This window comes from Roseovarius faecimaris, from assembly GCF_009762325.1.
Classification (GTDB): Bacteria; Pseudomonadota; Alphaproteobacteria; order Rhodobacterales; family Rhodobacteraceae; genus Roseovarius; species Roseovarius faecimaris.
In genome coordinates, this window is the sequence record NZ_CP034348.1 from 3,630,912 (window position 1) to 3,744,338 (window position 113,427).

General features: G+C 61.2%; 105 protein-coding genes and 1 tRNA gene (2 of these 106 running past the window's edge). 38 read left to right on the plus strand and 68 right to left on the minus strand.

The features are described from left to right. The 8 genes from EI983_RS18105 to EI983_RS18140 all read right to left on the minus strand — a co-directional run. Positions 1–2,245, minus strand: the 5' portion of a protein-coding gene (locus tag EI983_RS18105) for a GcvT family protein (RefSeq protein WP_157708740.1). The gene continues 221 nt to the left of window position 1, outside the view; 2,245 of the gene's 2,466 nt are visible here — the first part of the coding sequence; its start codon is at positions 2,243–2,245; its stop codon lies off the left edge, out of view. 17 nt (positions 2,246–2,262) lie between these two features. Next, complete coding sequence (locus EI983_RS18110) at positions 2,263–2,976, minus strand: hypothetical protein (RefSeq protein ID WP_198389339.1); 714 nt, start codon at positions 2,974–2,976, stop codon at positions 2,263–2,265. Then, positions 2,973–3,797: an isocitrate lyase/PEP mutase family protein gene (locus EI983_RS18115; RefSeq protein WP_157708742.1), complete on the minus strand. Its 825-nt coding sequence runs from the start codon at positions 3,795–3,797 to the stop codon at positions 2,973–2,975. The genes EI983_RS18110 and EI983_RS18115 overlap by 4 nt, the downstream gene beginning before the upstream one ends. Position 3,798: 1 nt before the next feature. Beyond that, positions 3,799–5,775 (minus strand): oxidoreductase, encoded by a 1,977-nt coding sequence (locus EI983_RS18120; protein ID WP_157708743.1) that lies wholly within the window; start codon positions 5,773–5,775, stop codon positions 3,799–3,801. Next, entirely contained in the window at positions 5,772–6,803 is a 1,032-nt protein-coding gene (gene tdh / locus EI983_RS18125; RefSeq protein WP_198389448.1) for an L-threonine 3-dehydrogenase, read from the minus strand. Before tdh ends, EI983_RS18120 begins: the two co-directional genes overlap by 4 nt. 16 nt (positions 6,804–6,819) lie before the next feature. After that, complete coding sequence (locus tag EI983_RS18130; RefSeq protein WP_157708745.1) at positions 6,820–7,737, minus strand: PLP-dependent cysteine synthase family protein; 918 nt, start codon at positions 7,735–7,737, stop codon at positions 6,820–6,822. Next, on the minus strand, positions 7,734–8,930 hold the full coding sequence (locus EI983_RS18135; protein ID WP_157708746.1) for a glycine C-acetyltransferase: 1,197 nt from the start codon (positions 8,928–8,930) through the stop codon (positions 7,734–7,736). The genes EI983_RS18130 and EI983_RS18135 overlap by 4 nt, the downstream gene beginning before the upstream one ends. Before the next feature lie 71 nt (positions 8,931–9,001). After that, positions 9,002–10,519, minus strand: coding sequence for a trimethylamine methyltransferase family protein (locus EI983_RS18140; RefSeq protein ID WP_157708747.1), 1,518 nt, complete (start codon positions 10,517–10,519; stop codon positions 9,002–9,004). 92 nt (positions 10,520–10,611) lie between these two features. On the opposite strand from EI983_RS18140, the gene EI983_RS18145 reads away from it, so the two are divergent. Then, positions 10,612–11,508, plus strand: coding sequence for a LysR substrate-binding domain-containing protein (locus EI983_RS18145; protein WP_157708748.1), 897 nt, complete (start codon positions 10,612–10,614; stop codon positions 11,506–11,508). Positions 11,509–11,538: 30 nt separating this feature from the next. On the opposite strand, the gene EI983_RS18150 is transcribed toward EI983_RS18145, so the two are convergent. From EI983_RS18150 to EI983_RS18180, 7 genes are all read right to left on the minus strand, one after another. Beyond that, complete coding sequence (locus EI983_RS18150) at positions 11,539–12,138, minus strand: pyridoxamine 5'-phosphate oxidase family protein (protein WP_198389340.1); 600 nt, start codon at positions 12,136–12,138, stop codon at positions 11,539–11,541. Between the two features lie 61 nt (positions 12,139–12,199). Next, positions 12,200–14,200 (minus strand): hydantoinase/oxoprolinase N-terminal domain-containing protein, encoded by a 2,001-nt coding sequence (locus tag EI983_RS18155; protein WP_157708749.1) that lies wholly within the window; start codon positions 14,198–14,200, stop codon positions 12,200–12,202. A gap of 49 nt (positions 14,201–14,249) precedes the next feature. Beyond that, positions 14,250–15,302, minus strand: a complete 1,053-nt coding sequence (gene queG / locus EI983_RS18160; protein ID WP_157708750.1) for a tRNA epoxyqueuosine(34) reductase QueG — start codon at positions 15,300–15,302, stop codon at positions 14,250–14,252. A 57-nt stretch (positions 15,303–15,359) separates the two neighbouring features. Continuing rightward, positions 15,360–16,025 (minus strand): FtsZ-binding protein FzlA, encoded by a 666-nt coding sequence (gene fzlA / locus EI983_RS18165; RefSeq protein WP_157709153.1) that lies wholly within the window; start codon positions 16,023–16,025, stop codon positions 15,360–15,362. Between the two features lie 59 nt (positions 16,026–16,084). Continuing rightward, positions 16,085–16,816, minus strand: a complete 732-nt coding sequence (mtgA, locus tag EI983_RS18170; RefSeq protein ID WP_157708751.1) for a monofunctional biosynthetic peptidoglycan transglycosylase — start codon at positions 16,814–16,816, stop codon at positions 16,085–16,087. Positions 16,817–17,040: 224 nt separating this feature from the next. Continuing rightward, positions 17,041–21,573 carry a glutamate synthase large subunit gene (gltB, locus tag EI983_RS18175; protein WP_157708752.1) on the minus strand — a complete coding sequence of 1,511 codons (4,533 nt, stop codon included), beginning with the start codon at positions 21,571–21,573 and terminating at the stop codon, positions 17,041–17,043. Positions 21,574–21,739: 166 nt separating this feature from the next. After that, the gene (locus EI983_RS18180) at positions 21,740–23,173 is read right to left on the minus strand and encodes an NAD(P)-dependent oxidoreductase (protein WP_198389341.1); all 1,434 of its coding nucleotides are present in this window, start codon (positions 23,171–23,173) and stop codon (positions 21,740–21,742) included. A 222-nt stretch (positions 23,174–23,395) separates the two neighbouring features. On the opposite strand from EI983_RS18180, the gene EI983_RS18185 reads away from it, so the two are divergent. Next, positions 23,396–24,199: an undecaprenyl-diphosphate phosphatase gene (locus EI983_RS18185; protein WP_157708753.1), complete on the plus strand. Its 804-nt coding sequence runs from the start codon at positions 23,396–23,398 to the stop codon at positions 24,197–24,199. Positions 24,200–24,208: 9 nt separating this feature from the next. On the opposite strand, the gene EI983_RS18190 is transcribed toward EI983_RS18185, so the two are convergent. Continuing rightward, complete coding sequence (locus EI983_RS18190) at positions 24,209–25,192, minus strand: complex I NDUFA9 subunit family protein (RefSeq protein ID WP_157708754.1); 984 nt, start codon at positions 25,190–25,192, stop codon at positions 24,209–24,211. A gap of 146 nt (positions 25,193–25,338) precedes the next feature. Between EI983_RS18190 and EI983_RS18195 the strand changes: the two genes are divergently transcribed. After that, positions 25,339–25,424: transfer RNA gene (locus EI983_RS18195), tRNA-Leu, on the plus strand. Between the two features lie 279 nt (positions 25,425–25,703). Here the strand turns inward: EI983_RS18195 and EI983_RS18200 are convergent. Both EI983_RS18200 and EI983_RS18205 read right to left on the minus strand, forming a co-directional pair. Then, the gene (locus tag EI983_RS18200) at positions 25,704–27,335 is read right to left on the minus strand and encodes a Hint domain-containing protein (protein WP_157709155.1); all 1,632 of its coding nucleotides are present in this window, start codon (positions 27,333–27,335) and stop codon (positions 25,704–25,706) included. A 552-nt stretch (positions 27,336–27,887) separates the two neighbouring features. Then, positions 27,888–28,370: a hypothetical protein gene (locus tag EI983_RS18205; protein WP_157708755.1), complete on the minus strand. Its 483-nt coding sequence runs from the start codon at positions 28,368–28,370 to the stop codon at positions 27,888–27,890. A gap of 517 nt (positions 28,371–28,887) precedes the next feature. Here EI983_RS18205 and EI983_RS18210 point away from each other — a divergent pair. Further along, a complete protein-coding gene (locus EI983_RS18210; protein ID WP_157708756.1) occupies positions 28,888–29,472 on the plus strand; it encodes a recombinase family protein in 585 nt (194 codons plus the stop codon). Positions 29,473–29,656: 184 nt separating this feature from the next. On the opposite strand, the gene EI983_RS18215 is transcribed toward EI983_RS18210, so the two are convergent. After that, positions 29,657–30,783 (minus strand): IS3 family transposase gene (locus tag EI983_RS18215; RefSeq protein ID WP_157705192.1). Its coding sequence is split into 2 segments (ribosomal slippage): positions 29,657–30,519 and positions 30,519–30,783, totalling 1,128 coding nucleotides; the frame shifts between segments, so codons are not numbered across the junction. Positions 30,784–31,080: 297 nt separating this feature from the next. On the opposite strand from EI983_RS18215, the gene EI983_RS18220 reads away from it, so the two are divergent. The 7 genes from EI983_RS18220 to EI983_RS18250 all read left to right on the plus strand — a co-directional run bounded on the left by EI983_RS18220 (position 31,081) and on the right by EI983_RS18250 (position 36,133). Beyond that, positions 31,081–31,653, plus strand: a complete 573-nt coding sequence (locus tag EI983_RS18220; protein ID WP_246162228.1) for a Crp/Fnr family transcriptional regulator — start codon at positions 31,081–31,083, stop codon at positions 31,651–31,653. A gap of 676 nt (positions 31,654–32,329) precedes the next feature. Continuing rightward, complete coding sequence (locus EI983_RS18225) at positions 32,330–32,941, plus strand: ribonuclease D (RefSeq protein ID WP_157708758.1); 612 nt, start codon at positions 32,330–32,332, stop codon at positions 32,939–32,941. Next, positions 32,941–33,555, plus strand: coding sequence for an LPS export ABC transporter periplasmic protein LptC (lptC, locus tag EI983_RS18230; protein WP_157708759.1), 615 nt, complete (start codon positions 32,941–32,943; stop codon positions 33,553–33,555). The genes EI983_RS18225 and lptC overlap by 1 nt, the downstream gene beginning before the upstream one ends. A 43-nt stretch (positions 33,556–33,598) precedes the next feature. Next, positions 33,599–34,054 carry a lipopolysaccharide transport periplasmic protein LptA gene (lptA, locus tag EI983_RS18235; RefSeq protein ID WP_157709156.1) on the plus strand — a complete coding sequence of 152 codons (456 nt, stop codon included), beginning with the start codon at positions 33,599–33,601 and terminating at the stop codon, positions 34,052–34,054. After that, positions 34,054–34,812, plus strand: a complete 759-nt coding sequence (gene lptB / locus EI983_RS18240; protein WP_157708760.1) for an LPS export ABC transporter ATP-binding protein — start codon at positions 34,054–34,056, stop codon at positions 34,810–34,812. Before lptA ends, lptB begins: the two co-directional genes overlap by 1 nt. A 247-nt stretch (positions 34,813–35,059) precedes the next feature. Next, positions 35,060–35,623 carry a ribosome hibernation-promoting factor, HPF/YfiA family gene (gene hpf, locus EI983_RS18245; RefSeq protein WP_157708761.1) on the plus strand — a complete coding sequence of 188 codons (564 nt, stop codon included), beginning with the start codon at positions 35,060–35,062 and terminating at the stop codon, positions 35,621–35,623. A 45-nt stretch (positions 35,624–35,668) separates the two neighbouring features. Then, positions 35,669–36,133, plus strand: a complete 465-nt coding sequence (locus tag EI983_RS18250; protein WP_157708762.1) for a PTS sugar transporter subunit IIA — start codon at positions 35,669–35,671, stop codon at positions 36,131–36,133. Between the two features lie 4 nt (positions 36,134–36,137). Here the strand turns inward: EI983_RS18250 and EI983_RS18255 are convergent, their stop codons facing one another. The 8 genes from EI983_RS18255 to cysQ all read right to left on the minus strand — a co-directional run bounded on the left by EI983_RS18255 (position 36,138) and on the right by cysQ (position 45,133). Further along, entirely contained in the window at positions 36,138–37,562 is a 1,425-nt protein-coding gene (locus EI983_RS18255) for a sulfotransferase family 2 domain-containing protein (protein WP_157708763.1), read from the minus strand. Between the two features lie 6 nt (positions 37,563–37,568). Further along, entirely contained in the window at positions 37,569–39,266 is a 1,698-nt protein-coding gene (locus EI983_RS18260; protein WP_157708764.1) for a DUF5927 domain-containing protein, read from the minus strand. A 17-nt stretch (positions 39,267–39,283) separates the two neighbouring features. Further along, positions 39,284–40,270 carry a glycosyltransferase family 2 protein gene (locus EI983_RS18265; RefSeq protein WP_157709157.1) on the minus strand — a complete coding sequence of 329 codons (987 nt, stop codon included), beginning with the start codon at positions 40,268–40,270 and terminating at the stop codon, positions 39,284–39,286. 154 nt (positions 40,271–40,424) lie between these two features. Next, positions 40,425–41,447, minus strand: a complete 1,023-nt coding sequence (locus EI983_RS18270) for a glycosyltransferase family 2 protein (RefSeq protein ID WP_157708765.1) — start codon at positions 41,445–41,447, stop codon at positions 40,425–40,427. A 36-nt stretch (positions 41,448–41,483) separates the two neighbouring features. Then, the gene (gene galE, locus EI983_RS18275; protein WP_157708766.1) at positions 41,484–42,467 is read right to left on the minus strand and encodes a UDP-glucose 4-epimerase GalE; all 984 of its coding nucleotides are present in this window, start codon (positions 42,465–42,467) and stop codon (positions 41,484–41,486) included. An 18-nt stretch (positions 42,468–42,485) separates the two neighbouring features. Further along, positions 42,486–43,379 carry a UTP--glucose-1-phosphate uridylyltransferase gene (locus EI983_RS18280; protein WP_157708767.1) on the minus strand — a complete coding sequence of 298 codons (894 nt, stop codon included), beginning with the start codon at positions 43,377–43,379 and terminating at the stop codon, positions 42,486–42,488. 156 nt (positions 43,380–43,535) lie between these two features. Next, the gene (locus EI983_RS18285; RefSeq protein WP_157708768.1) at positions 43,536–44,336 is read right to left on the minus strand and encodes a 3-deoxy-manno-octulosonate cytidylyltransferase; all 801 of its coding nucleotides are present in this window, start codon (positions 44,334–44,336) and stop codon (positions 43,536–43,538) included. Next, entirely contained in the window at positions 44,336–45,133 is a 798-nt protein-coding gene (cysQ, locus tag EI983_RS18290; protein WP_157708769.1) for a 3'(2'),5'-bisphosphate nucleotidase CysQ, read from the minus strand. Before cysQ ends, EI983_RS18285 begins: the two co-directional genes overlap by 1 nt. 136 nt (positions 45,134–45,269) lie before the next feature. Here cysQ and EI983_RS18295 point away from each other — a divergent pair, with 136 nt between their 5' ends. The 3 genes from EI983_RS18295 (at position 45,270) to EI983_RS19285 (ending at position 47,796) form a co-directional block, all read left to right on the plus strand. Next, the gene (locus EI983_RS18295; protein ID WP_157708770.1) at positions 45,270–46,091 is read left to right on the plus strand and encodes an ABC transporter permease; all 822 of its coding nucleotides are present in this window, start codon (positions 45,270–45,272) and stop codon (positions 46,089–46,091) included. Next, a complete protein-coding gene (locus tag EI983_RS18300) occupies positions 46,088–46,708 on the plus strand; it encodes an SH3 domain-containing protein (protein ID WP_157708771.1) in 621 nt (206 codons plus the stop codon). Before EI983_RS18295 ends, EI983_RS18300 begins: the two co-directional genes overlap by 4 nt. Before the next feature lie 185 nt (positions 46,709–46,893). Then, the gene (locus EI983_RS19285) at positions 46,894–47,796 is read left to right on the plus strand and encodes a CAP domain-containing protein (protein ID WP_198389342.1); all 903 of its coding nucleotides are present in this window, start codon (positions 46,894–46,896) and stop codon (positions 47,794–47,796) included. 14 nt (positions 47,797–47,810) lie between these two features. Here EI983_RS19285 and EI983_RS18310 read toward each other — a convergent pair whose 3' ends face one another. Further along, positions 47,811–48,419, minus strand: coding sequence for an alpha-ketoglutarate-dependent dioxygenase AlkB family protein (locus EI983_RS18310; RefSeq protein ID WP_157708772.1), 609 nt, complete (start codon positions 48,417–48,419; stop codon positions 47,811–47,813). Positions 48,420–48,631: 212 nt separating this feature from the next. On the opposite strand from EI983_RS18310, the gene dnaK reads away from it, so the two are divergent. From dnaK to radC, 3 genes are all read left to right on the plus strand, one after another. Further along, positions 48,632–50,551: a molecular chaperone DnaK gene (gene dnaK / locus EI983_RS18315; protein WP_157708773.1), complete on the plus strand. Its 1,920-nt coding sequence runs from the start codon at positions 48,632–48,634 to the stop codon at positions 50,549–50,551. Between the two features lie 73 nt (positions 50,552–50,624). Beyond that, on the plus strand, positions 50,625–51,779 hold the full coding sequence (gene dnaJ / locus EI983_RS18320; RefSeq protein WP_157708774.1) for a molecular chaperone DnaJ: 1,155 nt from the start codon (positions 50,625–50,627) through the stop codon (positions 51,777–51,779). A gap of 89 nt (positions 51,780–51,868) precedes the next feature. Continuing rightward, a complete protein-coding gene (gene radC / locus EI983_RS18325; protein ID WP_157708775.1) occupies positions 51,869–52,633 on the plus strand; it encodes a RadC family protein in 765 nt (254 codons plus the stop codon). A gap of 4 nt (positions 52,634–52,637) precedes the next feature. On the opposite strand, the gene EI983_RS18330 is transcribed toward radC, so the two are convergent. The 3 genes from EI983_RS18330 to secA all read right to left on the minus strand — a co-directional run bounded on the left by EI983_RS18330 (position 52,638) and on the right by secA (position 58,030). Further along, positions 52,638–54,197: a substrate-binding domain-containing protein gene (locus EI983_RS18330; protein WP_157708776.1), complete on the minus strand. Its 1,560-nt coding sequence runs from the start codon at positions 54,195–54,197 to the stop codon at positions 52,638–52,640. A 24-nt stretch (positions 54,198–54,221) separates the two neighbouring features. Then, positions 54,222–55,076, minus strand: a complete 855-nt coding sequence (locus EI983_RS18335) for a hypothetical protein (protein ID WP_246162229.1) — start codon at positions 55,074–55,076, stop codon at positions 54,222–54,224. Between the two features lie 257 nt (positions 55,077–55,333). Next, on the minus strand, positions 55,334–58,030 hold the full coding sequence (gene secA, locus EI983_RS18340) for a preprotein translocase subunit SecA (protein WP_157708778.1): 2,697 nt from the start codon (positions 58,028–58,030) through the stop codon (positions 55,334–55,336). A 190-nt stretch (positions 58,031–58,220) separates the two neighbouring features. Between secA and EI983_RS18345 the strand changes: the two genes are divergently transcribed. From EI983_RS18345 to EI983_RS19480, 4 genes are all read left to right on the plus strand, one after another. Then, on the plus strand, positions 58,221–59,078 hold the full coding sequence (locus EI983_RS18345) for a peptidylprolyl isomerase (protein ID WP_157708779.1): 858 nt from the start codon (positions 58,221–58,223) through the stop codon (positions 59,076–59,078). Between the two features lie 2 nt (positions 59,079–59,080). Further along, positions 59,081–60,310, plus strand: coding sequence for a bifunctional glutamate N-acetyltransferase/amino-acid acetyltransferase ArgJ (gene argJ, locus EI983_RS18350; RefSeq protein ID WP_157708780.1), 1,230 nt, complete (start codon positions 59,081–59,083; stop codon positions 60,308–60,310). Continuing rightward, on the plus strand, positions 60,307–60,705 hold the full coding sequence (gene mutT, locus EI983_RS18355) for an 8-oxo-dGTP diphosphatase MutT (protein ID WP_157708781.1): 399 nt from the start codon (positions 60,307–60,309) through the stop codon (positions 60,703–60,705). The genes argJ and mutT overlap by 4 nt, the downstream gene beginning before the upstream one ends. 122 nt (positions 60,706–60,827) lie before the next feature. Next, entirely contained in the window at positions 60,828–60,962 is a 135-nt protein-coding gene (locus tag EI983_RS19480) for a hypothetical protein (RefSeq protein ID WP_281356439.1), read from the plus strand. A gap of 74 nt (positions 60,963–61,036) precedes the next feature. Here EI983_RS19480 and infB read toward each other — a convergent pair whose 3' ends face one another. From infB to pip, 9 genes are all read right to left on the minus strand, one after another. Next, complete coding sequence (gene infB / locus EI983_RS18360) at positions 61,037–63,532, minus strand: translation initiation factor IF-2 (protein WP_157708782.1); 2,496 nt, start codon at positions 63,530–63,532, stop codon at positions 61,037–61,039. Next, positions 63,529–64,161: an RNA-binding protein gene (locus EI983_RS18365; RefSeq protein WP_157708783.1), complete on the minus strand. Its 633-nt coding sequence runs from the start codon at positions 64,159–64,161 to the stop codon at positions 63,529–63,531. The genes infB and EI983_RS18365 overlap by 4 nt, the downstream gene beginning before the upstream one ends. Before the next feature lie 24 nt (positions 64,162–64,185). Beyond that, complete coding sequence (gene nusA, locus EI983_RS18370; protein ID WP_157708784.1) at positions 64,186–65,805, minus strand: transcription termination factor NusA; 1,620 nt, start codon at positions 65,803–65,805, stop codon at positions 64,186–64,188. Between the two features lie 3 nt (positions 65,806–65,808). Continuing rightward, positions 65,809–66,384 (minus strand): ribosome maturation factor RimP, encoded by a 576-nt coding sequence (rimP, locus tag EI983_RS18375; protein WP_157708785.1) that lies wholly within the window; start codon positions 66,382–66,384, stop codon positions 65,809–65,811. Positions 66,385–66,499: 115 nt separating this feature from the next. Beyond that, complete coding sequence (locus EI983_RS18380; RefSeq protein ID WP_157708786.1) at positions 66,500–67,369, minus strand: metal ABC transporter permease; 870 nt, start codon at positions 67,367–67,369, stop codon at positions 66,500–66,502. Beyond that, complete coding sequence (locus EI983_RS18385; RefSeq protein WP_157708787.1) at positions 67,366–68,223, minus strand: metal ABC transporter permease; 858 nt, start codon at positions 68,221–68,223, stop codon at positions 67,366–67,368. The genes EI983_RS18380 and EI983_RS18385 overlap by 4 nt, the downstream gene beginning before the upstream one ends. After that, positions 68,220–69,086 carry a manganese/iron ABC transporter ATP-binding protein gene (locus tag EI983_RS18390; protein WP_157708788.1) on the minus strand — a complete coding sequence of 289 codons (867 nt, stop codon included), beginning with the start codon at positions 69,084–69,086 and terminating at the stop codon, positions 68,220–68,222. Before EI983_RS18390 ends, EI983_RS18385 begins: the two co-directional genes overlap by 4 nt. Beyond that, positions 69,083–69,976: a metal ABC transporter substrate-binding protein gene (locus tag EI983_RS18395; RefSeq protein ID WP_157708789.1), complete on the minus strand. Its 894-nt coding sequence runs from the start codon at positions 69,974–69,976 to the stop codon at positions 69,083–69,085. Before EI983_RS18395 ends, EI983_RS18390 begins: the two co-directional genes overlap by 4 nt. Positions 69,977–70,122: 146 nt before the next feature. Further along, entirely contained in the window at positions 70,123–71,100 is a 978-nt protein-coding gene (gene pip / locus EI983_RS18400; protein WP_157708790.1) for a prolyl aminopeptidase, read from the minus strand. Between the two features lie 48 nt (positions 71,101–71,148). Between pip and ubiG the strand changes: the two genes are divergently transcribed. After that, entirely contained in the window at positions 71,149–71,895 is a 747-nt protein-coding gene (gene ubiG / locus EI983_RS18405; RefSeq protein WP_157708791.1) for a bifunctional 2-polyprenyl-6-hydroxyphenol methylase/3-demethylubiquinol 3-O-methyltransferase UbiG, read from the plus strand. Positions 71,896–71,923: 28 nt separating this feature from the next. On the opposite strand, the gene EI983_RS18410 is transcribed toward ubiG, so the two are convergent. Genes EI983_RS18410 through EI983_RS18425 form a run of 4 tightly spaced genes read right to left on the minus strand, consistent with a single transcriptional unit; the run spans position 71,924 to position 74,205 of the window. Continuing rightward, entirely contained in the window at positions 71,924–72,367 is a 444-nt protein-coding gene (locus EI983_RS18410) for a MarR family winged helix-turn-helix transcriptional regulator (protein WP_157708792.1), read from the minus strand. 1 nt (position 72,368) lies between these two features. Continuing rightward, positions 72,369–73,199: a carbon-nitrogen hydrolase family protein gene (locus EI983_RS18415; RefSeq protein WP_157708793.1), complete on the minus strand. Its 831-nt coding sequence runs from the start codon at positions 73,197–73,199 to the stop codon at positions 72,369–72,371. 8 nt (positions 73,200–73,207) lie between these two features. Next, positions 73,208–73,465, minus strand: a complete 258-nt coding sequence (gene grxC / locus EI983_RS18420) for a glutaredoxin 3 (protein ID WP_157708794.1) — start codon at positions 73,463–73,465, stop codon at positions 73,208–73,210. 32 nt (positions 73,466–73,497) lie between these two features. After that, a complete protein-coding gene (locus EI983_RS18425; RefSeq protein WP_425500888.1) occupies positions 73,498–74,205 on the minus strand; it encodes a double zinc ribbon domain-containing protein in 708 nt (235 codons plus the stop codon). 42 nt (positions 74,206–74,247) lie between these two features. On the opposite strand from EI983_RS18425, the gene EI983_RS18430 reads away from it, so the two are divergent. Further along, positions 74,248–75,069 carry a methyltransferase domain-containing protein gene (locus EI983_RS18430; RefSeq protein ID WP_157708795.1) on the plus strand — a complete coding sequence of 274 codons (822 nt, stop codon included), beginning with the start codon at positions 74,248–74,250 and terminating at the stop codon, positions 75,067–75,069. A 56-nt stretch (positions 75,070–75,125) separates the two neighbouring features. Next, positions 75,126–76,187: a ferrochelatase gene (hemH, locus tag EI983_RS18435; protein ID WP_157708796.1), complete on the plus strand. Its 1,062-nt coding sequence runs from the start codon at positions 75,126–75,128 to the stop codon at positions 76,185–76,187. 64 nt (positions 76,188–76,251) lie between these two features. Here the strand turns inward: hemH and EI983_RS18440 are convergent, their stop codons facing one another. Together EI983_RS18440 and EI983_RS18445 are read right to left on the minus strand one after the other, a co-directional pair. Next, positions 76,252–76,440: a hypothetical protein gene (locus EI983_RS18440; protein WP_157708797.1), complete on the minus strand. Its 189-nt coding sequence runs from the start codon at positions 76,438–76,440 to the stop codon at positions 76,252–76,254. A 135-nt stretch (positions 76,441–76,575) separates the two neighbouring features. Beyond that, the gene (locus EI983_RS18445) at positions 76,576–77,175 is read right to left on the minus strand and encodes a L,D-transpeptidase (RefSeq protein ID WP_157708798.1); all 600 of its coding nucleotides are present in this window, start codon (positions 77,173–77,175) and stop codon (positions 76,576–76,578) included. A gap of 170 nt (positions 77,176–77,345) precedes the next feature. Between EI983_RS18445 and dalA the strand changes: the two genes are divergently transcribed. Continuing rightward, positions 77,346–77,855 (plus strand): divisome-associated lipoprotein DalA, encoded by a 510-nt coding sequence (gene dalA, locus EI983_RS18450; protein ID WP_157708799.1) that lies wholly within the window; start codon positions 77,346–77,348, stop codon positions 77,853–77,855. 25 nt (positions 77,856–77,880) lie between these two features. Here the strand turns inward: dalA and EI983_RS18455 are convergent, their stop codons facing one another. The 5 genes from EI983_RS18455 to hslO all read right to left on the minus strand — a co-directional run bounded on the left by EI983_RS18455 (position 77,881) and on the right by hslO (position 82,525). After that, positions 77,881–78,414, minus strand: coding sequence for a L,D-transpeptidase family protein (locus EI983_RS18455; RefSeq protein WP_157708800.1), 534 nt, complete (start codon positions 78,412–78,414; stop codon positions 77,881–77,883). 149 nt (positions 78,415–78,563) lie between these two features. Further along, positions 78,564–79,790 carry a class I SAM-dependent RNA methyltransferase gene (locus EI983_RS18460; protein WP_157708801.1) on the minus strand — a complete coding sequence of 409 codons (1,227 nt, stop codon included), beginning with the start codon at positions 79,788–79,790 and terminating at the stop codon, positions 78,564–78,566. Next, positions 79,787–80,938 carry a CCA tRNA nucleotidyltransferase gene (locus EI983_RS18465; RefSeq protein ID WP_157708802.1) on the minus strand — a complete coding sequence of 384 codons (1,152 nt, stop codon included), beginning with the start codon at positions 80,936–80,938 and terminating at the stop codon, positions 79,787–79,789. Before EI983_RS18465 ends, EI983_RS18460 begins: the two co-directional genes overlap by 4 nt. Continuing rightward, the gene (locus EI983_RS18470; protein ID WP_157708803.1) at positions 80,935–81,534 is read right to left on the minus strand and encodes a CoA pyrophosphatase; all 600 of its coding nucleotides are present in this window, start codon (positions 81,532–81,534) and stop codon (positions 80,935–80,937) included. The genes EI983_RS18465 and EI983_RS18470 overlap by 4 nt, the downstream gene beginning before the upstream one ends. After that, positions 81,527–82,525 (minus strand): Hsp33 family molecular chaperone HslO, encoded by a 999-nt coding sequence (gene hslO, locus EI983_RS18475; protein WP_157708804.1) that lies wholly within the window; start codon positions 82,523–82,525, stop codon positions 81,527–81,529. The genes EI983_RS18470 and hslO overlap by 8 nt, the downstream gene beginning before the upstream one ends. Positions 82,526–82,601: 76 nt before the next feature. On the opposite strand from hslO, the gene EI983_RS18480 reads away from it, so the two are divergent. Then, positions 82,602–83,045, plus strand: coding sequence for an NUDIX domain-containing protein (locus EI983_RS18480; protein WP_157708805.1), 444 nt, complete (start codon positions 82,602–82,604; stop codon positions 83,043–83,045). Here EI983_RS18480 and EI983_RS18485 read toward each other — a convergent pair. Next, complete coding sequence (locus tag EI983_RS18485) at positions 83,020–84,306, minus strand: PP2C family protein-serine/threonine phosphatase (protein ID WP_246162436.1); 1,287 nt, start codon at positions 84,304–84,306, stop codon at positions 83,020–83,022. The two genes, EI983_RS18480 and EI983_RS18485, sit on opposite strands and share 26 nt — an antisense overlap. Positions 84,307–84,449: 143 nt before the next feature. Here EI983_RS18485 and EI983_RS18490 point away from each other — a divergent pair, with 143 nt between their 5' ends. After that, the gene (locus EI983_RS18490; protein ID WP_157708806.1) at positions 84,450–84,782 is read left to right on the plus strand and encodes an Hpt domain-containing protein; all 333 of its coding nucleotides are present in this window, start codon (positions 84,450–84,452) and stop codon (positions 84,780–84,782) included. Positions 84,783–84,814: 32 nt separating this feature from the next. On the opposite strand, the gene ilvA is transcribed toward EI983_RS18490, so the two are convergent. Further along, a complete protein-coding gene (gene ilvA / locus EI983_RS18495) occupies positions 84,815–86,053 on the minus strand; it encodes a threonine ammonia-lyase IlvA (RefSeq protein ID WP_157708807.1) in 1,239 nt (412 codons plus the stop codon). A gap of 107 nt (positions 86,054–86,160) precedes the next feature. Here ilvA and EI983_RS18500 point away from each other — a divergent pair, with 107 nt between their 5' ends. Beyond that, on the plus strand, positions 86,161–87,387 hold the full coding sequence (locus tag EI983_RS18500; RefSeq protein WP_157708808.1) for an argininosuccinate synthase: 1,227 nt from the start codon (positions 86,161–86,163) through the stop codon (positions 87,385–87,387). Here the strand turns inward: EI983_RS18500 and EI983_RS18505 are convergent. From EI983_RS18505 to EI983_RS18515, 3 genes are read right to left on the minus strand one after another with little or no spacing between them, the layout of a single operon-like run. Continuing rightward, positions 87,323–87,886 (minus strand): hypothetical protein, encoded by a 564-nt coding sequence (locus tag EI983_RS18505; protein WP_157708809.1) that lies wholly within the window; start codon positions 87,884–87,886, stop codon positions 87,323–87,325. The genes EI983_RS18500 and EI983_RS18505 overlap by 65 nt on opposite strands. A gap of 45 nt (positions 87,887–87,931) precedes the next feature. After that, on the minus strand, positions 87,932–88,645 hold the full coding sequence (locus EI983_RS18510) for a sulfotransferase-like domain-containing protein (RefSeq protein ID WP_157708810.1): 714 nt from the start codon (positions 88,643–88,645) through the stop codon (positions 87,932–87,934). A 3-nt stretch (positions 88,646–88,648) separates the two neighbouring features. After that, entirely contained in the window at positions 88,649–89,557 is a 909-nt protein-coding gene (locus EI983_RS18515; RefSeq protein WP_157708811.1) for a D-amino acid aminotransferase, read from the minus strand. A 152-nt stretch (positions 89,558–89,709) separates the two neighbouring features. Between EI983_RS18515 and msrA the strand changes: the two genes are divergently transcribed. Next, the gene (msrA, locus tag EI983_RS18520; protein WP_198389343.1) at positions 89,710–90,378 is read left to right on the plus strand and encodes a peptide-methionine (S)-S-oxide reductase MsrA; all 669 of its coding nucleotides are present in this window, start codon (positions 89,710–89,712) and stop codon (positions 90,376–90,378) included. Here msrA and EI983_RS18525 read toward each other — a convergent pair. Together EI983_RS18525 and EI983_RS18530 are read right to left on the minus strand one after the other, a co-directional pair. After that, a complete protein-coding gene (locus EI983_RS18525) occupies positions 90,362–91,234 on the minus strand; it encodes a ribokinase (RefSeq protein ID WP_157708812.1) in 873 nt (290 codons plus the stop codon). The two genes, msrA and EI983_RS18525, sit on opposite strands and share 17 nt — an antisense overlap. Positions 91,235–91,250: 16 nt before the next feature. Then, entirely contained in the window at positions 91,251–93,506 is a 2,256-nt protein-coding gene (locus EI983_RS18530) for an NADP-dependent malic enzyme (RefSeq protein ID WP_157708813.1), read from the minus strand. A gap of 166 nt (positions 93,507–93,672) precedes the next feature. Here EI983_RS18530 and mutS point away from each other — a divergent pair, with 166 nt between their 5' ends. Continuing rightward, positions 93,673–96,282, plus strand: coding sequence for a DNA mismatch repair protein MutS (mutS, locus tag EI983_RS18535; protein ID WP_157709161.1), 2,610 nt, complete (start codon positions 93,673–93,675; stop codon positions 96,280–96,282). Further along, positions 96,279–98,231: a CocE/NonD family hydrolase gene (locus EI983_RS18540; protein ID WP_157708814.1), complete on the plus strand. Its 1,953-nt coding sequence runs from the start codon at positions 96,279–96,281 to the stop codon at positions 98,229–98,231. The genes mutS and EI983_RS18540 overlap by 4 nt, the downstream gene beginning before the upstream one ends. A 1-nt stretch (position 98,232) precedes the next feature. Here EI983_RS18540 and EI983_RS18545 read toward each other — a convergent pair whose 3' ends face one another. Genes EI983_RS18545 through hrcA form a run of 3 tightly spaced genes read right to left on the minus strand, consistent with a single transcriptional unit; the run spans position 98,233 to position 100,973 of the window. Then, entirely contained in the window at positions 98,233–99,288 is a 1,056-nt protein-coding gene (locus EI983_RS18545) for a TPM domain-containing protein (protein WP_157708815.1), read from the minus strand. Positions 99,289–99,332: 44 nt separating this feature from the next. After that, positions 99,333–99,899, minus strand: coding sequence for a nucleotide exchange factor GrpE (locus EI983_RS18550; protein ID WP_157708816.1), 567 nt, complete (start codon positions 99,897–99,899; stop codon positions 99,333–99,335). A gap of 9 nt (positions 99,900–99,908) precedes the next feature. After that, entirely contained in the window at positions 99,909–100,973 is a 1,065-nt protein-coding gene (gene hrcA / locus EI983_RS18555) for a heat-inducible transcriptional repressor HrcA (protein WP_157708817.1), read from the minus strand. Between the two features lie 119 nt (positions 100,974–101,092). On the opposite strand from hrcA, the gene rph reads away from it, so the two are divergent. Genes rph through EI983_RS18575 form a run of 4 tightly spaced genes read left to right on the plus strand, consistent with a single transcriptional unit; the run spans position 101,093 to position 103,916 of the window. Beyond that, the gene (gene rph, locus EI983_RS18560) at positions 101,093–101,809 is read left to right on the plus strand and encodes a ribonuclease PH (protein ID WP_157708818.1); all 717 of its coding nucleotides are present in this window, start codon (positions 101,093–101,095) and stop codon (positions 101,807–101,809) included. Continuing rightward, complete coding sequence (rdgB, locus tag EI983_RS18565) at positions 101,802–102,410, plus strand: RdgB/HAM1 family non-canonical purine NTP pyrophosphatase (protein WP_157708819.1); 609 nt, start codon at positions 101,802–101,804, stop codon at positions 102,408–102,410. The genes rph and rdgB overlap by 8 nt, the downstream gene beginning before the upstream one ends. Next, positions 102,403–103,563 carry a radical SAM family heme chaperone HemW gene (gene hemW, locus EI983_RS18570; protein ID WP_157708820.1) on the plus strand — a complete coding sequence of 387 codons (1,161 nt, stop codon included), beginning with the start codon at positions 102,403–102,405 and terminating at the stop codon, positions 103,561–103,563. The genes rdgB and hemW overlap by 8 nt, the downstream gene beginning before the upstream one ends. Then, positions 103,563–103,916 carry a YbaN family protein gene (locus EI983_RS18575; RefSeq protein ID WP_157708821.1) on the plus strand — a complete coding sequence of 118 codons (354 nt, stop codon included), beginning with the start codon at positions 103,563–103,565 and terminating at the stop codon, positions 103,914–103,916. Before hemW ends, EI983_RS18575 begins: the two co-directional genes overlap by 1 nt. Before the next feature lies 1 nt (position 103,917). On the opposite strand, the gene EI983_RS18580 is transcribed toward EI983_RS18575, so the two are convergent. The 7 genes from EI983_RS18580 to hemJ all read right to left on the minus strand — a co-directional run bounded on the left by EI983_RS18580 (position 103,918) and on the right by hemJ (position 111,276). Further along, positions 103,918–104,811 (minus strand): ParB/RepB/Spo0J family partition protein, encoded by an 894-nt coding sequence (locus EI983_RS18580; protein WP_157708822.1) that lies wholly within the window; start codon positions 104,809–104,811, stop codon positions 103,918–103,920. A gap of 21 nt (positions 104,812–104,832) precedes the next feature. Then, positions 104,833–105,642, minus strand: a complete 810-nt coding sequence (locus tag EI983_RS18585; protein WP_157708823.1) for a ParA family protein — start codon at positions 105,640–105,642, stop codon at positions 104,833–104,835. Then, positions 105,635–106,246, minus strand: coding sequence for a 16S rRNA (guanine(527)-N(7))-methyltransferase RsmG (gene rsmG / locus EI983_RS18590; RefSeq protein ID WP_157708824.1), 612 nt, complete (start codon positions 106,244–106,246; stop codon positions 105,635–105,637). Before rsmG ends, EI983_RS18585 begins: the two co-directional genes overlap by 8 nt. Beyond that, on the minus strand, positions 106,243–108,114 hold the full coding sequence (gene mnmG / locus EI983_RS18595; protein ID WP_157709162.1) for a tRNA uridine-5-carboxymethylaminomethyl(34) synthesis enzyme MnmG: 1,872 nt from the start codon (positions 108,112–108,114) through the stop codon (positions 106,243–106,245). The genes rsmG and mnmG overlap by 4 nt, the downstream gene beginning before the upstream one ends. A gap of 3 nt (positions 108,115–108,117) precedes the next feature. After that, entirely contained in the window at positions 108,118–109,404 is a 1,287-nt protein-coding gene (mnmE, locus tag EI983_RS18600) for a tRNA uridine-5-carboxymethylaminomethyl(34) synthesis GTPase MnmE (protein ID WP_157708825.1), read from the minus strand. 25 nt (positions 109,405–109,429) lie between these two features. Beyond that, positions 109,430–110,701 carry a transcription termination factor Rho gene (gene rho, locus EI983_RS18605; RefSeq protein WP_157708826.1) on the minus strand — a complete coding sequence of 424 codons (1,272 nt, stop codon included), beginning with the start codon at positions 110,699–110,701 and terminating at the stop codon, positions 109,430–109,432. A gap of 125 nt (positions 110,702–110,826) precedes the next feature. Beyond that, positions 110,827–111,276 carry a protoporphyrinogen oxidase HemJ gene (hemJ, locus tag EI983_RS18610; RefSeq protein WP_157708827.1) on the minus strand — a complete coding sequence of 150 codons (450 nt, stop codon included), beginning with the start codon at positions 111,274–111,276 and terminating at the stop codon, positions 110,827–110,829. A gap of 414 nt (positions 111,277–111,690) precedes the next feature. On the opposite strand from hemJ, the gene EI983_RS18615 reads away from it, so the two are divergent. The 3 genes in view from EI983_RS18615 to coaE are tightly spaced (each overlapping or abutting the next) and all read left to right on the plus strand, a layout consistent with a single transcriptional unit that may run on beyond the window. Further along, complete coding sequence (locus EI983_RS18615) at positions 111,691–112,290, plus strand: Maf family protein (protein ID WP_157708828.1); 600 nt, start codon at positions 111,691–111,693, stop codon at positions 112,288–112,290. Continuing rightward, entirely contained in the window at positions 112,287–113,120 is an 834-nt protein-coding gene (locus EI983_RS18620) for a shikimate dehydrogenase (protein ID WP_157708829.1), read from the plus strand. Before EI983_RS18615 ends, EI983_RS18620 begins: the two co-directional genes overlap by 4 nt. Next, positions 113,117–113,427: the 5' portion of a dephospho-CoA kinase gene (gene coaE, locus EI983_RS18625; RefSeq protein ID WP_157708830.1), read on the plus strand. 283 nt of this gene lie beyond the right edge of the window; 311 of the gene's 594 nt are visible here — the first part of the coding sequence; it begins with the start codon at positions 113,117–113,119; the stop codon falls past the right edge of the window. The genes EI983_RS18620 and coaE overlap by 4 nt, the downstream gene beginning before the upstream one ends.

Below are 113,427 nucleotides of genomic sequence, written 5' to 3' on the forward strand. Positions count from 1 at the left end.
TCACGTCGATCCCGTCCACGTCAATGGTCAGCGTCACCAGCTTGCGGGCCACACCCTCATCGCGCAAGGCCTCTGTCGCCGCCTTGCCGACAAACTCCTTGTTCCAGTTGATGAAAGCATCCATGCCGCTCTCGACCGCGTTGAAGTCGGGCCGGAATTCCAGCGTCCACACGCCCCAGCCCTTCTCCAGCCGCATCGACATCAGCGCCCGCGCCCCGTACCAGGTATAGCCCAGATCGGCACCCGCCTCCTCGATGCTGCTCGCCAGTTTCAGCAGGTATTGCGGACGACAGTAAATCTCGTATCCAAGCTCGCCCGAGAAGCTGATCCGGTTCAGGATCACCGGCACACCGGCGACATAGGTCTGCCGCAGATCGCGGAACTTGAACGCCTCGGCGCTCACATCCTCGCGCATCAGCCGCTGCAACAGCTCACGCGATTTCGGCCCGCTCAGCGCCACGCCATGCCAGTCATCCGACACATTGGCATAGGTCACACCGTCGGGCAGGTCTTTCTCAAACCACCGCCGATGCGCCTCCTGCATCGCGCCCGACCCGAACAGCATGAAGTGATCATCGGCCAGGCACGCGACCGTCAGATCCCCATAAAGCCGCCCCTTCTCGGTCAACATCGGTGTCAGGGTCAGCCGCCCGGGTTTGGGGACATATCCGGCCAGAATAGTGTCTAAATAGGCCCGCGCGCCCGCCCCTTTGAATTCGTGCTTGGCAAAGTTGGCGATCTCGATACCGCCAACCGCCTGCCGCACCGCCTTCACCTCGCGCGCGACATAGTCAAAGCTCCTGTTGCGCTCGAATGTCGGCTCCTCATGGGCATCTTCCGGCCCGTCCGCAAACCACAACGCATGTTCCAGGCCAAAGCCCTGATCCATGACCGCCCCCTTGGCGATCAGCCGGTCATAAAGCGCCGTCGTCTTCTGCATCCGCCCCTTGGGCAGCGTCTCGTTGGGGAAGGTCATGACAAAGCGCCGCTCGTAATTCTCGGTGCTCTTGACGGTGCCCCAATCCGGGCTGGCCCAGTCGCCGAACCGGGCCACATCCATCGCCCAGACGTCAATCGACGGCTCTCCGTCGATCATCCATTCGGCCATGGTCAGGCCCACGCCGCCGCCCTGACAGAACCCCGCCATCACGCCCACGGCGCACCAGTAATTTTTCATCCCCGGCACCGGGCCGATCATCGGGTTGCCATCGGGGCCAAAGGTGAACGGGCCGTTAATGGCATCCTTGATCCCCGCATTAGCCAGCGCCGGGATCCGCTCGAACCCCAGCTCCAGCCGGTCGGCAATCCGGTCCAGATCGGGCGGCAACAGCTCATGCCCGAAATCCCAGGGCGTGCCGGCCACTTTCCACGGCGTGCCCTTCGGCTCATAGGTGCCCAAGAGCATCCCCTGCCGCTCCTGCCGGAAATAGATATTCGCCTCATAGTCGATCCCGCAGGGCAGGCGGCCGGCACCACCCGGCTCCATCCGCTCGACGATCTCGGGGATGGCTTCGGTGATCAGGTAATGGTGCTCCATCGGCTGCACAGGGATGTTGATCCCCTGCATATGCCCGACCTCGCGCGCCCACAGCCCCCCGCAATTGACGATGATCTCGGCATTGATCACCCCTTTGGGCGTGGTCACATCCCAGCTCCCATCGGGCTTCTGTTTCGTCTCTGTGACACCGCAATGCGTGAAATATTGCGCCCCATGCACCCGCGCCGCCTTGGCAAAGGCGTAAGTTGCGCCCGACGGGTCCAGATCGCCATCCTGATCGTCCCAAAGGGCGGCATAATATTGCGAGGTATCAATCAGCGGATGCCGCTCAGCCAGTTCTTTCGGGCTGATAAACTCCTGGTTCAGACCCATGTACCGCGCCTTCGACCGCTCGCGCTTGAGGTAATCATACCACTCCTTGTTCGACGCCGCATAAAACCCGCCGGTCATGTGCAGGCCCACCGAATGCCCGCTCGTCTCTTCGATCTCCTTGTAAAGGTCGATCGTATAGCCCTGCAGGCGGCTGATATTCGGGTCCGAGGAAATCGTATGGATCTGCCCCGCCGCATGCCAGCTCGATCCGCTGGTCAACTCGTCCCGCTCCAGCAGGACAACATCCTTCCAGCCGAATTTGGCCAGGTGAAACAGGATCGAACAGCCCACAACCCCACCACCAATAACCACCACCTTGGCGTGGCTCGGCAGTTGCTTGGCCCCTGCGGTTTCGTCTTTTTGAATCTCAGGCATATCTTTCCCTCACCTGTTCAGAGTTCGTCTTTTGCAAAGATGTGGAACGACGCGCGGTTCACGGCGTCGGGCATCTCACACTCCAGTTTCACCACGCGCACAATGTCCTTCGGCCGTCGCAGCAGCACCGCCTCGGGCTCCATCGTGCACAGCCAGTCACCTTCGGCGTAAAGGTCATAGAAATCCGCTGTCTCCCGGGCGAGGTATTCCTCTTCCGTCTCGATCGGCGGATAGACATCCCGCAGGATGGCAAGCTGCGCCCGCCCCGCCGCGCGGATGCCAAAGGGCGTCGCGATCACCTCGCCGCCACCCGTCGTCGTCAGCGCCCCGTCGGACAGTGCCAGATCATCCAGCAACCAGCCCCGTGGCGTCATCGGCTCTGCCCCAAGACCGCGCAGAATGGCAAAGGCGTCATGGGTCTCGCCCTCCCGCTCGGTCACAGTGCCGGGGATGATGTCGGTATTCCCGTCCAGATTGGCCACCCGCATCCGCCGCAGGGGCCAGAACCGCGTCGCCTCACCGGTGTCGATGCTGATCTCGATCAGGTGCTGATCATGCAGCTTATAGTAATAGCTGCCCAGATTGTCGATGACATCGCGCAGCACATAAATATGCGTCTGCGTCGCCGCCATAAGCCGGTCGCCCGAGCTCATCCCCCGGTCGGGCGTGGCCCATGCAACGCCGACAAAAAGAACAATTTGCGCAAGAATAGAGACGCATATGGCCCTCATTCCGCCGCCCCCTTCGCCAGCAATGCATCCACCTCAGAGCCGGGTGCCGCCTCCAGGAAATCCGAGAAATCTCCATCGTTCAGGATATGCTTTGCCGTGTTGATCAGCGCCGCATGCGTCACCCGCGCCAATGCGGAACCCAGCGAGATGCGCGCCACCCCGATGCCGGCGAACTCCGCGCGGCTGACCCTCGCAAACGGACCCACCGCCAGCGCATTCACCGGCTTCGCGGTTGCGGCGCAGATCCGCGCCAGATCCTCCATCGAGGGCGGCAGCGGTGCATAAAGGCAATCCGCCCCAGCCGCGTCAAAGGCCTGCAACCGGCGGATCGCCTCATTCGTGTCGTAGACCTCGTTCATCACTCCATCGGCCCGCGCGACAAAGACAAAGTCGCGCCCCAGCGCCCGCGCGGCAGCGGCCCCGGCCCGGATACGCTCCACCGCAAGCTCCGCCTCATACGCGCCGTGGTCAGACATCCGCGTGTCCTCAATCGAGATGCCCGCCAAGCCGATCTCACCGGCCAGACGCACAGTTTCGGCCACATCCTCAGGCGCGTCGCCATACCCGTTCTCGAAATCGCCCGACACCGGAAGCGATACGGCACTCACGATGCTTTCCGCATGGGCCAGCGCCTCATCGCGGCTCACATTGCCCATATCCGGCCGGCCCAGCGTGAAGGCATGCCCGCTCGACGTGGTGCCAATCGCCTGCGCCCCCAGGGCGGCCAGCACCTTGGCGCTGCCCACATCATAGGCGTTCATCAGGGTGAACGGGTCTCCGGGCTTGTGCAACTCTCTGAAAACCATGCCAATATCATTCATCTCAAATCTCCAAACCTGCCTTGCGGCCTTCGTAAAACGCATAAGGTGCCTGACGCGGGGCCGCCGCATCGCCGATCAGTTTCAGCGCGACACCCTCCAGCGCCTCCGACAGCGGATCAAAACTCCGGTTCGTCGTCGCCATGACCAGCGCCGCGGCGGCCTGTTCGCTCTCTTCTCCGGTCAGCAGGTTGCGCAGCGTCGCCCCCTGCCCATGCCAGGCGGCAATCGCGTGTTCGGTCAGAAACCGCACACCGCTCTGCGCCAGCTTCGCACGGATCGGAATATCGGCCGAGGTCCGGGCCAGTTCCTTGCCCACCATCGGATCAGGCGTCACCAGCGTCACCTGATGCCCCGCCTCCGCCAGGTGCCAGGCCGTGCCGACACCGCGCATGTTGCCGCCCTCGTCATAAACGATCACCGCATCGCCCAGACGCACCTCGCGGCGCATCACCTCTTCGGGACTCACCACATGGCCCAGCTCCCGGCCTGGAAGCGGCCCCAGATGCGGCAACCACCGCTGTGTGCCGTCCTCATCCGGCAGCGATCCGGTGGCCAGGATCACCACATCCGCCCCCCTGGCCCGCACCTCCGCGTCGTCGAGATAGGAGTTGAGGTGCAGCACCACGCCCAACCGCTCGAACTGCCGCTCATACCAGTCCATCAGGTCGCTGATCTGTGCGCGCCGCGGTTGCAGCCCAGCCAGCCGGAACTGCCCGCCTATCATCGGCGCGGCCTCATGTATCTCGACACGATGCCCACGCTCTGCCGCCACCCGCGCCGCCTCCAGCCCGGCAGGCCCCGCCCCGACAACAAGCACCTCTTTCGCCTGATTAGAGACTGAAAACCGGTCACCGCCCCACGCGTGCTCCCGCCCTACGGACGGGTTGATCAGGCACGAAATCCAATAGTCGCGCGACCTACGCCCCCAACACATCTGATTGCAGGAGATGCAGCCGCGAATGTCGCCCTCGCGCCCTTCACTCACCTTTCGTGCCAGATGCGGATCGGCGATCTGCCCCCGCACGATAGACACCAGATCGGCCTGCCCCGCGCTCAGCACGCTTTCGGCATTTTCAGGTGTGCGGATGCCGCTCTCGGCCTGCACCTTCGCATGGCGCAGCGCGCCTTTCAGTGCCGCCGTCGCATCCACGGTCAGCTTCTCGCCCAGCGCAAAGGTCGGCATCAGCCGCTCAAAGTCGAGATACCCGCCCGACCCGCAGGTGACATAATCCAGATGCCCCGTCGCGTCATGCCGCGCCACGATCTCGGTCAACTCGTCCAGACCGTGCAGAACCGGATAGCTGTCCGTATAGCTCACCGACATGCCGATGATGAACGCCTCACCACAGGCCCGCCGCACGCCCTCAAGGATACGCATCGACATGCGCGTGCGGTTCTCCAGGCTTCCGCCCCACTGATCGTCACGCCGGTTGCTCCAGGGGGTCCAGAACTGCTCCAGCAGCGAATGATAAGCCGCCCAGATCTCGACCCCGTCAAACCCCGCCTTCTGACAACGCACCGCCGCCGCGACGAAAGCCGCGATCATCTCTTCGATCTCGGCTTCGCTCATCGCGTGGCTGCCGTCGCTGTCGTGATAGGAGGGCTGCCCGGACGGGCCCCAATGCGGCTGAAAACTCAGGTCGCTGTCGCCATGCGCGCCCACATGGTAAAGCTGCTGCAGAACAACCGCGCCTGCGTCCTGAACAGGCTCTAATATGGCCCGAAACGCCGGAATCACCGCATCGTCCTCGGCCCGGAAATTCCCCCGTGTCAGCACACCCGTGCGATGCACCGGCACCGGCTCGGCCACGATCATGCCCGCCCCGCCAATCGCCCGCTCCAGAAGATACGCGCCATATTGCGCACCCGGCAGGCCACCATCCGACATATTCGCCGTATGCGCGCCAAAACTGATCCGGTTGCGCAGCGTCTTGTGCCGCAGCTGTAAAGGTTCCGTCAGACGGGGAAAGGACGTCATGCCTGCTCCCAATCCATCACGACCTTTCCGGAATTGCCCGAGATCATCGCGGCAAACCCCTCTTCAAAGTCGTCTATCGAAATCCGGTGCGTGATCAGCCCCGACACATCCAGACCGCTCTGCACCAGCGCGATCATCTTGTACCAGGTCTCGAACATCTCGCGGCCATAGATGCCTTTGATATGCAGCATCTTGAAAATCACCGTGTTCCAGTCGACCGGGAACTCCGTCGGCGCGATGCCAAGCAAGGCCAGCTTGCCGCCATTGTTCATGTTGCGGATCATCTGCTGCATGGCGGCCGCCGCACCCGACATCTCAAGACCCACGTCAAAGCCCTCGGTCATGCCAAGCCGCGCCATCACATCGGCCAACTGTTCCTGGCTCACATCGACCACATGCTGCACGCCCATCTTGCGCGCCAGATCCAGGCGATACGGGTTGATGTCGGTGATCACCACTTTCCGCGCGCCCACCTTCTGCGCCACCAGCGCACCCATGATCCCGATGGGCCCCGCGCCGGTCACCAGCACATCCTCCCCCACCAGGTCAAAACTCAGCGCCGTATGCACCGCGTTGCCGAACGGGTCGAAAATGGCCGCGATCTCATCGGGGATATCCTCCGGGATCAGCACGACATTGGCCTCGGGAATACAGACATATTCGGCAAAGGATCCGGGCCGGTTCACGCCGACACCTTTCGTGTTCCGGCACAGATGCCCGCGCCCGGCGCGGCAATTGCGGCAGGTGCCACAGACCACATGCCCCTCGCCGCTCACCCGCTGGCCGATCTTGTACTTCACCGCCGCCGCGCCGGTCTCGACTATCGTGCCGACAAATTCATGCCCCACGACCATGGGCACCGGCACCGTCTTGGCGCTGAACTCGTCCCATTTCCAGATATGCACATCGGTGCCGCAAATGGCCGATTTGCGCACCTTGATCAGCACATCGCTCGGCCCCACCTCGGGCACCGGCACATATTCCATCCAAAGCCCCGGCTCAGGCCGGGCTTTGACAAGGGCTTTCATCTGGTTCTGCATGGTCTCAACTCCACAAATCCGTGCTGAGGTACTTCAACCCGCTGTCACACACCACAAAGGCCACCGCGCCGCCCTTTTCCGGGCCTTGCAAAAGGCGGATCGCCGCGGCCAGGTTCGCCCCTGCCGAGTAGCCGCCAAAGATGCCTTCAGCGCGCGCCAACATCCGGGCATGATCGGCGGCGTCCTTGCCTGAAACAGTCTCTCTTCCGGCCAAACTCACCCCTTTCAGGTGGGTCAGGTCCGGCATGTCATAGCCCCCGCCCTGGATCGGATGCTCTGCCATATCCGGCTCGACCGCGTAACAGCGCACACCCTTTGTGGCGAAATAGCGGGCGCACCCGCCCAGCGTCCCGCCCGAACCGACAAAGTCGCAAAATGCCGTCACCGCGCCACCTGATTGCTCCCAGATCTCGGGGGCCGTGCCATGTTCATGCGCCGCCGTGTTCTCCGGCCGCTCGAACTGATCGGCGCGAAACGCCCCGCGCTCCGCCGTGATCCGTTGCGCTTCGGCCTCCACCAGCGCCAGATCGGCCCCCGACACCTCTCCGGGCTTCGACCCCGCCGCCTGCGGCACCAGAACCACCTTAGCGCCCAGGCTGCGCATCATGCGCGCGCGCTCTTCCGAATTGCCCTTGCTCATCACGGCGACAAAAGGATGCCCCAGCACACCGCAGACTATGGCAAGCCCCGTGCCCATATTGCCCGAGGTCAGCTCCACCACCACCTGCCCTTCGGCCAGAGCACCCGACGCGCGCGCCGCCTCGATCGTCGCCTTGGCCGCGCGGTCCTTCTTGGAAAACCCCGGATTGAGGTAATCCAGCTTCGCCAGAAGCCGCCCTTCAAGGCCCAATATGTCACTAACCCGGCCCAATTCGACCAGAGGCGTGTTGCCTATCGCGTCGATGATCGACGGATATGTCACCCGATCACCCCCAGGTCGCGCCCCACCGCCTCGAATGCCTCAATCGCCCGGTCCAGCATCTCCCGCGTGAGCGCCGCGCTCATCTGCGTGCGGATCCGGTCCTGCCCTTTCGGCACCACCGGAAAGCTGAAGGCGGTCACATAGACCCCCCGCTCATCCAGCCTCGCGGCCATCTGCTGCGCCAGCTTCGGGTCGCGCAGCATCACCGGGATGATCGCATGCTCTCCGGGCAACAGCTCGAACCCCAGCTTGCCCATCCGGTCGCGGAAATAGGCGGCATTCTCCCACAACCTCGCGCGCAGCCCGTCACCCTCCTCCAACAGGTCAAACACTTTCAGCGACGCCGCCGCGATCACCGGCGCCAGCGTGTTGGAAAAGAGGTAGGGCCTTGAGCGTTGCCTGAGCCAGTCCACCACCTGTGCGCTCGCCGCCGTATATCCGCCCGAGGCACCCCCCAGCGCCTTGCCCAGCGTGCCGGTCAGGATATCCACCCGCCCCATCACGCCGCAATGCTCATGCGTGCCCCGCCCGGTCGCACCCACGAACCCGGTCGAATGGCAATCATCCACCATCACCATCGCGTCATACCGCTCGGCCAGATCACAGATCTCGCCCAGACGCGCGAAATACCCGTCCATCGAGAACACACCATCGGTGGCAATCAGCCTGTGCCGCGCGCCCTGCGCCTCCTGCAAACAGCGCTCCAGATCGGCCATGTCCGAATTCGCATAGCGGAACCGCTGCGCCTTGCACAGCCGCACACCGTCGATGATGCTCGCATGGTTCAGCGCGTCCGAGATAATCGCATCCTCCGGGCCCAGAAGCGTCTCGAACAAACCGGCGTTGGCATCGAACGCCGCCGCATAAAGGATCGCATCCTCCATACCAAGAAAGCCCGCGATCCGCGCCTCCAGCGCCTTGTGCTCTTCCTGCGTCCCACAGATGAACCGCACCGAGGCCATGCCAAACCCATACCGGTCCAGCCCCTCATGCGCGGCCCTGATGATCTCCGGGTGATCCGCCAGCCCGAGGTAGTTATTGGCGCACAGGTTGATCACCTCGCGCCCGTCCGACAGCCGCACCTCGCCCGCCTGCATCGAAGATATCACGCGCTCGCTCTTGTAAAGACCCTCCTCGCGCAGCCCCTCCAGCCGCCCGGCGATATCCTCGTTGAACCTTTCAGATGCGCGCATGATCATGACCTTTCATTGTTCCGAAAATACTCCGGGGGAATCGCCTGAAAGGCGATGGGGGCAGCGCCCCCTTAATACCACGCCTCCGGTATCTCACGCTTGCGCCGGGCAATATAGTCCCTGAGCGCCTCATCCACGGCCTCGTCGATCGGCGGGGCCTCATACCCCTCCAGCATCGCGGTCCACCGTTCATAGGCACGTTGGCGCATGTCCTTCTCGCCCGCCTCTTCCCAGCTCTCCACATTCTCGGAATCGCTCAGCGCAGGTTCGTAAAACGCCGTCTGATAGTTCCGCATCGTATGCCCGCAGCCCAGGAAATGCCCGGCCGGTTCCACCTCCGCATAGGCGTCGCGCGCCAGCGCCTCGTCGCTGGCATCCAGGCCCCCCAACAGCTTCTGATAGGCGCCCAGGCGATCCGCATCCATCACCAGCTTCTCAAACCCGGTGCACAGCCCGCCTTCCAGCCATCCGGCCGCGTGCAGCACGAAATGCGCCCCTGCCACGGCTGTCGACTGCATCGAATCCGCACTTTCATAGGCCGCCTGCGCATCCTCGATCTTGCTCGCCGTCAGCGACCCGCCACAGCGCAGCGGCAATCCCACCCGCCGCGCCATCTGACCGATGGCATAGTTGCTCAGCACCGGCTCGGGCATCCCGAACGTGGGCGCGCCGCTTTTCAGGCTCATCGAACTCAGGAAATTGCCCAGAACGAAGGGCGCGCCGGGCTTCACGATCTGCGCGAAGGCGCAGCACACCAGCGCCTCGGCCATCGCCTGTGTCACGCTTGCTGCCGTGCTCACCGGCCCCATCGCGCCGCTGAGGATAAACGGCACCAGCACAATCCCCTGACCGCGTCCGCAATAGACCTGGATCGCCTCGCTCACCACCTTGTCCACCAGCAGGGGCGAATTGGTGTTCACATTCCCCATGATCACACAATTCTGGTCCATGACCTCGCGCCCATGCAGAATCTCGGCCATGTCCACACTGTCCTGTGCCCGGCTCTTCTCGGTGATCGCGCCCAGATGCGGCTTATCCGACCAGCGCATATGCGTATAGACCATGTCCAGATGCCGGTGGCTCACCGGCACGTCGCAGGGCTCACAGATCACCAGCCCTGTGTGATGCAGGTTCGGATGCAGATACGCCAGCTTCACCAGCTTCTCGAAACTCTCCATATCGCCATAACGACGGCCCCCCTTCAGGTCGCGCACAAAGGGCGCGCCATAGATCGGGGCAAAGACCTGATTGGCGCCGCCAATCCGCACATTCCGCGCCGGGTTCCGCGCCACCTGGGTGAACTCGCTCGGCGCTTGCCGACACAGCTCTCTGATCCAGGCCGCATCGGCGCGCAGGCGGTTGCCCTCCATCTTCGCGCCCGCGCGTTCCCAGATGCGATGCGCCTCCGGGTCATCGCGGAACTCGATCCCGACCTCTTCGATCAGCCAGTCAACCTGCTGCTCCAGCCTGACGATGGTCTGCTCGTCCATCACATCAAACACCGGCAATCGCCGCGCCACATGCGGTGAGGCCAGCGGCCCCGACCGGCTGCCGCCGCTGTCTCTCCGGGTCTTGCTGCGTCGCGCCATCCCTGTCACTCCCCTTGGTTTCAAATCAATCTATCTGAAGGGGCGAACCTCGTGATCCTTGCAAAAGCTGAGGCTTTGGATAACTTCAGATTATGCAAGAGCTGTGGAAACTCGTCTCGTCCCCGCGTCACTTGCTGGTGTTCGAGGCCGCCGCCCGCACCGGCTCTTTCACCCGTGCCGCGCAGGAGTTGAACGTACAGCAACCCGCCGTTTCCGCCTCGATCAAGCAGTTGGAGGTCTCGCTTGGCACGCCGCTTTTTGCCCGCGCGCACCGGTCCGTGACCCTCACACAGGCGGGGGAGCGGCTCTTTGCCGATGTCTCCGCCGCCTTCGCCCGCATTCACCAGACCGCCAGCATGCTCAGCCAGCGCAGCGCGCAGGATCACGTCACCCTCTCGGCCTCCACCGCATTCGCACATTACTGGATGGTGCCGCGCCTTTCGGATTTTCACGCGGCTCACCCGGATATCGACCTGCGCCTGCAAACCTCGGACCGCGAGCCCGATATCGGCGCCGAAGGGATCAGCCTGGCCATCCGGCGTGGCCTTGGCGACTGGCCGGGATGCAAAAGCCATCTCATCGCGCTCGAGGTGATCATGCCCATCGCCGCCCCGCGCGTCATGGCCTCCGCCATCAACCTCGCGACGGTCGCCAACCTGCCAAATCAGTCTCTGATCCACCTCGAAGAGCCCATTCGCGACCGCCCAAGCTGGGCCGATTTCTTTCGCCACTGGAACGTGCCCTTCACCGAACCGCGCACCGGCCTGCGCCTCAACGACTACGCGCTTGTTCTGCAGGCGGCCATTGCGGGCGAAGGGTTCGCCTTCGGCTGGCAACATGTAACCGAAAGCCTGGTGTCGCGCGGCCTGCTCGCCGCGCGCCCGGAATGGGCCTGGACAACCGGCGCGGGCTTCTACCTGGTTTGGTCCGCCACCACCCCGCTCAGCCCGCAGGCCGAACAGGTACGCGACTGGCTGATCTCGCTGTAGGGTGCGTGATTTCACGCACCTCTCACATCCTCAATAGAGCGTCTTGGCATACAGCTCATCAATCACCGACTGCTCGGTCGATGGCACCTCGACCTGCCCATGATCCCGCACTATCTCATAGAGCGTCGCCACGGGCCGCTCCTCGGGCCATGTCTCGGGCTTCCACAGCCCGCCGCGCAACGGGGCCTTCCCGCAATGTGAGAACACCTCGTCCACGCGAATACGCAACACCGTCTTGGGCAGCCGCCCGTTGATGGCGCAACGCTCCCGCAGCGCCTCATCTTCCGAAATCTCCGCCCGCCCATTCACTCTCAGCGTCTCGTCCACCGTCGGAATCATGAAAATCAGCGCCACCGCCGGGTTCCGGATCAGGTTCAGCAACCCGTCAATGCGGTTGTTCCCCGGCCGGTCCGGCAGGATCAGATGGTGATCATCCTCAACAATCACAAAGCCCGCCGGATCACCCTTGGGGGACGCATCCATACGTTCACCATCGCTCGTCGCCAGCACCAGAAACGGCGAGGCCGCGATAAACGCCCGGCAATGATGGTCCAGATGATCGATCACCTTCACGGCGGCCCTCGGGCTCACCTCGCCATATATCTCGCGCAAGCGGTCTTCTGTCATCATGACGGGCTTCTCCTAACCTATCGGGCGCCACTCTACAGGGTGGGGGTTCACCCCACCACCCCTAGACGGCTATCCGGGGTCGGCCACTGGCCTCCACGGTGATCTCCGCCTCCAGGAACACCTCCCGCGCCTCGGCCTCGGCTTTGCGTACATCCCGCGTGGCGCTCACATGGATATCCTCCGCCCCGGCCGCCACGGCTTCGGTACGCGCGTCAGCCTCAAGATGCAGCTGCAGCGCGTCCATCGCCGCCTCGGCACTGGTGTAATCTTCCGGCCCGGTCCCCAGATGCACCCGGTACCGCCCCTCTGCGGGGGCCGTCACCGTGCCTGCACGCCGGATCGTCACCCGGCCCACCACGGCCCCGATGGCGTTGGCCACACCTGCGTGTTGCGGCAGATCCATGCGACAGCCCAGCCGTTCGCCCACCGCCGGATAATAGGTCGCCGCCGAGGCTCCAAGCCCGATCACCGGCACGTTCACCCCGGCCTCCAGCCGTACCAGCCCGCGATGCCCGTCCAGACCCCGCTGCATCAGAACATGCCGCGCCAGATCGGCGGGGGGCAGGCCGAAATCCTGCTCTTCCTCGGCAAAAGCAGTCTCTAACAAGGCCAAAGCGGTCTGATGGGTCAACTGCTCCACGATCATCCGTGCCATCGCATCCGGCCCTTCGGCCACACGATTGCCCGCCCCGGTCCGCTTGCGCGCCAGCAGGGTCAGCGCCTTTTCCGCCGCCTGCCCATCCCAGGCGTCCAGCGTCCCGATCACATGGCTGGCATCCGACGGCGTGGCCCCCGCAACCTGCACCAGCCCGCGGCTCACCAGCCGCCTCAGCCCGGCCACCTCCATCCGCGTGCGCAACACCTTGCCCACAGGATGCACCATGTCGCCGATCCGCTCCAGCAGGGCGGCATCCTTCTCCGGCAATCCGCCCGCCTCGATCCCAGGCACCGCGCGCACAAACCGCGCGTCATGCTCACCTGGGGTGTCGCTGCGCAGCTGCTCATCCAGCACCTTATGCACCAGCTCCGGCGCATCCACAGCCATCAGGCTGACCGGCACCACCCGCCTCGGCCCGAGGGTGACACCCCCGGCCAGCCCCTCGTCGATCACATGCACCTCGCTGTCGCCGCCCAACCCTGTGGTGCGCATCGCCACCGCTTCGACCATCGTCCGCCAGGGACCAACCCGCGCACCGGCAGGGTCAATCGCGGGCTTGCCGTCACGCAGGACCGCCACATCGGTCGTCGTCCCGCCAATATCCGAGACCAGCGCATGATCCGCCCCGGTCATCCAGCGCGCGCCGACGATACTGGCCGCAGGACCGCTCAGGATCGTCTCGATCGGCCGCTCCCTGGCCTGCTCCGCACTGATCAGCGCCCCGTCGCCGCGCACCACCATCAGTGGCGCCTCAATGCCAAGCTCGCGCAGCTTGCCCTCGGCCTTCTCGATCAGCCGCGCGATCATCCCGATCAGCCGCGCATTCAAAAGCGCCGTGAGTGCCCGCTTCGGCCCGTTCAGCCGCGCCGACAGGTGATGCGAACAGCTCACCGGCTTGCCCGTGATCTCGCGGATCATCTCCATCGCGGCCAGTTCATGCGCCGGGTTACGCGTGGCAAACTGCGACGCCACGGCAAAGGCAGATGCGCCGATATCCGTCTCTAACCATGCCGAAAGTGCCTCTTTGTCCAGCGGCTTCGCCTCGCCGCCCGCATGGTTATGGCCACCTTCGATCACCAGCGCCGGATCGCCTCCCAGCGCCTCGCGCAACCCGTGCCCCTCCAGATCGCGCTCGCGAAATCCGATATAGACAAGTCCCACGCGCCCACCCTGACCCTCGACCAGCGCATTGGTCGCCAGCGTGGTCGACAGCGATGCCATGCCGATCTCGCGCACATCCGCGCCACTCTCTTGCAGAACCGCCTCAATCGCCGCGCCAATGCCAATCGCCAGATCGTGCCGCGTGGTCAGCGCCTTGGCCGCGGCCACCACCTCCGCCTCGTCGCGGATCAGCACCGCATCCGTATAAGTCCCGCCCGTATCAACGCCCAACAGCAACGCCATGCGCCCGCCCTCTCATCCGTTCCCAATGCGGTGTAGCGGGTTTGCGCGGCTATTCCAGCCCATTTGCGGCATCTGACAACCTTGAAACCGCCCAGCGCGCCGCATCCGCCACCGCCGGGTCCGGATCGTCGCACAGGTTCCGCGCCACCCGGCGCAACCCGGGCTCCCCCGAATTGCCAATCGCATAAAGGACATTGCGCACAAACCTGTCGCGACCAATCCGCTTGATCGGCGAGCCCGAGAAAAGCGCGCGGAACCCGGCATCGTCCAGCGCCGCCAGCTCCGCCAGCTTTGGCGCCTTCAGCTCCTCGCGCGCATGATATTTCACCTCGCGCGCCTGCACGGCAAACTTGTTCCAGGGACAGACCGCCAGACAATCGTCACACCCATAAATCCGGTTGCCCATCAGGGCGCGTAACTCTTCCTCCACCGGCCCGTGATGCTCGATCGTCAGGTAAGAGATACAACGCCGCGCATCCAACCGATAGGGCGCCGGAAACGCCTCGGTCGGGCAGATATCCAGACAGGCCCGGCAGCTCCCGCAATGGTCGATTTCCGCTGGATCAGTCTCTATGTCCAGCGTCGTGAACACCGATCCAATAAAGAACCAACTGCCCAGGTCGCGGCTCACCAGGTTCGTATGCTTCCCCTGCCAACCCAGCCCCGCCGCCTGCCCCAGCGGCTTCTCCGGCACCGGGGCGGTATCGACAAACACCTTCACCTCACCGCCCGCCTCTTCGATCAGCCACCGCGCCAGCCGTTTCAGCCGCTTCTTGACGATGTCATGATAATCCCGGTTCCGTGCATAGACCGAAATCGCCGCCCGGCCCCTCTGCTCCAGTACCGCCAGTGGATCCTCCTCGGGCGTGTAACTCTCGCCCAGCATGATCACTGACCGCGCCTCGGGCCACAGAACCTGCGGCGCGCCGCGCCAATGGGTCCGCTCCGCCAGCCAACCCATCTGCCCGTGATAGCCTTGGCTCAGAAACGCCGCCAGCCGCTCCGGCACCTGAGGCACATCCCAGGGTCGGCACACCCGCGCCAGCTCGAACCCTTCCTCAAGCGCCCGCGCTACCAGCCTCTGTTTCAGCCCGTCTTTCATCGTTCCAGAAATACTCAAAAAAGAAAATTCGTACGAATTTTCTCAACCCGCCCCGGATCAGAAATCCAGATCGGCATAATGCGCCGGCGGCGGAAAACCCGGCACCTGATCCGACAGGATACCCCGAAATGCCGGGCGCGACTTGATCTTCGCATACCAGTCCTTGACCACATCCGACCGGTTCCAATCCACGTCCGAAATGTAATCGAGCGCACTCAGATGCGCCGCAGCCGCAAAATCGGCCAGCGTCATCTTATCCCCCGCCAGCCAGCGCCGATGGTCCAGAAGCCACGCCATGTAATCCAGGTGATACTTGATCGCCCGCGCCCCCGATTTCACATTGCCGCTATCGGGAAAACCGCGCCCCATCACCTTCTTGTTGACCCGCTCATACAAGAGCTTTGAGGTCACCTCCTGATGGAACTTGTCATCGAACCATCCCACCAGCCGCCGCACCTCATACCGCCCCTCGGGCGAGGTCGGCATCAGCGCGGGCTCGGGATATTTCTCTTCGATATACTCGCAGATCGGCCCGCTCTCGGCCATGGTCCGCCCGTCGATCTTCAGCACCGGCACCTTGCCCGCCGGGTTGCGCCGCAGAAATTCCGGGCTTTCCTCCCAATAACGCTCCTCGACCAGCTCGCATTCGATCTTCTTTTCCGCGAGGCTCAACCGCACCTTGCGGCAAAACGGCGACAGGGGAACGTGATAGAGCTTGGCCATGGGCTGTTTGACTCTCAAACTGCGGGTTCCTGCTTCAATGCCCCGATTGGCATCGGTTTTCAATCCTCGAAACAGGCGGCCCGCCCGTCGCGGCGGATCGTGGCCGCCCCATCCAGGATCTGTGCTGCCCGTTTACGCTGCTGCGCCGTGGGTTTCGAGGCCGAGCGTCCCTTCGGATTGGGCAGCACCATCGCCAGCCTTGCCGCCTGCGTCGGGCTCAACTCCCCCGGCCCCACTCCGAAATAGTGATAGGCCGCCGCATCGATCCCAAACACCCCCTCATCGAACTCCGCCACGTTCAGATACACCTCGACGATCCGCCGCTTGGACCACACCAGTTCCACCAGCGGCGTGATCGCCGCTTCCAGCGCCTTGCGTGCCCAGCTCCGGCCATGCCAGAGGAACACGTTCTTCACCACCTGCTGCGAAATCGTCGAGGCACCGCGCCCCGAGCCCTCTTCCAGAGCGGCCCGGATCGCATCCATGTCAAACCCCCAATGCCTGCAGAAATTGGCATCCTCTGCCGCCACGACCGACCGCGCCATCACCGGGGCCACCGCGCTCATCGGCACCCACTGATAATCGATCGCGCCCAGCCGCCGCGCTTCCTGGCCCATATAAAAGGTGCGCGGCGGGCTGATCTGGCTGAAAATCACCACCAGAAGCACAACCAGCACCGTCACGATCAGAAAAAGCCTCCAGATCCAACGCCTGAGCGATGAAAAAAGCCCCCGTCTCGGGGCTGACTTATCCGTCTTACCGGAGCTGCGTTTTGCCGCTTTGCGTGCCATCGCTCCAGCTATACCGTCCCACCGCCGGTTGCAAAACCCCATCCGGCCCGCTCGCAGCCCAGGCTTTCATCTTTCCCGAAATACTCCCGCCGGAGGCTCCGCCCCCGCCACAGGCGCACCGGCCCGACCCTCGCGTCGCCTCACCCCTCGCTCCGAGGAGGAGGCGCAAGACGACGACGAGACAAACCGGTGCGCGCCCCGCGCGCTCAATCAGAAAACAGACCCTACTCCGCCGGAACCGCTTCTCTTTCAATCCCGATCGGATGCGCCAGCTTGTCCAGCATTTCGATCGGACAGATCTGCAAGAAGTTCGCTTTCTCGCTATCCCAGTATTGCAGGATCTTCTGCGCCTTCAGGCTGCCGGTCTCCGCGGCATGCCGCTCGATCAGCTCTTCCAGCTCACCCATCCAATGCGGCTCGCTCACCGGACAGCTGACCACCGTCTCCGGGTTGATCAGGTTTGCCGCCCGCCCGTCCGGATCATAGAGATAGGCCATGCCACCGGTCATACCGGCGGCAAAGTTCGCGCCGATCTCACCCAGGATCACGGCGACGCCGCCGGTCATGTATTCACACCCGTTAGAGCCACAGCCCTCGACCACCACCTTCGCACCCGAGTTGCGCACCGCAAAACGCTCACCGGCGCGGCCGCAGGCAAAGAGATAGCCATCGGTCGCCCCATAAAGCACCGTATTGCCGATGATCGTGTTCTCAGACGCCTCCAGCGGGCTCATCATCGGCGGGCGCACCACAATCGTGCCACCGGACAGACCCTTGCCCACATAGTCATTGGCATCCCCCGACACCTCGATCTTCAGGCCCGGCGCCGCAAACGCGCCCAGCGACTGCCCGGCACTCCCGGTCAGCTTCACCGTCAGGTGATTGGGTTGCAGGTTGTTGCGCATCCCGAAGTTGCGCACGATATGGCTGCTGACCCGCGTGCCCACGGTCCGGTGCGTGTTCTGCACCGCGTAATGCAACTGCATCTTCTCGCCATCGTTCAGGAACCGCGCCGCGTCGCGCACGATCTCGGCGTCCAGCGTATCGGGCACCTCATTGCGCGGCCGGTTGCGGTCATAGGTGATGTGGCTCGCCCCATCCACCGTGATCAGCATCGGGTTGAGATCCAGATCGTCCAGATGCGCCGACCCGCGCGAGGTCTGCGTCAGCAGATCCGCCCGCCCGATCACATCGTCAAGCGACCGCGCCCCGATCGAGGCCAGAACCTCGCGCACTTCCTGCGCATAGAAGGTGATCAGGTTCACCACCTTGTCGGCATTGCCGGTGAACTTCGCGCGCAGGCTCTCATCCTGCGTACACACGCCCACCGGGCAGGTGTTGGACTGGCACTGGCGCACCATGATACAGCCCATCGCGATAAGCGCCGCGGTGCCGATCCCGTATTCCTCGGCCCCCATCATCGCCGCCATCACAATGTCCCGCCCGGTGCGCAGCCCGCCATCCGTGCGCAGCGTGATCCGGTCCCGCAGCTTGTTCATGCTCAGCACCTGATGCGCCTCGGTCAGGCCCATTTCCCAGGGCAGACCGGCATATTTGATGCTCGTCGCAGGGCTCGCCCCCGTGCCGCCATTATGCCCGGAGATCAGGATCACATCCGCCTTGGCCTTGGCCACCCCGGCGGCAATCGTGCCCACGCCCGACTGCGCCACCAGCTTCACACAGACCTTCACCTGCGGATTGATCTGCTTCAGGTCATAGATCAGCTGCGCCAGATCCTCGATCGAATAGATGTCGTGATGCGGCGGCGGGCTGATCAGGGTCACGCCCTTGGTCGAATGCCGCAGACGCGCGATCAGGTCGGTGACCTTCATCCCCGGAAGCTGCCCACCCTCACCGGGCTTGGCACCCTGGGCCACCTTGATTTCCAGTTCCTCGCAATGGTTGAGGTATTCCGCCGTGACGCCAAACCGCCCGCTGGCCACCTGCTTGATCTTGGCGCTGGGGTTGTCGCCATTCGGCTCAGGCGTGAAATGCGCCGGGTCTTCCCCCCCCTCGCCACTGTCCGAGCGCGCTCCGATCCGGTTCATCGCCACGTTCAGGGTCTTATGCGCCTCTGGGCTCAGCGCGCCCAGGCTCATCCCCGGCGTGACAAACCGCTTGCGGATCGCCGTGACACTTTCCACCTCGTCAATGCTGATCGGCGCGCCCATCGGCTTGATCGCCAGCAGATCGCGCAGGTGGATCGGCGGGTTGGCCTGCATCGCCGCCGAATAGCGCTTCCACAGCTCATAGCTCGCCGTGTTGCACGCCATCTGCATCATATGCATGGTCTGCGCGCCCCAGGCATGGCTCTCGCCCGATTTGCGCGCCTTGTAGAAGCCACCGATCGGCAGGATGTCCTGCCCCTGGCCAAAGGCCTTGTGATGCACCTCTTCCAGCTTGGTCTGAATACCGGTCAGACCGATGCCGCTGATCCGGCTGGTCAGCCCGGGGAAATACTCCGCACACATGGCACGGCTGAGGCCCACGGCCTCGAAATTCAGGCCCCCGCGATACGAGGAAATCACCGAAATCCCCATCTTCGACATGATCTTCAACAGACCCTGGTCAATCGCATTGCGATACCGCGCCACCGCCTCGGTCAGCGTCCCGTCGATCAGCCCGCGCTCGATCCGGTCGTTGATGCTGTCCTCGGCCAGATAGGCGTTGACCACCGTCGCGCCCGCGCCCACCAGCACGGCAAAATAATGCGGGTCGATACATTCGGCCGACCGCACATTGAGCGAACAGAACGTCCTGAGCCCCTTGCGCGTCAGGTGGCTGTGCACCGCCGACGTGGCCAGGATCATCGGCATGCCGATCCGGCTGTCGCTGACCCCTTCATCGCTCAGCACCAGATGTCCCGCGCCGCTGCGCACCGCATCTTCCGCCTCGGCCCGGATCCGTTCCAGCCCGGCCTGCAACGCGCCCTTGCCCGGCGCAAAGGTGCAGTCGATCCGCGCCACCTCGGCGTTGAACTCCTGCATCAGCGCATCCCACTGCGCATTACCCACAAACGGGCTTTCCAGCACCATGATCTCGGTCTGCGCACCGCTTTCATCCAGCACGTTCTTCAGGTTGCCGAACCGCGTCTTCAGGCTCATCACCCGGTACTCGCGAAGGCTGTCGATCGGCGGGTTCGTCACCTGGCTGAAATTCTGCCGGAAGTAATGGCTCAACGGGCGATACTGCTTGGACAGCACCGCACTTGGCGTGTCATCCCCCATCGACGCAATCGCCTCTTTGCCATCTTCGGCCATGGGCGCCAGGATCTGCTCCAGCTCCTCGATGGAATAGCCCGCCGCCGCCTGCCGCCGCCGCAGCTCCGCGCCGGTAAAGACAGGCTTCTCGGTGATGCCATAAAGCGTGTCTTCCAGATCGTTGATCTTGTCGACCCACTCCCCGAAGGGCAGCGCGCGCGCCAGTTTGTCCTTGATTTCGGTGTCGTGGTAGAGCTTGCCCTTCTGCATATCCACGGCCAGCATCTGACCCGGGCCAAGCGCACCTTTTTCGCGCACCGTTGCCTCGTCAATCGGCACCATCCCGGCCTCTGACCCGGCAATCACCAGCCCGTCACCCGTCACCACATAGCGCATCGGGCGCAAGCCGTTCCGGTCCAGCCCGGCGCAGACCCAGCGACCATCGGTCATGGCCAGAGCAGCAGGGCCATCCCACGGCTCCATCACCGAGTTGCAATAGGAATACATGTCGCGCCAGGCCTGCGGCAGGTCCTCGGCCTGTTTCGACCAGCTTTCGGGCACCAGCATCGTCTTGGCCATCGGGGCCGACCGGCCCGCGCGCACCAGCACCTCGAACACCGCATCAAGCGCCGCACTGTCGGACATACCACCGGTGATGATTGGCTTGATGTCTTCGGCCTTGTCGCCAAACGCGCCGCTCGCCATGCGAATCTCATGGCTCTTCATCCAGTTCACGTTGCCCTTCAGCGTATTGATCTCGCCGTTATGCGCCAACATCCGGAAGGGCTGCGCCAGCCACCATTGCGGGAAAGTGTTGGTCGAATAGCGCTGGTGATAGATCGCAAAGGCGGATTTGAACCGCTCGTCCTGCAGGTCCGGGTAGAACTCGCTCACCTGCTCGGCCAGCATCATGCCCTTGTAGATGATGCTGCGGCAAGACAGCGACGCGATATAAAGCTGCCCGATCCCGGCGCTCGCGGCGGCCTTCTCGATCCGGCGGCGGATCACATACAGCTCGCGCTCGAACTCCTCTTCCTCGATCCCCTTGTTGTTCGAGATCAGGATCTGTTCGATCTCGGGCCGCGTCGCATTGGCCTTCTCACCCAGACAGGCCACATCCACCGGCACATGCCGCCAGCCATAGATCGTATGACCCATGCGCAGCACTTCGGTTTCCACGATGGTCCGACACGTCTCCTGCGCGCCGAAATCCGTGCGCGGCAGGAACACCTGCCCCACCGCCATCAGCTGATCTTCGCGCGGCTCATGCCCGGTGCGTCGTACCTGATCATAGAAGAACGGCACAGGGATCTGGATGTGAATGCCGGCCCCATCGCCGGTTTTGCCATCGGCATCCACCGCGCCCCGATGCCAGATCGCGCGCAGCGCCTCGATGCCCGCCTCGACCACACGGCGGCTCGGCTTGCCATCCTTGGCCACGACAAGGCCCACCCCGCAGGAGGAATGCTCCTCGCTCTCGTGATACATCCCGTTCTCGGACATCCACTTGCGCTTGGCGTCCTCGCGGGCCACCCAGTCTGCGTCATATGTGGTCATGGGCTTGCTCCTTTGTCCGGCCGTATCGGTGACCGTCTGTTAACTCTCTGGGTCAGCGTTCCTGACCCGATCTGTCTCTTCTTTGCTCTTTGTTAACCGCGGTTAACGAAAGCTGGATTTTGTACAAAACAGGGGGTGATTTTGTACAAAACGTACAAAATTCCGCTCATTCCGCCGCCACCGATTTTTCCGCATTCAGGTCGTCCAGAATGGCCGCTGCCGCGTCGCGGCCGTCACGGATGGCCCAGACCACCAGTGACGCGCCGCGCACGATGTCCCCCACCGCATAAACCCCCGGCATCGCCGTGCGCCCGGTGGTAAATTCGGCCTTGACCGTCCCCCAGCGGGTGACCTCCAATTCCTCTTGATTCCAAAGGGTTGGCAGATCTTCCGGCTCAAATCCCAGCGCCTTGATCACAAGGTCCGCAGGTTCGTCCGTCACCGCCCCTTCAATCTCTTCGGGGCTTTGCCGCCCGCTCGCATCCGGCGCGCCCAGCCGCATCTGCTGCACCTTGACCGTGCTCACCGGATCGCCAGAGAACCCTTTAGGTGCGCTAAGCCACTGGAAAACAACGCCTTCTTCTTCTGCATTCTGCACTTCTCGCTGACTGCCCGGCATGTTCTCCCGGTCGCGGCGATAAAGGCATTTGACCGATTTGGCCCCCTGCCGGATCGCCGTGCGCACACAGTCCATCGCCGTGTCGCCGCCGCCAATGACAATCACTTGTTTTCCTTCAGCATTCAGCTCACCGCTTTCGAATTCGGGGACCGTGTCGCCAAAGCTCAACCGGTTGCTCGCCGTGAGGTAATCAATCGCCCTGACGATCCCTTTCGCACCCGCGCCCGGACCAGGCAGGTCACGCGATTTATAGACCCCCGTCGCGATCAACAACGCATTGTGTTTATTGCGGATTTCTTCAAAACTCAGATCGGTGCCGATGTCGCAGTTCATGACAAACTCGACACCACCCTGTTCAAGCTGCTCGATGCGCCGCATGACGACATCCTTTTCCAGCTTGAACCCCGGAATGCCATAGGTCAGCAGACCCCCGGCGCGGTCGTAGCGGTCATAGACCGTCACCTGCACACCGGCGCGCCGCAGCACATCCGCCGCCGCCAGCCCGCCGGGGCCTGCGCCAATAATGCCCACGGATTCAACGCGTTCCGCCTTGGGCGCAATGGTCTCAACCCAGCCTTCTTCCCAGGCGGTGTCGGTGATGTACTTCTCGACCGAACCAATCGTGACGGTGCCATGCCCGGATTGTTCAATCACGCAATTGCCTTCGCACAGCCGGTCCTGCGGGCAAATCCGGCCGCAGATTTCGGGGAAGGTGTTGGTCGCCTGGCTGATCTCATAAGCTTCCTTGAGCCGCCCCTCGGCGGTCAGGCGCAGCCAGTCGGGAATGTTGTTGTGCAGCGGGCAATGGCTCTGGCAATAGGGCACACCGCATTGGCTGCACCGGCTCGCCTGCTCTTTCGCCTTCGCGTCGGCATACTCGGCATAGATCTCGTTGAAGTCCTTGCGCCGCTCGTCGGCCTGCCGTTTCTCCGGCATGTCCCGTTCCACGGTCACAAAAGTCAGCATCGGTTGCTTCGCCACGGGCGGCCTCCTCACGAGATTTCAAATGCTTGATCTCTCTAGAGCAGCCGAGATGAAAATAAAAGTCACAACTTATGACCTATTATTAAATAAATTCATCCGAGGCGCCCGCCCAATCAAGGAAATCGCAATATTTTAGTTCCGATACGGACCCAAATCCTTCCTTTCCTCCAAGTCACATTGGTTTATAGCTGCAAAAAACAGTTGAGCAGGGTTTGGCTTATGCCGCTTTTCCATCTGATTCTGGTGGCCGCGATCCAGGGGGTGACGGAGTTCCTGCCGGTATCGTCCTCCGGCCATCTGATCCTGCTGCCGCATCTGACGGGGCTGGACGATCAGGGTCAGGCCATCGATGTGGCCGTGCATGTCGGGACGCTCTTTGCGGTGATTCTCTATTTCTGGTCCGATGTGAAGCTTGCCCTCTCGGGCCTGCCCCGCGCCCTCATGGGCCGGATCGACACGGAAGGCGCAAAGCTTGCGCTGCTGCTGATCATCTCCTCCATCCCGGTCGTCGCCTTCGGTCTGATCCTCAAGTTAACCGGGTTAAGCGATGCCATGCGCTCCATTGCCGTCATCGGCTGGACCATGCTGATCTTTGGCATTGTGCTCTACTGGGCCGACCAGGCGGGGGCCTCTGAACGTACCATGAAAGACTGGGACCTGCGCGATGCCATGGTCATGGGTGTCTGGCAGGCGATTGCCCTGATCCCCGGCACCTCGCGCTCGGGCATCACGATCACCGGGGCGCGTTTTCTGGGCTATACGCGGCATGATGCGGCGCGGCTGGCAATGCTGATGTCGATCCCCACGATCATCGAAAGCGGCACGCTGCTGGCAGGCGAGACCGCTTATCAGGCAAATATCGGCCTGCTCCGGGATGGGGCGATTGCTGCAAGTTTCGCCTTTGTCGCGGCGCTGCTTTCGCTGGTGCTCATGATGCGCCTGCTGCGCTCGGTCAGCTTCACGCCTTACGTGATTTACCGCGTCATCCTGGGGCTTGTGCTTCTGTTTATCGCCTATAGCTGAGGCAGGCGCTTACTCCGTGCGGAGGTTCGACGCACTTTCCTTAAGCGCCTCGAACTGTCCCGCGGGGCGGAACCGCCAGAGATAATCCGGCAGGATCGCCTCAAGCGCCGTTGGGCGAATTCCAAGATCGGCAAAGCCCTTGGCACCTTCGGAAACAACATTATCGACCCGGAGGCTCTTGACCTGATCACGGGTGATCTGGGCGGGAACAAGGCCCCCCGAAACGATCGCAACCATGTCCATGAAAAACGCCATGATCCGCGCTATGCCAAACGGAATGTTCAGGATCAGGCGGCGGCGGCGCACCACCTGCAGCATCTGCTCCATCAGCTCACGGAAGGTGTTCACATCAGGCCCGCCAAGCTCATAGATGCCCGGTGCGGCCTTGCCTTCTGCGCCCAACTCGGCGGCGCGGGCCACGTCATCGACATAGACCGTCTGAAACTTCGTGTCGGCGCCCACAACCGGAAGCACCGGACCAAACCGCGTCATGCTGGCGAACCGGTTAAAGAACTGATCCTCAGGCCCGAATATGACCGAGGGGCGCAGGATCACGGCATTCGGGAAGTGGTCCAAGATACCAGCCTCGCCTGCGGCCTTGGATTGGGCATAAAGGCTGTCCGCCTCGGCATCGGCCCCGATAGCAGACAGATGCACAAGATGGCTTACACCTTCTTCCGCGGCGATCCGCGCGATCCGTTCCGCGCCCTTGTCCTGAACAGCTTCGAAATTATTCTTGCCGCGCGCATCGAACGTACCGACGCAATTGACGACGGCATCTGCCCCCTGCATCACCGCGCGCACGCTGTTGTCATCGCGGATATTACAGAAGACAGGTTCCACCTGCCCGACAACACCATAGGGTTTCACGTGCATCGCCTCATTGGGGCGGCGCACGGCGACCCGCACACGCCAGCCCGCCTTGGCCAGACGCCGTGTAATGTAACGGCCCACAAAGCCCGAGCCGCCATAGATGGTGACGAGTTTCGACATGTGCTGCCCTCCAGGCTCAGTGGAATACCCCATCTTCCTATCGCCCCGTGCGGCGATGAACAAGATCATATGCTGATATGCCGCACGGGTAAAAACGCCGTTGACAGGACAATGGGACAGGGATACACGCCTGCTTCACGACACCTGCCCAGGTGGCGGAATGGTAGACGCGCTAGCTTCAGGTGCTAGTGTCCGTATGGACGTGGAGGTTCGAGTCCTCTCCTGGGCACCAAATTTCCCTCAGATTCATAATTATATCAGTTATTTAAATAGCTGCTTTCTAATTCTATCCACCCTGTCGTCCACCTTGGAGCAGGTGATGTGCTCCTACTTCCTGACTTGAACGGGCGGAAACCAGACTTTCTCCGCAGTTGCACGTTGATTGAGGCGGTGTTGAAGAAGCGGACATCCAGATCGCGTCGAATCCGAATGCTCCGCCGCACGGCGGCTCCGAGCCCATAGTGGAAGCGCTCTTGCAACGCCGCTTGCAGAAGCATTTTTCATCTTCTGGTTAGGCGGTGAGCGGTATGGCGCTTGGTTTTCCGGATGCTGTTCGCTGAAAGTTGCGCAGCCTTGGTCTGAGTTTCCAGAGCGGTGGCGTAGTTGCAACGGTTGAAGCTGGCATCCCCGAAAGCAGAGCCCGCGCCTCATGCGCTTTCAAGCACATGCGAGCGGTTTCGCCATGAAAACTGGGGTCGCTGCGCAATTGTGGGAAGATGGCAAACATGTCTTCCCGCGCCTCGTCCGATATTGCAGAGATCCCCATGTCGGCCGCATGGAAGCTTTCTGTGGCCGCGCCCTCGGCATAGATCACCTCGTGCCGGTCAAACATGATGTGGAAATAGCTCACCAGTCTACGCTCCAAGATGCGCACATTACACCCGTCGACCAGATGCTTGGCAGCAACCAGAACCTCGTCAGTCCCGAACAGAAGCTCGGCCTTATAGCCCGTGAAAAGGACCCGGTGCTGCGGTGATACGATAAGCGGCCGACGCGCCCCGTCCATAACAGTTGAATTGATCGCAACGGGCGCGAACTTGCCGCGCCCTTCGACGGTGCTCTTCCCAATCCAGCGGATCGGCTGAAATCCATTGTCGCGGGTCAGAACCATATCGCCCTGTCGCAGTGTCTCGATTGCACGCTCACCCCGGTCCGTCATTATTCGTGTGCCAGGGGTGAAGCAGATAATGTTCTCGATTTCCGAGAAGGTCACGACCGTGCCATCAGACATGGTGAAGTTACCCGAAAGCCCTCCGGCCGCGTCATCGGTGTTGGTAAAGGTGATGTCGTTGTAGCTGACATCTGGCGTCAGTTGCAATGTGTCGCCATTCGTTTCACCTGTCTCACCGCCGGTGATGGTGATCGTGGAACTTCCCGCCTCACCGAGGTCTTCCAGAACGAAAAAGTCGTCGCCGTCGCCGCCATCGGCACTGTCGCCTTCGGCGAGGTATATCTCGTCGTCACCCAAGCCACCAAAAAGCTGGTCAGCGCCAGTGCCGCCGATGAGCGTGTCGTTGCCGTCCTCACCCAATACAGTATCGTCGCCAAAACCTGACACGACATAGTCATTGCCAGCTCCTGCCGTAACCGAGTCGTTGTTGCCGCCTGCGTTACCCGGCTGCAGCGGGTTGCCGTCGTTATTGTCGATCCGGTCGCCTTCGAGGTCCCCGGTATAATTTATGTCAATGACATCATCACCACTCGTGCCTTCGACGATGTAATCGGGTGCGGGTTCTGACCCGAGGTTTTGAACGCCGATCCGACCGTTTCCGAACGCATCCATCTCGGCCTGCGTCGCATTGTCATCCGGCAAGAAGGCCAAGCGCGTCGTTTCGCCAGCTGACGGATAGTCCTGCACCGTGATGACATAAACCACATTACCTTCGAACTGGTCCGGCACTTGACCCGCGCCTTGGTTTTGTTGCGTTGGAAGCTCTCCAGACAACTCAAAGGTGAAGTCATAGGATATGCCGCCGATCTCAACCTGCGTATCTGGATCAGGCGCGCCGCCATTCGTGTCGAGGATCAGATCGCCATTCGTGCCGGACTCCACGAATGTTATTTGCGTCGCCGGATCGCCAGTCAGGTTCAGCGCGGGATTGTTGGCGCTATTGCTGTCTGTTCTGGCCCAAAACGTCCACATATCGTCGATCCACTTGTAATTTCGCTTAACGGCGAAAACCGTTTCCAAAATGGATACAGACTGTTGATGGCGGCGAGTGGGACCGTTTAAGTCGAATTTAAGATAAGTTATGTCACCAATACGGCGCCGTCACAGCTCGCAGAAGCGAAGGCCACATCGCCGACGGGTGTGTCGCCGCCCGAACCCTTGATGAAGAATTTACCGCTGCCATCACGAAGCGATGTCTCGGCCTAAACCAAGTTCGGTGACGAATGGTGGAAAGTCCGCGCATGTCAGTGGTCCCGACATCTGCCACCGCCAAGATTGAGAGAGCGCAGCCAATGGCAGCAATGCGGGCTGCGACCGCTGAATCTCGGAATGGTGCTGAGTGTCCGGTTTGGGCCGGAACTGCACCGGCAATGTATCCTATTGATGTCGATGCGGCATCGCGGGAAATGTCGGCTTGGAGCCCAAAGCTCACGTTGGCTTTAATAACCGTCCGTTCGACAAGAGCACTGTGCAGTCGGAGGCAGATATTAGAAAGATCAGAGATTGGCGGTTGTTCGAGCAAAATTAACGAAGAGTGATGGCGCCTTTAATGGTATTTTTGGCCGCGCCATTGGACCGATTCACCTTTGAAGTAAAGGTTCCGCCGCCGGATGCCTGCAGCCATAGACCGGTTCCGCTATTCACTGTCCAGTAACCGTGTACCTGCCCCTGCGGATCCAGCCGCCGAGCGGTCCAGCCAAGAAGCACACGATCCCCTTCGAGCCCGTCAAATACGCAGACGCCATTGCCCTCAACCGCACCGCCACGCATTTCCATGACACCGAAGCAGGGGCCCGTGAGTTTACTCATCGGATTGGTCGCATCTGCCATATCGAACTTGGAGTAAACGGTACGCGTATTCATAATCGTGTGGTCAGCGCTAAATTCAGTTATCTCTGAATTGGATTGGCCCGTGGCGACCCCGTCGCTCTCATAAGCCTCAGCATAAGCTTTTGTACTAATGGATATGAGTATCGCGATCGTTGCAAATGCTGATCCAAATTGCATAGTCCGTCTCCGTTAAAATCTATAAAACCTTTTTTAAACCGTAGAGACAATTGGGAGACTGAGCAACCCTAGCCTATAATAGACTATTGCAGCCTTGAAAGGCAGCTGCGTCCGCACTTCTGCAAGTTCAGTTGGCCCTAAACTTCGCGCACGCAGCGAATGTCGGCAATGTGGGCTGCGGCTGCAGCATCCTGGCGGGCCGGTGAACGGCAGAAATCGGGCCGATACCGCCAGTTGTCCGGGCTCGGCTGAATGTCTCAAAAGTCCGCACTCCCGACGTCGAACCCATGTCAGGTTTTGCACTCGCAGCGAATGACCGCAAAGCGGGCTGCCGCCGCAGCATCAAACCGATGGGTCAGATGTCGGCTCTGGGCCGTAAGCGCGGCTGGTGTCCGATAGGGCTTGCCCTTTTGAGACGCCAAAGTATCGTGTAACTAACTGTATCATATACATATTTTATTGCTTTTGAGACATTTATGCCTCATAATCTGAGATATCAATGAGACAGGTGGCACAGATGCTGATCGGCTATGCAAGGACTTCAACAATTGAACAAAAGGCGGGTTTGGATACCCAGCTTGAAGAACTGAAGAAAGCGGGCTGTGACAAGGTTTTCGAAGAACAGGTGTCCTCGGTTGATATCAAAGCCCGCACCCAGCTGGACGCTGCAATAGAATATATCAGGGAGGGTGACACGCTGGTGGTGACCAAACTGGACAGGTTGGCCCGCTCTGTCAGCCACCTCATGAAAATTTTGGACGACCTAACCACCAAATCAGCACACCTCAGGATATTGGGGTTGGGAATAGACACCGCAGGGCCGACAGGTAAGTTGATCCTGACGGTTCTTGGAGGCATGGCTGAGTTCGAGCGGGGTATAATGCTAGAACGCCAACGCGAGGGCATCGCAAAGGCTAAAGCTGCGGGCAAATACAAGGGTCGCAAACCCACCGCGCGCGCCAAGTCTGAAGAGGTCATACAACTACACACTGCCGGGACAGGGAAGGCTGAGATAGCTCGACAGCTAGGAATTGGGCGCGCATCGGTGTATCGTATTCTAAATAGTGCAATTGCCGCTAAATCCCAATGTGTAGAGACCTAAATGGTCGCTGGCTTATGCTGTATTGAGGAAATTTATATGTTGAAATTCTTTTCTTTAAAACGCTGCGTATTCATCACGCTTCTTTCGCTCCTTGGATCACCTTCTATTGCTCAAGAAGATATTGATTGTTCAAAATTTGATGACCCAGATTGGCGTGCCCCCTTCGGGTGGTCCGGTTTAATTGTTAGTGCATCGTGGGCCTCTGGTCCATTGGAACGATGCTTTTGGGCGCGGGTGGGCGGTAACCCAATGCGCTGTGGGGTCTGACCGTGTTGTAGTGGACGCGCCATTGCTCGATCAGGATTTGAGCCTCGCGTAAGGTATAGAAGATTTCGCCGTTGAGTAGCTCGTCGCGGAAACGGGCGTTGAAGCTTTCGCAATATCCATTCTCCCAAGGCGACCCTGGTTCGATGTAGGCCGTTTTTGCTCCGACGGCGGCGATCCAGTCTCGCACCTTCTGAGCGATAAATTCTGGTCCGTTGTCGGATCTTATCCACTCCGGCGGGCCACGCAGGATGAACAGGTCGGTCAGTGCATCCAGCACATCGGTTGAGTTGAGTTTGCGATCGACGCGGATCATCAGCGCCTCCCTGGTGTATTCGTCGATGATGTTGAGCGTTCGATAGACGCGCCCATCAGCGGTTCGATCCTGCACGAAGTCATAGGACCAAACGTGGTTCGGTCGTTCGGGCCTGAGACGCACGCATGATCCGTCGTTCAGCCAAAGCCGCCCTTTCTTCTTCTGTTTCTGTGGAACCTTCAGCCCTTCACGCCGCCATATCCGTTCAACCCGCTTATGATTCACACACCACCCAGCGTTGTTCAGCAAACCAGTGACCATGCGATACCCATAGCGCCCGTACTGGTCGGCCAGCTCAATGATGTCGTCGGTCAATCGCGCTTCATCAGCACGGCCTTGGGGGACCTTGCGCTGCGTCGATCGATGCTGCCCAAGTGCGCGGCAGGCGCGGCGTTCAGACACGCCAAGCTCCTGCCGCACATGGTCGACGCATTTCCGGCGACGCGAAGGGCTCAGAAGTTTCCCTTTGCGGCTTCCGTCAGGATGAGCTTATCCAAGGTCAAATCGGACACCGCTCGACGCAGCCTTTGGTTCTCTTTCTCCAGCTCTTTCAGACGGGCAAGCTGAGACCGCTGCATCCCGCCATAGAGCTTTCGCCATCGATAGAACGTCTGTTGCGTCACGCCGATTTGGCGCACTGCCTCGACAATCGTCGCGCCTTGCCCCTGCAGAACTTCAACCTGTCGAAGCTTCGAAACAATCTCTTCGGGCTTCTCTCGTTTTCCAGCCATCGCTGATCCTCCAATTTGCGGGATAATCTATCCCAGTTGGTGGACCACTTTCAGGGGGCTACTCCAACTCCCTAATGGTGAATGTGAAATAGTACTTTTAATTGTGAAGCCGAAGGCGCGTCGAATTGTCTGCACACATCGTTGATCTGAATACTGAAGTGGCGCTCAAGTCCGCCGTCTTTCGGGACCTTCCGCGAGACCAGGTTTTGCCTTTGATCCGCGACGCCAAACAACGCGAGGTTGAACGCGGCAGCACGACTTTTTTACCAGGGTGAAACCGCGCATTCGCTGTTCATCATGCTTGATGGATGGGTCAAGCTTTATCGTCTGTTGCCCTGCGGAGTCGAAGCCGTCGTCTCGGTGCTCAGCAGAGAGGACGCATTTGGCGAAGCCAGCGCAATGCCGGGTGAGGTCTATTCGACGGGTGCCGAAGCGGTAGCGGACTCGCATATCATGCAGATTGACGCGCGGAGCCTGTGGAGCGCGATCAAGGAAAACCCGCAATTGTGCCATGCGCTTCTGGGCGCATCGGTGAGCCGCAACCGCGCGCTTGTCGATCAGCTGGAGCAGCTCAAATCCCATACAGGCGCGCAGAGAATCGCGGATTTCCTTCTGGGGCTTTGCAAGACAGAACATGGTGCATGCACGGTTGTGCTGCCCTATGACAAGGGGCTGATCGCCAGCTGGCTTGGCCTGAAGCCCGAAACCCTGTCACGTGCCTTCAAGCGCCTTCAGCCCTATGGCGTGAGCATCTCGAAGAACCGCGCCACGATCAAATCGGTCGAACGCCTGATCCGATTCGCAGAAGAAGACCCGTCCTCATCGCGCAAGGATGCCCCTTTGAAGAGCTCATCCTTCACCCAAAGCTGACAGGATTCGCAATGTCGGCGGGACCGGTCAGGAACAAAACGCGTCAGGTGCATGGAAGGGCCGCAAACCGCCGCTTTGCGGTCTAATCGCGTGGCGCAATTGTGACGCTGCGTCGCGGTCGGCGGTCAATAAAAATTACTGTCCCAGCCTGCTATTTTTGACAAATGTCAAGGCGAAGAAGGCCCAAAGAATTGATTACTTTAAGAGTCAGCAAGGGACCAAATGCGCCAAAGGCAATAACAGACTCTTCCACGACGCAGTGCGGGGCTTCGGGTCCGAAGCACGCGGTTGCGTAGGTGCCGAGTTGAAACGTCTCGGGTCGGAGGTTCTGAGGAGCACCAGCGGATGAGAGGCACGACACGGCCGCTCACACTTGGTGTCACGAAGGCTGTCAGGGCTGCGGCCGGTGCGGTTTTATGTGCCCGGCAACAACTCAGATGGCATCGGCTGACAAAGTCGGTGTCGGTGAAACCCGCAGCTTCACCGACACCGCGCCTTTCCTGCCGGGCAGAACGCGCATCACTCAGCCACCCTGGCCACCGTTCAAAGCGCGGGCAAAGCTGTGGCGCCGCCCCCTCTTTCCGAGTATCAGACAATTTGAACCGACCGGGATGCAACTCTCCGATGTATCTCCTATGTAACAGCGCAGGACGGTGCGCTCCTGAGGAAAAGAACGATGGCAAACCATTTCTACAAACGCGATCTGCCGGATGGCCTGACGCTCGGACCGGTGGTGGCCATTGACTGCGAGACGATGGGGCTCAATCCCCACCGCGACCGGCTCTGTGTTGTGCAGATGTCTGGGGGGGATGGCGATGCGCATCTGGTGCAGATCGAGCAGGGCCAGACAAACGCGCCCAACCTCACGGCCATGTTGGAAGATCCGGACGTGCTCAAGCTATTTCACTTTGGCCGGTTTGACATCGCCGCGATGCTGAACGCCTTTGGCGCGCTGACCGCCCCGGTTTATTGCACTAAGATCGCCAGCAAGCTGGTACGGACCTATACGGATCGTCACGGACTAAAGTATCTCCTGCAAGAACTGCTTGGCGTGGACATCTCCAAACAGCAGCAAAGCTCTGACTGGGGTGCGGCAGAACTGACGGAGGCACAGCTTGACTATGCCGCATCCGATGTTCTCTATCTGCACCGTCTTCGCGAAGAGCTGGATGCCCGGCTTGCCCGCGAGGGCCGCACCGAGCTGGCGCAAGCCTGCTTCGATTTCCTGCCGACGCGGGCAAGGCTCGACCTTGTCGGCTGGCCCGAGATCGACATCTTTGCCCACTGATGCAACTCGACGGCGATCTCTATTCGCGGGTCATCGCCTGGATGAAAATCCTGTTGCCGCTGGCCGCGCTCGGGTTGTTGTCCACGCTTTTCCTCATATCCCGCACGGTGGACCCGACACAGCAGGTGATCGTTGACGAAATCGACCTCGAACAACGCGCCCATGAGCAGGGTGTGACCAACCCATCCTTTGCCGGGGTCACCGGCGGTGGTGACGAGGTGATGTTTCAGGCCGAACGCGCGCGTCCCGATCTGAGCAACCCCGAGCGCCTGATCGCCGATACTGTCATGGCGCGATTCCGCCTGACCGAAGGGACGATCGTTGATATCACCTCCGAGCATGCCGATATGCATCAGAGCAACTTCACCGCTTCTCTGGACGGCAATGTGACGGTCACAACCTCCAATGGCTATCTGATCCACACCGACAGGATCGACGCGCGCTATGATTACCTGCACGCCGAGACCCCGGGGCCGGTCGAAGGCTCGGGCCCTCCGGGCGAGATCACTGCGGGGAAAATGCGACTGGTCTCGAACGAAGAGACCGGCATCGCAGAATTGGTGTTCACCGATGGGGTGAAACTGATATACAAGCCCAATGGTTCCAAGGACTGATTACGTGCACAGCCTCAAGACATTCGCCCTTTTGCTCTGCTTGATGAGCCTGCCCGCGATAGGCTGGGCGCAGGGTGCGCAAATCGCCTTTGGCAACACGCAGCAGGACGCCGACGCCCCGGTGGAGGTGACGGCCGACAATCTCTCGGTCAACCAGAACGACAACACGGCCGTGTTCACCGGAAATGTGCTGATCGGGCAGGGTGCGATGCGTCTGTCGGCGCCGCGCGTTCTGGTGGTCTATCTTGCCGATCAGTCGGGGATCAAACGGCTGGAAGCGTCCGGTGGGGTCACTCTGGTCAGCGGCGATGATGCCGCAGAGGCGACACGCGCCAAGTATGACATTGAGACAGGCATGATCGAGATGCAGGGCAATGTTCTGCTGGTCCAGGGCGTCAATGCGCTCACGGCGGACCGTATGTTTGTCGACACCCAAGCCGGCACCGCGCGGATGAGTGGACGGGTGAAAACCGTATTGCAGCCGGAAGGCGGGCAGTGATGGCCAGGCCCGAACTGCATATCGCGCATGAAAACACCGGCCTGCAAGTCAAGAACCTGCGCAAGAGCTATAACAAGCGCGTGGTGATCCGCGATGTTTCGCTGGAAACCCAGCAAGGCGAGGTAGTGGCCCTGCTCGGCCCGAATGGCTGTGGCAAGACCACGACCTTTTACGCCATTGCCGGGCTGATCTATCCCGAGGGCGGGCATGTTCTGATTGACGGGCGCGAGGTGACCAACCTGCCGATGTATCGCCGTGCAAAGATGGGCATCGGGTATCTGCCGCAGGAGATGTCGATCTTCCGGGGCATGTCGGTCGAGGACAATATCCTCGCGATTCTCGATATCTCTTATCCGAATCGCCATAAACGGCGCGAGCGGCTCGAAGAGCTGCTCTCGGATTTCTCGATCGAGCATTTGCGCCGGGCTCCGGCCCTGGCCCTGTCCGGCGGGGAGCGTCGCCGGGTCGAAATCGCCCGCTGCCTTGCGGCCAATCCGCGTTACTTGCTGCTCGATGAACCCTTTGCCGGGGTCGACCCGATCTCGGTCGGCGATATCCGGCACCTCGTGGCTGACCTTAAAAAGCGCGGCATCGGTGTGCTGATCACCGATCACAATGTACGCGAGACGCTGGAGATCGTTGACCGGGCCTATATCCTGCATGACGGTCAGGTTCTGATGTCGGGATCGCCCAGCGATGTGGTCGAGAACGAGAACGTGCGCCGGGTCTATCTGGGCGACAATTTTCGTATCTCTTAAAGGATCGTTCACGAAGCGCTGCGAAATGGTGCGCTGAACACCGATCATCATTGACAACAGCCTCGGAAAGCGCGTCAATTGGGGTATGACATGTTGCACAATTGCGCCTCTGCTCCATACGCCCGCCTCGTCCGGGACTGGGCAAGGGCAAACCAGCGACAGGTCATCTTTCCTCATTCAGGCCTGAAGGATCACTGGCGCGCCAGCACCATGACCCACGCCTGAAGACCCAATTGAAGGAGACGAAATGCGCTATCAAATCAGTGGAAAACAGATCGATATCGGTGAAGCTTTGCAGACGCATGTCAAGCAGGACCTGGGCAGCGCTGTACAGAAATACGCGGAGCGCCCAACCGACGCGCACGTAATTTTTTCCAAAAGCGCCAACGAGTTCGTCTGTGAAATCATTGTGCACCTGTCCACCGGCCTGACCACCCAGGCCAAAGCGCATGCTCATGAAATCTATGAATCTTTTGATAAATGCTGCGACAAGATCGAAAAGCAGCTGCGCCGCTACAAGCGCCGCCTGAAAGACCATCACAGAGACCGCGCTGAACCGGTTGAACTTATGGGCGCGTCCTCGTATATCCTCGCCTCTGAGACGGATGATCAGGAATCGGAGCCCGAGAGCCTGCAACCGATGATTGTCGCGGAGATGGAGACCAAGATCCCATCCCTGACAGTCGGAGAGGCGGTTATGCAGATGGAGCTTGCGGGCGCGCCGGTGCTGGTCTTCCGAAAGGAAGGGAAGGAAGGGCTGAACGTCGTATATCGCCGGGATGATGGCAATATCGGCTGGATTGACCCCTGAGACTAGAGGCGGCGGCGCACCCGTCGCTTGCGGAGCAGTAGACCAATGGATATGACGACGATCCTCAAGCCCGAGGCCGTCCGCGTGCTTTCGGCGGCCTCCAGCAAGAAACGTCTGTTTCACGAGCTGGGGGGGGTCGTGGAATCCGTCTATGGTCTGTCGCAAAGTAAAGCGGTCGAGGCACTCCAGGAACGCGAGAGCCTCGGCCCCACCGGCGTTGGTCATGGTGTTGCTTTGCCACATGCGCGGCTGGACGGGTTGAACGACGTGGTCGGCGCGCTCGTACTCATGGAAAGCCCGATTGACTTCGACGCGGTGGACCGTCAGCCCGTGGACCTCGCCTTTGCCCTGTTTGCCCCGCATGACGCGGGCGTGGAGCACCTGAAGGCGCTGGCGCTTGTCTCGCGCACGCTGCGGGATAAATCCGTTTGCAGCAAGCTGCGGGCCAATGCCGACCCGTCCACGCTCTATACCATTCTGACCGAAGCGGACTCGGTTCAGGCGGCCTGAGCGATCAGCCCCAGGGCCTGAATCCAAACATCATGTAATCGCGCTGATAGACCTCGCTGACGATGGTTTCGATCTCGTCATCGTAAATCTCAGAAAGCGCAATTGGCTTGTCCGGCGCCGCCTGATCCGGGGCCGCCGCACGCGCATAACCCACCTGCCCGGCAAGCTGTGGCAGGACCTGATGCATCTCATCCTCGCGCACGATCAGATCGGGCAGCGCAAAGATCGACATCCCCTGGATCACGGCCGCTTGCGTGGCCCAATGTGCATCGACACGAATGCCCGTCTGCCCTGCCAGATTGGCCCGCAGGAATTCCAGAAATCCTACGAACGCGGCACGATGCGCCATCCGGTCATAGTCATCCTCGGGGCGGCCCGGCAGCGGCACCTTGTAGAAATTGCGAAGGGTCTTGCGGATCTCGGTAAAGGTGCCCGGACCACGATTGAGAATCTTGGTGCAGAACGCCGCATGCGCCCGGGCCACCGGATGCCGGATCACCGTGAAACTGCGATGCCCCTTCTTGGCGCGCTTCCATTGGCGCAGGCTTTTCTGATTATGCTTCACGGTAAGCGTCTTGGGCGGCACCTCGTCAAGCGCGGCCATCCAGCGCACCACTTCTGGCTCGGGGCCCGCGCGCACCGGCATGTACAGCAGCGGCGCATGCGCCCCGGTCACAAAGCCCGGCACGCCGGGCCCGCGCCGCGGTTCGAAATTGGGCGTGCGCGTCAGGTTGAACGTATCGACCCCGGCAAGGGCTGTCTGCATATCCTCGAAATTGGCCACCTTGTCCTGAAGGGACGAGGGGTTTTGCTTTTTCAGAGAGGAATCCAGCGCCTCCAGCCGCTCGCCAGAGCCCAGGAAGCGCGCCAGCCCGTTCATCACCTCCAGCGATTGCAGGTCTTCATAGGCCACATAAAACGCCGTCTGCCCGCTTGTCTGAAGCCGGTTCAATAGCATCACCTGGAATTCCTGCAGGCGGGTGATATGCCGCTCGAATTCCACGCCGTCAAAGCTGACCTTGCTGTCCTTTCGGCGCTTCACATTGGTCAGCTTCCACTGGCCCGTCGCTTGCGCAATCTTCCAGCTCACATAGCTTTCGGCCGGGTTGCGGGTGAGGATGATCTTGGCGCATCGCGGATCATCCAGCACGATATCCAGAACGCGCGGATCATGGTCATGAAAGAACCGGAAACCGCCTAGACCGTTGGAATACTCCTTGATCGTATTAATGAGCCGAGCCGGGTCTCCGTCGCGTGTCGCCTGGGTGACACCGAGAATTTCCGTGCTGTTGGGATAGCCGATGAAATGCGGGTTGAACGCCTCACCATGACAGGTGAAGCCGTCAAACGCATTCAGGTTGGCCTCCAGAAAGTTGGAGCCGGTGCGCATCTCGGCGAATACGACAAAATAGTCAAAAGGCCGGGACATATCCGATCACCGCACAAGATAGGGCTTGGGTGAATTCTGCGACAACCCGCCTTGCGTGTGAGATACCGGGAAATCACCCATAAGATAGGGGTGCATGCCCTGGTTCTTGAGGTTTTGCAGGAACTGGCCAAAGCCGGTCAGATCGGCCATTTTCGGCACCTCTGCCAGCCCGCGAAGGCTCTGCTGACCAATCTCGTCGATGATCGTCTGCAGCGGCTCCATCGGGGCCTCGACAAACTCCGCCATGGTCCAGATACGCACCCGCGCCTTCGTCCAGGGCGAGCGCAGCGTCTTCAGATGCTCGCTTTCGATCTGCTGCAACAGCGCCGCCTCCTGCCGGATATCCGAGAAGTTGCGGTTGGATTTGAAGAGCGGCACCGCCCAGGCCCCTGAGATCACCGAGATCTGCGCATTATGATCCTTGGCGATATCCCATTCGATATCCTGCACATCCCGCGGGCCGAACTGAAAGCATTGCCGTTCACCGCGGGTGTTCCAGATCAGATTGGTCAGGAAGGCGCGCGGGTTGTAGTCGCGCAGTTCCGCACTGTCGCTCAGCGCGCCGTTCATCACCTCCTGCCCGTCGGAAAACTCGGCCCTGTCTGGAGCAAAAATATGCCCATGCACCCGCGTGCGAGTGGTCTTGGCCAGCCAGCTTTCGAAGTTCTCAAACAGATCCGAGAACCCTTCGAACACGGAGTAGGGCGCGCAAGTCAGCCCGTTCTCGCGCCCCTCAACCGGAAAACGGCTTTGCATCAGAAGGCCGGGCCGCCCCCGCGTGCGCCGCTCCACCGCCTTGGCGAATATACGGTCGATTTTGCCCGGGTTCGGCTCTGTCCGTTTCATCGCACCCGAGGCATCGGTAAGAAAGGCGTCATAGAGCTTGTTCGCAAAGGGCCAGATCTTGCGCGCGACAAAGCAGTCGGACCGCCGCAGAAGCTGTAGGTGATCATCATAGAAGATGTGCGGCTTGCCCTGATAGTCGAACTTGGACAGGGTCAGTGAACGGCTTTCGATCTGACGCGAATAGAGCCGCGCGAGCGTTTGGAAATAGCTCTCATCCGGGATCCAGACACGCCGGAAATAGCGGTCATAGGTGGGGCGTTCCGGGTCTTCGAGGATTGCCGAAAGGGTCTGTCGGGTAAGGCACCACCATTGGCTGCCCATATGCGGGACAATCCCGTTGGGGATGCGCCGTTTGTAACGTACCAGCCGTTGCAACGCGACATAGCGGTCAAAGAGGTAGCGGTTCTTGCGCCAGGAAAACGGGAAACGCAGGGTGAACCGCTCCTGATCCAGACCGCCCATCGTCCAGGGCACATCCGCCGTCGTGGCGCTTTCGATGAAGTCCGTATGCGGGCGCTCTTCGAGATAGTCGATCAACTCCTGCACGGGCCGAAGCGGCAGGCAAGAGCCGGACGACAGATACACATGCCGCACCTGCGGAAACTCGGCCAGCATGATCTGGCTGGCTTCCTGTGTGGCCGCGACCAGCCCCCAAGTGCCCCACTCGCAGCGGTGCCTTTTGGCAAAGCGCACATCCGGCAGATCCGAGAGAGCATTTCGGAACTTCGCATAGGTCTGACGCGGGACCGATTTGTCTGCATGAATCACGATCGGACACCCCGACGCGGCCCAATGACGGGCAATCTGCTCGGCCCGGCCAAAGGCCGTATGCACCAGCATGATGATCCCGACACTCACTGCTTACCGCCCTTCTCTCACGCCCAGTTCCCCTTTGACATCAGCCCGAGGATTTCTAATTGCCGCCAGTTTATATATTTTTCCGACCATTTGCACCAAAGGTCTGGAGTGTCTTCGAATTTTTCCGCGTAGGCCTTGTATTCGATGCTGCCGGAATAATGTTGTTTGCGCGTCAGCTCTTCCTGGGCCTTGGCGGTGAACGTGTCGAGGAACTTGGCATGCAGCAACACGCCGCTGGCCTTTTCCCCGCCCCATTCGTCGTAGGTCAGGTTCAGCCCGCGCGGCAGCAACATATGGGTTGAGCTTTCATAGGCATAGTTTCGGTGCCACTTGACCAGCGGGATCTTGTTGAGCGCCGGAGCCTTCTTGGGCTGCGTCGGGAAGAACACCCGCGCCCGCGGCCCGCCCTGGATCCAAAGGTTGCCGAACTTGTAATTCTTGGTGATCTGGTAATTGCCCGGATCGAACCACGCGGCTATCTCAATCGGATTCTGCCCGGGCCGATAAGGCACCGCGTCGATCCGGCCCTTGGGATACATATCGAGCAACATCGCACCAAAGCTTTTCACCTGGCTCACATCGAGCCAATCGGTGAGCGCACGAATGGGCCGTGTATCACAGAACGGATAAACAAAAAGCTCATCCGGATCGACCACCAGTGTCCAGTGCCCGTGGCCGTATTTTTGCTGAAGCCAGTTCAGCCAATCCACCCCGAAACGCGCGCGCCTGTAGCTCGCCGTTGTGGACCAGAGAGAGACATCCGGCTGTTCCGCCAGATACTCCGCCCCCCCATCCGTACTGCCATTATCCACGATCAGGAAATGCGAGACGCCCAGCTCGCGGTAGTATTTCAGGAAGTACGGCAGGCGCACATACTCATCGCGCAAAGTCGAAAACAGCAGGATATCGCCAGGTTTGATCTGCTCTGTCTGATCGACAACAGAACGCAGCGAAAAATGCTTGCGCCAGGCACGTATTTTCGCGCGCTTCCGGCGAAGCCGCATACGATATGACTGCCAGAGCTTCACCCATCAACTCCTGAAACGCGCGTGCAAGGACCGCGACCGCACTTTAGTCTCTGACACTTAATTAAACATTTTTCGAGGTCAATTGTTTCCATTTCGTGAACAATTGCGCTTTTTCCGGGGGTTACGGGCGTCATATCCAGTTTCCCTTCGACATCAGCCCCATTGCTTCAAGCTGCCGCCAGCTGATCAGCCTGGTGGATTTTTCACACCAAAGATCCGGGTTCCGGGTGAGGCTGTCATAATACGTATCGTACAGGTCTGAATTGGCAAAATGCTCGGCCCGGTGCTTTTCCTCCGCCGAACGTTCGACGATCGTGTGCAGGAACTTTGTATGTAGAAGAATGCCCGAGGTCCGCTCTCCCCCCGCCTCGTCATAAACATGGTTGAGCTTGCGCGGCAGGATCGAATGAGATGAGCTGACATATGCGTAGCCCCTGTGCCACTTGACCAGAGGCGTTTTGCTCATCGTGGGCGCCCGGCGCGGGCGGTCGGCAAAGAAGACACGCGCCCGCACGCCCCCCTGGATCCACAGGTTTTCCAGATCGGGCTTTTTCTGGATCATGTAATTGCCGCCGTCGAACCAGGCGAGAATGTCAAACGGGTCGTCTCCTGCCTCATAGACCTGCGCGTTGAGCGGCCCTTTGGGATACATATCCAGCATCAGCGCACCGAAGGAACGACGGTCATGCCGGTCGAGCCATTCGGTCAGCGCGCGAAGGGGTCGCGTGTCATGATGCGGGTAAATCAGGATTTCATCCGCATCCACCGTCAGGCACCAATGCCCATGCGCATGGCGGTGTTGAAGCCAGGTCAGCCAATCGACCCCGAAGCGCGAGAGCTTGTAACTGGCGGGCGTTGTCCAGAGCGAGACATCGGGCTGTCTGGCCAGGTAGTCCCGGGTGCCATCGTCACTGTCATTCTCCACAATCAGGAAGTGATCGACCCCCAGGGCGCGGTGATGCGCCAGGAAATGCGGCAGGCGCACCATTTCATTGCGCATGGTCGAGAAAACGAGAATGTCATCCGGTCCGATCTGCGCGGTGCGGTCAATGACCGGGCGAAGCTGACGGCGTTTGCGGAACGAGCGGAAGAGCAGCCTGCGGCGCTTCCACCGCAAGCGATAGGCCAGTGACAGTTGCTTTAGCCTGTCCATATGTGCCCGTGCCTTACCGCCTCCGCTCCGTCTGTCCTATTTCTCGTAATGTCCCGACTGGTGCCAACGCCAGGCATCCTCGATCATTTGCCGCATCTTCGAGCGTCCGGGCGCCCAGCCCAGCTCTTCCTCGGCGCGGGTCGACCCCGAGACCAGCTTGGTGCAGTCGCCGGGTCTGCGCGGGCCCTCGATCACCGGCACCTCGCGGTTGGTCACCGCGTGGGCCTGTTCGATCACCTCGCGCACCGAAAAGCCGGTTCCGGTGCCAAGGTTGAATACCCGGCTTTCCTTCCCCTGCTCCAGCCATTTGAGCCCTTTAATATGCGCCTCCACAAGGTCCATCACATGCACGTAGTCACGAATGCAGGTGCCGTCGGGCGTGTCGTAATCCGTACCAAAGATGGTCAGCGCGTCGCGCTTGCCCGCGATAGCATCCAGCACCAGCGGGATAAGATGCGTCTCGGGCTGGTGGAACTCGCCCACCTCCGCCTCAGGATCGCACCCTGCCACGTTGAAATAGCGGAAGATCACATGCCGCAGACCGTGGGCGACCTCGAAATCGCGCAGCATATCCTCGATGGCGCGTTTGGACGAGCCGTAGGCGTTGATCGGGTGTTGCGGGCAGTCCTCGTCAAGCACCACATTGTCCTGATCGCCATAGGTGGCGCAGGTCGACGAGAAAACGATGTTCTGCGTCCCGCCGCCCACCGCCGCTTGGAGCAGGGTCAGCGATCCTTCGACGTTGTTGCGCCAGTAGCGTGCAGGGTGGTTCATACTCTCGCCCACCTGGCTGAGCGCCGCGAAATGCATCACCGCCGTTGGCTGATAGGTGGCGAACACCTCGTCAAGCCGCGCGCGGTCGCAAAGGTCGCCCTTCTCGAACGGGCCGAATTTCACCGCGTCCTGCCAGCCGGTGACCAGACTGTCATAGGTGACGGGCGTATAGCCCTCACGCGCCAGCATCTTGCAGGCATGACTGCCGATATACCCGGCACCGCCTGTCACCAAAACCGTCGTCATCTGATCCGTCCCGCCCGCTTACTGAGCGGCTTTGTCGGCATGCACGATATCGTTGAGATAACCCCAGAGCTCGTCGCGCAGCTCTTCGCGTTCCAGTGCGAACGCCACGGTCGCCTGCAGGAAGCCCGCCTTGGACCCGCAATCGAACCGCCGACCATTGAACCGGAAGCCATAGACCTCTTCCCCCGCCTCGCGCGCATCGGCGATGGCGTCGGTCAGCTGGATTTCACCACCCGCGCCGGCCTTTTTCTTGTTCAGCTGCTGCAGCACGGTGGGCGTAAGAATATACCGGCCGATGACAGCAAGGTTCGACGGCGCGGTGCCCGCTTTTGGCTTTTCGACCATCCCTTTGGTGGAAACCAGCGCGCCCATGTCATCCTTGATATCGAGGATACCATAGGACGAGGTCTGATCATCCGGGACTTCCATGGCCGCGACCATGTTGCCGGGATTTTCCTCGAAGGCTTCGACCATCTGGGCAAGGCAGGGCTTGTCGGCGGCAATCACGTCATCGGGCAGGATCACGGCAAACGGCTCGTTCGCGATCAACCGCCGCGCACACCATACCGCATGGCCCAGTCCAAGCGGCTTGTGCTGGCGCATATAAGCAATTTCGCCACTGTCCATGTTGGTGGATTTGAGGACCTCAAGAAGCTTGTCCTTGCCTTTGCGGCGCAGCTCCTGCTCAAGCTGCGGAGCATTGTCGAAGTAATCTTCCAACGCGCCCTTGCCGCGCGAGGTGATAAAGATGAATTCCTTGATCCCCGCAGCACGCGCTTCGTCAATCGCATATTGCACGAGCGGGCGGTCCACCAGGGTCATGATTTCCTTCGGTACGGATTTGGTCGCCGGCAAAAACCGCGTGCCAAGTCCCGCGACGGGAAAAATCGCCTTCGTAACCTTGTTTCTCATCACCTGCTCCTCGACACTTTCTTTTTTGTTTACACTACACAGATACCTTTCGGTTTGCATAATCATAAGCGGGAAAAACAGCCAAATTTTGTCAATCAGCGCCACTTTTGAAACAAAAATTCAAAGCGGCGAAAGGCCGTGTCAGGCAACAGCCGCTCACGGCATCGACATTTCGGCCATCATCGCTTCGATCCGCGGCACATCCTCGGGGTTGTTCAACTCCCAGAACTGGCGGCCCCGTGCCTCTACTTCGGTGCACAGGATCGTGCGTCCCTGCTCCAAGAAACGGAGCTGTTCCAGCCCTTCAAGACGCTCCAGCGGGCCCGCTGACCAAGTCTTGTAGGTGGTCAGCGCCTCGGGGCGATAAGCATAAACCCCGACATGGTGAAACACCGGCGTGGCGTCTTCATCTGCATAGCGTTTGCCGGTGTAGGGGATGACCTCCTTGGAGAAGTAAAGCCCATGCCGGTTGGCATCGAATACCGCAGTCGTGCCACCGACACGGCCCTGCGAACGGTCCTCGAGAAACCCGTTCAACGCTTTGCCATCGCAGCGCAGCACAGGCGTGGCGATATCCGCGCTCGGGTCCACCATCAGGTCGCGCACCAGATCCTCGACAAACCAGGCGGGCGTCAGCGGCGCATCGCCCTGCAGGTTGACGACGATATCGAAGGCACCGCCCAGATGCTCCAGCGCTTCGGCACAGCGTTCGGTGCCATTGGCGCATTCAGACGACGTCATCACCACCTCGGCGCCAAACGCTTCAGAGGCGGTTCTGATCCGGTCATCATCCGTTGCCACCACAACCCGGTCCACACCCTTCACCATCTGCGCCGCTTCCCAGGACCGTTGAATCAGGCTTTTTGCCTTTCCGGTCGCGCCGGTGAGCGAAACAAGGGGCTTGCCCGGATAGCGGGTCGAGGCATACCGCGCGGGAATGACGATCAGCACAGACATCAGGCCGACTTCAGCGCAACATCAGGGGAATAGGCGATGAAGAACGGGTTGGCATAACCATCCTTGCCGTACATCAGCGGGGTATGATCATCAAACCGCACCACCTTGCCGCCTGCACCGTTCAGGACAGCATGGCCTGCGGCGGTGTCCCATTCCATCGTCCGGCCCACGCGGGGATAGAGATCGGCCTCACCGGTGGCGATCAGACAGAACTTGAGCGAGGACCCCGCGCTCTTCATATCCTTCACAGCATATTTGTTTATGTAGTCATCCGTTGCCTGATCCCGGTGCGACTTGGAGGCAACCACCATAAGCGCGCCATTGTCGGGCTTCGAGACATGGATCGGGCGCAAAGCGCCAAGCGTATCGCGCTCGAACGGGCCCTCCTCTTCGACCGATGTGCCATCCGCCTGAGTAAAGAACATCCGCCCCTTGGCCGGCGCATAGACCACGCCGCGCGTCGGTACACCGCTTTCGACATAGGCGATATTCACGGTGAAATCGCCGCGCCGATGGATGAACTCCTTGGTGCCATCCAGCGGATCGACGATCAGAAAGGTATCGGCCCTTTCGCTATGGGACGTTGCCTGTTCCTCGGTCACAAGCGCCACATCCGGGAAAGCCGTGCGCAAACCGGCCGAGATAATCGCATCGGCTGCCTCGTCGGCTTCGGTCACCGGGCTGTCGTCGGATTTCACCTTCACGTCGAAATCATCGGCCCCATAAATCTCCATGATCCTGTCGCCTGCGTCCAGCGCGAGACGGCGCATCACGGTGATCAATTTGTCGTAGTCCAAAACCCTGCTCCTTAACGGCGTGCTCCTGACGGGCACGCATCTGTTGATCCGATTGCATTGTCCCCTTATGATACGGCGCTAACGGGACAGCAAGAATTCCGTGCCACAAAGCCAAGGCAGACAGCAAAGCAGCGCCATGTTCCAGAATGTCCAACCCAAATCGACGCTTCAGTCGATCGCCGCGACGGGCGAGCTGATCTATCACGCCGCGGTGCGGGATGTGCGCAAAGCGCATGGCAATGCCTATATCGCGTTGTTTTCCAACATGATGGTCGCCATCATGTTCGTGGTGGCTTTCTATGTAATGTTCATCATCCTCGGACTGCGGTCCGCCGCCCTGCGGGGTGATTTTTTGCTCTACATCATGTCGGGTATTTTTCTGTTTCTGACCCATACCAAGGCATTGGGCGCCGTTGTCGGGGCAGAGGGGCCGGTTTCTCCGATGATGCTGCACGCCCCAATGAACACGATTATCGGCATCTGTGCCGCCGCGCTCAGCACGCTTTACATTCAGACCCTCACGCTATTCGTCATCCTCTTCATTTATCATGTCGGCTTCAATCCGATCACAATCGACCAGCCGATTTCAGCCTATGGCATGTTTCTTCTCAGCTGGGCCTCGGGTATCTCGATCGGGCTTGTCCTTTTGTCTATCAAGCCCTGGTTCCCGGGTTTTGTTAACCTCTTCACCACGGTGTATCAGCGCGCCAGCATGATCTGCTCGGGCAAGATGTTTGTCGCCAACACACTGCCGGGATTCATGATTGCGATGTTCAACTGGCATCCGCTGTTTCACACCATCGACCAGAACCGCGGATTCGTCTTCGTCAACTACTTCCCGCGCAACTCAAACTGGGAATACACCCTCTACCTCTCCTTGGTCTTTGTCATGATCGGGCTGATGGGTGAGTTCTACACAAGGCAATTCGCCTCCAGCAGCTGGAGCGCGCGCCGATGAGAGCCGCCCTGCTGGCAGGTCTTCTTATCGCCTGGCCTGCCACGGTCATGGCGCAATCCCTGTCGCTGCCCGCGCTCTATGCGGTGGTGGACGTGGCTAAGGGTGACGTGCTCAACATCCGGGCGGAACCGGACGGATCGGCCCAGCGGCTTGGCTCTTTCGCGCCTGGGGAAAAGCATATCGAGGTGACCGCATTGGATGCCACCGGCAAGTGGGGTCGGGTGAATGTCGATGAGCAAAGCGGCTGGGTTGCCCTGCGATACCTCGCGCGCCAACAAATGGACGAAAGCACAGGCCTGCCGCGCCCGATGACCTGTTTCGGAACGGAACCGTTCTGGCGTCTCGACATCGACGCCGCTGCCACCGCGGCGTTCCGCAGCCAGGACGGCACCGAGATCAGCTTCTCCGGGGTGACGGCGCGCCGCGCCGATGGCCGCACGGATCGCTTTGCGCTGATCTCGGAACAGCAAGACGGCGCCGTCCATGCGGTTCTGGAACGCCGGACCTGCTCGGACGGAATGTCGGATCAGAGCTATGGGCTGGATATCAACCTGTTCCTGCGTGACGATGCCGGCACGCGCCTTCTTGCCGGGTGCTGCTCTGTCGCGCCGCGCTGATCGTTTGGCGATCAGCCCCGCACAGGTCGCGTCCCTGACCTGGCGGGCCGCATCCAAAATCCGCCGATACACACCCGCCAATCTCGCAGAACCCCGCGCGTTTTGCGGCATGTTTTCGCCCGTGATTGCGCGCGTGCCTTGCCCTGCCTAAGCCCACCCGGCGGCCCCGCAGGAAAGGAAGAGATATGTCACAACCCAACGCCCTTGAACAGCTCATGCTGGAGCTGATCAACGAAGAGCGCGCCGCCGTCGGCGCCCCACCCTTGCGGTTCAACGGTGATCTGAACGAGGCCAGCGAAGACCACAGCAGCTGGATGCTGGCCACGGATGTCTTCTCGCATACCGGGCAAGGCGGTTCATCGGCCGGCGACCGGATTCAGCAGGCAGGCTATGAGCTTGAAGGCAACTGGACCTGGGGCGAAAACATCGCCTGGCAATCCGAGCGCGGCGACCCCGGCCTCGAAGACGACGTGCGCGACCTGCACGAAAGCCTGATGAACAGCCCAGGCCATCGCGCCAATATCCTGAACCCCGATTTCGAAGAGATCGGAATCGGGATTGAACGCGGTGATTTTGGCCGGTTTGACAGCGTCATGGTCACGCAGAATTTCGGAACAACCGACGCCACACCAGACCCGGTCACCCCGCCGACACCGGCCCCTGTCGCACCTCCATCAGAGCCGCCGGCCACGCCAACACCACCGGTTGCGCAACCGGTAAATCCGATCCCGATCCCACCGGTGATGCAGCCGCCGGTCATCGTCACCGAACCGGCGCCGCCGCTCTACACACCGCCCAGTCTAGTGGCGCAGCCGGGCTTGCCCGATACCCCGTCCTGGGCACCGCTGTTTCCGCAAGGGCCTTCTCAAGGTCCAAGCCTTGTCAGCCTTTTGCAGGATGTGTTTGACTTCACCCCGGCGCCACAGATGCCGTTGCTTGATTTCCTGGTGAACCTGCCGGGGCTGACAATTCCATCCTTGGCACCGCCAGCGCCGGTTCCGACCCCTGCCGCACCGCCCGATCTGTTTGTTATGGATCAGCTGAACCTGTCCGGCGCATTCTATGATGGGTTTGACACTGGCGCCTGACCCCGAAAGGCGGATCAGTCGACGACACGCAGCGTCAGATTGATCCGCCCGCCCTTCGGCAGAAGCGGCGAAGAGCCAAACCGGATCCGGTCCACGCCGTGATAGGTCAGCCGCGCCTCGCCCCCCATGACAACCGCATCGCCGGAACTGAGCCAGAGGCTTTCCGTCTTGCCCCCGCGTGTCGGGTTGCCAATGCGAAACAGCCCGTCATCCCCCAATGAGAGCGACAGGACCGGCCAGCCGAAATCCGCCTCGTCGCGATCCTGATGCATCCCCATCCGCGCACCCTCACCGTAAAAGTTGATCAGGCAGCAATCCGGTCCGCGCTCCTTGCTGACCAGATCGCGCCAGATGCGCATCACCACTTCGGGAATCGGGGGCCACGCCTGTCCGTCCGGGTGGTGCGGGACATAGCGATAGCCCGAGCGGTCCGAATACCAGCCGTATTTGCCCGCTGATGTCATGCGCACCGACATCGGTTTGCCATAGGGCGTCTGTGGTGAAAACGGAGGCGCGGCGCGCGCCACCTCGCGCAGTTCGGTCAGCATGTCCACCTGCGCCGCCGCATTCAGCAGGCCCTTGAAAATCTTGAACCCTCGGATCGTCAGGGTGGGGGTGGTCATGGAATCGTACGCCTTTCGTGTCTCTGCCGCTCATTTTAGCCAAAAATACAAGAATAGCCTCTATCCCGGCGCTTGCAGGGCCAGTTTCGCCTGCCTATATACGCCGGGAAGCGTTGAGCGGATGCTACCCGCCGACGTGCAACCATCGGGGCCCTGATGCCGAAACGGGTCGGGCCTCTGTCATATCGCCTTAAGTAGAAGGGATCGAAAACATGGCCAAAGTCATTGGTATTGACCTCGGAACCACCAACAGCTGCGTCGCCATCATGGATGGCAGCCAGCCCCGCGTCATCGAAAACAGCGAAGGCGCACGTACCACCCCCTCCATCGTCGCGTTCACGGATGACGAACGCCTCGTTGGCCAGCCGGCCAAGCGCCAGGCAGTGACCAACCCCTCCAACACGATCTTCGGCGTTAAGCGCCTGATCGGTCGTCGTGCGGACGACGCGGATCTTGCCAAGGACAAGAAGAACATGCCGTTCAACGTCATCGACGGCGGCAATGGCGACGCATGGGTGGAAGCCAAGGGCGAAAAATACAGCCCCTCCCAGATTTCCGCCTTCATCCTGGGCAAGATGAAGGAAACCGCCGAGAGCTATCTTGGCGAAGACGTGACGCAAGCCGTCATCACCGTTCCTGCCTATTTCAACGACGCCCAGCGTCAGGCCACCAAGGACGCGGGCAAGATTGCCGGCCTCGAAGTGCTGCGGATCATCAACGAACCGACCGCTGCCGCGCTGGCCTATGGCCTGGACAAGGAAGACACCCACACCATCGCGGTCTATGACCTTGGTGGCGGTACGTTCGACGTGACCATCCTTGAGATCGACGATGGCCTGTTCGAAGTGAAATCGACCAACGGCGACACGTTCCTTGGCGGTGAAGACTTCGACATGCGCATCGTCTCCTACCTCGCCGATGAGTTCAAAAAGGAAAACGGCGTCGATCTGACCAAAGACAAGATGGCGCTGCAACGGCTCAAGGAAGCCGCCGAGAAGGCCAAGATCGAACTGTCGAGCGCCTCGCAGACCGAAATCAACCAGCCCTTCATCTCGATGGGCTCGGACGGTCAGCCGCTGCACATGGTCATGAAACTGACCCGCGCCAAGCTGGAAAGCCTTGTGGGGGACCTGATCAAGGCCTCGATCAAGCCGTGCCAGGCCGCTCTGAAAGATGCGGGCCTGTCGGCCAGCGAGATTGACGAGATCGTGCTTGTCGGTGGTATGACCCGGATGCCGAAAGTGGTCGAGGAAGTGACCAAGTTCTTCGGCAAGGAGCCGCACAAGGGGGTGAACCCTGACGAAGTGGTCGCCATGGGTGCCGCCATTCAGGCCGGTGTTCTGCAAGGCGACGTGAAAGATGTTGTTCTGCTCGACGTGACGCCGCTGTCGCTCGGGATCGAAACGCTGGGTGGCGTGTTCACCCGCCTGATCGACCGCAACACGACGATCCCGACCAACAAGAGCCAGATCTTCTCGACCGCCGAGGACAACCAGAGCGCCGTGACGATCCGCGTCTTCCAGGGCGAGCGTGAAATGGCGGCGGACAACAAGATGCTTGGCCAGTTCAATCTGGAGAACATCCCGCCCGCCCCGCGCGGCATGCCGCAGATCGAAGTGACCTTTGACATCGACGCCAACGGCATCGTGTCGGTCAGCGCCAAGGACAAGGGCACTGGCAAGGAACAGAAGATCACGATCCAGGCCTCGGGTGGCCTCAGCGACGACGACATCGAAAAGATGATCAAGGACGCCGAAGAGAACGCCGAAGCCGATAAGGAACGCCGCGAGCTGGTTGAAGCCCGGAACCAGGCCGAAAGCCTGATCAACTCGACCGAGAAGTCGATGGAAGAACATGGTGACAAGGTTGACCCGACCACCATCGAAGCCATCGAACTGGCCATTGCTGCGCTCAAGGACGATCTGGAGAAGGACGACGCGTCCGCCGACAAGATCAAGTCGGGCATCCAGAACGTGACCGAGGCAGCGATGAAGCTGGGCGAGGCGATCTACAAGGCCCAGGCCGAAGAGGCCGAGGACGAGCCGATGGCCGCTGACGAGGCTGCGAAAGACGGTGACGACGATATCGTCGACGCCGATTTCGAAGACCTCGACGACGACAAGCGCGCCTGACGCGAGCCAGGAACGACATGGGCCGGTCCGGTGACCGGGTCGGCCCAGACCGTTCCGAGTGAGGAGGACCTCGATGGCCAAACGTGATTATTACGACGTGCTCGGGCTCTCCAAGGGAGCGTCGGCCGAAGAGATCAAGAAGGCCTACCGCAGCAAGGCGAAAGAGCTTCACCCCGACCGCAACAAGGATAACCCCAACGCCGAAACCCAGTTCAAGGAAGCGGGCGAAGCGTATGACGTCCTGAAAGACCCCGAGAAGAAAGCTGCTTATGACCGGTTCGGCCATGCTGCATTCGACGGCGGGATGGGCGGCGGCGGCGGGCGTCCCGGTGGCGGCTTCGGCAACCAAGGCGACTTTGCCAGCGCGTTCTCGGACGTGTTCGACGACCTCTTTGGCGACTTCATGGGCGGGCGCGGCGGTCAGGGCGGGCGACAGCGCGCAGCGCGCGGTGCAGACCTGCGCTATAACCTGCGCGTCACTCTGGAAGAGGCGTTCAGCGGCCTGCAAAAGACAATCAATGTGCCGACATCGGTCTCCTGCAGCTCTTGCAGCGGCTCCGGGGCGGAAGGCGGCGCTGAACCGTCCACCTGTCCCACCTGTTCCGGCATGGGGAAAGTCCGCGCGCAGCAGGGATTCTTCACGGTCGAACGCACCTGCCCCACCTGTTCGGGTCTGGGTCAGATCATTTCGAACCCCTGCAAAACCTGCCACGGCCAGGGCCGGGTGGAGAAAGACCGCTCACTGAGTGTTAATATCCCTGCGGGTGTCGAAACAGGCACGCGGATCCGCCTGGCCGGCGAAGGCGAGGCCGGAATGCGCGGCGGACCTCCGGGCGATCTCTACATCTTTATCGATGTGGCGCAGCACGAGCTTTTTGAGCGTGAAGAGACCAACCTTTTCTGCCGCGTGCCGGTGTCGATGGCCACGGCCGCGCTTGGCGGCGATATCGAAGTGCCCACGATCGATGGCGGCCGCAGCCGGGTAAAGATCCCCTCGGGGAGCCAGTCCGGACGCCAGATGCGCCTGCGCGGCAAGGGTATGCCCGCCCTGCGTGGCGGCGCGGCGGGGGATATGTTCATCGAACTGGCGGTGGAAACCCCGGTGAACCTGACCTCGAAGCAAAAAGAGCTGCTGCGGGAATTCGAGGAACTGTCCGAGGACAACAACCCCGAAAGCAAAAGCTTCTTCTCCTCGGTCAAAAGCTTCTGGGACAGTATGAAAAACTGATCCTGCAACTCTGAAAAGGCACCCCGGCGCGGGTGCCTTTTTCGTTCAGGATTAAGAAATCCGTAACCATGGCGCTGCATTGTCAGCACATGACCCAGAACGCCGCTTTTTCTGAGATGCCGCTCCCGCTCTTTAACGGGGACGAGGCGCTGCAGTCACCCGCCCTGCCCCGCGCCAAACTTCCGTCATACATCCGCGATCATCGCAAGCGTCTGCGCCAGAGGTTTCTGGAAGGCGGGGCAGGTGCGATGCCTGACTACGAATTGCTGGAGCTTGTTCTGTTTCGCGCGATTCCGCGACAGGATGTGAAACCCCTTGCGCGCAGCTTGCTCGACAGGTTTGGAGATTTCAACGGCGTGCTGTCATCCGATCCGCACAGCCTTGCTCAGGTCAGCGGCGTGGGCGAGGCCGTCATCTGCGAGCTGAAAATCATCGAAGCCGCAGCGCATCGGCTGGCGCGTTCGCGTATCCTGCAACGCCATGTGATCTCAAGCTGGACACAGGTGATCGACTATTGCCACACCACCATGGCGCACCGGGAAACCGAGCAGTTCCGCATCTTCTATCTGGATCGCAAGAACGTATTGATCGCGGACGAGGAACAGGCGCGCGGCACGGTGGATCATGTTCCGGTCTACCCGCGTGAGGTGGTCAAGCGCGCATTGCAGCTCAATGCCAGCGCATTGATCCTCATCCACAACCACCCATCGGGCGACCCGACGCCGTCAGCAGAAGATATCGACATGACCCGCCAGGTTCAGGCGGCCTGTGACGCTCTGGGCATCACCCTGCATGATCACATCATCATCGGAAAATCCTGCGAGATGAGCTTTCAGGCGGAAGGCCACTTGTAGGGCCCTACCTGACCCAGACCTCAACCCGCCGGTTCACCCGCCGACCCCATTCGCTGGTATCGCAGGCCATCGGCATCGCTTCGCCGAAGGCAATCGTCTCAATGCTGATCCGGGCAAGGTTGGCCGTCTCTGCCGCGCGAGTCACGGCGGCGCGTACCGCTTCGGCGCGTTTGCGCGCGATTTCCAGATTGCCCTCGGCCGGGCCCTGCCCATCGCTGAACCCCACAAAGACAAGTCGCCGCGCATCGTAATGGCCCAGCTCCATGGCCCGCGCCAGTTGCAGAACGTTGGAACGTGACTGCGCATCAAGCCGGGTTGAACCCGTCTCGAACCGGAACGTGGTGGTCAGTCGTTTCAGCGGCGCCAATGCGCGCACCATTGCTTGCAACTGACCAAGGCTCACCTCTTCGCCCGCCCTCGAAATCGCATTTGCAAAACGATCCCCCTGCGCGTTGATCTCGATCTCTTCGGGGGTCTGATCCACAAACCCCGCGCGCCGGATCACCAATTGCGCTGACGGATCGCGCAGATAGGTCAGAAACTCGCGCACCAGCTTGGGAAAGCGGCGCGCGGGCATGTACAGAAACAATGGCATCGTCAGCGGATAATCCTCGGTCTTCACCGCGCGGCGCATGGCCTTCATGGCAAATCCGCATTGTCCCTTTAGCGCGAGGGGCCAGGTGCTGCCCGTATCAGACTGCCGCGTGACCGCGATGGCAAAGGGATCCGCCATCACAGCAGCAAGAAGCGATTGATCGCTTTCATGCCATGTGACCGAGGGCGCGGGCGCCACCGACGCGGGACGCAGCACCTGGTCGGCCACGGCCTGACCCAGTCCCGACACATTGCTCAGCATCTGTACGTCAATCGGCGCATCCGGCCCGCCGAGGACCGCCCAGTTGGTGATCTTCCCCGAAAGCACATCGGCAAGCTGCGGCGCTGTAATGTCCTGCACCGGGTTCGTCGGTGACACCACGGGCACCAGCGCATCAAGGGCCACCACCTTGCTGCGCCCCCTGGCAAGGAGGTTTCCAAGCCCGGCATCGCGCGCGCGCTTCACCTCTTCCGGCCGCACCTCACGCAGGGACATGACAATATCGGCCTCATCGGCCAGAAGGTCCGCGAAACCTTCGTCCGAATTGGTCAGCTGAAAATCGAACTCACCCAGAAGCTGCCCGGTCGACTTGTCGGTGATACGATAGCTGAAATCCGCATCAGCACGGCTTTCCCGCTCCAGGGAGTAGCCGCTCTTTATGGCGAACGCCTCCAGCAGGCCAGGCATCAGAACACGACCGATCGCAGGCTCACCGGCAAGGGTGATCCGAGCAACGAAGTTGTTGAGGTTTGGACATCCCGGCCCCTCGCAATCCACGCCCGAGCCATCGACGGTCAGCTCACCATAGATCGTATCGACGCGGTAAAACTCGCCATCGAACCCCAGCAGATTGCCGGAAATCTCAACATCGCCGTCGCGGGAGGTGAGCGTCACATCCTGCGCAGAGGCGCCGGGCGCCATCCCAAAAAGAAGAAGTGCGGCGAGGACCGCCGCACGTAGCCTTGTCATAAAGTGACCTCGGATCGTGCCGGATTAGTTCCCGGCGATTTTCAGGTCATTCAGCAGGTTTTTCAACACCAGAAAGTCACCAACCGAGTCACATTCAGGCATGGCCAGCACCAGGTCCTGCACTTTCAGGCTGCCATCGGCGCTTTTCTGGAGCGACTGCGCCTCGACATCTCGGCCGCAATTGGCTGCGGTGATCTCGGCCTCGACGCTCAGGGTCACATCCCCGCCCTGTTTGGCCACGCCGGAAGGGAAGGTATAGACCTCAGCTATCAATGCCTGATCAAGCTCCGGATCGCCCAACCGCGTGAGGAACCCGCCCTCACCCAGCGCCGCGCTACTTTCATCCCGCGCGGCATCGGCCCACACGTGACCCGCTTCGCCATAATCGGCGCCATATTCCAGCGCATGAACCTGCATGCCGCTCTGACCTTTCCACTGCACAACAGCGCGGTCGTAATACTCCAGCGATGTCACGGATGCATTGGCAACAGCCCCTTCGCCATTGGCGAAGGCCACGATGAACACCGCGTTTTCCGACAGCGCCGGAACCGCGAATTCTGCCGTGCCTTCCATGTCGGTCGTCATGCTGAACATCATGCCATTGTGGTGCAGGGTAAACCGTTCGTTGACCATGCAAGGGGCTTCCAGCGTCAGTTGCACCATCGCAGCAGCCTGCGCCATCGCGCTCAGCATATGCTCGCAATTGAAGCTTGGGGCGGCCTCCTCTTCGGGCATTTCCGCCAGCGGAATGTCCTCCAGCGCGGCGTTGACCACCGGTTCCGCCGGCAATTCTGCAATGGCAGGCGATTCAGGAAGCGTCGGAGGAGCAGCAGAGGCAAGCGCCAGATCGTTGACCTCAACCGGAGCGGCATCAGTCATCGTAGCCGCTGCCTCGGTTGCGACCATGCTCGCAGACGCGACCTGCTGACCACCGGCCCCTGCCGGAACCTGCGATCCGCTTTGCATGAAATACCCGATACCAAGGGCGCAAACGAGCGTTCCCCCGGCAGTAATGAGTCGTTTTGGCTGGATCATGACGACCTCCCACAGCTTTTGAAGCTCTGGGACGCTACAAAACGATCAAGGCCCAGTTATGACGCCTGAGGGGTCACATTCGGGCGTCTTGAAGGCGTATGTTACACCAGACGCCCGTGACAATGCTTGAATTTCTTGCCTGATCCGCAGGGGCACTGCTCGTTCCGGCCCGGGTCACCCCAGGTGCTGGGATCGTCCTCGACAAAGCCTTCGCGCGCGTTCTCGGGATTGCCCACAGGCTCAGGCGGCTCGGCGGCCTTCTGCATCGCAGCCTGCTGTTCCTGCATCTGCCGCATCAGGGCGTCTTGCTCTTCCTGCGTCATCGGCCGGATCTGGGCCAGCTTCTGGGTCACTTCCTGGCGTAGACTGTCCAGCATGTTTTCGAAAAGCTGGAAGGCCTCGTTCTTGTATTCGTTCAGAGGATCACGCTGCGCATAGCCACGGAAGCCGACGACCGAGCGAAGATGCTCCAGACGCAGAAGGTGCTCGCGCCACTTGCCGTCGATCGTCTGCAAAAGCACCTGCTTTTCGATCATCCGCATGTTCTCGGGGCCGAACGCCTCGGCCTTCTCGGTCATCATCTGTTCAGCGGCAGAATCCAGGCGATCCGCGATCTCGTCATCGTCCACGCCTTCCTCATTCGCCCAGTCGATTACCGGCACGTCCATATTGAACTGCTCGATCACCGCCTTATGCAGCCCTTCGGTATCCCATTGATCGGCATAGGTTTTCGGCGGCATATACGTGTCGATCAGATCGTCGATCACCTCGCCGCGCATGTCCTGCACGATATCCGACAGATCTTCGGCCTTCATGATGTCGAGCCGCTGCTTGAAGATCACCTTACGCTGATCGTTCATCACGTCGTCAAACTTCAGAAGCTGCTTGCGGATGTCGAAGTTGCGCCCTTCCACCTTGGCCTGCGCGCGCTCCAGCGATTTGTTCACCCAGGGGTGAATGATCGCCTCGCCTTCCTTCATGCCCAGCGTCGACAGCACCTTTTCCAGCCGTTCCGAGCCGAAGATGCGCATCAGGTCATCGTCGAGGCTCAGGAAGAACGCCGAACGTCCCGGGTCCCCCTGACGGCCCGAGCGGCCGCGCAGCTGGTTGTCGATCCGTCGGCTTTCGTGCCGTTCCGTGGCCAGAACAAACAGGCCGCCTGCATCCTTCACCGCCTGCTCATCGGCCTCATGCTCGGCCTCGATGCGTTCCCGGATCGTCTCGGGGTCGCCCTCGGGGTCGGCAGCGATGGCTTCCATGATCTTGAACTCGACATTCCCGCCCAGCTTGATGTCGGTCCCGCGCCCGGCCATGTTCGTCGCAATCGTCACGGCACCCAAGCGGCCCGCATCGGCCACAATCTGCGCCTCCTGCTCGTGTTGCCGCGCGTTCAGCACGTTGTGCTTGATCTTGGCCTCGGTCAGCATCTTGCTGAGCATTTCAGATTTCTCGATCGAGGTGGTACCCACCAGCGTCGGCTGACCCTTTTCATGGGCCTCGCGGATCACGGTGATCACCTCGTCATACTTCTCTTTCGCGGTGCGGAACACGGCGTCATCGTCATCCACACGGGCAATCGGTTTGTTGGTCGGAACCTCAACCACGCCCAGCCCATAAATCTCGCGAAATTCGTCGGCCTCGGTGGCGGCCGTGCCGGTCATGCCCGCCAGTTTCTCGTAAAGGCGGAAATAGTTCTGGAACGTCACCTGAGCCAGCGTCACGTTCTCGGGCCGGATGCTCACGCCTTCCTTGGCTTCGATCGCCTGATGCAGACCTTCGGACAGGCGCCGTCCGGCCATCATCCGGCCGGTAAATTCGTCAATCAGCACCACCTCGTCACCGCGCACGATATATTCCTTGTCACGGGCAAATAGCGTGTGCGCGCGCAGACCCTGATTGACATGGTGCACGATGGTCGTGCTTTCCGGATCATAAAGCGAGGCATCTTCTTCCAGAATGCCATGCTTCTTGAGCAGCGCTTCGAGGAACTCGTTGCCCTCGTCGGTGTAGCTCACACTCCGGTTCTTCTCGTCGATCGAGTAATGCTCTTCCGTAAGCTCCGGGATCAGCTTGTCGATTGTAATATACAGGTCGCTGCGGTCCTGCGCCGGGCCGGAGATGATCAGCGGCGTCCGCGCCTCGTCGATCAGGATGCTGTCCACCTCGTCGACAATCGCGAAGTAGTGATCGCGCTGGTTCATCTCTTCCAGCGAGGATTTCATGTTATCGCGCAGATAATCAAAGCCCAGCTCGTTGTTGGTGGCATAGGTGATATCGGCGGAATAGGCCGCTTTCTTTTCATCCTCGGCCTGCTGCGGATAGACCACGCCACAGCTCATCCCGAGCGCACCATAAACCTTGCCCATCCAGTCGGCATCGCGGCGGGCCAGATAATCGTTCACCGTCACGATGTGCACACCGCGCCCGGTCAGCGCATTGAGATAGGCCGGGAAAGTGGCGACAAGGGTTTTGCCCTCGCCGGTCTTCATTTCCGAGATGTTGCCCTCATGCAGAAAAATACCGCCCATGAGCTGCACGTCGAAGGCCCGCAGGCCCAGCGCCCGGCGCGCCCCTTCGCGGCAGTTGGCGAAGGCTTCGGGCAAAAGCGACTCGAGGCTTTCACCGTTCGAGACCCGCGCTTTGAACTCGGCGGTCTTCTCGATCAACCCCTCATCCGAGAGCGCCTCAAACTCGGGCTCCAGCGCGTTGATCTTCTCGACAAGCGGTCGCGTCGCTTTGACTTTTCGGTCATTCGGGGTCCCGAAAATCTTCTTGGTGACCGCTCCAAATCCCAGCATGTTTTATCCCAACCGGTGTTTCGCCTGATTGTGACAGGCTATTGCTTGCCCCGCTTGATCGGGCACCCTACAAAGGCGCAACCCGGGGCGGAATTTCCTTGATCTTAAGGCGATGTAAGGGGCCGCCCGAACAGTGTCAACGCCGTGCGGCCAGAACTGGCCTGAACCTATTGTCGCAAAGGATGCCCTGATGAAATTCTGCCTTCCGCTTCTGACAGCCGTCAGCCTTGCCCTTGCCCCCATCGGCGCCGTGGCTGCGGATGAAACTCAGGCGCTTTCGCCGGACACAGTGCTGGCGACGGTCGATGGCACAGAGATCACCCTGGGGCATATGCTGGCCGTGCGCAGCAGCCTGCCACCGCATTACGATCAGCTTGACCCGACAACCCTTTTTGACGGCATTCTGGAGCAGCTCGTACAGCAGGCGCTGCTGTCGCAATCGCTCGAAGGCGAACCCGCGCTCCAAACGCGCCTGACCATCGAAAACGAGACCCGCGCCATCCGCGCCGGGGCCGCGATCGATGCTGTGATGCGCGAAGAGTTCACCGAAGATGAAATCCAGGCCGCCTACAAAAGCGAATATGTCGATCGGGGCCCGGATATCGAGTATCGCGCTGCTCATATCCTCGTGGAAACCGAGGAAAAGGCGCAATCTCTGATCAAGGCGCTGGCCGACGGGGCCGATTTCGCAGCCCTGGCGCAAGAGCATTCAACCGGACCTTCGGGGCCCAATGGCGGAGAGCTCGGCTGGTTCGGCAAAGGGGTCATGGTGGAGCCATTCTTTGATGCCGTCACCAGATTGGACGTGGGTGGTGTGTCCGAGCCGGTTCAAACTCAGTTCGGTTTTCACGTCATCACCCTGCTGGACACACGTTCGCAGGATGTGCCCTCTCTCGACGACGTGCGCGAGCAGCTGGTCAATGAACTGCGCAACGAGAAATTCCAGAATCACGTTGCCACTCTGAAAAGCAAGGCCATGATCGACCAGATCGAAGCGGGCACGATTGACCCGTCGGTTGTCAACCAAACAGACCTTCTGGAGCAATAATCATGGGTGCCACCCCTCCCAGATCGCCGCTTGCGCCTGCGGCCTTTCCCGACCTGCCCGAAATCGGCGGGGTCAGCTTTGCCACCGCTGAGGCAGGTGTGCGCTATAAGGGTCGCGAAGATGTGATGCTGGCCAGTCTGGCACCGGGCACCGCCATCGCCGGGACATTCACACGGTCCTCGACCCGCTCGGCCGCGGTGCTTGATTGTCAGGCGAAGATCGGCAAACCGAGCGATGCGGGTGCCGCGATCATCGTGAATTCAGGCAACGCCAACGCCTTTACCGGTCGCAACGGGGCCGAGGCCGTGCGCGCCACGACACAAGCCGTCGCCCAAGCGCTGAACCTGCCCGAGACGCGTGTGTTCTCTTCGTCCACCGGGGTTATCGGGGAGCCGCTGCCGCATGACCGGATCACGGCAAAACTTGATGAACTGGCCAAAGCGCTTTCGCCCTCCGCCATGGACCGTGCCGCGCGCGCGATCATGACCACCGATACCTTCCCCAAGGGCGCTGCTGCCGAGGTTGAGATCGATGGCCAGGTGATCCACATTGCGGGCATCGCCAAGGGGTCGGGCATGATTGCGCCCGATATGGCAACGATGCTCGTCTATATCTTTACCGATGCGATGATCGACCAGCAGGAGTTGCAAAACATGGTTTCGGTGCTCAACGCCGCGACCTTCAATTGCATCACGGTCGACAGCGACACCTCGACCTCTGACACACTTCTTGTTGCGGCCACCGGGGCGTCCGGGCTGCGGGTGACCGAGCAGAGTGTCGGCTTCATGGAAGGGCTGCGCAATGTCATGCTCAACCTCGCGCATCAGGTGGTGCGCGACGGCGAAGGTGCGACGAAGTTTGTCGAAGTATCCGTTACCGGCGCGCTCAGCGATGAGGATGCGCGCACCCATGCGCTCTCCATCGCCAATTCGCCACTGGTCAAGACGGCCATCGCCGGAGAAGATCCGAACTGGGGCCGTGTTGTCATGGCCATCGGGAAATCCGGCGCGCCCGCCGATCGCGATACGCTCTCCATCCGCTTCGGCGATATCCTCGTGGCGCGCGAGGGATGGGTCAGCCCCGATTATAACGAGGACATCGCAGCCGCCTATATGAAACAACAGGAGCTCGCGATTCACGTGGATCTTGGCATGGGCGGCGGTACGGCGCGGGTGTGGACCTGTGACCTGACCCACGGCTATATCGAAATCAACGCCGACTACCGCTCATGAAAACCGTGCTGGTCTCTGCCGTGGCGCTCATCGACATCGACGGGCGCATCCTTCTTACGCAGCGGCCCGAGGGCAAGTCCATGGCCGGGCTGTGGGAATTCCCCGGCGGCAAGGTCGAACCGGGAGAGACGCCCGAACACGCGCTTATCCGCGAACTGCACGAGGAACTGGGGATTGAAACATGGGGGTCCTGTCTTGCCCCGCTGACCTTCGCCAGCCACAGCTATGAGGATTTTCACCTGCTGATGCCGCTCTTTGCCTGCCGAAAATGGGAGGGCACCCCACGGGGCCGCGAAGGCCAGGCGCTCAAATGGGTCCATGCCCGCAACCTGCGTGACTATCCGATGCCGCCCGCCGATATCCCTCTCATCCCAATTCTTCGTGACTGGCTCTAGCTTGGACGTTTTTCAGCTTTGATCAGCCCTCGAATCGGATAGTATTGTCTCTGGTTGCGATCAAATTAGGTTGTGTGTCGATAGATTGATCATAATGCGTGTCCATTCGGGGGGATATAGACATGCTTCGCACCATCCGTGTCGGAAAATACATTTCTGTTCAGGGCATCTGTGTCCGCACCCTGCCCAACGGGCTGATGCAGGTGCGGGTTGGTGATCGTATCTTCTCAGGCGTGCCGGTCAGCAAAGCCGCCTGAGCCCTGCACCACGATCCAAACGAAAAAGGCGGCAGAGAGACCTGCCGCCTTCGTCTTGTCTGTTTGCCGAATGATCAGTCCAGCTGACGCTCGACCTCTTCGCGCTCGAAGATCTCGATCACGTCGCCAACACGGATGTCGTCGTAATTCTCGAACGCCATCCCGCATTCCTGACCCGACTGCACCTCCGGCACCTCGTCCTTGAAGCGCTTCAGCGTTTTCAGCGTGCCTTCGTGGATCACCACATCGTCGCGCAGAAGACGCACACCGGCCGACCGCCGCGCCACGCCTTCGGTGACAAGGCAGCCCGCCACCTTGCCGACGCCCGTGACCTTGAAGACCTCTTTGATCGTGGCATAGCCGATGAAGTTCTCGCGCACTTCGGCCGAGAGCAGACCGGAGGCCGCCGCTTTCACATCGTCCACCAGATCGTAGATCACCGAGTAATAGCGGATCTCCACGCCCTTCTGGTTGGCCGAGTTTCTCGCAGGCGCGTTGGCCCGGACGTTGAAGCCGATCACCGGCGCGCCCGAGGCTTCGGCCAGGCCGATATCGCTTTCGGTGATGGCGCCCACGCCCGAATGCAGAACGCGCACGCGCACCTCATCGTTGCCGATCTTGTCCATCGCCTGAACGATGGCTTCGGCAGAACCCTGCACATCAGCTTTGACCAGGATGGGCAGCTCGGCGACGTTTTCATCTGCCTTGGCCTGCGCCATGAGTTGCTCAAGCGAGGTTGCAGCCCCTGCCGCGGCGCGCTTCTCTTTCGCGGCCTTCTCGCGGTATTCAGCGATTTCACGCGCCTGGGCTTCGGTTTCGACCACGTTCAGCACATCGCCGGCTTCGGGCGTGCCATTCAGGCCCAGGACCTCAACCGGCACGGACGGTCCGGCTTCCTGCACGCGGTCGCCCCGGTCGTTGATCAGGGCGCGCACGCGGCCATACTGTTCACCCACAACAAAGATATCGCCTTGCCGCAGGGTACCTTTCTGCACCAGAACCGTGGCCACGGGGCCGCGGCCGACGTCCAGCTGCGCCTCGATCACGGCGCCTTCGGCGGCGCGGTCGGGGTTGGCCTTCAGCTCCAGGATCTCGGCTTGCAGCGCGATGGCCTCAAGCAGCTCATCCAGGCCCTGCCCGGTGATCGCCGACACCTCGACATCCTGCACTTCACCTGACATCGCCTCGACGATGACCTCGTGTTGCAGAAGATCGGTGCGCACCTTCATCGGGTCTGCATCGGGTTTGTCGATCTTGTTGATCGCCACGATCATCGGCACTTCGGCCGCCTTGGCGTGGTTGATCGCCTCGATGGTCTGCGGCATCACCGCGTCATCGGCGGCCACAACCAGCACAACAATATCCGTCACCTGTGCACCGCGTGCCCGCATCGAGGTAAACGCGGCGTGGCCCGGTGTATCGAGGAAGCTCAGCACATGGCCGCTGTCGGTCGTGACCTGATAGGCGCCGATATGCTGGGTGATGCCCCCGGCTTCGCCTGCCACGACCTTGGCATCGCGAATCGCATCCAGAAGCGAGGTCTTGCCGTGGTCCACGTGGCCCATGATGGTGATCACCGGCGGGCGCGGCTGCAGGTCTTCTTCCTTGTCTTCAACCGTGTCGATCACATCCTCAACATCGGCATCCGACACACGGGTGACCTTGTGACCAAACTCTTCGATGATCAGCTCGGCAGTGTCGGCGTCAATCGACTGGTTTTGCGTGACCATCATCCCGTTGGTCATCAGCGCCTTGACCACATCGGCCACACGTTCCGACATCCGGTTGGCCAGCTCGGAGACAACGATCGTCTCGGGCAGCTGCACATCGCGGATCACCTTTTCGCGTTCCTGACCGCCGCCGAGGGCTTTCTGCCGGGCACGCTCCTGCTTGCGTTTCATCGCAGCGAGCGACTTCTGGCGCCCGCCTTCGCCGCCCGAGAGCGCCTGGTTCAGTGTCAGCTTGCCAGAGCGACGGCCATCGTCACGGTCGCGGCCGCGACCGCGCGTTTGATCACGGTCCTTGGCGGTGTCCTGCTTGCGCGGGGCCTGTTTGGCAGGGGCACTGCGCGCTTGTGCCGGATCTTCTGCGGGTGCAGCAGCAGCGGCCGCAGCAGCCGCAGCAGCGGCTTCGGCCTCTTCGCGCTTGCGCTCTTCTTCCTCGGCCTTGGCTTTCGCCCGTTCGGCAATCTCTTTTTCTTCGCGTTCCTTGGCCTCGGCCTCGGCGCGGCGGCGGTTGCGCTCTTCCTCACGGGCCTTTTCTTCGGCCTCGCGCTGTGCCGCTTCCTCTGCCTTGCGTTCCTCAGCCGCCTGCAGCGCCTTGATCCGGCGCTCCATTTCCGCCTCGGAAATCCCGGCGGGGCGCTTGGACGGATCGCTTGCGGGCGCCTTCGGTTTTCCACCACCCGGCGTGCCCGAAGTGGCCGCTCCCGGTTTCGGGACGACAACGCGCTTCCGCTTGGTTTCCACCACGACGTTCTTGGTGCGCCCGTGGCTGAAGCTCTGCTTCACGTTCCCCGAACGGGGACCGCCACGCACACCCAGAGTTTTCTTTCCGTCGTTCTCGCTCATTCCGTTCTACTTCCTTTCCGGCGGGTCTTTTCGCCGTCCGAGACGCGAAAGGCTTTCAGCCTTGCCGCCTCCTCTACAACACGTTGGGACAAACCTCCAGCACCCAATGCCGCATGGATCGTGGTCTGTTTCCCAAAGGCCCGGCCCAGCTCGTCCGCTGTCAGCCAGCCTATGAATTTGCCGCCATAGGGCGTGCTCAGTTTCGATTTGCCCCGCTCCGACCCGTCAGAGGCCTGGATCAGCACCCGCGCCTCCTCCATCTGGAGCCAGGACTTGACCTTCTCATAGCCCGCCACGGCATTGCCGCCCTTGCGCGCGAGGCTGATCAGGTCGATCACCCGGCGCGATAGCTGCGCCTCCACAAGGGCGGCCAGATCGTCGGGCACTGTGACCGGCTGTCGCGCCGCACGGGCGAAAAGCCCCTTGCCCGCCGCCTTGGTCAGCGCCTCGGGTGTGGAACACACCCAGATCCCGCGCCCCGGCAGCTTGCCCGCCAGGTCCGGCACTACCTGCCCGTCGGGCCCCACCACAAAACGGATCAACCCGGATGCAGGCCGCACCTCACCCGTGGCGATGCATTTACGCTCGGGACCGTCTTGGCGGTCTTTGGGTTGCCCAGCGCGACCCATCAGGTGCCTCCGAGGCCTGAAAGATCAGGCCTCGGCCTCCTCTGAGGCTTCGCCGTCTTCGGCACCCTCGTCCTGCGGCAGCAGGTCATCGGGGTCCACCCAGCCAAGCATGACACGGGCGGTCATAACCATATCCTGTGCTTCTTCAAGCGTTACGTCGAAGGGTTCCAGAATACCGTCATCCTTGATGCGCTCACCATCCTGCGTGGTCCAGCCGCCGGCCAGTTCCCAGTCTGCGCAGGTGGCGAAATCCTCAAGCGTTTTCACGCCATCTTCGGCCAGTGCACGCACCATTTGGGGTGTCAGACCTTCAAATTCAATAAGGCTGTCTTCGGCTCCCAGTTCACGCGCCTTATCAAGCGCCTCCTTGGCTTGCGCTTCCAGCACGTCACGGGCGCGAGCCTGCAGCTCATTGGCGGTGTCTTCGTCCACACCGTCGATCACCAGAAGCTCGTCAAGCTCGACATAGCCCACCTCTTCGAGCGTGGTGAATCCTTCTGAGACCAGAAGCTGCGCAAAGAACTCGTCAAGATCGAGCGCTTCCATGAACAGCTTGGTGCGCTCTTCGAATTCCTTCTGACGGCGTTCCGAATCCTCGGCCTCGGTCATGATGTCGATATCAAGCCCGGTCAGCTGGCTGGCCAGGCGCACGTTCTGACCGCGGCGGCCGATGGCCAGCGACAGCTGGTCCTCGGGCACCACCACCTCGATGCGCTCGGCTTCTTCATCCAGAACCACCTTGCTCACCTCGGCAGGTTGCAGCGCGTTCACCAGGAAGGTCGGCGCATCCTCGTTCCACGGGATGATGTCGATCTTCTCGCCCTGAAGCTCGTTGACGACCGCCTGCACGCGCGATCCGCGCATACCCACACAGGCGCCCACGGGATCAATCGAGTTGTCATAGCTGATCACAGCGATCTTGGCACGGCTGCCCGGATCACGGGCGACGGCCTTGATCTCGATGATGCCATCGTAAATCTCCGGCACTTCCATCTTGAACAGCTCGGCCATGAATTCAGGCGCGGTGCGGCTCAGGAAGATCTGCGGGCCGCGGGCCTCGCGGCGCACATCCTTGATATAGCAGCGGATGCGGTCATTCGGGCGATAGCTTTCGCGGCCGATCTTCTCGTTCCGGCGCAGGATCGCTTCACCACGGCCCACATCGACGATGACATTGCCGTATTCCTCGCGCTTGACGACGCCGTTGATGATGGTGCCTGCACGGTCCTGGAACTCTTCGAACTGGCGGTCACGCTCGGCCTCGCGCACCTTTTGCAGAATCACCTGCTTTGCGCTCTGCGCGGCGATGCGGCCCATTTCCACCGGCGGGACCTCTTCCACGAACGTGTCGCCCACCTTGGGGTCGTCCATATATTGCTTGGCCTGCGCCACGGTGAATTCGGCCTGATAATTCTCAAGCTCGTCATCCTCGACCACGGTGCGGACGCGGGTAAAAGTCGCCTTGCCGGTCTTGCGGTCGATCGAGACGCGGATATCCATCTCGGCCCCGTAACGGCTCTTGGCGGCACGGGCGAGGCTCTCTTCCATCGCTTCGACCACCAGAGCGGGGTCGATCATCTTTTCGCGGGCCACGGCCTCGGCGGTTTGCAACAGCTCCAGCTGGTTGGCGGATGTGATTGCCATGGGTCAGTCCTCCTCAGAACCGGTGATGGTTTGAATTTCGTCAAATTGCTCTTCGCTGATCTCGCCCGCATCCTTGCGCGCCTTCAGCATGTCGCGGATCAGCTCATCGGTCAGCACCAGCTTGGCCTCGACCAGCCAGTCAAACTTGAGCCCGATGGTGCCTTCCTCGATATTGATCAGCACCTCGTCTCCATCGGTGCCGGCCAGCTCGCCCTTGAAGCGCTTGCGCCCGTCGATCAGCTCGGCGGTTTCCAGCTTGGCCTCGTAGCCCTCATAGGTGTCGAAATCCTTCAGCCGGGTCAGCGGCCGGTCAATGCCGGGGCTGGAGACCTCAAGCGTGTATTCGTCCGCAATCGGGTCTTCCACATCCAGAACGGCGCTCACCGCGTTGGAGATCTCGGCGCAGTCATCCACCTCGATCCCGCCATCGGGCTTGTCGGCCATGATCTGCAACATCGTACTCTTGCCGCCCATCAGCCGGATGCGCACCAGCTCATACCCCATGTCCTCGATGACAGGGGTGACGATCTCGGCCATCCGGCGATCAATCGCTGCTTTGGCAATCAGGTCGTTGGTCATGGTGTCCTTGGTTGGGTTTCAGGCACAAAAAAACGGGCGCGCGGCCCGTGGATGTTTTCCGGTGGAGCCTCCGGTGTGGACCCGAACGCGCCGCTGTTGACGGGGATATACGCCTCTAGGGATGAGTCTGCAAGGGGGTGTCTCGCTCTTTCCTGACTTTGGCAGACGCCCGCCGCGTCAACACCTGCCGCCGCAGGAACGCCAGCAGGAACAGCGCCGTCAGGATCAGGATGATCGTGGGTGCTGGCGCGCTGTCGAGGAAGAAGCTCAGGTAGGTGCCCAGAAGCATCGACCCCATACATACCACCACCGACACCCACAGCATCGCGCTGAACCGGCGCACCAGCAGGAAGGCAATCGCCCCCGGTGCGATCAGCAGCCCGATGGCAAGGATCAGCCCGGTGGCCGACAGCGTGGCCACGACGGTCAGCGACAACGCCGTGAGCAAGCCGTAATGCAGTAGGTTCACCGCCAGGCCACTCGCCTGTGCCTGCGCGGGGTCGAAGCTGTGCAAGAGCAGGTCTTTCCACTTGAGCAGGATCGCCCCGGCGACCAGCAATGAGATCACCCCGGAGGTCCAGAGCTCATGCGGCTCCACCCCCAGCATATTGCCAAACAGGATATGATCGAGATGCGCGTTCGTCTCGACCGAAACATAAAGCACGATGCCAAGACCGAACATGCCCGAAAAGACCACGCCCATCACCGTGTCCTGCTTCACCCGGCTGTTCCCACTCAGATAACCCGTCGCCACGGCGCAAATCATACCCGCCGCGAAGGCGCCGATAATCAGCGGCAGCCCAAGGATATAAGCCACCACAATCCCCGGCAGCACCGCATGACTGACCGCATCGCCCATCAGCGCCCAGCCTTTCATCACCAGAAAGCAGCTCAGTAACGCGGCGGGCACCGACACGATGAGCGAGATCAGAAAGGCATTCTGCATAAACGGAAACTGGAAGGGAAAGAGCAGTGTCTCGATCATCCCCGCCCCTCCAGCGCCAGCCGCGCCTTGCGTTTGGCAGCCAGCAACCCGTGCTTGGGCGCAAAAACAAATGCCGCGAGAAAAAGCACCGTCTGTAAACAGACGATCACGCCCCCCGTGGCCCCGTCGAGGAAGTAACTCGCATAGGCGCCGGCAAAGCTGGTGCCCGCACCGATCACGACCGACACGATCAGCAACCGGGGAAAGCGATCACACAAGAGATACGCCGTCGCCCCCGGCGTTACGACCATGGCAATCACCAGGAAGGCACCGACCGTCTGCATTGCCGCCACCACAGAGGCCGACAAAAGCACAAAGAACACCGCTTTCAGCAGGCCCGGGTTCAGACCCAGCGTTCGGGCATGGCTTTCGTCAAAGAAGGTGACCATCAGGTCCTTCCATTTGAACAGCAGAACCGCCAGCGTCACAAACCCGATGATCGCCAGTTGCAGCGTATCCTCGGGCGTGATGGCCAGGATATTGCCCATGGTGATGGTCTGGATCGAAATTGCCACCGGGTTCATGGACACCATGAACAGGCCCAGTCCGAAGAACGAGGTGAAGATCAGCCCGATGATCACATCCACCTTCAGCCCGGACCTCTCGGACAGCAAAAGCATCGCCCCCGCCGCCAGACCCCCGGCAATGAAGGCACCCAGCGCAAAGGGCAGGCCCAGCATATAGGCCCCGGCCACCCCCGGCACCACGGAATGCGCCAGCGCGTCGCCGATCAGAGACCAGCCTTTGAGCATGAGGTATGCCGACAGAAACGCACAGACCCCACCCACCAGGGCCGAAACCCACATCGCATTGACCATGTAGGTATAGGCGAAAGGCTCCAGCAGGGTGCTCATGGCTCTTCGCGCTCGGTGGTCTGGGTTTTCTCGCCATATTGAACGAAAGGCCGTTCGTCATCGGTCAGGATCGTCACCTGCCGCGCGTCGTCATCGTCATGCAGCGCATCGCCGCCGATGGTGAAATGCCTGAGCACACCGCCAAAGGCCTTCATCAGGTTCTCACGGGTAAAGGTCGTCTCGGTCGGGCCATGACCCAGCACCGTGCCTTTCACCAGGATCGTTCGGTCGCAAAACTCCGGGACCGAGCCAAGGTTATGGGTCGAAACCAGCATCACGCGGCCCTCTTCGCGCAACTCCCGCAAAAGCGCGATAATCTGGTCCTCAGTGGTCACGTCCACGCCGGTGAAGGGCTCATCCAGCAGGATCACCTGCCCGTCCTGCGCCAGCGCCCGCGCCAGGAACACGCGCTTGCGCTGCCCGCCCGACAGCTCTCCGATCTGGCGGTGGCGATACGCGCTCATTCCGACGCGGTTCAGCGCCTGATCCACAGCCGCATGATCGGCCGCACGCGGGCGGCGCATCAGGCCCATATGCCCGTAACGCCCCATCATCACCACATCTTCGACGAGAACGGGAAAATCCCAATCCACCTCTTCCGCCTGCGGCACATAGGCCACGAGATTGGCCTTGAGCGCCTCGCGGACTGTCCGGCCAAGGATGCGAATCTCCCCCTTGGCGGTGGGCACGAAGCCCATAATCGCCTTGAACAGGGTCGATTTCCCGGCCCCGTTCACCCCGACCAGCGCCGTCACCGTCCCGCGCGGGATGTCAAAACTGGCATCCCACAGCGCCGTATGGCCGTTTCGGTAGGTGACGGTGACGTTCTTGGCACTGAGGCCGGGATCGGTGGTTTGGTTCACTCGGCACTCCCGGTCAAGCCGCGCACAATCGTCTCGGAGGTCACGCGCAGAAGGTCGAGATAGGTGGGCACGGGCCCGTCCGCTTCACTCAGCGAATCGACATAGAGCACACCGCCATAGGTCGCACCGGTTTCGCGGGCCACCTGTTCGGCGGGGGCCGTGCTGACCGTACTTTCACAGAAGACGGCGGGAATGTCATGCTCCCGCACCCCGTCGATTACCGCGCGGACCTGTTGCGGTGTGCCCACCTGATCGGCGTTCATCGGCCAGAGATAAAGTTCCTGCATCCCGAAATCCCGCGCCAGATAGCTGAACGCCCCTTCACAGGTCACCAGCCAGCGCTGATCCTTGGGCAGCGCCGCGATACTCTCGCGCAGGGGTTCGATCGTGGCGCGCAGCGCGTCCTTGTAGGCGGCGGCATTGTCCAGATAGATCTGTGCGTTCTTCGGGTCTTGCGCCCCAAAAGCGGCGGCGATGTTATCAATATAGATCAGCGCATTATCCAGCCCCATCCAGGCATGCGGGTTGGGCTTGCCCTCATAGCTGCCGGTTGAGATCATGATCGGGTCGATCCCTTCAGAGACGGTGACACTCGGCACATCGCCCAGGTTACGCAGGAATTGCTCAAACCACAGCTCAAGGTTCATGCCGTTCCAGAGGATCAGATCGGCATCCACCGCGTTGACGATATCGCGCGGGGTCGGTTCATAGCCATGAATCTCGGCGCCTGGCTTTGTGATCGATACAACCTCGGCCGCTTCCCCGGCCACGTTCTGGGCAATGTCGGCCAGCACGGTAAAGGTGGTCACAACCTTCATCCGTTCCTCGGCCTGCGCAAAACCGGCCCAGAGGGCAATAACAGCGGTCAGACTGGCAAGAGTGATCTTCATTTTTCAAACATCCTCGTGATGGTCGTCCCTCGCGTTGAAATTGAGAGTCATTCGCAGGATGTCAAGATTAAATGCGAATAATTCGCAAATGTGATCGGCCCGAGGTCAGCCGGGAAGGGGTTTTCGGGTCTGCTGCTGGACGTCTCTCAGACTCGTCTTGCAAGCCGGTCCATCACGCTGACCAGCTCGGCGCTGATCCCGGGTTCCGACAGGGCGTGCCCCGCCAGGGGGATCATCCGCAGATCGGCCTTCTCTCCCCAGGCTTCGGCCAGTGCATAGGCCCCCTGCGGCGGGCAGATCATGTCATAGCGCCCCTGCACGATCGTGCCCGGAATATGCGCGATCCGGCCCATGCGGTTGAGGATATGGCCATCCTCCTCCAGAAACCCGCCATGGGTGAAATAGTGGTTCTCAAGCCGCGCAAAGGCACGGGCGTAATCCGGCGGGCTCGACCCGCCATGTCCGGTGGACTGCACGGTCGCCAGCGCATTTTCCCAGGCCGACCAGGCTCGGGCGTGCTCCACCTCTTCGGTGTGATTGCCGGAAAACAACCGCTTGTGATAGGCGGCGATCATATCCCCGCGCTCTTCCTCGGGAATGAGCGCCTGGAAATGCGCCCAGGTCTCGGGCCAGAATTTTCCGGCCCCCCCGCCATAGAACCAGTCAAGCTCTCCTTGCGTCATCAGGAACACACCCCTCAGCACCAGATGCCGGGCGCGATTGGGATGGGTTTGCGCGTAGATCAGAGAAAGCGTCGCGCCCCAGCTTCCACCGAAAACGATCCATTTCTCAACGCCCAGCGCCTCGCGGATGCGCTCGATATCGGCCACCAGATGCCAGGTTGTGTTCGCCTCGACGCTCGCATGCGGCCGCGACCGGCCACAACCGCGCTGATCGAACAGCACAATGCGATACACATCCGGATCAAAGTACCGGCGCATCGCCGGGCTGCACCCGCCACCGGGGCCGCCATGCAGCACGATCACCGGCACACCGTCATGCCGCCCCGATTGTTCGACATAGACCTTGTGCCCGTCGCCCATATCCATCATGCGCCGGTCGAAAGGTTCGATCGGCGGGTACAGATATTGGATTGCGCTTTTCCGGTCCGGGCTTTTATCCATGACCAACCTATATAGAGTGCAAACCCAAAAGAGCACATGGAGAGCAGAATGCAAGCCGCTCAGTCCACGATTGATCAACATGAAGTCGCCAAATTCGAAGCCATGGCCGCCGAATGGTGGGACCCCAATGGCAAGTTCAAGCCACTGCACATGCTCAATCCGTGCCGACTCGATTACATCACCCGCCAGATCGCGGCGGAGTTCGATCGTGATCTGTCCAGCGACGCGCCGTTTTCGGGACTGCGTATTCTCGATATCGGGTGTGGCGGCGGCCTGCTGAGCGAACCCATGGCGCGCCTTGGGGCCGATGTCGTAGGGGCCGACGCGGCCGAGCGCAATATTCCCGTCGCGCGCGTACACGCCGAGCAATCGGGGCTGAATATCGACTATCGCCACACCACCGCCGAAGCATTGGCGGCGTCAGGAGAGCAGTTTGACGCCGTTTTGAACATGGAAGTGGTCGAGCATGTGGCCGACCCGCAAGAGTTCCTGAACGTCTGCGCGGCTTTGCTCAAGCCCGGCGGTCTGCATGTCTGTTCGACCATCAACCGCAACCTCAAAAGCTATGGCATGGCTATCATCGGAGCCGAATACGTGATGCGCTGGCTTCCCAAGGGCACGCATGAATGGTCAAAATTCATCACCCCGGACGAGCTTTACGGGTTCCTGTCCAAGGCCGGGCTGAACCCGGTGGATCGCAAGGGCTTTGTCTTCAACCCGGTCAGCTGGAGCTGGTCCCTGTCGGATCGCGATCTGAGCGTGAACTATGTGACCGCCGCTGTGAAACCGGGCTGACGCGCGGCCCGGGCCTTCTCCGGGGCTTCTAGCCTTCAGGCGTCAGTTTCTGGCGCAGCTCCCTCAGTACGGGCAGCGTCGCACGCACCTTTGCATCTCCCAGCTCCGCCACCGCTTCGGAAATCAGCGGAGTGATCGCCGCCAGCGCGGCATCCCGCGCCGCACGCCCGGCGGGGCTGATCGCCACCTTCTTGCGCCGGGCATCATCCCAATCGGGGCGGATATGCACGTAACCTGCCCATTCCAGCTTGGCCAGGGTGTTGGTCATGGCCCCGCGCGTGACGTTGAAATTTTTGGCAAGCTGCGCCGGGCTGCGCTCATCGGCGATCCGCGCCAGATGATTGAGCACCGAGAAATGCGAAATCTCCATCCCCTTGGGCAGCACTCTTCCCAGCCGGTTTCGGATCAGCTGTTCGTTCGAGAGAATCTCGCTGAAAAGTGAAACGGCAAGGCTGTTCGATGCGTCAGACATGTCACGGCCCGTCAAATGTCGTGTCGTTGGTCATGGCAGGGATGCGCGCGCGGGCAATCTCCACTTGGGTAAGGTCAAGCTCAATGGTAACGACCCCTTCCCCGGTCCCACCATTGGCCAAAACGTCGCCCCACGGCGACACGGCCAGGCTATGGCCATAGGTCGTGCGCGGTTTGCCCGTCGTGGCCTGATGCGTTCCGGCCTGTGCCGGTGCCAGGATATACGCCCCCGTCTCGATCGCCCGGGCGCGCAGCATACTCTCCCAATGCGCCGCTCCGGTAACCGGGGAAAACGCCGACGGTACAGTGATCACCTGCGCGCCGCGCCGTGCCAATTGCCGGAAAAGATGCGGAAACCGCAGGTCATAACAGATCGTAAGGCCCACACTGGCAAAAGATGTGTCAGCCAACACCATCCTGTCCCCGGGCCTGTAGCCCGCCGACTCGCGATAACTTTCCGTCTCCGACACGGTGACATCGAACATATGGATCTTGTCATACCACGCCACAATCGCGCCATCCGGGGCGATCAGAAAAGAGCGGTTCGCAAAACGCCCGTCGGCATCCTGCGTCTTCAACGCCAGGGATCCGATCAGAAGCCAGATCCCATGCGCAGCCGCCTTCGCCCGCAAGGCCGCAAGGGTGATATCCTCCTCCTGCCGTTGCAGTACATCCTGCTGCCGGGCGCGGCTGGAGGACACGCAATTCGTCACCTCCGGGGTCAGAACAAAGCCCGCCCCCTGCCCCACCGCCGCATCAATCAACGCCTCGGTCCGGGGCAGGTTGGCCGCCGGATCGTCGCCGCTGTTGAGCTGAAGGAGGGCAGCGCGCATCACCGGGCTCAGGCGCTTAGAAGCGCATCAAGCTTGCCCGCCCGCTCCAGCGCATAGAGGTCGTCACACCCGCCCACATGCACGCCGCCGATAAAGATCTGCGGCACGGTACGCCCGCCATTTGCGCGCTGAACCATCTCCGGCTTGCGCGCGGGATTGGCCAGCACGTCGATTTCGGTGAACGCTGCGCCCTTTTGGGTCAGCAGCCGCTTGGCCGCGCTGCAAAAGCCGCAAAGCGGAGACGTGTAGATGTCGATCTGTGGCATAGGGGCCTCTTGAAAGAACGGTTTGCCCCTATCTAGGCGTCCTTGGCCGCGCGCGCCAGTACCCCGATGAGGACCCGCCTTGCGCCTGCGTTCTGACAGGCCTGAACCGACGCCGACAAGGTGGCCCCGGAGGTCATGACATCGTCAATCACCAGGATCGTCCGCCCCTCGATCAGATGGGCGCGTTTCGGATGCACGCGGATCGCCTGATCAAGCTCCTGAAAACGGTTGTCATGGGTCAGCCCGCCCAGGCTTTGCGTCGGCTTCGTGCGGATCAGAAGATCGGGGCAAACCGGCTGATCCAGCTGTTTTCCGACAGCCTGCGCCAAAAGGGCCGATTGATTGTAGGTGCGTTTGAGAAGGCGCATCCAGTGCAAGGGCACCGGCGCGACAAGCACCTCGCCACCTGCCATCATGGGCCGCACCGCAGCAGCCAGCCATTGCGCGCAGGGGCGCAGAACCTCCTGCCGGTCACCATGCTTTAGCGCCAGGATCAGCTTGCGGCCGTTGTCACGATACAACATTGCCGCGCGCCCCTGCGCCCAGGGACGCGCCACGCGCATACAATCGTCGCAATGGACCGCCTCGCCACCGCCCTCCCCCGGAAGAGGCGCGCCGCACAGGTCGCAGACAAGCCCCGCAATCAGCGGCGTGTCACGCCAGCAGGGGCCGCAGAGCGCGAAATCGCTCTCTACCTGCTCGCCGCAGATCGTGCAGCGCGGCGGATAAATCAGGCGCAACGCGGTTTGAACCCCCGGCACCTTCACACTATTGTCTCGCCCATGACAGAGCCCCTGATTGACCGCGATGCCCTCGCCCTTCACCGCCGCCGTGCCGCCCGGAGTGACGCCCCGGCGACATTCCTGCACGAGCAGGCGATGGACGAGATCAAGGATCGGCTCTCAATGGTTAACAAATCCTTTATGAAGCCCGCCGTGATCAGCGGCCTGCCTGCTGTCTGGTCCGACATGATCCCGGGATCGCGGCACATCGCGGATGAGGACTTGCTCGACCTTGAGGAGCAGGGTCAGGACCTGATCATTCACGCGCTGTCTCTGCACTGGGCCAATGATCCGCTGGGCCAGCTGATCCAGTGCCGCCGCGCGCTTGGCCCCGATGGTCTGTTTCTGGCCGCCTTGTTCGGCGGCACCACCCTGCATGAACTGCGCACCGCCTTCGCACAGGCCGAATCGGATCTATATGGCGGGCTCTCGCCCCGGATTGTCCCGATGGCCGAAATCCGCGACCTTGGCGGGCTTTTGCAACGCGCGGGCTTTGCTTTGCCGGTGGCCGACAGCGTACCATTCACCGTCAGCTATGAAACGCCGCTGCATCTGATGCGCGATCTGCGCGCCATGGGAGAGGTCAACGCACTCACCGCCCGGGCCCGCCGCCCGATGCGCCGCGCCCTTCTGATGCGGGCCTGCGAGATCTACGCCGAGAGTTTCGGCACAGCCGATGGCCGCATCCCCGCCACCTTCGATATCGTCTTTCTGACGGGCTGGGCGCCTGCCCCCGACCAGCCGCAACCGCTCCGCCCGGGCAGCGCAACGACCCGCCTTGCCGATGCGCTCAATACCAAAGAAACACCGCTCAAAGATTGACGGCGCGGCAACAACCGTTATGTCACACCGCAACCCGCCAGGAAGGATTGCCACCGATGTTTGACGATACCCCAGCCAAACGCCCCGAGCATGCCGCCGCCGATCACCCGGCAGTGCCTGCCGCCAAGACCGGTATCCTTCTGGCCAATCTCGGCACGCCCGACGCGACCGATTACTGGTCGATGCGCCGCTATCTCAACGAGTTTCTCTCGGATCGGCGGGTGATCGACCTGCCCCGCTGGAAATGGCAGCCGATCCTGCAACTGATCATTCTGTCCAAACGCCCCTTCAGCAGCGGCGAGGCGTATCGGTCAATCTGGAACGAGGACAAGAACGAAAGCCCTCTGATGACGATCACCCGCGATCAGACCGCCGCCATCTCTGCGGAAATGCAGGCGCGTTATGGCGATCAGGTGATGGTTGATTTCTGCATGCGCTATGGCAATCCCTCCACGCTCTCCAAAGTCAGCGCGATGGTCGAGGCCGGATGCCGCCGCATCCTCTTTTTCCCGCTTTATCCGCATTATGCCGGGGCCACATCCGCCACCGCGAATGACCAGTTCTTTCGCGCGCTGATGGAGCAGACCTGGCAACCCATCGCCCGTGTGGTCGAGCCTTACTTCGAACATCCGCTCTATATAGACGCGCTCGCCGCCTCGATCGAGGAGGCCTATGCCAAGGCCGAGCAAAAGCCCGAGAAACTGGTGGTGTCCTATCACGGCATGCCGCAGCGCTATCTGATGCAGGGCGATCCGTATCACTGCCAATGCCAGAAAAACACGCGCCTCCTGCGCGAGCGGCTCGGCTGGAGCGAGGATCAGATCGGCACGACGTTCCAATCCGTCTTTGGCAGCGAGGAATGGCTGCGGCCCTATACCGTGGAAGAGGTCGCCCGTCTGGCCCGTGAAGAAGGCAAGAAACGCATCGCGGTGATCGCACCGGCCTTCTCGGCCGATTGCATCGAAACGCTTGAAGAAATCAACGAAGAGATTCGCGAGAGTTTCGAGGAGGCGGGCGGCGAGGACTTCACCTATATCCCCTGCCTCAACGACCAGCCCGCGCATATCAAGGCGCTCAGCGCCATAATTCAGGACAATCTCAAGGGCTGGCTCGACTGATCACCCAAGAAAAAAGGCAGCGCGTGATGCGCTGCCTTCTTCGATCTTTACGGTGCAAACCGGCTTAGTCGGCAGCAACTGCGGCAGCGACCAGTGCCAGCAGAACCAGCGGGATCCAGATACCGGCAGCAGACGAGCTGGCTGCGGTTTCTTCAACGATCACGGGCGGCTCCATGACCGGCTCTTCCATGGTGCCAGCGGATGCGGTGGTTGCGGCGGCGGCCAGAGCGGCAGCGAGAACGAGTTTCTTCATGTTATCCTCCAGATGAAGCGCCACCATGTTACCCACGGCGGACGCCGAGATATTCTCGTAACTTTGAATAATCAGCAATTTAACGGAATTGCAAACCCCTCCTGAGCATTGATCTGCTCATCGCGGAACTGCCCGTCAAATAAGCAACACCTGAGTCCCGACCCGCGCCATGCCGAAAAGTTCGGCGATATGCTCGTTGTAAAGGCCGATGCAGCCATTGGACGAACGCCGCCCGATTTTGCGCGTGTCATGGGTTCCGTGGATACGATAGTAGGTCCAGCTCAGATAAAGCGCATGTGTTCCCAAGGGGTTATCCGGTCCAGGGCCGATATATTCGGGCCAGTCGGGATTGCGTTCAAGCATCGACGGCGTCGGGCGCCAGCTCGGCCCCTCGACTTTGCGGACCACCTGGGTGCGGCCGCGGCGGGTCAGTTCTTCGGTCAGCGGAACGCTGGACGGGTAAAGCCAGTACTGACCGGCATCATTCCAGAAATGCAGCGCCCGCGAATCGATATCGACGAGAATCGCCCCGCCATTGAGATTCGAGAAATAAGGCTGCCAGTCCAGTCGGCGGAAACTCGAGATATTCCGGCGGACGGTCTCGGTCACTTCGGCTTCGATCTCGGTTGTGGCCGCGCTGTTCACGTCCTGTGCAAACGCCGGCAAACCGATGGTCGCGGCGGACCCTGCCAGAAATGTCCGGCGTTTCATCTTAAAATCGGAACTAAAGGCCATTCTGCAACTCCTGCTGCCTCGAAAATCGTGTCGCGCGTAATATATGGCGCGAAAGACGCAGTCGCAATTCAAACCGGCGTTATTTGGCAAAACTGCGCCCATGCGGGTTTGAAAGACATTCAAAGGCGATGTAAAGCGGGTTCGAAGATGATTTCGGGTGAGGCACGATAATGGTGCGTATTTTTGGTTTTTTGCTTGTGGCTTTGATGGGCCTTTCGGCCTGTGAAGCGCCCACGCCTCAGCTTGGCACGGATGGCAAACCTCTACCGACAGTTTACCGCATCCGGGCGGGTGACGAAGCCAAGATCCAGTTCCGCATGCTCGATTCGGTGAATTCGCTGCGTCAGGCCGCCGGTCTTGCCCCGGTTGCCTACGATTCGCTGCTCAACGCCGCGGCTGCCACTCATGCACGCGACATGTCGATCCAGAACCGTCCCTGGCATTTCGGCTCCGACGGCTCTTCCCCGATCGACCGGGTACGCCGCGTGGGATACACGGGCGACCTTGTTGGGGAAAACATCTCGGAAACCTACGAGACCGAGCTTGAGACCCTGGCCGCCTGGATGGATCAGGCCGACACGCGCCGGGTGATCCTGTCGGGCGACGCCCGCAAGATGGGATTTGCCTGGACACAGGAAGCAAATGGCAAACTGTGGTGGGCGCTGGTGATGGGAAGCTGATCCCGGTCAGACCCTTCAGGTATGATCAGGGGTAAATGGTCACGTAAGTGCCATCCTTGACCATCGCATAGATCTCTTCCATCTGCCGGTTCGTCACCGAGATACAGCCCGCGGTCCAGTCCCTGCCCTTGGGCCGTTTCTTATTCGGCTTGCCGTGAATAAAGATGTCGCCACCAGGGTCCTTGCCATGCGCCTTGGCAAACGCCACGTCCTGCGCATTGGGATAGGAAATGCCGAGCGACAGATAAAAGTCGCTTTCCGGGTTCCGCCGGTCAATCCGATAGGTGCCTTCCGGTGTCTTTCCGTCGCCCTTGAACTGCTTGTGCCCTTCGGGTTGGAATCCAAGATGAATCCGATACTTTTTGAGCACCTTGTCCCCGCTCATAAGCCACATCTTCCGCTTCTTCTTTGCGATGACAATATCGGTCACCTCCGGTCCGCTATAGGCCCGGAACCGCGGCCTGCTATGCGAGGTTTCCGCGATCGCGATTGAAGGAGAAGACGCCCCGGCCAATCCGGCCAGCGTGATCAAAAGAGCCGATCGTCTGCTGTAGCGCATGAGTTTGTCCCGTATTCCGCCTGTGATACTTGCCTCAGCCGTCTCTGTCCCGGCCGGGGCGCATCTGACGCGCGCCCTTTGACCTTCGCGAAACGCATTGGCGATCCCATACACCAGAATAGCTTAAAAATGGTAGCGTTTTTGCAGGCTCAGGTGGATCTGAGCTGAAACTTTGACACGATTTCCACATGTGCGGACCATTTGAACTGATCCACGACGCGCAAAGCGGTCATTTCATAGCCATTTTGCACCAGATGCGCCGCGTCCCGGGCAAAGCTCACCGGATTGCAGGAGACATAGGCCACCACCGGAATTTGGGCCTGAGCAAGCTCGGCAACCTGTGCTTCTGCCCCGGCGCGTGGCGGGTCGAGCACCGCCGCATCAAACGAGGACAGCTCATCCGGCATGAGCGGTCTGCGAAACAGATCGCGCGCCTCATGACTGACCAGCCGCAGCCCATCCGCCTTCCGCCAGGCCTGATCGAGCGCGCGCATCATCGCCGCGTCCCCTTCCACCGCATGCACCTCATGGGCAAAGGCCAGATCGAGCGCGAAGGTGCCGCAGCCGGCAAAAAGGTCAACCACGCGTTTGGCCCCGGCGACATGCGCCCGCACATCCGCCTGCAAGGCCGCCTGACCATCCATCGTCGCCTGCAGAAAAGCGCCCGGCGGCGGCGTTACCCTTGCCCGCCCAAAGATCTGCTCTGGCGGGCGGCGGGTGACAATCGGCTCATCGTCCCAGGTCAGCCGCGCAAGATCGAACTTCTCGGCCAGCGCCGCCAGTTCTATGCGCATCTGCGGCTCAAGCGGCTTGCCGACACTGGCCAGAACATCAACCCCCTGCGCGCTGAGCGTCAGCATGACCGACAAGGCATGTTTGCGGCTTGCGCCCAGACGCGCCAGCGCCGCGGCCGCGGGAAAAGCGGCCATCAGATCGGGGTGCAGAAGCTGACAATCGGGCGTCTCGACGATCACGTCAGAGGCGGGGGCGTGAAATCCCACCATCGCCCCCTTCTTGGTGCGCCTGGCCTTCACCACCGCGCGCCGCCTGGACTGCGCCGGAGAGACATGCATCGGCAGAAATGACCCGCTGAGGCCATGCGCCTGCAACGCCTGATGCACGATCCCGGTCTTCCACTCCGCCAGGAACGGGGCGGACGCATGTTGCAGCTTGCATCCGCCACAGGCCGGGAAATGGCGGCATGCCGGTTTCACCCGGTCGGGTGAGGGTGTGAGGATTTTCACGTCGCGCAGCGTCTGCCCGTCTGCAACCCCGCTCACCTCTTCACCGGGCAGAGTGTAGGGCGCAAAGAGCGGCCCCTCGGCCACCCCGTCGCCCTGATGCCCAAGGCGCGCAATGATCCGGGTCCCGCTCATTGCCGCAAAAGCTCCTCTCGGGTCAGCGCAAAGCCCGAGGCGATCCAGGCTTGCTCAACCTCCCGCAGCTTCGCCCCCAGCACCGGGCCGGAATAGCCTGCGCTGAAATCCGCCGCAGCGACAGGCAGAACAGCCCGCGCTCCGGCCTCTGCCGCCGCAAACCCGTTGGGGTCGAGCGGCCCTTCCAGAAGCGCCGCGCGCAGCAGAATGATATCGCGCGCGGCCTCTGCCCCGTGGCGATACCCCAGTTCTCCGGCCTGCATGGTGCTGCTGACGCCGTCGCTCAGGCGCGTCAGTTCCTTGCTCTGCGCCTTGCTCAGCCGCAGCCGGGCCGCCGCATCCTCTCCGCCCAGCGCGGCAAGCCGGCGGATCGGTGAAGGGTCGACCGCCAGCGCCGCCTCATGATGCACCAGCGGGCCAAGCGCCCTGTCATCCGCTCCGGGCAGGACCGCGTGAAGCACCCCCGCCTGACGCATCGCCGCGACGGCAAAGACCGGGTCAGGTGCACTCAGCAGTTTCACGATCTCTGCGCCAACACGCTCCCGCGAGAGGCTGGTCAGCCCCTCCAGATTTCCCGCGATCGCCGCCAGCGCTTCAGGATCAAGCCCGGCCCCGGCGGTGCTGTACCAGGCGTTGAACCGGAAAAACCGCAGGCTGCGCAGGTAATCCTCGCGGATACGCTCATCCGCATCTTCGATGAACCGGAAACGGCGCGCCTCAAGATCAGGCAACCCGCCCAGCGGATCGATCACCGTGCCATCGGGCCGGGCGTAAAGCGCGTTCATGGTGAAATCACGTCGGCGCGCATCGTCTTCGACGCAATCCGCGAACACCACGACCGCCCGGCGGCCGTCGGTTTCGACATCTCTGCGAAATGTCGTGATCTCGTAGGGTGTGCCGTTTGAAACAACCGTGACGGTCCCGTGCTCGATCCCTGTCGGCACCGCTTTCAGCCCTGCCGTCTCGGCCAGGGCAATGACCGCCTCGGGCCGCGCATCGGTGGCAATGTCGATATCGCCGACCGGTACACCCAAAAGCGTGTTGCGCACGCATCCCCCGACAAAGAGCGCCTGATGCCCGGCATCGGTCAGCATCCGGCAAACAGCCTGGCATGCCGGGTCCTCTATCCAGTCGCCGGTGATGGTCATGACCGGTCCACCGCGTCGGCAAGGGTCCGCAGGATGCGCGCCGTGGCGCCCCAGATGTAATAGGGGCCGAAGGGCACGGTGTAATATTTGCGGATGCTGCCGCGCCAGCGCCGCCCCTGCACCGAATAGCGCGCAGCGTCGAGCACATGCGCAAGCGGCACATCAAACACCTCGTCCACCTCGCCCGCCTCCGGCACCGGATCGAACGGGGCCAGCACACGCCCCACAACCGGCGTGACGGCAAAGCTGGTGACGGTCTCATGCCCGGGCAATTGGCCCAGGCTCTCCACATTGCCCGGATCAAGCCCGATCTCTTCGCGCGCCTCGCGCAGGGCGGCGGCGGTGATATCGGCATCGCCGTCATCCTGTTTGCCACCGGGAAAGGCGATCTGTCCCGGGTGGTGTTTCAGCGCCGAGGAGCGTTTGGTCAGGATCAGCCGCGCCTCGCCATTTCTCACCAAAAGCGGCACCAGCACACCGGCCGGGCGCAGCTTGCGGCCCGGCGGCAGCACCGTGTCGGGGTTGAGGTCATAGTCCGACGATGCAGAACCAGCGCGGCCCAGCGCGCGGATCACTGGCCCAAGCGGATCAGCCATCGCCATCTTGCGGGGCGGTTGTCGCCTCGAAGCCGAGCGTGCTGGGATCCATCTCGTAATGGGCCCCGCAGAACTGGCAATCAGCGGTCACGATCCCGTCCTCGGTGGTCATCTTCTCGATATCCTTGGCCGAATAGATCGACAGGCTCTGACGCACGCGATCCTCCGAGCAGGTACAGCCGAATTGCACCGCCTGCGCATCGAAGACACGCGGCGTCTCCTCGTGAAAGAGCCGCACCAGAAGATCCGAAGGCGAAACGCTGGGCCCGATCAGCTCCAGCTCTTCGACCGTATCGAGAAGCGCGTTGACCCGGGTCCAGTTCTCCTCGTCCTCCTCGCCGACAATATCGCGCGCCTCAAGCAGCCCACCCTCGCCCGAGCCGCCGCCGGTGGCAAAAGGCGAGGCTTTGGGCATATGCTGGATCATCACCCCGCCCGCGCGCCAATGCTCCCCCTCGCCCGCCTCGGTAGAGCGGCCAAAGCTGAGCGCGAAGCGGGTGGGCAATTGCTCGGACTGGGCAAAATACGCCTCGGCGCAGGCCCGCAGGCTACCGCCCGCGATCGGGGTGATGCCCTGATAGGGGGTGTTGCCCTCGCCCTGGTCGATCATCACGGCAAAATAGCCTTCGCCAAGCTGGGCAAAGGGCGCGGCATTGGTCAGGCGCTCGGCATCATAGCTGGCATAGGCCCGGATACGCGCGGGCTGGCCGTCGGCGGCGGGCGCGTAATAGTCGGTCGCGATCATCCGCACCGGGCCTTTGGTCTGCACCTGCAAGGACAGTTTCCAGCGCAGCTTGATCGTCTGACCGATCAGCGCCGTCAGCAGTGCCATTTCGGCCACCAGCGCCTCGACCTGGGTCGGATAGGCGTGCTGGCTCAGTATGCCCTCAAGCACCGAGTCGAGCCGGGCCACGCGGCCACGGATATCCGCATCATCCAGCTGGAACGGCAAAACCGTGTCGTCCCAGGCGATTTTCTGTCCAAGTGTCATGGGGTTCCCTTCGCGGCTGCGCTTTGGCATATCGCGTCCATATAGGAACGGCAAGCCAGCCACCAAGGGGGCACAGATGATCAGACGGTTCGGAGAGACGCCAGAGCCCGGCCAGAGCTATCGCGTCCGACATGGGGTTTACGCGATCCTGCCGCTGCGCGATCAGCTTTTGCTCACCTGGCAGGACGACCCGCATTTCGAGCTGCAACTGCCCGGCGGCGGCATCGACCCGGGCGAAAGCCCCATCCATGCGCTGCACCGCGAAGTGATGGAAGAAACCGGCTGGACCATTGCGAAACCGCTGCGCCTGGGCGCGTTTCGCCGGTTCACCTTCATGCCCGAATACGACATGTGGGCCGAGAAGGTCTGTTCGATCTACGTGGCGCACCCGGTGCGGCCCATTGGCCCGCCCACCGAAACGGATCACACCCCGCTCTTCGCTACGCCCGAGCAGGCCACACGCGATCTGTATAACGAAGGCGATCGCTTCTTTGTCAGCCGATACATGGGCTGGGCTTGAACTCCAGCAATACGGCTGAAACATCATCGTCGAAATCCCGGTCCGACGTGAAGGTGTTGAGCTTCCAGATCAAGGATTCCAGGCAGGCCGGCCCGCGGGTCTGGCGCAGGTCGCGCAGGATGCGGGCCAACCCCTCTTCGCCCAGCAATCTGCCATTGGTGTCACTGCATTCCACGATCCCGTCCGATTGAATCAAAAGCCGGTCACCGGGGCGAAGCGCGACTTCGAACTGCTCATAGCTCGCCCCTTCGATCAGCCCCACGGGCAAGCCGCCGGTGCCGACCATCTCAACCGATCCATCGGCTCGCTGCAGCGCGGGGCAGGGATGACCCGCCTGCGCCATGACCACGCGGCCGCTATCCAGATGCACATCCGCAACAAGCAGCGTGAAATAAAGCTCGGTTTCCATCTCGTCGAGAATGAGCTTGTTGAGGATCGCGACGGTCTCTGCCGGGGGGCGCATCTCGTACCTGCTCCCCGGCGTCTTGCGCAACGCCACATTCTGATCGGGGGCAGCGGCCGAAAGATAGCCCGCCAGCCGTGCCGTCATCAGCGCCGAGCTGATGCCATGGCCCGACACATCGATCCCATAAAGACCGATACGCAGATCGCTCACCTGGAACATGCCCACCAGGTCGCCGCCCACATGCCCGCTGGATTGCAGCATGAGCGATACATCGGCATAGCCAAAATCCCGGTACCGGTCCGAAACAAGCGACTGCTGCAGTTTCTTGGCCTCGATCAGATCGTTATCCAGCAGGTCATAAAGCGCCTGCAACTCGTCGAGCGTGGATTTGATCAGCCGGTTCTTTTCGCCCAGCTCCCGCTCCATCCTCAGGATACGTTCGCCCGCCGCAATCCGCGCGCGCAACTCGGGGGCATTCACCGGCTTCGTCAGAAAATCGTCGGCGCCGGCATCCAGCCCATGCGCTATTTCGTACTTCTCGCTCTTCGAAGTCAGCAGGATGAAATAACCATAGCGTTCACGGTCCATCGCCCGGAAGGCGCGGCAGAAGTCCGGACCGCTCATCCCGGGCATCATCCAGTCGCTCAGCACCAGGTCCGGCGGGTGGGTTTCACACAACAACAGCGCCTCTTGCCCGGCCTCCGCCTCGCGCACGGAAAACCCCCAGCGCTTGAGGGAAGACGACAGGATCTTTCTTTGCAAACGGCTGTCATCCACCACCAGAACATCACGGATCACCGCGCCGTCGCCGCTTGGTGTCGCAGGCTGCTCGTTCAGGTCTCGCACATATCTCACTTTCACTCTGACCCCTGCGCCATACCCCAAAGGCCCTTAACCACTGGTGAATGTTCAAATTTTCAAAAGATTTTGCACCGCCGGAAACACCGCCTTAATCCCCCGGCAGCACATTGACCGGGTGCAGAACAGGACAAGAGATCATGATCGACTGGAGCCGGGTTGAAGAATTGCGCGATGAAATCGGCGCCGAGGATTTTGCCGAAGTGGTCGAGATCTTCCTTGAAGAGGTGGAAGAGGTGATTGCCGTGATCCCAGGCGGCGTGGCCGATGACACGATCGAGGCCCATCTGCAATTTCTCAAAGGCAGTGCGCTCAATCTCGGGTTTCAGGCGTTCTCCGGGCTGTGTCAGAGCGGGGAAACAGCCGCCGCTGCGGGGGATTATGCCGCGATTGATCTGAACGCGGTCGTCGCCATTTACCAGGAATCCAAAGCGGTGTTTCTGGCGCAGCTTGACGAAAAATTCGCCGCCTAAAGCGGTGCGGCCCAAGGTTAGGGTGAAACGCCTTAGATCAGGAACTCCGCCAGCACGGAATCGCTGGTGATATCGCGATAATCGAACCCGGCTTCGAGCAGGCGGGCGAAAAGACCGTCGAAATTCTCAGGCTTGCTCGTCTCGATCCCGATCAGGACAGAGCCGAAATTGCGCGCCGATTTCTTGAGGTATTCAAACCGGGCAATGTCATCATCCGGCCCCAGCATGGTCAGGAAATCCTTCAGCGCGCCGGGGCGTTGCGGCATCCGCAGGACAAAGTATTTCTTCACCCCGGAATAGCGCAGGGCGCGCTCCTTGACCTCGGGCAAACGCTCAAAATCGAAGTTGCCGCCGGAAGTGACGCAAACGACGCGCTTGCCCCTGATCTGATCGGCCACATCCTTGAGCGCATCAATGCTCAGCGCACCGGCCGGTTCCAGTACGATGCCTTCGACATTCAGAAACTCCATCATCGTGGTGCACAACCGGTCCTCGGACACCACCACCGAGTCCGCCAGATCGAGATCGCGCAACCGCTCAAACGGTTTTTGCCCGATCTGTGCCACCGCCGCACCATCGGCAAAGCTGTCCACATGCGGCAGGCGCATCGGCGCACCGGCCTTGAGCGCGGCATTCAAGCACGCTCCGCCCGACGGTTCGACCAAGGTGAACCTGACCCGGTCGCCCAGATAGCTGCGCACGCCGGCCGACAAACCACCACCGCCCACCGGCATGATGATCCGGTCCGGCAGGCGTTTGAGCTGGCTTTCGATCTCGGCGGCCACGGTCGCCTGACCTTCGATCACGTCCTCATCGTCAAAAGGCGACAGGAAATGCCCCTCGACCTCGGCGCAATAGGCTTGTGCGTTGGCCAGCGTGTCGTCGAAATAGTCGCCCACAAGGCGGATCGTCACCTGATCACCGCCGAAATTCCTGGTCTTGGAAATCTTCTGCTCGGGCGTTGTCACAGGCATGAAAATAACGCCTTTCACGCCCAGAGAGCGACACATATAGGCCACCCCCTGCGCATGGTTGCCGGCACTGGCACAGACAAACTGCGCGATGCCCGGCCGGGCCTCCAGCGCCTTGCGCATCGCGTTGAACGCCCCGCGCAGCTTGTAGGAGCGCACCGGCGTCGTATCTTCGCGCTTGAGGTAAATCTCGGCCCCGTACCGTTCGGACAAATGCACGTTCTTGTGCAGCGGGGTGCGCCGGAACATGTCGCGCATAAGCGCCTCGGCGGCGCGCACTCGGGTCTGAAACTCGCTCATGGGGATCAGCAGTGCCGCAGGCAGGCCTCCCTTGCAACCCCTGCCCTTGCTCAGAGGTCAAAAACCCGATAAGCGCCAGCGCATCATTCGCATGAGAAGGATTGCCCATGTCCGCGCCCAAGAAAGTCGTGCTGGCCTATTCCGGTGGCCTCGATACCTCGATCATCCTGAAATGGCTGCAAACCGAATACGGTTGCGAGGTGGTGACCTTCACCGCTGACCTGGGCCAGGGAGAAGAGCTGGAACCGGCGCGCGCGAAGGCGAAACTGCTTGGAATCAAAGAAGAAAACATCTTTATCGAGGATGTGCGCGAAGAGTTCGTGCGTGATTTCGTGTTTCCGATGTTCCGTGCCAATGCGGTGTATGAGGGGCTGTATCTGCTGGGCACGTCCATCGCGCGCCCGCTGATCTCCAAGCGGCTGGTCGAGATCGCCGAAGAAACCGGCGCCGATGCCGTGGCCCATGGCGCGACCGGCAAGGGCAATGATCAGGTCCGGTTTGAACTGGCGGCCTATGCGCTGAACCCCGAGATCAAGGTGATCGCCCCCTGGCGCGAATGGGACCTGACCAGCCGCACCAAGCTGATTGATTTCGCTGAGAAAAACCAGATCCCCATCGCCAAGGACAAGCGCGGCGAAGCGCCGTTTTCAGTGGATGCGAACCTGCTCCACACCTCGTCCGAAGGCAAGGTTCTGGAAGACCCGGCCGAGGCCGCGCCCGACTATGTCTATCAGCGCACGGTGCATCCCGAAGACGCGCCGGACACGCCGGAATTCATCGAGATCGGCTTTGAAAAAGGCGACGCGGTCAGCATCAATGGCGAGGCGCTGAGCCCTGCTAACCTGCTGACAAAGCTGAACGAATATGGCGGCAAGCATGGCATTGGGCGGCTCGATCTGGTCGAAGGCCGGTTTGTCGGAATGAAGTCACGCGGCATCTATGAAACCCCCGGTGGCACGATCCTGCTGGAGGCGCATCGCGGGATCGAAAGCATCACGCTCGACCGGGGAGCGGCGCATCTGAAGGATGAGCTGATGCCGCGCTATGCGGAGCTGATCTATAACGGGTTCTGGTTCAGCCCCGAACGCGAGATGCTGCAAGCGGCCATTGATGCCTCGCAGGCGCATGTGACCGGCACTGTCAGGCTCAAGCTTTACAAGGGGTCGGCGCGCACGGTGGGGCGTTGGTCAGACCATTCGCTCTATTCCGAGGCGCATGTGACCTTCGAGGAGGATGCGGGTGCCTACGATCAGAAAGACGCGGCCGGATTCATCCAGCTGAATGCGCTTCGTCTGAAGCTTCTGGCGGCACGGGATCGGCGTCTGAAGGGCTGACGGATTTTGTACGTTTTGTACAATCCGACCCCTGATTTTGTACAATCGGCGAATCGGGCGGATATGTCGCGTCCGGTTCGGTAACGAGATCTTCATCCGCCTCGTTGAGCAGCCGCTTGGCCGCCTCTTTCGCCTTGGCGGTGATCTCGTCAAGCGGCCCCTTCACCACGTAGCCGCCGCCGGGCTTGTAGGCGACCACCTCGGGCACGATCCGTTGCAGCGGTTTGGCGAGCCGGGCGATGCCGTCGGCATTGGGTGCATCCACCACGCCGTTGCGGACCATCTTGCGGATGAAGCCACGCGCGATGCCGGGGCGGACGTTGAACATCTCCGAAATCATGTCGGCCGACACATCGGTGCGGTTATGGGCGAGTGCCACGGCAAAGATGTATTTGCTACGCTGGGCCGAGGCTGCGGCGGCCCCGGCCATGCCCGACACCGGCACCGCCGCAGCGATACCTGAGCCAAGCACCATTTTTCCAAAGTCACGTCTGTTCATGTCAGGGATATGGGGCGGCAGGGCACGAAAGTTACGGGGAAAAGCCTAGAGTTTGTGACTTTTGAGCGCCTCGTAATAGGGCATCGCGGCCTCGGCCAGGTCCGCCAATGTGTCTCTAACACTGGGCAATTCGCCCTCTTTCCGGGCAAATCCGGTGCTGCGATGCACCGCGCCATACCAATGCTCAGCCCAGACACCGTCATCCTTGTGGCCCCCTTCGGGCCAGTGCAGCATCGCCGGATCCCAGGGCAGGCCAATGGCATCGCAAAGCCGTCTGAGCATGCGCTCGGGATCGTCGCGGATGTCATGGCTGTCGATCACGACAGGCTGCTGCCCCGCATCGAGAAGCTGTTGAAACAGCTCGGCCTGCTGGACAAAGCCGATATCCATCAGGCCGGGGTTCTCATATTTGGCGGCAAAGCTGGCGGCGACACGGGCGGGATGGCGGATGAGGAAAACATTTGTCACCTCGCGGGTCCAGTCGCGGGGCACCCCGTCGATCATGTGCTGGGACATGTGTTTCTGATAGAAATGCGGCTTGCCGTCCGGGATTGTTCCGAGCAGGTCGGTCACGACCTGAGAGGGGTCCGTCGGCTGTGATGCCAGGATCTCGTTCCGCATCGGGTGATCGAGACCGGTCATCGCCAGATAGGCCGCATAAAACGGCTCGTCCACCACCGCCATATCGGCGCGGGCGCCGAAGCTGTACATCATCGCCGTCGAGAGGTTACGCGGCCCGGACCACATGGCGATCCGCATGGGTCAGGCCGTTTCCCGCTGAATCAGAGCCTTGTAGAGCCCCTGAATGCGGGTCGTCACCGGCCCTTGCAGGCCGTCTCCGATCACGCGGCCGTCGATCTGGCCCACCGGGGTTTGCGCGCCGAATGTGCCGGTGAGAAACGCCTCATCCGCGCCATAGGTATCGACGAGGGAATAATTACGCTCATACACCGGGATGTCATTGGCGCGGCAGAGGTCGATCACCTTCTGGCGCGTGATCCCGTTCATGCAGTAATCGCCCGTACTGGTCCAGACCTCGCCCTTGCGCACGATGAAGAAATTGCAGGCATTGGTGGTGTTCACGAAACCATGGATATCCAGCATCAGCGCCTCGTCCGCGCCTGCCTTTTCGGCGGCGATGCAGGCGAGGATGCAGTTGAGCTTGGAATGCGAGTTCAGCTTGGGATCCTGCGTCATCGGCAGGCCGCGGATATGCGGCACGGTGGCCAGGCGAATGGGGCGCGCGATCCTGGGTTTGGAATGTTCCATGATGATCGTGATGGTCGGGCCCTGCTGGCTGAGCGAGGGATGTTGAAACGGCCGGGTCTTGACCCCGCGCGTGACCATCAGGCGGGCATGGGCATCGCTGTGCATGTCATTGGCGGCTTGCGTGTCGAGCAGGGCCTGCATCACTTCGGCCCGGGACATGCCGATATCGAGGTCGATCGCCTTCGCGGCCTCGAACAGCCGGTCGAGATGTTCATCCGCGAAGGCCCAGGTGCCGTCATAGAGCCGGAGCCCCTCCCACACGCCATCGCCCAGCATGAAGCCGCTGTCATACACGCTGACCAGCGCCTCGGCCTTGGGAACGATCCGGCCATTGAGCCACAGAAGAAGTGTTTCATTCCGCGCGTCTTCGGCGGCCTGATGGGTGGTCTGATGGTCGGTCATGGGGCCCCCTTTGTTACAGCCGCACGCTAGGGGCGGGCCTGAACGATGCCAAGGGGTAAAATCCTCTCACGGGCGCGTGACCTCGCCATCCTGTGACTTTGCAACCGGTGGTGACAGCGGCATGATCGGGGCAACTCATGGAGGGCGCGAAGATGATTTTGAAATTGCGGGATCTGAAAGCCTTGGCCCTGGCGGGGCTGATCGCTGCGGGGCTGTGCGTGCAAAGCGGTACGGCCAAGGCGGCGGGCACCGAAGAGCTGATCGTTGCCGGCGGGTGCTTCTGGTGCGTCGAAAGCGATTTCGAGTCCGTCAAGGGCGTGAAAGAGGTGATCTCGGGCTATACCGGGGGGACCAAGAAAGACCCCAGCTATCGCGACGTGACCAAGGGCGGTACCGGGCACTACGAAGCCGCGAAGATCATTTACAACCCGAGCAAGGTGAGCCGCGAGCAGCTTTTGCACATGTTCTTCCGCTCGGTCGATCCCACCGATGCAGGCGGCCAGTTCTGTGACCGGGGGGACAGCTATCGCACGGCCGTTTTCGTCTCTAACTCAGCGGAAAAGCAGCTTGCCGAGGTTGAAAAGGCCGAAGCGCAGGCCGTGCTGGGCAAAAAGATCGTCACGCCAATTCTGGACACATCCACCTTCTATCCGGCGGAGGATTATCATCAGGATTACTACAAGGGCAAAAAGATCGTGGTGACGCGGTTCGGCCCCAAGAAGCAATCCGAAGCCTACAAGCGCTATCGTCAGGCCTGCGGGCGCGATGCACGGGTGCAGCAGCTTTGGGGCAGCGAGGCGCCCTTTACCGCGAAGTATTGAGCAGGGCGTTCACATCCGCGCGGCTGGGAATGGCGCCTGCAGTGCCGGGGCGCTGTACCTGAAGAGCGGACGCGGCAGCCCCGAGGCGCATCGCGTCCTGCGGAGACAGGCCCTCATCCAGCCCGGCGATGGTGTAGCCGATAAAGCAATCGCCGGCGCCGGTGGTATCGACCGGATCGGCGGGCAGGGCGGGCACATGTGTTGTCTGACCTTGCGCGATCCAGTCCGCGCCGTCAGCGCCGCGGGTGACAATCATCGCCGAAACGGGGAGGTCCGCCGCCGATATGCCCAGCGCCGCGGTGAGCTGTGCGGCCTCGACGGCGTTCATCACCAGAATATCGACATGATCCAGCACCGCCTGCACCGCGTCGGCGGCAAAGGGCGCGGCGGAATAGACGACGGTCATGCCTTTCAATTTCGCCAGTTGGGCGGCCTCGGCCTGTAGGTTCGTCTCGTTCTGCAGGAGAAGATAATCGCCGGGTTCGGCATGTGTGAGGGCCATATCGAGGCGGGTTAGAGACTGTTCCCGGTTGGCGCCGGGGAAGATGACAATCGCGTTTTCCCCCGATGGATCGACATTGATGATTGCATGAGCGGTGGGGGCATCGACGGTTGCGACATGGGTGCAATCCACGCCGTAGCCTTCGAGCGCGGTCACGGCCCAGCCGCCATCCTGCCCGACCGCACCGATATGTGACACCCCGCGCCCGGCGCGGGCCACGGCGACGGATTGATTGGCCCCCTTGCCGCCCAGTTCGCGGCTGAGATGGGTTGCTGCCAGCGTCTCGCCCGGGGCGGGCAGGTGAGGCACGCGATAGATGTAATCGGCGTTGATCGACCCCAGTGTATAGATCATCGCGCGACCCCCCGGATCACTCCACCTTGCAGGCGGCCAGAACGGCCATGTTGAGGATATCGTTGGCGGTAGAGGATTGCGAACAGATCTGGATTGACGCATCGACGCCGGTGAGGATCGGGCCGATCACGGTGGCGCCCGCCATCTCCTGCATCAGTTTGACCGAGATCGAGGCGGAGTGCCGCGCAGGGACAACAAGGATATTCGCCGGGCCGGTCAGGCGCTGGAACGGGTAATTCTCTTGCGCGGTCGGGTTGAGCGCCACATCGACGGTCATCTCGCCTTCGAATTCGAAATCGACGCCGCGCTTTTCCAGAACCTGCGGAGCGCGCAGCATCTTTTCGGCCCGTTCGGAGCGCGGATAGCCGAAGGTGGAGAAGCTGACAAACGCGACGCGCGGCTCAAGCCCCAGGTGCCGCGCCACCCCGGCGGAGCGTTCGGCGATATTGGCAAGGTCCTCTTCGTCGGGCCATTCATGCACGAGCGTATCGGCAATCAGCACGATCCGCCCCTTGTGCAAGAGCGCCGTGACGCCCACCGCGCCATGATGGGCATCGGCATCGAACACATGGTTGATCAGGTTCAGCACATAGGCGGATTTGCGGGTGGCCCCGGTGATCAGCCCGTCGCCATGTCCGTGGGCGAGCATGAGCGAGGCAAACACATGCCGGTCACGCGCGGCGAGGCGGTGAATGTCGTGACGGTCAAAGCCTTTGCGCTGAAGCCGGGAATAGAGGAAGCTTTTGTAATCGGCGAAATGGTCGGTCTTGGCGGCATTGACGATCTTCAGCTCATAGGCGGCATCGCCAAGGCCCGCCGCTTCGAGTTTCTCGCGCACATCGTTGTCACGGCCGACAACGATGGCCTGCCCCAGCCCCGAGCGCTGATATTGCACGGCGGCACGGAGCACGCGGGGGTCATCGCCTTCGGCAAAGATCATCCGCGCCTGGGCATTGCGGGCGCGGGCATTGATCGAGCGCAGGATCGTCGCCGTCGGATCAAGCCGCGATTTGAGCGCCAGTTCATAGGCGTCCATATCGACAATGGGCCGACGCGCGGCGCCGGTGTCCATACAGGCGCGGGCCACGGCGGGCGGGATGGTGTGAATGAGACGCGGATCGAACGGCGCTGGAATGATGTAGTCGCGCCCGAAGCTGAGCTTGCGTCCATAGGCCATGGCGACCTCGTCGGGGACATCGGCGCGGGCCAGCTTGGCCAGAGCCTCAGCGCAGGCGATTTTCATCTCGTCATTGATGGCGCGGGCATGCACATCAAGCGCGCCCCGGAAAAGATAGGGAAAGCCCAGCACGTTATTGACCTGGTTGGGATAGTCCGACCGCCCGGTGGCGACGATGGCATCGGGGCGGATCGCCTGCGCCTCTTCCGGCGTGATCTCGGGGTCGGGGTTGGCCATGGCGAAGATCACCGGGTTTTCGGCCATGGAGGCAACCATATCCTCGGTCACCGCCCCTTTGACCGACACGCCAAGGAAGACATCGGCGCCTTTCATGGCCTCTTCGAGCGTGCGCAGTTCGGTTTTGACCGCATGGGCCGATTTCCACTGGTTCATGCCCTCGGTGCGGCCCTGATAGATCACGCCCTTGGTGTCGCAGACGATGCAATTGTCATGCCGCGCGCCCATGGATTTCAGCAGCTCGATACAGGCGATGCCCGCGGCCCCTGCCCCGTTGAGCACGATCTTCACATCCTCGATCTTCTTGTCCGAGATGTGCAGCGCATTGATCAGACCCGCCGCACAGATCACCGCCGTGCCGTGCTGATCATCATGGAAGACGGGAATATCCATCTCTTCCTTGAGGCGCTGCTCGATGATGAAACATTCAGGCGCCTTGATGTCTTCGAGGTTGATCCCGCCGAAGGTCGGCCCCATCAGGCGTACGGCGTTGATGAAAGCGTCGGGGTCTTCGGTATCCAGCTCGATGTCGATGGAGTTCACATCGGCGAAGCGTTTGAACAGGACCGCCTTGCCCTCCATCACCGGCTTGGAGCCCAGCGCGCCCAGATTGCCAAGGCCCAGCACCGCCGTGCCGTTGGAAATCACCGCGACAAGGTTGCCCTTGTTGGTGTAGTCATACGCCGTCTCGGGGTTCTCGGCGATGGCCATGCAAGGCACGGCGACACCGGGGGAATAGGCCAGGCTCAGGTCCCGCTGTGTGGTCATCGGCACGGTGGCGTGAATCTCGAACTTGCCGGGGGTCGGCTCAAGGTGAAAGGCGAGCGCCTCTTCGGGGGTAAACTTGGGTTTGGGCATTCTCTCACCTGTCCTCGAGTCTCGGTCCGGATGTTCATAGCCCCCCGCACGCCAAGGCTCAACAGAAACACGGTTTGGCCTTTCGTCGCAGCAGAGGGCTTTGTAAGGTCGCGGGCAGGGACCAAGGGGGGTGCTCGTGACGTCTGCCAAATCTGCCGTGACGCCGATGATGGCGCAATATCTGGAGATCAAGGCCGGGTATCCGGAGGCGCTCTTGTTCTATCGGATGGGCGATTTTTATGAGTTGTTCTTTGACGACGCCGTGGCGGCGTCGGCGGCGCTGGATATTGCGCTGACCAAGCGGGGCAAGCACCTGGGCGAGGATATCGCCATGTGCGGTGTGCCGGTGCATTCGGCCGAAGGGTACCTTCTGACGCTGATCCGCAAGGGGTTTCGCGTGGCCGTCTGTGAGCAGATGGAAGACCCGGCAGAGGCAAAGAAACGCGGGTCAAAGGCGGTGGTGCGGCGCGATGTCGTGCGGCTGGTCACGCCGGGGACATTGACCGAGGAAAGCCTGCTGGACGCGCGGCGGCACAATTTCCTGGCCAGTTTCGCGGAGGTGCGCGGGCAGGCGGCGCTGGCCTGGGTGGATATCTCGACCGGGGCGTTTCACGTGATGCCGCTGACGGCGGCGCGGCTGGGGCCGGAACTGGCGCGGCTGCGGCCGAGCGAGGTGATCGTGGCCGATGGCGATATGGGCGCCCTGGCCGAGGTTATCGAGGAGAGCGGCGCGGCGCTGACACCGCTGGGGGCGGCGTCATTTGACAGCACCAATGGCGAGGGGCGGCTTTGTGCGCTCTTCGAGGTAAGCACGTTGGAGGCGTTCGGGGCGTTCAGTCGGGCCGAGCTGGCCGCGATGGGCGCGATCGTCGACTATCTGGAGATCACGCAGAAGGGCAAACTGCCGCTAATGCGTCCGCCACAGCGCGAGGCGGAAGCGCGGGTGATGCAGATCGACGCCGCCACGCGCCGCAATCTGGAACTGACGCATAATCTGAATGGCGGGCGATCCGGCTCTTTACTGTCCGCCATTGACCGGACGGTGACCGCGGGGGGCGGGCGGCTCTTGGAGCGGCGTTTGTCCTCGCCCTCGCGGCAGCTGGATGTGATCCATGCGCGGCTGGATGCGATTGGTTTTACGCTGGAACAGAGTCGCATTTCGGCCGATCTGCGCGAGGCGCTGCGCAAGGTGCCGGACCTGGACCGCGCGCTGTCGCGGCTGGGGCTGGACCGGGGCGGACCGAGGGATCTGGCCGCGGTGCGCAACGGGCTGGAGCAGGCCGGGGCGATTGCCGAACGGCTGGCAGAGGCCGATCTTCCATCGCTTTTGGAGGAGGCGCGCGCGGGTCTGACCGGGCATGACGCTTTGCTTGACCTGTTGGATCAGGCGCTGGTGGCCGAGCCGCCCTTGCTCGCGCGCGATGGCGGGTTCATCGCACCGGGTTACGATGCGGAGCTGGACGAGGCGCGGCAACTGCGCGACGAAGGGCGCGGGGTGATTGCCGGAATGCAGAGCGAATATGCCGCGCTGACCGGTATTCAGAGCCTCAAGATCAAGCATAACAACGTACTGGGTTATTTTGTCGAAGTGACCTCGACCCATGCGGACAAGATGCTGTCAGCCCCGCTGAACGAGACCTTCAAGCATCGGCAGACCACGGCCAATCAGGTGCGGTTTACCACACTTCCCTTGAGCGAGATGGAAACCAAGATCCTCAATGCCGGGGGTCGGGCGCTGGAGATCGAAAAACGGCTCTATTCCAGCCTGAAAGACGCCATTCTGGACCAATCCGCAGAGATTGCACAAGCCGCACGCGGTCTGGCGGAGCTGGATCTGGCCACAGCGCTGGCCGATCTGGCACAGGGCGAGGATTGGTGCCGTCCGAAGGTGGATGACAGTCGCACCCTGCAGATTGAGGGCGGGCGGCATCCGGTGGTGGAACAGGCGTTGCGCGCGCAGGGTGGCGCGCCGTTCATTGCCAATGATTGCGACCTGGGTCAGGGAAGCGACATCTGGCTTCTGACCGGGCCGAACATGGCGGGTAAGTCCACCTTTCTGCGGCAGAATGCGCTGATCGCGCTGCTGGCGCAGATCGGCTCTTTTGTTCCGGCGCGGGCGGCGCATATCGGTATGGTCAGCCAGATGTTCAGCCGCGTCGGTGCCTCGGACGACCTGGCGCGGGGGCGGTCGACCTTCATGGTCGAGATGGTGGAAACCGCCGCGATCCTGAACCAGGCAGACGATCATGCCTTTGTTATTCTTGATGAAATCGGGCGGGGCACGGCAACCTATGACGGGTTGAGCATTGCCTGGGCGACGCTGGAACATCTGCACGAGGTCAATGGCTGCCGGGCGCTGTTTGCCACGCATTACCACGAGATGACCAATCTCAGCGATACGCTGGAGCGGGTCGACAACGCGACCGTGACAGTCAAGGAGCATGAGGGCGACGTGATTTTCCTGCATGAGGTGCGGCGCGGCGCGGCGGACCGGAGCTATGGCGTGCAGGTGGCCAAGCTGGCTGGGCTGCCAGAGGCGGTGGTGAATCGCGCGCGCGTGGTTCTGGACGCGCTGGAAGAGGGCGAACGCGAAGGCGGCGGGGCGCGCGAGGCACTGATCGACGACCTGCCGCTTTTTGCCGCCACACCAGCGCCGGCTGCGCCCATTGCAAAGGAATCGGCTGTCGAAGACCGGCTGAAGGAGGTGCTTCCGGATGAGTTGACCGCGAAGCAGGCGCTGGATCTTATTTATGAGCTCAAAGGGCTGATCAAATGAAACATGAGATGGATTTCGGTATTCCGCTGCCCGACGGCACGCGGCTGTCGGCGCGGGTCTGGATACCGGATGAGGCTGAATCAGAGCCTGTTCCGGCCATTCTGGAATATCTGCCCTATCGCAAATCCGATGGCACGATTGACCGGGACGATACAATGCATCCCTGGTTTGCCGAGCAGGGCTATGCCTGCCTGCGGGTGGACCGGCGCGGCTGTGGCGACAGCGAAGGGCTGTATGATGACGAGTATTCGGAGCAGGAGCTTCAGGACGGGGAGGACATCATCGCCTGGATCGCTGCGCAGCCGTGGTGCAATGGCAATGTGGGGATGCAAGGGATCAGCTGGGGCGGGTTCAACGGGATGCAGATCGCGGCGCGACGACCCGAGGCGCTGAAGGCGGTGATCAGCATCGGCACGACGGTGAACCGCTATACGGATGACATCCACTATAAGGGCGGTATTCAACTGGGCGAGAATCCGGGTTGGGCGGCAACGGCGGCCTCGTGGTTTTCAGTGCCCGCCGATCCGAAACTGCGCGAGGATTGGCGCGAAAGCTGGTTGAACAGGCTCGAAAACGCGCCGTTTGTGGCCGAACGCTGGACCGCACATAGCGACCGCGATGCCTATTGGGAGCACGGATCGGTCTGCGAAAGCTATGACCAGTTCGAGGCGGCGGTACTGGTGATCGGCGGTCAACATGACGGGTATCGCAACGCGATGGCGGCGATGCTGGAAAACGCAAGCGGCGTGGTACAGGGGATCATGGGCCCGTGGATCCACAAATATCCGCATATCAGCACGATCGAGCCGCGGATTGATTACCTTGGGCTTGCGCTGCGCTGGTGGGACCGCTGGTTGAAGGGCATCGAGAATGGCGCGGAGGATGACCCGGCCTATCGCGCCTATGTGATGGACAGCGTGCGGCCCGATCCCGCGCTGAAGGAACGGCCGGGGCGGTGGATCGGGCTGCCGGACTGGCCGTCGACGGATGTTCGCCCTCTCACCCTTGGTCTGGGCGCGGGATCTTTGGGCAAAGCAGAGCCGTTTCAGGCAGAGATAGAGACTGATCTGACCATCGGGCGGGCAAGCGGGGAGTATTTTCCCTTTGGCTTTGGGCCAGGCGAGCTTCCGGGGGATCAGAGCGTCGATGACGCGCGAAGCCTGTGCTTTGACGGCGCGGTGCTGGAAGAGGATATGAACCTGATCGGCGCGCCGGAGGTGACGCTGACCCTGGCGAGCGACGCGGAATGCGGTCAGGTGATTGCCCGGCTGTGCGATGTCCGGCCCGACGGGACCGTCGCGCTGATCAGTCTCGGCATGCTGAACCTGCAACATCGCAACGGGTTTGACCGTAAGGAGCCGATGGTACCGGGGGAGGCGGTGACCGTCTCGTTCAGGCTTGATCATTCTGCCTATCGGTTGCCGAAGGGGCATCGGTTGCGGCTGGCCCTGTGCAGCAGTTATTGGCCCTATTGCTGGCCCGAGGGGAAGGCGTTCACCCTGACGGTGACCGCCGGGGCGCTGAACCTGCCGGTCTACGAGGGGATGGGGCAGGAGATTGCTTTTGACGCGCCGCCGCCCGTGCCGACACGGGACAGCAGGCAGTTACGCGAAGGTGCGGAAAGCAAAGAGTGGATCGACCATCAGGATGGCCGGATCGAGCTGATCATCAGCGGGGATCAGGGACGGCGTGAGGATCAGGGCACCGGGCTGATCACCGAACAGGCGGTGACAGAGCGGTGGACGATCGACCGCGATGATCCCGCCAGCGCCGGGGTTGAATTTACCTGGTCGCGAGGGCTGGGCCGCGGAAACTGGGGGGTGCGCACAGAGCTGATTCTGCGGATGCGGGGCGAGGCCGAGGCCTTTGTGATCGAGCAGGAAATGCGCGCCTGGGATGGCGATACTCTGGTGTTTGAGAAATCAGAAGAGGCGAAAGTGCCGCGATAGTTTACCAGCTTCCGCTGGCGCCGCCGCCTGAGGAGGAGCCGCCGCCAAAGCTGGACGAACCGCCCGAGGAAGACGAGGATTTCGACACTTTCGGGATGGTCTTGGTGACGGAATACTGTTCATCGCAGTGATGGCATTCATAGTCGATCCGTTTGCGCCCGGTTGAGGTGGTCGTCGCGCTTTGCAGGATCGTGGTGGTGCCTTCGAGCGTTTTGTAGCCGCAGGCGCGGCACGCGCTGTAGCGGCTGAACCAGGATTTATAGGCCTCAATGGTCAGGTGCTCGCAATCCGGGCAGATCCAGACATCGTAATCGACGCTTTTCAGCTCTTCCTCGCGGCGCTCGCCCTCTTTGAGGTGCTTGTCATCCCAATGCTCGGCCAGAAGCTGCATCTTGCCGCCATCGACGGGGCATCGCCGGGGACGGTAACGGCGAAACCGGCGGTAGAGGTAGAACCCAAATCCACCGGCCACGCCTCCGATGGGCAAAAGCGCCCATTTCAGAATTTCGGCCCAACGGCGAGCCGTGCTCCAGGATTTTTGCAGGATGTTGCCGTCTATTGCACCGGGATAGGCGCCGGTGAGCTCGTAGATTACCGCGTCCACACCGCGACGGATGCCCTTTGGATAGTTATCCGCCTTGAAATGCGGAGTGATGTCGTTATCGATGATCCGTTTCATCGGGGCATTCAGCGAGATGTCGTAGCCCGAACCGACCTCGATCCGCATCTTTCGGTCAAAGCGGGAGATCAGCATCATCACCCCGTCGTTGCGCCGCGCATTGCCCACACCCCAGTAATTGAAAAGTCCGGTGGCGAAGGGTTCGATCGCGCCGGTGTGGCCATAGTCGAACATCAAGTTGATGGTCACGACGGTAAACTCGATATCGCGCTTGTCGCGCAGTTCCTTCAGGTCGGCGCGAATGTCGGCCTCTTCTTCGGGGGTGAGCAGATCCGCGAAATCGTTGACATAGATCTCCTCATACTCGGGATAGGTTTGTGCCTGTGCGGGCAGGGCGAGGAGAAGCAGGGCAAAGAACGGCGTCAGAAATCGGGTCATGAAGTCACATCAGATGAAAAAGGGGCCGAAGCGGCCCCCTGATCTTATCCGGTATGCGATGAGACGCCAACCTGCGCCGGGCGCAGGATACGATCATGAAGCATGAAGCCTTCGGCAGAGACCTGAATGATGTCGCCGGCCTTGGTGCCGGGCAGGGGGGCCTCGAACATCGCTTCGTGCAGTTGCGGGTCGAAGCGGTCGCCCACTTCGGGGCTGATCACCGTGACGCCGTGCTTGGCGAACACGTTACGAAGCTCGCGCATGGTCAGCTCGATCCCTTCGATCAAAGCAGCGGAAACCTCTTTTTGTTCATCGGTCGCCGCTTCGAGAGCCCGTTTCATGTTGTCATAGACCGGCAGCATATCGCGCGCGAGTTTTGAGCCGCCATATTGCGCGGCTTCGCGGCGGTCCTTGTCAGAGCGCTTGCGGGCATTTTCAGCCTCGGCCAAGGCGCGCATGAATTTGTCCTGCAACGCGTCGCGTTCGGCGCGCAGCGCGTCAATCTCGGCCTCTTCATTCGTGATTTCGGCCATCTGGTCCTCGAATTCTTCTTCCATCGCCTTTTCCAGGCTTTCGAGGAAGTCGTCGTCGCGTTCTTGCGGGTCTGCCATTCTTCACCTTTACCTTCGGTCGGCGATCAGTTTGCCAACCAATTGCGCCGTGTAATCCACAATCGGCACAATCCGTCCGTAGTTCAGGCGCGTGGGGCCGATGACCCCGACCGCACCGATGATCTTTCGATCAGCGTTCATATATGGAGAGACCACCAAAGAGGAACCCGAAAGTGAGAAAAGTTTGTTCTCAGAGCCGATAAAAATGCGCACACCTTCGCCTTCGTCGGCCAATTCGAGGAACTCGGCGATATCCCGCTTGCGCTCCAGATCGTCGAACAGGGTCTTGATGCGCTCCAGCTCGCCCTCCTCGGCCTCGGCGGAGAGGAGATTCGACCGGCCGCGGACGATCAGCCGCTCATAACTGGCGCTTTCGCCATCCCAGACCGCCAGCCCGCTTTCCACCAGGGAATGTGCCAGTTGATCAATCTCTTGACGGCGCGCTTCGATCTGGCGGGCGATATCAGTTTGCAGGTCCGACAGCGTCCGGCCTTCGATCAGGGCGTTGAGGAAATTGGCCGCCTCGCGCATGGAGCTGGGCGTCTGGCCCGGCGGGGGCGTGAAAATCCGGTTTTCCACATGGCCATCGGCAAAGACCAGAACCACCAAAGCGCGGTCATGCCCCAGACCGACAAATTCGATATGCTTGATCGGGGCCTCGCGCTTGGGTGTCAGGACAAGCGACGCGCCGTGGGTCACGCCGGACAAGGCCGAGCCGATCCGGTCAAGCGCGCCCTGAACATCATCGGAATTGCTTTTGAGCGTGTCGTCGATCATCTGCCTGTCAGGGCCGTCCAGGTCGCTCACCTCAAGCAGGCCATCGACGAACATCCGCAAGCCTTGTTGCGTCGGCACCCGCCCAGCGCTGATATGCGGGCTGTCGAGCAGGCCGAGATATTCCAGATCCTGCATCACGTTGCGGATCGTGGCGGCGCTGACCTTTTCGCTCATGTCGCGGGTCAGGGTGCGCGAACCGACGGGATCGCCCGTGGCCAGATAGCTTTCGACCACGCGGCGGAACACCTCGCGGGAGCGGTCGTTCATTTCCTCAAGGATCTGGGTCGCCTCTGTCATCTTGCCGGTGTCCTTGTCTGATCCGCCATTAAAGACGGTGCGCCCGAAAGGTCAATCGGGGTTGCGCAGAACGCGCGCCGCCCGTATCCCCGCAGGAACCAAGAAGAGAGGATCAAGCGATGCGGCCTTCGGGAAGAGATTTAAGCGAAATGCGCCCGGTTTCAATCGAGACCGGGGTAACGAAACATGCGGAAGGGTCCTGTATGATCCGTGTGGGTGACACGCATGTTCTGTGCACCGCGACGATCGAGGACCGTGTGCCGCCGTTTATCAAGGGCTCCGGCCTGGGCTGGGTCACGGCGGAATACGGGATGCTTCCGCGGTCAACCACCAGCCGGATGCGGCGCGAGGCTTCGGCCGGAAAACAAGGCGGGCGCACGGTGGAAATCCAGCGGCTGATCGGGCGGTCCTTGCGTGCCGGGGTCGATCGCGTGGCGTTGGGCGAGCGGCAGATCACAGTTGACTGCGATGTGATCCAGGCCGATGGCGGCACACGCTGCGCGGCCATCACCGGCGGTTGGGTGGCGCTGCGCCTGGCGGTGAACAAGCTGATGAAGGCGGGCGATGTCATGTCCGATCCGCTGGTCGATCCGGTCGCGGCGGTGTCCTGTGGGCTCTATGCCGGGCAACCGGTGCTGGATCTGGATTACCCGGAGGACAGCGAGGCCGGGACCGATGGCAATTTCATCATGACGCAATCGGGCCGGTTGATCGAGGTGCAGATGAGCGCCGAAGGCTCCACCTTCAGCCGCGATCAGATGAACACACTTCTGGATCTGGCCGAAAAAGGTATTGGAGAGCTGGCGGCGAAACAGCTGGAGGCGGCGGGTGCGTAAATTCACCGGCGATACCCTGTTGGTGGCCACGCATAACACCGGCAAGCTGGAAGAAATAGCTGCCTTGCTGGAACCTTATGGCGTGTCTGTCGTGGGTGCCGCGGAAAAGGGGCTGGCTGAGCCGGAGGAAACCGAGACCAGTTTTGTGGGCAATGCGCGGATCAAGGCACATGCGGCGGCACGGGCGACGGGGCTTCCGGCGCTGTCGGACGATAGCGGGCTTGAGATTGACGCACTGGGCGGTGCCCCCGGTGTTTATACCGCCGATTGGGCCGAGACGGGCGAAGGCCGCGATTTTGTGATGGCCATGACGCGGGCGCATGAGGAATTGGTTGCGTCCGGCGCGGCGCAGCCCTGGCGCGCGCGGTTTTGTTGCACGCTGGTGCTGGCCTGGCCGGATGGGCATGACGAGGTGTTTCCCGGCACGATCGACGGGCAGATCACCTGGCCGATGCGGGGCGATCAGGGGCATGGGTATGATCCGATCTTCCGTCCTGACGGGTATGAGGAAACATTTGGTGAAATGGACCGCTGGGAAAAGAACAAGATCAGCCACCGCGCGGATGCTTTTGCCAAGTTCGTGACCGGCTGTTTTGGCTGAGGATTGGCAGAACGGGGGCTTTGGCCTCTATCTTCACTGGCCCTTCTGTCAGGCCAAGTGTCCCTATTGCGATTTCAACTCTCACGTCGCGCGGTCGATTGATCAGGACGCCTGGGCCGAGGCCTATATCCGCGAGCTGGACAGGTATGCGGCGCTGTTGCCCGGGCGTGTTCTGAATGCGGTGTTTTTCGGGGGCGGCACGCCCAGTCTGATGAACCCCGATGTCGTGGCCCGCGTGATCGACCGGATCAAGGCGCTTTGGCCTGCGGCGAATGATCTGGAGATCACGCTGGAAGCCAATCCCGGCTCGGTCGAGGCTGGGCGATTCCGCGCCTATGGCGAGGCCGGGGTCAGCCGTGTTTCGATGGGCGTGCAGGCGTTGAACGATCGCGATTTGCAAAGGTTAGGGCGGATTCATAGCGTCGCAGAGGCGCGCGCCGCGTTCGATATCGCCCGACGGCATTTTGAACGGGTGAGTTTCGACCTGATCTATGCGCGCCAGGATCAGACGCCCGACGCATGGAAGGCAGAGCTGCGCGAGGCGCTGAGCATGGCGGTCGATCACCTGTCGCTCTATCAGCTTACCATTGAACAGGGCACAGCCTTTGGGGATCGCTATGCGAAAGGCAAGCTAAAAGGCTTGCCAATTGATGACGATGCCGCCGATATGTTCGAGGCCACGCAAGAGATTTGCGATGCGGCGGGGCTGCCTGCTTATGAAGTGTCCAATCACGCGCGGCCCGGTGCGGAATCGCGTCATAACCTGATTTACTGGCGCTATGGGGATTACATCGGCATCGGCCCGGGCGCGCATGGGCGGATCACGGTGAATGGAGAGCGCTGCGCGACAGAAGCGTTCAAAATGCCCGACCGCTGGCTAAAAGGGGCGGAGTCTGGTGAAACAGAGACTGTTTTTGCCCCGCTGCCAACAAGCGAACAAGTCTCGGAATATCTGTTGATGGGGCTGCGGATCTCGGAGGGGATCAGCCGGTCGCGGTATCAAGCCCTCGCGGGGTTCCCGCTGAAGCAGAGCGCGCTAGATCATTTGCAGGACATTGGCATGATCACGGCGAGGGGTGACCGGATCAGCGCGACGCAGGAGGGCAGGCTGGTGTTGAATGCGGTTATCGAAACCCTGATGCCGGATGTCTGATGCGGGTTGTCTGGCTGTTTTGCGGGTTTCTGAGCCTCGGCACTGCCTTTATCGGGATCGTGTTGCCATTGGTGCCGACTGTGCCGCTGATCCTGCTGGCCGCGTTTTGTTTTGCGCGGTCGTCTGAACGACTGCACGCCTGGCTGATCGAACATGGCACGTTCGGGCCCATGATCACCGACTGGGCGGAACACGGGGCCATTCGACCGCGGGCCAAACGGCTGGCCACAGCCTCGATCATTGTGGTTTTCCTGATTTCGGTCGTGCTGAGCGCGCCGATGCATGTTCTGGCGATTCAGGTCGTTGTTCTGGGCGCTGTGCTGATTTTCATCTGGACGCGGCCGAACGCCTGAATCAGGTCGCGCTCAGCAACCGGCAGAGCGTATCGAGGTCATCAAGCGAGGCATAGCTGATCGTCAAAGCGCCGCCTTCCTGGCCGGGCTTGTGGTCAATGGCCACTTTCATCCCGAGATTGGCAGACAGATCCCCTTCAAGCGCGCGGGTGTCAGCATCTTTGCCCGGAGCGGCCGGTTTCGATTTGCCCTTTTCGGTGAAAATATTCTCGACCTGCGCCTTGGCGAGTTTTTCGGTTTCACGCACCGAAAGCTCTTTGCGGATCACCTCTTTGGCCAGCGCGACGGGATCATCAGCGGTGATCAGGGCGCGCGCATGTCCGGCGGAAAGCTTGCCATCGCGCAGATAGCTCTGCACCTCAAGGGGCAGGGTGAGCAGGCGCACCGAATTGGCGATGTGGCTGCGGCTTTTGCCGAGGACTTCGGCCAGTTTTTCCTGGGTGTGGCCGAACTTTTCCATCAGTTGCGAGAAACCCGCCGCCTCTTCCACCGGGTTCAGATCGGCCCGCTGGATGTTTTCGATAATGGCGACTTCCAGAACTTCAATATCGTCAAATTCTCTAACGATAGCAGGGACTTCGTGGAGTTTGGCCATCTGACCGGCGCGCCAGCGGCGTTCGCCTGCGACGATTTCGTATTCGCCCGTTCTGCGGGGATGGGGCCGTACGATCAGCGGCTGGATGATCCCTTTTTCGCGAATCGACCGGGCAAGATCGTCAAGCTGATCCTTGTCGAACTGACGCCGCGGCTGGTCGGGATTGGCGCTGACCTTTTCGATCGGCACCATCATGTCCGGGCGGGCGGGGCTACTTTCAGTTGCCGGGGCATCCGCCACATCGGCCATCAGCGCAGACAGGCCGCGACCGAGACCTCGTTTGGTTTTCTTCTCAGCCATGGGTCTGTCCTTTCAACTGAATTACGCGGCCACGCGCGCCTGGTTCTGCATCAGCTCTCGGGCGAGAGCGCGATAGGCGTCGGCGCCTTTCGATGCGGGATCATAGCTGAGCACGGGCATGGCATATGACGGCGCTTCGCTGACCCGGACGTTACGGGGGATGCGCGTCTGAAACACCAGTTCGCCCAGATTGTCGCGCGCGTCCTGCTCGACCAGCGACGAGAGGTTGTTGCGCATGTCGAACATGGTGAGGACTATGCCTTCGATCCTCAGGTTCGGGTTTGCCGTCTGCCGCACCTCGCGAATGGTCAGCATGAGTTGTGACAGCCCTTCAAGCGCGAAAAATTCACTTTGCAGGGGCACCAGCACGGAATGCGCGGCGACCATCGCATTGACGGTCAGCAGGTTGAGCGATGGCGGGCAGTCGATCAGGATATAATCGAACTCGTAAGTGTCCATCGCGCGCTGGCGCAACGCGTCATGCAGCATGAAACTGCGTTTTTCGTTAGATATCAGCTCCATATCAGCAGAGCTGAGATCGACAGTGGCGGGAATGATCGAAAGATTTTGGGTTTCGGTGGCCTGCACGACATCGTCAAGATCGATCTCTTCGAGCAGAAGCTCATAGGTGGTGTATTCGCGGCTGTCGGCGTCTATGCCCAGTCCGGTAGAGGCGTTGCCCTGCGGATCAAGATCGACGACAAGCACCTTCGCGCCCTGTTCAGCCAGCGCAGCGCCGAGGTTGATCGTTGTGGTTGTCTTGCCCACGCCGCCCTTCTGGTTGGCAATCGCAATGATTTTTGGCCCAGGGGGACGAGTCGGATCAGACACGGGAGACTCCTTTGACCGAAAGAATGACGGGTCCGGTTTCGGTTAAACTCTTATCAACGTGATAGGTGAAGTTCCACTGTGATTGCGCGGCCTGAAGCTCTTTTTCCCACTGCACACCCTTTGGGAAAAGCGCCGTTCCATCCGGGGCAAGATGCTGCGCGGCAAATCCCAGTAGCGCCGTCAGATCGGCAAGGGCGCGGGCAGACAGAACATCGGCATTCAGCGGCGGAATGCGTTCAATCCGGTCACAGATGACGCGGGCGGGCAGGGACAATTCGCGAATGACGGTGCGCAAGAAGGTTGCCTTGCGCTGATCGCTTTCGACAAGGATCACCTCGGCAGGTGTGCCATGCTCCAACGCCATGATCGCAATGACAAGTCCGGGGAATCCACCGCCTGATCCAAGATCGGCCCATATTTTACAGGGGTTTGGGGCCAGCGCATAAAGCTGCGCCGAATCCTGGATATGCCGCACCCAAAGGTCGCCCAGGCTTTCGCGGGACACGAGGTTGATCTTCGGGTTCCACTTTTCCAGAAGCGCCGCATACGCCTCAAGCCGGGCGAATGTTTCACGTGAAACATCCAGCGCCTCGGGGGTGATCATGCGGATTTGCTCCGTTGTTCCTGGCGCAGGCGCATCAGGAGAAGGGTGAGCGCCGCTGGGGTCATCCCATCCACACGACCCGCCTGAGCGAGGTTCGCCGGGCGTATGGTGTTGAGCTTCGACTTAAGCTCGTTCGACAGCCCTTCGACCGCATCATAATCAAAATCCACCGGGATGGCCTTGTCCTCATCGCGGCGCATCAATTCGACATCGCGCTTCTGACGTTCGATATAATTGTGATAGAGCGCATCGCGCGCCACCTGATCACGGCTCTCCGCGTCGATCCCGGCAAAACGGTCATCAATCGGCAGGATGTCGGGGAAAGAGATATCCGGGAAGGACAAAAGCTGAAACGCGGTGCGCTTGGTGCCGTCTTCCTTGATGTTGAGGCCGAACGCGTTCAGCTGCTTGGGCGTATAGGCGTTTTCCTCAAGCAAGTCCCGGGCCGAGGCAAGCCGTTCTGCCTTGTTTTCAAAGGCGGATCGACGAGTTTCGCCCACACATCCGAGCGCAATGGCAAGCGGCGTCAGGCGTTGATCTGCGTTATCCGCGCGCAGGGACAAGCGGAACTCGGCGCGGGACGTGAACATGCGATAGGGCTCCGACACGCCGCGCGTCGTTAGATCGTCGATCATCACACCGATATAGCTATCCGACCGGCTGAACGCTACCGGATCACGCCCAAGCGCCTGGCAGGCCGCATTGAGGCCCGCCACCAGACCCTGGGCGCCAGCCTCTTCATAGCCTGTTGTGCCATTGATCTGACCGGCAAGGTACAGCCCCGGAACCGTGCGAAGCTGAAGCGTGGCGGACAAGGCGCGCGGATCGACGTAGTCATATTCGATGGCATAGCCGGGCTGTACGATCCGGGCATTTTCCAGCCCCTTGATCGATCGCACATAAGCCTCTTGCACCGCCTCGGGCAGAGAGGTCGAAATGCCGTTAGGATAGATCAGGTCGTCGGACAGGCTTTCGGGCTCAAGAAAAATCTGGTGAGAGGTCTTGTCGGCAAAGCGTACGATCTTGTCTTCGATCGAGGGGCAATACCGGGGGCCGATCCCGTCGATATGCCCGCCATACATCGCCGATTTCTCCAGGTTTTGCTGGATAATCTCATGAGTCTGCGCATTGGTGTGGGTGATCCCGCAAGACACCTGGCGCGCGCTGGGGGCCTTGGACAGGAAAGAAAACATCACCGGGTCGTCATCGCCCGGCTGGCTTTCGAGGATGTCCCAATTGATTGTCTTGGCATCAAGGCGTGGGGGCGTGCCGGTTTTCAGCCGCCCAAGTGTGAGGTCGAAACTGTCGATCCTCTCGGCCAGTTTGACCGATGGGCGATCCCCCATCCGACCACCGGGGCGCGAAACATCCCCGATATGGATCACGCCGCGGAGGAAAGTGCCAGTGGTAAGGACGACAGCACGAGCGTTCACTTCGGTCCCATCGTCTAGAACGACGCCGGTGACGGCCTCCCCGGACATCAGAAAATCACAGGCTTCGCCCTCGATGATCGTCAGGTTCGGCTGCGCCTCAATCTCGGCCAGCATGGTCTCACGGTAAATCTTGCGATCCGCCTGTGCGCGGGGACCTTGCACGGCAGGACCCTTGCGGCGGTTCAACAGGCGGAACTGGATCCCGGCAGCATCGGCGACACGGCCCATGACACCATCCATAGCGTCGATCTCTCTCACAAGGTGACCCTTGCCCAGGCCCCCGATGGCCGGGTTGCAGGACATGACGCCGATCCCGGCGCGGCTCAGCGTGACCAGCGCCGTGGAGGCCCCAAGCCGCGCAGAGGCATGCGCCGCCTCACAGCCCGCATGGCCGCCACCGATCACCACGACATCAAATTGTTTCACGTGAAACAGTCCTCACTTACCCAGGCAGAAGCTGGCGAAAATCTCGTCCAGCAGGTTCTCCACATCTATGCGTCCTACCAGAGAATCAAGGGCACGAATAGCGGTGCGCAGCTCTTCTGCCGCAAGGTCTGCCATATCCGGACCCTGGCTTATCAGCTCTTGGGCGGCGACCAGATGCGTGCTGGCGCGCTCCATCGCCCGCTTGTGACGCAGATGAGTGGCAACACCAACGCCGAGGGCGCGAGTTTGAAGAATTTCTCGTATATTCTCAATAAGTTCCGAGACACCCTGGCCGGTTTTGCCCGAGATCGATCGTGTTGAAGATACCTGCAAATCGCCTTTTGCCAGAAGTACGATATCATCACTTTCCTGTTTTATATCAATAGGTTGTCCATTTTCGAGCAGGAAAACACGCAAATCGGCCTGTTCGGCGCGCTGCCTTGCCCGGTCGATCCCGATCGTCTCAACAGCATCTTCCGTTTCCCTTAGGCCGGCGGTATCGAGAAAGGTCACCGGCAGACCACCCAAATCCATCCGCACCTCGATCACATCGCGGGTTGTTCCGGCATGTTCGGACGTGATCGCAGCCTCACGCCCGGCGAGGGCATTCAGCAAGGTGGATTTCCCGACATTCGGCGCGCCCACGATGGCGACCTCAAAGCCTGTGCGGATACGTTCAGCCGCATCAACACCGGAGGCATCGCGGTGAAGCTCTGTCTGAACCTCGGTCAAGAGAGCCGTCACCTCGGGAGAGACATCGACAGGCACCTCTTCGTCCGCGAAATCAATCGTGGCTTCGATCAGTGCCGCGGCACGGATCAGCTTCTGCCGCCAGCGGTCCGTGCGCGCGCCAAGCTCGCCCGAAAAGACGCGCAGAGCCTGACGCCGCTGGGCCTCGGTCTCGGCCTCGATCAGATCGGCAAGGCCCTCGACCTGCGCCAGATCGAGCCGACCGTTTTCCAGGGCGCGGCGGGTAAACTCCCCCGGCTCGGCCGCGCGGAGATCGGAGTGCTGGCTGAGCTGATCAAGTACGGCAGAGACGATGGCCGGGGAGCCGTGACAGTGAAATTCGACACTCTCTTCGCCGGTAAAACTGTGCCCGGCTTCAAAGGTCAAAACGAGCGCCTCATCAAGCACGACCCCATCCGCACCGGTGAGCTGCCGCAACGAGGCCTGACGCGGAGAGGGGAGATGACCACAAAGCCGCTCAGCCGATGCAAAGGCAGAGGGGCCGGATACCCGGACGATCGCCACGCCGGCCTTTCCCGGCGCCGTGGAGAGCGCGAAAATGGTATCCATATGGCGCACCCCCGACCGCAGGCCGTCAGGTGTTCATCGAATCGAAGAACTCGGCGTTGGTCTTGGTCTGTTTGAGCTTGGAAATAAGGAACTCGATGGCATCGGTTGTGCCCATCGGGTTGAGGATCCGACGCAGGACGAAGGTCTTTTGCAGGTCGATCTTGTCCACCAGAAGATCCTCTTTCCGGGTGCCGGATTTGAGGATGTCCATGGCCGGGAACACACGCTTGTCGGCCACTTTGCGGTCGAGCACAATCTCGGAGTTGCCGGTTCCTTTGAACTCTTCAAAGATCACCTCGTCCATACGGCTGCCGGTTTCAATGAGCGCGGTGGCCACGATGGTGAGCGAGCCGCCTTCCTCGATGTTCCGCGCAGCGCCAAAGAAGCGTTTGGGCCGTTGCAGGGCGTTCGCATCCACACCGCCGGTCAGAACCTTGCCGGAGGACGGGACAACCGTGTTGAAAGCGCGGCCAAGGCGGGTGATCGAATCGAGCAGGATGACCACATCGCGTTTGTGTTCCACCAGGCGCTTGGCTTTTTCGATGACCATTTCCGAGACGGCGACGTGCCGGGTGGCGGGTTCATCGAAGGTGGAACTGACCACCTCGCCCTTGACCGAACGCTGCATGTCGGTCACCTCTTCGGGCCGTTCGTCGATCAGCAGGACGATCAGGTAACATTCGGGATGGTTCTTTTCGATGCTGGTCGCGATGTTCTGCAGCAGCACGGTTTTACCAGTGCGCGGCGGCGCCACGATCAGCGACCGCTGGCCTTTCCCGATAGGGGCCACAAGGTCAATGATCCGGGCCGAGCGGTCCTTGATCGTCGGGTCCGCGATTTCCATCGTCAGACGCTCATCAGGATAGAGCGGCGTGAGGTTGTCGAAGGCGATCTTGTGCTTGGCCTTCTCGGGGTCTTCAAAGTTGATCTGGCTGACATTGGTCAGAGCGAAATACCGCTCTTCGCCCTCGGGCTGCTTGATCTCGCCTTCGATCGTGTCGCCGGTCCGCAGGGAATATTTGCGGATGGTTTCGGGTGAAACATAGATATCGTCGGGACCGGGCAGATAGTTCGCCTCGGGCGAGCGCAGAAAGCCGAAGCCGTCTTGCACCACTTCGAGCACACCGTCGCCATAGACCGTCCAACCTTCCTCGGCGCGTTCTTTGAGGATCGAGAACATCATCTCGCCCTTGCGCATGGTGGAGGCGTTTTCGATCTCCAGATCTTCGGCCATATCGAGCAGATCCTTGGCGGATTGCTTCTTGAGATCGGACAGGTTGAGACGCTCTTCGGACATGGGGATACACCTTTGCACGCGCCTTGCGAGGCGGGACGTGTCTTGTCATCAATGGAAAACAGGCCACCCGGACGGGGGCTTGATCCGCTACATAGGCGCCAGACGGTGTTGAGTCAATCGGCAGCTCAAAACCGCAGGACCACCGCGAAGACGATGACAAGCATGGCAATGGTCGGCACTTCGTTCATCAGACGATAGGTGCGGCCTGTGCGGGTGTTGGTGCCGCTCATGAATTCCTTGCGTCTGCGCCCCAGCCAATGATGCACCCAGGTCATCACGATGATGCCCAGCGATTTCACCCAGGGCCAGATATCAGACCAGTCGACAATGCCAGGTGTAAAGACGAGCATAAGACCAAACACCCAGGTCGCGATCATGGCCGGGTTCATGATCAGGCGCAGCAGCTTGCGCTCCATCTCCTGAAAAACGGTATCGCGGTCATCGCCTGGCTGCGATTGTTCAGCGTGATAGACAAAGAGACGGGGAAGATAGAACATACCCGCCATCCAGGAAATCACCGAGACGATATGCAACGCCTTGGTCCACGGGTAAAGCTCGGCAAGCAGGTCTGTCATCTTATCCCAATCCTCTTTGCCTCTCTCTATAAATAAAAAGAAAGATTAAAAAGGATGATGTTTTTTGTAGGGAGGGCAAAGCCTGTGGATTAAGGAAATGCCCACGGGATGATCCACAGAATCGCGGCCTGTGGGCAACCTTGTGTAGAACCGGGATTCAAGTGACAAATCCAATAAATTAATAAATAATAACAATAATTTACGTATTTTTCTGACCTAAGTCCCTGGTGATAACTCAGCGCCTTGTTCCCCCAAATGGCATCTATCCCCAGAAAGAAGTTATGCCTTTCCCCAAGGGATGATTGTCTGGGAATATGTGAGAAACTCCACCGTTACCCGCAGGATCAGGAAGGCGATGGATTTCTCCCCATGTCTTTCATAAACACTTGTTAACTTTTCAACGGGGATATCCACATGTCTCAGCCCTTGATCCTGGCCTCCGGTTCGGAGATCCGACAGGTTTTGCTCCGCAATGCGGGGCTTGCCTTTGAGGTTGAGAAACCCCGCGTCGATGAAGAGACGGTGCGCCATGCGATGCAGGCCGAGGGCGCGCCGCCGCGCGATGTGGCGGATATGCTTGCCGAGTTGAAGGCACAGAAGGTGAGCGCCAAATTCCCTGCGGCGCTGGTGATCGGCTGCGATCAGGTGTTGGCGATCGACGGCGAGATTTTCGCCAAGCCGGAGACGCGGGACGAGGCGCGCGCCCAGCTTGAAAAACTGCGCGGCGCGCAGCACCGGCTGATTTCGGCGGCGGTGATCTGCGAGGGGGGCCGTCCTGTCTGGCGCAAGATCGGTGTTGTAAAGATGACAATGCGCGACTTCTCAGACGCGTATCTGGACGCCTATCTTGACCGCAACTGGGACAGTATCCAACACTCTGTTGGAGCCTATAAGCTTGAGGAGGAAGGCGTGCGGCTGTTTGAGAGGATCGATGGCGATTACTTCACCGTTCTTGGCCTTCCGCTTCTGGAGCTGCTGTGGTTCCTTGGCAATCGCGGGGTGATCGAGACATGAGCCTTGAGAAGATCCCTCTTGCCGGTGTGATCGGCTCTCCGATTGCGCATTCGAAATCGCCGCAGCTTCATACCCACTGGCTCAGGACATATGGCCTTCCTGGGGCATATATTCCGATGGATGTCAGCGCCGATGATCTGGCGGATGTGATCCGGACCTTGCCCAAGATGGGATTTGTCGGGGTAAACATCACCGTCCCGCATAAAGAGCGGATCATGGAACTGGCCGATCTTGTGACGGATCGCGCCATCCTGATCGGGGCGGCGAATACGCTGATCTTCCGCAAGGATGGCAAGGTCCATGCGGACAATACCGATGGCTATGGGTTCATCCAGAACCTCAAGCAATACTCGCCCGCATGGGACCCCAAGTCCGGCCCTGCGGCAGTGCTGGGCGCAGGGGGTGCGGCGCGGGCGGTGATCGCGGCGCTGCTCGATGCGGGTGTGCCGGAGATCCTGCTGTCAAATCGTACACGGGTGCGCGCCGATGCGCTGAAACAGGAATTTGGCAAGCGGTTGCAGGTCTTTGACTGGGTGCAGGCAGGCAATATGCTGGAAGATGCGGCCCTTGTCGTGAACACGACCTCCCTCGGTATGCTTGGCAAGCCGCAACTCAGGGTGCCCCTTGACGGGTTGAACAAACGCGCGATTGTGACCGATCTTGTCTATGCCCCGCTCAAGACGCGGCTTCTGATCGAAGCGGAAGAGGCTGGCTGTACGACGGTCGATGGCCTGGGGATGTTGCTGCATCAGGCGGTTCCGGCGTTCGAGCGCTGGTTCGGGGTGCGGCCCGAGGTGGACAGCGCCACGCGGGCGGCAGCGCTCAGATGACCTATCGGCTGGGGCTCACCGGGTCGATCGGGATGGGCAAATCGACCACCGCGCAGATGTTCGTCGACGAAGGCTGCGCCCTTTGGGATGCGGATGCGGCGGTGCACCGGCTTTATGCCAGCGGTGGCGCCGCGGTGGCGCCAATGGCCGAGGCGTTTCCGCAAGCAGTTGAGGCGGGCGCGGTATCCCGGGCGCGTCTGAAAGATGTGATCGCGGCGGATCCTATGGCGCTGAAACGGATCGAGGCGATTGTGCATCCGCTTGTGGCGCAGGACCGGGCGGCGTTCCTGCAAAATGCCACAGCGGA

Excerpts from the sequence above, each read along its gene's own strand:
- EI983_RS18480 (WP_157708805.1), top strand. The coding sequence starts at position 82,602 with ATGATCAGACGGTTCGGAGAGACGCCAGAGCCCGGCCAGAGCTATCGC.
- EI983_RS18190 (WP_157708754.1), bottom strand. The coding sequence starts at position 25,192 with ATGTCGAAACTCGTCACCATCTATGGCGGCTCGGGCTTTGTGGGCCGT.
- mutS (WP_157709161.1), top strand. The coding sequence starts at position 93,673 with ATGATGGCGCAATATCTGGAGATCAAGGCCGGGTATCCGGAGGCGCTC.
- galE (WP_157708766.1), bottom strand. The coding sequence starts at position 42,467 with ATGACGACGGTTTTGGTGACAGGCGGTGCCGGGTATATCGGCAGTCAT.
- EI983_RS18285 (WP_157708768.1), bottom strand. The coding sequence starts at position 44,336 with ATGTCTGTGCTGATCGTCATTCCCGCGCGGTATGCCTCGACCCGCTAT.
- EI983_RS18430 (WP_157708795.1), top strand. The coding sequence starts at position 74,248 with ATGACAGAGCCCCTGATTGACCGCGATGCCCTCGCCCTTCACCGCCGC.
- pip (WP_157708790.1), bottom strand. The coding sequence starts at position 71,100 with ATGGATAAAAGCCCGGACCGGAAAAGCGCAATCCAATATCTGTACCCG.
- EI983_RS18395 (WP_157708789.1), bottom strand. The coding sequence starts at position 69,976 with ATGAAGATCACTCTTGCCAGTCTGACCGCTGTTATTGCCCTCTGGGCC.
- EI983_RS18410 (WP_157708792.1), bottom strand. The coding sequence starts at position 72,367 with ATGTCTGACGCATCGAACAGCCTTGCCGTTTCACTTTTCAGCGAGATT.
- secA (WP_157708778.1), bottom strand. The coding sequence starts at position 58,030 with ATGCTGGGATTTGGAGCGGTCACCAAGAAGATTTTCGGGACCCCGAAT.
- EI983_RS18115 (WP_157708742.1), bottom strand. The coding sequence starts at position 3,797 with ATGAATGATATTGGCATGGTTTTCAGAGAGTTGCACAAGCCCGGAGAC.
- EI983_RS18525 (WP_157708812.1), bottom strand. The coding sequence starts at position 91,234 with ATGATCTATACACTGGGGTCGATCAACGCCGATTACATCTATCGCGTG.
- radC (WP_157708775.1), top strand. The coding sequence starts at position 51,869 with ATGACCCAGAACGCCGCTTTTTCTGAGATGCCGCTCCCGCTCTTTAAC.
- EI983_RS18530 (WP_157708813.1), bottom strand. The coding sequence starts at position 93,506 with ATGCCCAAACCCAAGTTTACCCCCGAAGAGGCGCTCGCCTTTCACCTT.
- EI983_RS18330 (WP_157708776.1), bottom strand. The coding sequence starts at position 54,197 with ATGACAAGGCTACGTGCGGCGGTCCTCGCCGCACTTCTTCTTTTTGGG.
- EI983_RS18415 (WP_157708793.1), bottom strand. The coding sequence starts at position 73,199 with ATGCGCGCTGCCCTCCTTCAGCTCAACAGCGGCGACGATCCGGCGGCC.
- mtgA (WP_157708751.1), bottom strand. The coding sequence starts at position 16,816 with ATGGCACGCAAAGCGGCAAAACGCAGCTCCGGTAAGACGGATAAGTCA.
- EI983_RS18515 (WP_157708811.1), bottom strand. The coding sequence starts at position 89,557 with ATGACCGACCATCAGACCACCCATCAGGCCGCCGAAGACGCGCGGAAT.
- EI983_RS18345 (WP_157708779.1), top strand. The coding sequence starts at position 58,221 with ATGAAATTCTGCCTTCCGCTTCTGACAGCCGTCAGCCTTGCCCTTGCC.
- EI983_RS18120 (WP_157708743.1), bottom strand. The coding sequence starts at position 5,775 with ATGACGTCCTTTCCCCGTCTGACGGAACCTTTACAGCTGCGGCACAAG.
- EI983_RS18295 (WP_157708770.1), top strand. The coding sequence starts at position 45,270 with ATGTTCCAGAATGTCCAACCCAAATCGACGCTTCAGTCGATCGCCGCG.
- EI983_RS19480 (WP_281356439.1), top strand. The coding sequence starts at position 60,828 with ATGCTTCGCACCATCCGTGTCGGAAAATACATTTCTGTTCAGGGCATC.
- EI983_RS18460 (WP_157708801.1), bottom strand. The coding sequence starts at position 79,790 with ATGAGCGGGACCCGGATCATTGCGCGCCTTGGGCATCAGGGCGACGGG.
- grxC (WP_157708794.1), bottom strand. The coding sequence starts at position 73,465 with ATGCCACAGATCGACATCTACACGTCTCCGCTTTGCGGCTTTTGCAGC.
- EI983_RS18550 (WP_157708816.1), bottom strand. The coding sequence starts at position 99,899 with ATGGCAGACCCGCAAGAACGCGACGACGACTTCCTCGAAAGCCTGGAA.
- fzlA (WP_157709153.1), bottom strand. The coding sequence starts at position 16,025 with ATGGCCAAGCTCTATCACGTTCCCCTGTCGCCGTTTTGCCGCAAGGTG.
- rimP (WP_157708785.1), bottom strand. The coding sequence starts at position 66,384 with ATGACCAACGACCTGATTGCCAAAGCAGCGATTGATCGCCGGATGGCC.
- infB (WP_157708782.1), bottom strand. The coding sequence starts at position 63,532 with ATGAGCGAGAACGACGGAAAGAAAACTCTGGGTGTGCGTGGCGGTCCC.
- EI983_RS18280 (WP_157708767.1), bottom strand. The coding sequence starts at position 43,379 with ATGAGAAACAAGGTTACGAAGGCGATTTTTCCCGTCGCGGGACTTGGC.
- hpf (WP_157708761.1), top strand. The coding sequence starts at position 35,060 with ATGCGCTATCAAATCAGTGGAAAACAGATCGATATCGGTGAAGCTTTG.
- lptA (WP_157709156.1), top strand. The coding sequence starts at position 33,599 with ATGAGCCTGCCCGCGATAGGCTGGGCGCAGGGTGCGCAAATCGCCTTT.
- EI983_RS18185 (WP_157708753.1), top strand. The coding sequence starts at position 23,396 with ATGCCGCTTTTCCATCTGATTCTGGTGGCCGCGATCCAGGGGGTGACG.
- EI983_RS19285 (WP_198389342.1), top strand. The coding sequence starts at position 46,894 with ATGTCACAACCCAACGCCCTTGAACAGCTCATGCTGGAGCTGATCAAC.
- EI983_RS18145 (WP_157708748.1), top strand. The coding sequence starts at position 10,612 with ATGCAAGAGCTGTGGAAACTCGTCTCGTCCCCGCGTCACTTGCTGGTG.
- hemJ (WP_157708827.1), bottom strand. The coding sequence starts at position 111,276 with ATGACAGACCTGCTTGCCGAGCTTTACCCGTGGACCAAGGCGTTGCAT.
- ilvA (WP_157708807.1), bottom strand. The coding sequence starts at position 86,053 with ATGAGCGAGTTTCAGACCCGAGTGCGCGCCGCCGAGGCGCTTATGCGC.
- EI983_RS18440 (WP_157708797.1), bottom strand. The coding sequence starts at position 76,440 with ATGAAGAAACTCGTTCTCGCTGCCGCTCTGGCCGCCGCCGCAACCACC.
- EI983_RS18465 (WP_157708802.1), bottom strand. The coding sequence starts at position 80,938 with ATGACCATCACCGGCGACTGGATAGAGGACCCGGCATGCCAGGCTGTT.
- nusA (WP_157708784.1), bottom strand. The coding sequence starts at position 65,805 with ATGGCAATCACATCCGCCAACCAGCTGGAGCTGTTGCAAACCGCCGAG.
- queG (WP_157708750.1), bottom strand. The coding sequence starts at position 15,302 with ATGAAAGACGGGCTGAAACAGAGGCTGGTAGCGCGGGCGCTTGAGGAA.
- EI983_RS18510 (WP_157708810.1), bottom strand. The coding sequence starts at position 88,645 with ATGCGGATCGCCATGTGGTCCGGGCCGCGTAACCTCTCGACGGCGATG.
- EI983_RS18155 (WP_157708749.1), bottom strand. The coding sequence starts at position 14,200 with ATGGCGTTGCTGTTGGGCGTTGATACGGGCGGGACTTATACGGATGCG.
- EI983_RS18580 (WP_157708822.1), bottom strand. The coding sequence starts at position 104,811 with ATGGCTGAGAAGAAAACCAAACGAGGTCTCGGTCGCGGCCTGTCTGCG.
- EI983_RS18445 (WP_157708798.1), bottom strand. The coding sequence starts at position 77,175 with ATGGCCTTTAGTTCCGATTTTAAGATGAAACGCCGGACATTTCTGGCA.
- EI983_RS18500 (WP_157708808.1), top strand. The coding sequence starts at position 86,161 with ATGTCCGCGCCCAAGAAAGTCGTGCTGGCCTATTCCGGTGGCCTCGAT.
- EI983_RS18335 (WP_246162229.1), bottom strand. The coding sequence starts at position 55,076 with ATGACTGATGCCGCTCCGGTTGAGGTCAACGATCTGGCGCTTGCCTCT.
- EI983_RS18620 (WP_157708829.1), top strand. The coding sequence starts at position 112,287 with ATGAGCCTTGAGAAGATCCCTCTTGCCGGTGTGATCGGCTCTCCGATT.
- dnaJ (WP_157708774.1), top strand. The coding sequence starts at position 50,625 with ATGGCCAAACGTGATTATTACGACGTGCTCGGGCTCTCCAAGGGAGCG.
- EI983_RS18505 (WP_157708809.1), bottom strand. The coding sequence starts at position 87,886 with ATGAACAGACGTGACTTTGGAAAAATGGTGCTTGGCTCAGGTATCGCT.
- lptB (WP_157708760.1), top strand. The coding sequence starts at position 34,054 with ATGGCCAGGCCCGAACTGCATATCGCGCATGAAAACACCGGCCTGCAA.
- EI983_RS18545 (WP_157708815.1), bottom strand. The coding sequence starts at position 99,288 with ATGACCCGATTTCTGACGCCGTTCTTTGCCCTGCTTCTCCTCGCCCTG.
- lptC (WP_157708759.1), top strand. The coding sequence starts at position 32,941 with ATGCAACTCGACGGCGATCTCTATTCGCGGGTCATCGCCTGGATGAAA.
- EI983_RS18220 (WP_246162228.1), top strand. The coding sequence starts at position 31,081 with ATGCTTGATGGATGGGTCAAGCTTTATCGTCTGTTGCCCTGCGGAGTC.
- gltB (WP_157708752.1), bottom strand. The coding sequence starts at position 21,573 with ATGACCACATATGACGCAGACTGGGTGGCCCGCGAGGACGCCAAGCGC.
- mnmE (WP_157708825.1), bottom strand. The coding sequence starts at position 109,404 with ATGGATACCATTTTCGCGCTCTCCACGGCGCCGGGAAAGGCCGGCGTG.
- tdh (WP_198389448.1), bottom strand. The coding sequence starts at position 6,803 with ATGAAAGCCCTTGTCAAAGCCCGGCCTGAGCCGGGGCTTTGGATGGAA.
- EI983_RS18140 (WP_157708747.1), bottom strand. The coding sequence starts at position 10,519 with ATGGCGCGACGCAGCAAGACCCGGAGAGACAGCGGCGGCAGCCGGTCG.
- EI983_RS18300 (WP_157708771.1), top strand. The coding sequence starts at position 46,088 with ATGAGAGCCGCCCTGCTGGCAGGTCTTCTTATCGCCTGGCCTGCCACG.
- hrcA (WP_157708817.1), bottom strand. The coding sequence starts at position 100,973 with ATGACAGAGGCGACCCAGATCCTTGAGGAAATGAACGACCGCTCCCGC.
- hemH (WP_157708796.1), top strand. The coding sequence starts at position 75,126 with ATGTTTGACGATACCCCAGCCAAACGCCCCGAGCATGCCGCCGCCGAT.
- EI983_RS18455 (WP_157708800.1), bottom strand. The coding sequence starts at position 78,414 with ATGCGCTACAGCAGACGATCGGCTCTTTTGATCACGCTGGCCGGATTG.
- EI983_RS18200 (WP_157709155.1), bottom strand. The coding sequence starts at position 27,335 with ATGTGGACGTTTTGGGCCAGAACAGACAGCAATAGCGCCAACAATCCC.
- rph (WP_157708818.1), top strand. The coding sequence starts at position 101,093 with ATGCGGCCTTCGGGAAGAGATTTAAGCGAAATGCGCCCGGTTTCAATC.
- EI983_RS18265 (WP_157709157.1), bottom strand. The coding sequence starts at position 40,270 with ATGCGGCTTCGCCGGAAGCGCGCGAAAATACGTGCCTGGCGCAAGCAT.
- argJ (WP_157708780.1), top strand. The coding sequence starts at position 59,081 with ATGGGTGCCACCCCTCCCAGATCGCCGCTTGCGCCTGCGGCCTTTCCC.
- EI983_RS18205 (WP_157708755.1), bottom strand. The coding sequence starts at position 28,370 with ATGCAATTTGGATCAGCATTTGCAACGATCGCGATACTCATATCCATT.
- hslO (WP_157708804.1), bottom strand. The coding sequence starts at position 82,525 with ATGACACTTGGACAGAAAATCGCCTGGGACGACACGGTTTTGCCGTTC.
- EI983_RS18150 (WP_198389340.1), bottom strand. The coding sequence starts at position 12,138 with ATGATGACAGAAGACCGCTTGCGCGAGATATATGGCGAGGTGAGCCCG.
- EI983_RS18470 (WP_157708803.1), bottom strand. The coding sequence starts at position 81,534 with ATGGCTGATCCGCTTGGGCCAGTGATCCGCGCGCTGGGCCGCGCTGGT.
- EI983_RS18210 (WP_157708756.1), top strand. The coding sequence starts at position 28,888 with ATGCTGATCGGCTATGCAAGGACTTCAACAATTGAACAAAAGGCGGGT.
- EI983_RS18225 (WP_157708758.1), top strand. The coding sequence starts at position 32,330 with ATGGCAAACCATTTCTACAAACGCGATCTGCCGGATGGCCTGACGCTC.
- EI983_RS18250 (WP_157708762.1), top strand. The coding sequence starts at position 35,669 with ATGGATATGACGACGATCCTCAAGCCCGAGGCCGTCCGCGTGCTTTCG.
- EI983_RS18255 (WP_157708763.1), bottom strand. The coding sequence starts at position 37,562 with ATGTCCCGGCCTTTTGACTATTTTGTCGTATTCGCCGAGATGCGCACC.
- EI983_RS18365 (WP_157708783.1), bottom strand. The coding sequence starts at position 64,161 with ATGGGTCGCGCTGGGCAACCCAAAGACCGCCAAGACGGTCCCGAGCGT.
- EI983_RS18615 (WP_157708828.1), top strand. The coding sequence starts at position 111,691 with ATGTCTCAGCCCTTGATCCTGGCCTCCGGTTCGGAGATCCGACAGGTT.
- EI983_RS18540 (WP_157708814.1), top strand. The coding sequence starts at position 96,279 with ATGAAACATGAGATGGATTTCGGTATTCCGCTGCCCGACGGCACGCGG.
- dnaK (WP_157708773.1), top strand. The coding sequence starts at position 48,632 with ATGGCCAAAGTCATTGGTATTGACCTCGGAACCACCAACAGCTGCGTC.
- msrA (WP_198389343.1), top strand. The coding sequence starts at position 89,710 with ATGATTTTGAAATTGCGGGATCTGAAAGCCTTGGCCCTGGCGGGGCTG.
- EI983_RS18380 (WP_157708786.1), bottom strand. The coding sequence starts at position 67,369 with ATGATCGAGACACTGCTCTTTCCCTTCCAGTTTCCGTTTATGCAGAAT.
- rho (WP_157708826.1), bottom strand. The coding sequence starts at position 110,701 with ATGTCCGAAGAGCGTCTCAACCTGTCCGATCTCAAGAAGCAATCCGCC.
- EI983_RS18310 (WP_157708772.1), bottom strand. The coding sequence starts at position 48,419 with ATGACCACCCCCACCCTGACGATCCGAGGGTTCAAGATTTTCAAGGGC.
- EI983_RS18385 (WP_157708787.1), bottom strand. The coding sequence starts at position 68,223 with ATGAGCACCCTGCTGGAGCCTTTCGCCTATACCTACATGGTCAATGCG.
- ubiG (WP_157708791.1), top strand. The coding sequence starts at position 71,149 with ATGCAAGCCGCTCAGTCCACGATTGATCAACATGAAGTCGCCAAATTC.
- EI983_RS18110 (WP_198389339.1), bottom strand. The coding sequence starts at position 2,976 with ATGAGGGCCATATGCGTCTCTATTCTTGCGCAAATTGTTCTTTTTGTC.
- EI983_RS18270 (WP_157708765.1), bottom strand. The coding sequence starts at position 41,447 with ATGGACAGGCTAAAGCAACTGTCACTGGCCTATCGCTTGCGGTGGAAG.
- mutT (WP_157708781.1), top strand. The coding sequence starts at position 60,307 with ATGAAAACCGTGCTGGTCTCTGCCGTGGCGCTCATCGACATCGACGGG.
- rsmG (WP_157708824.1), bottom strand. The coding sequence starts at position 106,246 with ATGATCACCCCCGAGGCGCTGGATGTTTCACGTGAAACATTCGCCCGG.
- EI983_RS18490 (WP_157708806.1), top strand. The coding sequence starts at position 84,450 with ATGATCGACTGGAGCCGGGTTGAAGAATTGCGCGATGAAATCGGCGCC.
- EI983_RS18575 (WP_157708821.1), top strand. The coding sequence starts at position 103,563 with ATGCGGGTTGTCTGGCTGTTTTGCGGGTTTCTGAGCCTCGGCACTGCC.
- EI983_RS18135 (WP_157708746.1), bottom strand. The coding sequence starts at position 8,930 with ATGCGCGCATCTGAAAGGTTCAACGAGGATATCGCCGGGCGGCTGGAG.
- dalA (WP_157708799.1), top strand. The coding sequence starts at position 77,346 with ATGGTGCGTATTTTTGGTTTTTTGCTTGTGGCTTTGATGGGCCTTTCG.